At 32.8% G+C, this 115,343-nt stretch carries 90 protein-coding genes, 3 tRNA genes and 1 pseudogene (1 of these 94 cut by a window edge); 38 read left to right on the top strand and 56 right to left on the bottom strand.

The genetic code is table 11. The features are described 5' to 3' along the window. Positions 1-27 precede the first annotated feature (27 nt). A complete protein-coding gene (locus NNH57_RS04120; RefSeq protein ID WP_108808766.1) occupies positions 28-1,707 on the bottom strand; it encodes a T9SS type A sorting domain-containing protein in 1,680 nt (559 codons plus the stop codon). A 332-nt stretch (positions 1,708-2,039) separates the two neighbouring features. On the opposite strand from NNH57_RS04120, the gene NNH57_RS04115 reads away from it, so the two are divergent. Continuing rightward, positions 2,040-3,206, top strand: coding sequence for an esterase-like activity of phytase family protein (locus NNH57_RS04115; protein ID WP_159099301.1), 1,167 nt, complete (start codon positions 2,040-2,042; stop codon positions 3,204-3,206). Between the two features lie 25 nt (positions 3,207-3,231). On the opposite strand, the gene NNH57_RS04110 is transcribed toward NNH57_RS04115, so the two are convergent. From NNH57_RS04110 to NNH57_RS04070, 9 genes are all read right to left on the bottom strand, one after another. Continuing rightward, a complete protein-coding gene (locus NNH57_RS04110; protein ID WP_108808764.1) occupies positions 3,232-3,717 on the bottom strand; it encodes a hypothetical protein in 486 nt (161 codons plus the stop codon). A 77-nt stretch (positions 3,718-3,794) separates the two neighbouring features. Next, positions 3,795-5,012, bottom strand: coding sequence for a carboxypeptidase-like regulatory domain-containing protein (locus NNH57_RS04105; RefSeq protein ID WP_108808763.1), 1,218 nt, complete (start codon positions 5,010-5,012; stop codon positions 3,795-3,797). A gap of 106 nt (positions 5,013-5,118) precedes the next feature. After that, positions 5,119-5,490 carry a DUF1801 domain-containing protein gene (locus NNH57_RS04100; RefSeq protein ID WP_108808762.1) on the bottom strand — a complete coding sequence of 124 codons (372 nt, stop codon included), beginning with the start codon at positions 5,488-5,490 and terminating at the stop codon, positions 5,119-5,121. Between the two features lie 13 nt (positions 5,491-5,503). Continuing rightward, entirely contained in the window at positions 5,504-5,983 is a 480-nt protein-coding gene (locus NNH57_RS04095) for a hypothetical protein (protein WP_074410236.1), read from the bottom strand. 6 nt (positions 5,984-5,989) lie between these two features. Beyond that, on the bottom strand, positions 5,990-6,451 hold the full coding sequence (locus tag NNH57_RS04090) for a DinB family protein (RefSeq protein WP_074410237.1): 462 nt from the start codon (positions 6,449-6,451) through the stop codon (positions 5,990-5,992). A gap of 113 nt (positions 6,452-6,564) precedes the next feature. After that, on the bottom strand, positions 6,565-7,473 hold the full coding sequence (locus NNH57_RS04085) for a sterol desaturase family protein (RefSeq protein ID WP_074410238.1): 909 nt from the start codon (positions 7,471-7,473) through the stop codon (positions 6,565-6,567). Between the two features lie 48 nt (positions 7,474-7,521). Then, a complete protein-coding gene (locus NNH57_RS04080; protein ID WP_108808761.1) occupies positions 7,522-8,103 on the bottom strand; it encodes a sigma-70 family RNA polymerase sigma factor in 582 nt (193 codons plus the stop codon). 4 nt (positions 8,104-8,107) lie between these two features. Further along, complete coding sequence (locus NNH57_RS04075) at positions 8,108-8,602, bottom strand: DinB family protein (protein WP_074410240.1); 495 nt, start codon at positions 8,600-8,602, stop codon at positions 8,108-8,110. A gap of 127 nt (positions 8,603-8,729) precedes the next feature. Then, positions 8,730-9,455: a DUF1223 domain-containing protein gene (locus tag NNH57_RS04070; RefSeq protein ID WP_159099299.1), complete on the bottom strand. Its 726-nt coding sequence runs from the start codon at positions 9,453-9,455 to the stop codon at positions 8,730-8,732. Positions 9,456-9,499: 44 nt separating this feature from the next. On the opposite strand from NNH57_RS04070, the gene NNH57_RS04065 reads away from it, so the two are divergent. From NNH57_RS04065 to NNH57_RS04050, 4 genes are all read left to right on the top strand, one after another. Next, positions 9,500-10,144 (top strand): DUF4159 domain-containing protein, encoded by a 645-nt coding sequence (locus NNH57_RS04065; RefSeq protein WP_108808791.1) that lies wholly within the window; start codon positions 9,500-9,502, stop codon positions 10,142-10,144. Further along, positions 10,144-10,665: a TrmH family RNA methyltransferase gene (locus tag NNH57_RS04060; RefSeq protein ID WP_108808759.1), complete on the top strand. Its 522-nt coding sequence runs from the start codon at positions 10,144-10,146 to the stop codon at positions 10,663-10,665. Before NNH57_RS04065 ends, NNH57_RS04060 begins: the two co-directional genes overlap by 1 nt. Before the next feature lie 69 nt (positions 10,666-10,734). Further along, complete coding sequence (locus tag NNH57_RS04055; protein WP_108808758.1) at positions 10,735-11,823, top strand: AI-2E family transporter; 1,089 nt, start codon at positions 10,735-10,737, stop codon at positions 11,821-11,823. Continuing rightward, on the top strand, positions 11,824-13,011 hold the full coding sequence (locus NNH57_RS04050; RefSeq protein ID WP_108808757.1) for a THUMP-like domain-containing protein: 1,188 nt from the start codon (positions 11,824-11,826) through the stop codon (positions 13,009-13,011). It begins immediately after the preceding gene. Between the two features lie 17 nt (positions 13,012-13,028). Here NNH57_RS04050 and NNH57_RS04045 read toward each other — a convergent pair whose 3' ends face one another. Both NNH57_RS04045 and NNH57_RS04040 read right to left on the bottom strand, forming a co-directional pair. Continuing rightward, on the bottom strand, positions 13,029-13,499 hold the full coding sequence (locus NNH57_RS04045; RefSeq protein WP_108808756.1) for a hypothetical protein: 471 nt from the start codon (positions 13,497-13,499) through the stop codon (positions 13,029-13,031). A 30-nt stretch (positions 13,500-13,529) separates the two neighbouring features. Then, positions 13,530-15,128, bottom strand: a complete 1,599-nt coding sequence (locus NNH57_RS04040) for a hypothetical protein (protein ID WP_132066130.1) — start codon at positions 15,126-15,128, stop codon at positions 13,530-13,532. Positions 15,129-15,401: 273 nt separating this feature from the next. On the opposite strand from NNH57_RS04040, the gene NNH57_RS04035 reads away from it, so the two are divergent. The 13 genes from NNH57_RS04035 to NNH57_RS03975 all read left to right on the top strand — a co-directional run bounded on the left by NNH57_RS04035 (position 15,402) and on the right by NNH57_RS03975 (position 31,795). After that, positions 15,402-15,485, top strand: a tRNA-Ser gene (locus tag NNH57_RS04035). 17 nt (positions 15,486-15,502) lie between these two features. Further along, positions 15,503-15,577: transfer RNA gene (locus tag NNH57_RS04030), tRNA-Pro, on the top strand. A 14-nt stretch (positions 15,578-15,591) separates the two neighbouring features. Next, positions 15,592-15,665: transfer RNA gene (locus tag NNH57_RS04025), tRNA-Arg, on the top strand. A gap of 502 nt (positions 15,666-16,167) precedes the next feature. Further along, a complete protein-coding gene (locus NNH57_RS04020; protein ID WP_108808755.1) occupies positions 16,168-17,199 on the top strand; it encodes a T9SS type B sorting domain-containing protein in 1,032 nt (343 codons plus the stop codon). Between the two features lie 471 nt (positions 17,200-17,670). Next, entirely contained in the window at positions 17,671-22,179 is a 4,509-nt protein-coding gene (locus NNH57_RS04015) for an Ig-like domain-containing protein (RefSeq protein ID WP_108808754.1), read from the top strand. 99 nt (positions 22,180-22,278) lie between these two features. Then, positions 22,279-25,293 (top strand): Ig-like domain-containing protein, encoded by a 3,015-nt coding sequence (locus tag NNH57_RS04010; RefSeq protein ID WP_108808753.1) that lies wholly within the window; start codon positions 22,279-22,281, stop codon positions 25,291-25,293. Between the two features lie 4 nt (positions 25,294-25,297). Beyond that, the gene (locus tag NNH57_RS04005) at positions 25,298-25,606 is read left to right on the top strand and encodes a hypothetical protein (protein WP_254504108.1); all 309 of its coding nucleotides are present in this window, start codon (positions 25,298-25,300) and stop codon (positions 25,604-25,606) included. Beyond that, positions 25,581-25,967, top strand: coding sequence for a fibronectin type III domain-containing protein (locus NNH57_RS04000; protein ID WP_254504107.1), 387 nt, complete (start codon positions 25,581-25,583; stop codon positions 25,965-25,967). Before NNH57_RS04005 ends, NNH57_RS04000 begins: the two co-directional genes overlap by 26 nt. 488 nt (positions 25,968-26,455) lie before the next feature. Next, the gene (locus NNH57_RS03995; RefSeq protein ID WP_132066133.1) at positions 26,456-27,967 is read left to right on the top strand and encodes a cadherin repeat domain-containing protein; all 1,512 of its coding nucleotides are present in this window, start codon (positions 26,456-26,458) and stop codon (positions 27,965-27,967) included. 483 nt (positions 27,968-28,450) lie between these two features. Next, positions 28,451-28,855 carry a lipocalin family protein gene (locus NNH57_RS03990; RefSeq protein ID WP_108808750.1) on the top strand — a complete coding sequence of 135 codons (405 nt, stop codon included), beginning with the start codon at positions 28,451-28,453 and terminating at the stop codon, positions 28,853-28,855. 980 nt (positions 28,856-29,835) lie between these two features. Then, a complete protein-coding gene (locus NNH57_RS03985) occupies positions 29,836-30,366 on the top strand; it encodes an RNA polymerase sigma factor (protein ID WP_108808749.1) in 531 nt (176 codons plus the stop codon). Positions 30,367-30,373: 7 nt separating this feature from the next. After that, positions 30,374-31,171: an anti-sigma factor gene (locus NNH57_RS03980; RefSeq protein ID WP_108808748.1), complete on the top strand. Its 798-nt coding sequence runs from the start codon at positions 30,374-30,376 to the stop codon at positions 31,169-31,171. A gap of 276 nt (positions 31,172-31,447) precedes the next feature. Next, positions 31,448-31,795, top strand: a complete 348-nt coding sequence (locus NNH57_RS03975) for a DoxX family protein (protein ID WP_074410255.1) — start codon at positions 31,448-31,450, stop codon at positions 31,793-31,795. Between the two features lie 453 nt (positions 31,796-32,248). Here NNH57_RS03975 and NNH57_RS03970 read toward each other — a convergent pair whose 3' ends face one another. From NNH57_RS03970 to NNH57_RS03955, 4 genes are all read right to left on the bottom strand, one after another. After that, positions 32,249-34,474, bottom strand: a complete 2,226-nt coding sequence (locus tag NNH57_RS03970) for a TonB-dependent receptor (protein WP_108808747.1) — start codon at positions 34,472-34,474, stop codon at positions 32,249-32,251. A 9-nt stretch (positions 34,475-34,483) separates the two neighbouring features. Next, positions 34,484-35,773 carry a tetratricopeptide repeat protein gene (locus NNH57_RS03965; RefSeq protein ID WP_108808790.1) on the bottom strand — a complete coding sequence of 430 codons (1,290 nt, stop codon included), beginning with the start codon at positions 35,771-35,773 and terminating at the stop codon, positions 34,484-34,486. Between the two features lie 137 nt (positions 35,774-35,910). Beyond that, entirely contained in the window at positions 35,911-36,522 is a 612-nt protein-coding gene (locus NNH57_RS03960) for a DUF4331 family protein (protein ID WP_074410257.1), read from the bottom strand. A gap of 33 nt (positions 36,523-36,555) precedes the next feature. Beyond that, a complete protein-coding gene (locus NNH57_RS03955) occupies positions 36,556-37,236 on the bottom strand; it encodes a DUF4331 family protein (RefSeq protein ID WP_074410319.1) in 681 nt (226 codons plus the stop codon). Between the two features lie 564 nt (positions 37,237-37,800). On the opposite strand from NNH57_RS03955, the gene NNH57_RS03950 reads away from it, so the two are divergent. From NNH57_RS03950 to NNH57_RS03910, 9 genes are all read left to right on the top strand, one after another. Beyond that, on the top strand, positions 37,801-37,983 hold the full coding sequence (locus NNH57_RS03950; protein ID WP_074410258.1) for a hypothetical protein: 183 nt from the start codon (positions 37,801-37,803) through the stop codon (positions 37,981-37,983). A 109-nt stretch (positions 37,984-38,092) separates the two neighbouring features. Then, positions 38,093-38,269 carry a hypothetical protein gene (locus tag NNH57_RS03945; protein ID WP_159099298.1) on the top strand — a complete coding sequence of 59 codons (177 nt, stop codon included), beginning with the start codon at positions 38,093-38,095 and terminating at the stop codon, positions 38,267-38,269. A gap of 475 nt (positions 38,270-38,744) precedes the next feature. After that, complete coding sequence (locus NNH57_RS03940; protein ID WP_074410259.1) at positions 38,745-39,041, top strand: hypothetical protein; 297 nt, start codon at positions 38,745-38,747, stop codon at positions 39,039-39,041. Positions 39,042-39,423: 382 nt separating this feature from the next. Next, the gene (locus NNH57_RS03935; RefSeq protein ID WP_074410260.1) at positions 39,424-39,708 is read left to right on the top strand and encodes a hypothetical protein; all 285 of its coding nucleotides are present in this window, start codon (positions 39,424-39,426) and stop codon (positions 39,706-39,708) included. A 361-nt stretch (positions 39,709-40,069) separates the two neighbouring features. After that, positions 40,070-41,311, top strand: coding sequence for a M57 family metalloprotease (locus tag NNH57_RS03930; protein ID WP_082995055.1), 1,242 nt, complete (start codon positions 40,070-40,072; stop codon positions 41,309-41,311). Positions 41,312-41,845: 534 nt separating this feature from the next. Next, on the top strand, positions 41,846-42,649 hold the full coding sequence (locus NNH57_RS03925) for a hypothetical protein (protein WP_108808746.1): 804 nt from the start codon (positions 41,846-41,848) through the stop codon (positions 42,647-42,649). Between the two features lie 222 nt (positions 42,650-42,871). Next, positions 42,872-43,387, top strand: a complete 516-nt coding sequence (locus NNH57_RS03920) for a GNAT family N-acetyltransferase (protein ID WP_074410263.1) — start codon at positions 42,872-42,874, stop codon at positions 43,385-43,387. A 6-nt stretch (positions 43,388-43,393) separates the two neighbouring features. Continuing rightward, on the top strand, positions 43,394-44,113 hold the full coding sequence (locus NNH57_RS03915) for a type 1 glutamine amidotransferase (protein ID WP_074410264.1): 720 nt from the start codon (positions 43,394-43,396) through the stop codon (positions 44,111-44,113). Between the two features lie 211 nt (positions 44,114-44,324). After that, the gene (locus NNH57_RS03910) at positions 44,325-44,477 is read left to right on the top strand and encodes a hypothetical protein (RefSeq protein ID WP_159099297.1); all 153 of its coding nucleotides are present in this window, start codon (positions 44,325-44,327) and stop codon (positions 44,475-44,477) included. A 125-nt stretch (positions 44,478-44,602) separates the two neighbouring features. Here NNH57_RS03910 and NNH57_RS03905 read toward each other — a convergent pair whose 3' ends face one another. From NNH57_RS03905 to NNH57_RS03835, 15 genes are all read right to left on the bottom strand, one after another. Beyond that, complete coding sequence (locus tag NNH57_RS03905) at positions 44,603-45,079, bottom strand: hypothetical protein (RefSeq protein ID WP_132066135.1); 477 nt, start codon at positions 45,077-45,079, stop codon at positions 44,603-44,605. Next, positions 45,072-45,458 (bottom strand): hypothetical protein, encoded by a 387-nt coding sequence (locus tag NNH57_RS03900; RefSeq protein WP_108808744.1) that lies wholly within the window; start codon positions 45,456-45,458, stop codon positions 45,072-45,074. Before NNH57_RS03900 ends, NNH57_RS03905 begins: the two co-directional genes overlap by 8 nt. A 217-nt stretch (positions 45,459-45,675) precedes the next feature. Continuing rightward, the gene (locus tag NNH57_RS03895) at positions 45,676-46,140 is read right to left on the bottom strand and encodes an Lrp/AsnC family transcriptional regulator (protein ID WP_108808743.1); all 465 of its coding nucleotides are present in this window, start codon (positions 46,138-46,140) and stop codon (positions 45,676-45,678) included. A gap of 93 nt (positions 46,141-46,233) precedes the next feature. Beyond that, complete coding sequence (locus NNH57_RS03890) at positions 46,234-48,561, bottom strand: BamA/TamA family outer membrane protein (protein ID WP_234423414.1); 2,328 nt, start codon at positions 48,559-48,561, stop codon at positions 46,234-46,236. Between the two features lie 303 nt (positions 48,562-48,864). Next, positions 48,865-49,047 carry a hypothetical protein gene (locus NNH57_RS03885; RefSeq protein WP_254504106.1) on the bottom strand — a complete coding sequence of 61 codons (183 nt, stop codon included), beginning with the start codon at positions 49,045-49,047 and terminating at the stop codon, positions 48,865-48,867. Between the two features lie 160 nt (positions 49,048-49,207). Then, positions 49,208-49,390, bottom strand: a complete 183-nt coding sequence (locus tag NNH57_RS03880) for a hypothetical protein (RefSeq protein WP_254504105.1) — start codon at positions 49,388-49,390, stop codon at positions 49,208-49,210. A 119-nt stretch (positions 49,391-49,509) separates the two neighbouring features. Next, the gene (locus NNH57_RS03875) at positions 49,510-50,214 is read right to left on the bottom strand and encodes a hypothetical protein (protein ID WP_074410269.1); all 705 of its coding nucleotides are present in this window, start codon (positions 50,212-50,214) and stop codon (positions 49,510-49,512) included. Between the two features lie 2 nt (positions 50,215-50,216). Continuing rightward, complete coding sequence (locus tag NNH57_RS03870; protein ID WP_159099296.1) at positions 50,217-53,042, bottom strand: fibronectin type III domain-containing protein; 2,826 nt, start codon at positions 53,040-53,042, stop codon at positions 50,217-50,219. 48 nt (positions 53,043-53,090) lie between these two features. Then, positions 53,091-54,440 (bottom strand): PKD domain-containing protein, encoded by a 1,350-nt coding sequence (locus NNH57_RS03865; RefSeq protein WP_108808740.1) that lies wholly within the window; start codon positions 54,438-54,440, stop codon positions 53,091-53,093. A gap of 30 nt (positions 54,441-54,470) precedes the next feature. Beyond that, a complete protein-coding gene (locus tag NNH57_RS03860; RefSeq protein WP_108808739.1) occupies positions 54,471-58,172 on the bottom strand; it encodes a T9SS type A sorting domain-containing protein in 3,702 nt (1,233 codons plus the stop codon). A 37-nt stretch (positions 58,173-58,209) separates the two neighbouring features. Beyond that, positions 58,210-60,276: a fibronectin type III domain-containing protein gene (locus NNH57_RS03855; RefSeq protein WP_108808788.1), complete on the bottom strand. Its 2,067-nt coding sequence runs from the start codon at positions 60,274-60,276 to the stop codon at positions 58,210-58,212. Positions 60,277-60,310: 34 nt separating this feature from the next. After that, the gene (locus NNH57_RS03850) at positions 60,311-65,038 is read right to left on the bottom strand and encodes a hypothetical protein (RefSeq protein WP_108808738.1); all 4,728 of its coding nucleotides are present in this window, start codon (positions 65,036-65,038) and stop codon (positions 60,311-60,313) included. A gap of 764 nt (positions 65,039-65,802) precedes the next feature. Continuing rightward, a complete protein-coding gene (locus NNH57_RS03845; protein WP_108808737.1) occupies positions 65,803-67,656 on the bottom strand; it encodes a M12 family metallopeptidase in 1,854 nt (617 codons plus the stop codon). A gap of 408 nt (positions 67,657-68,064) precedes the next feature. Next, positions 68,065-69,954: a M12 family metallopeptidase gene (locus NNH57_RS03840; RefSeq protein WP_108808736.1), complete on the bottom strand. Its 1,890-nt coding sequence runs from the start codon at positions 69,952-69,954 to the stop codon at positions 68,065-68,067. Positions 69,955-70,366: 412 nt separating this feature from the next. After that, positions 70,367-74,002, bottom strand: a complete 3,636-nt coding sequence (locus NNH57_RS03835; protein ID WP_108808735.1) for an Ig-like domain-containing protein — start codon at positions 74,000-74,002, stop codon at positions 70,367-70,369. Between the two features lie 1,061 nt (positions 74,003-75,063). On the opposite strand from NNH57_RS03835, the gene NNH57_RS03830 reads away from it, so the two are divergent. The 6 genes from NNH57_RS03830 (at position 75,064) to NNH57_RS03805 (ending at position 80,081) form a co-directional block, all read left to right on the top strand. Continuing rightward, entirely contained in the window at positions 75,064-75,519 is a 456-nt protein-coding gene (locus NNH57_RS03830; RefSeq protein ID WP_074410275.1) for an Lrp/AsnC family transcriptional regulator, read from the top strand. A gap of 366 nt (positions 75,520-75,885) precedes the next feature. Then, positions 75,886-76,542 (top strand): LytR/AlgR family response regulator transcription factor, encoded by a 657-nt coding sequence (locus NNH57_RS03825; protein ID WP_159099295.1) that lies wholly within the window; start codon positions 75,886-75,888, stop codon positions 76,540-76,542. 82 nt (positions 76,543-76,624) lie between these two features. After that, positions 76,625-77,776, top strand: a complete 1,152-nt coding sequence (locus NNH57_RS03820) for a serine hydrolase domain-containing protein (protein ID WP_159099294.1) — start codon at positions 76,625-76,627, stop codon at positions 77,774-77,776. After that, positions 77,766-78,452: a hypothetical protein gene (locus NNH57_RS03815; RefSeq protein ID WP_108808732.1), complete on the top strand. Its 687-nt coding sequence runs from the start codon at positions 77,766-77,768 to the stop codon at positions 78,450-78,452. Before NNH57_RS03820 ends, NNH57_RS03815 begins: the two co-directional genes overlap by 11 nt. A gap of 188 nt (positions 78,453-78,640) precedes the next feature. Beyond that, a complete protein-coding gene (locus NNH57_RS03810) occupies positions 78,641-79,450 on the top strand; it encodes an alpha/beta hydrolase (protein ID WP_074410279.1) in 810 nt (269 codons plus the stop codon). Positions 79,451-79,460: 10 nt separating this feature from the next. After that, entirely contained in the window at positions 79,461-80,081 is a 621-nt protein-coding gene (locus NNH57_RS03805; protein ID WP_108808731.1) for a hypothetical protein, read from the top strand. A gap of 49 nt (positions 80,082-80,130) precedes the next feature. Here NNH57_RS03805 and NNH57_RS03800 read toward each other — a convergent pair whose 3' ends face one another. The 3 genes from NNH57_RS03800 to NNH57_RS03790 form a co-directional block, all read right to left on the bottom strand. Next, positions 80,131-81,030, bottom strand: coding sequence for a LytTR family DNA-binding domain-containing protein (locus NNH57_RS03800; protein ID WP_074410281.1), 900 nt, complete (start codon positions 81,028-81,030; stop codon positions 80,131-80,133). A 255-nt stretch (positions 81,031-81,285) separates the two neighbouring features. Continuing rightward, positions 81,286-82,173 carry a DMT family transporter gene (locus NNH57_RS03795; RefSeq protein WP_108808730.1) on the bottom strand — a complete coding sequence of 296 codons (888 nt, stop codon included), beginning with the start codon at positions 82,171-82,173 and terminating at the stop codon, positions 81,286-81,288. A gap of 42 nt (positions 82,174-82,215) precedes the next feature. Continuing rightward, positions 82,216-83,430, bottom strand: coding sequence for an MFS transporter (locus NNH57_RS03790; protein WP_108808729.1), 1,215 nt, complete (start codon positions 83,428-83,430; stop codon positions 82,216-82,218). A 121-nt stretch (positions 83,431-83,551) separates the two neighbouring features. On the opposite strand from NNH57_RS03790, the gene NNH57_RS03785 reads away from it, so the two are divergent. Together NNH57_RS03785 and NNH57_RS03780 are read left to right on the top strand one after the other, a co-directional pair. After that, positions 83,552-84,445 (top strand): LysR family transcriptional regulator, encoded by an 894-nt coding sequence (locus NNH57_RS03785; RefSeq protein WP_108808728.1) that lies wholly within the window; start codon positions 83,552-83,554, stop codon positions 84,443-84,445. A gap of 51 nt (positions 84,446-84,496) precedes the next feature. Next, positions 84,497-84,994, top strand: coding sequence for a GNAT family N-acetyltransferase (locus tag NNH57_RS03780; protein ID WP_108808727.1), 498 nt, complete (start codon positions 84,497-84,499; stop codon positions 84,992-84,994). A gap of 57 nt (positions 84,995-85,051) precedes the next feature. Here NNH57_RS03780 and NNH57_RS03775 read toward each other — a convergent pair whose 3' ends face one another. After that, entirely contained in the window at positions 85,052-85,888 is an 837-nt protein-coding gene (locus tag NNH57_RS03775) for an AraC family transcriptional regulator (protein ID WP_074410298.1), read from the bottom strand. 94 nt (positions 85,889-85,982) lie between these two features. On the opposite strand from NNH57_RS03775, the gene NNH57_RS03770 reads away from it, so the two are divergent. Then, positions 85,983-87,005: a zinc-binding alcohol dehydrogenase family protein gene (locus NNH57_RS03770; RefSeq protein ID WP_108808726.1), complete on the top strand. Its 1,023-nt coding sequence runs from the start codon at positions 85,983-85,985 to the stop codon at positions 87,003-87,005. A 60-nt stretch (positions 87,006-87,065) separates the two neighbouring features. On the opposite strand, the gene NNH57_RS03765 is transcribed toward NNH57_RS03770, so the two are convergent. From NNH57_RS03765 to NNH57_RS03685, 17 genes are all read right to left on the bottom strand, one after another. After that, the gene (locus tag NNH57_RS03765; protein WP_074410300.1) at positions 87,066-87,638 is read right to left on the bottom strand and encodes a uracil-DNA glycosylase family protein; all 573 of its coding nucleotides are present in this window, start codon (positions 87,636-87,638) and stop codon (positions 87,066-87,068) included. A gap of 197 nt (positions 87,639-87,835) precedes the next feature. Next, positions 87,836-88,312: a YHS domain-containing (seleno)protein gene (locus NNH57_RS03760; RefSeq protein WP_108808725.1), complete on the bottom strand. Its 477-nt coding sequence runs from the start codon at positions 88,310-88,312 to the stop codon at positions 87,836-87,838. A gap of 10 nt (positions 88,313-88,322) precedes the next feature. Then, on the bottom strand, positions 88,323-88,673 hold the full coding sequence (locus tag NNH57_RS03755; protein ID WP_108808724.1) for a hypothetical protein: 351 nt from the start codon (positions 88,671-88,673) through the stop codon (positions 88,323-88,325). A gap of 109 nt (positions 88,674-88,782) precedes the next feature. Then, a complete protein-coding gene (locus NNH57_RS03750) occupies positions 88,783-89,886 on the bottom strand; it encodes a helix-turn-helix domain-containing protein (protein ID WP_254504103.1) in 1,104 nt (367 codons plus the stop codon). 331 nt (positions 89,887-90,217) lie between these two features. Continuing rightward, positions 90,218-90,727, bottom strand: coding sequence for a hypothetical protein (locus tag NNH57_RS03745; RefSeq protein WP_132066170.1), 510 nt, complete (start codon positions 90,725-90,727; stop codon positions 90,218-90,220). A gap of 32 nt (positions 90,728-90,759) precedes the next feature. After that, positions 90,760-91,719: a phage tail protein gene (locus NNH57_RS03740; RefSeq protein WP_108808723.1), complete on the bottom strand. Its 960-nt coding sequence runs from the start codon at positions 91,717-91,719 to the stop codon at positions 90,760-90,762. Beyond that, positions 91,703-92,161, bottom strand: coding sequence for a hypothetical protein (locus NNH57_RS03735; protein WP_159099293.1), 459 nt, complete (start codon positions 92,159-92,161; stop codon positions 91,703-91,705). The genes NNH57_RS03740 and NNH57_RS03735 overlap by 17 nt, the downstream gene beginning before the upstream one ends. A gap of 65 nt (positions 92,162-92,226) precedes the next feature. Then, positions 92,227-93,414, bottom strand: a complete 1,188-nt coding sequence (locus tag NNH57_RS03730) for a PilN domain-containing protein (RefSeq protein WP_074410306.1) — start codon at positions 93,412-93,414, stop codon at positions 92,227-92,229. Next, positions 93,414-95,306, bottom strand: a complete 1,893-nt coding sequence (locus NNH57_RS03725; RefSeq protein ID WP_082995059.1) for a type II secretion system protein GspD — start codon at positions 95,304-95,306, stop codon at positions 93,414-93,416. Before NNH57_RS03725 ends, NNH57_RS03730 begins: the two co-directional genes overlap by 1 nt. Before the next feature lie 2 nt (positions 95,307-95,308). Further along, positions 95,309-96,724 carry a GspE/PulE family protein gene (locus NNH57_RS03720; protein ID WP_074410308.1) on the bottom strand — a complete coding sequence of 472 codons (1,416 nt, stop codon included), beginning with the start codon at positions 96,722-96,724 and terminating at the stop codon, positions 95,309-95,311. Then, entirely contained in the window at positions 96,721-97,206 is a 486-nt protein-coding gene (locus tag NNH57_RS03715; protein WP_132066168.1) for a hypothetical protein, read from the bottom strand. Before NNH57_RS03715 ends, NNH57_RS03720 begins: the two co-directional genes overlap by 4 nt. Next, positions 97,206-97,628, bottom strand: a complete 423-nt coding sequence (locus tag NNH57_RS03710) for a type II secretion system protein (protein ID WP_199915436.1) — start codon at positions 97,626-97,628, stop codon at positions 97,206-97,208. The genes NNH57_RS03715 and NNH57_RS03710 overlap by 1 nt, the downstream gene beginning before the upstream one ends. Positions 97,629-97,637: 9 nt before the next feature. Continuing rightward, complete coding sequence (locus NNH57_RS03705) at positions 97,638-98,771, bottom strand: type II secretion system F family protein (RefSeq protein WP_108808720.1); 1,134 nt, start codon at positions 98,769-98,771, stop codon at positions 97,638-97,640. After that, complete coding sequence (locus NNH57_RS03700) at positions 98,761-99,255, bottom strand: PulJ/GspJ family protein (protein ID WP_108808719.1); 495 nt, start codon at positions 99,253-99,255, stop codon at positions 98,761-98,763. The genes NNH57_RS03705 and NNH57_RS03700 overlap by 11 nt, the downstream gene beginning before the upstream one ends. Continuing rightward, positions 99,242-99,583, bottom strand: coding sequence for a hypothetical protein (locus NNH57_RS03695; RefSeq protein WP_074410312.1), 342 nt, complete (start codon positions 99,581-99,583; stop codon positions 99,242-99,244). Before NNH57_RS03695 ends, NNH57_RS03700 begins: the two co-directional genes overlap by 14 nt. Next, positions 99,561-100,784, bottom strand: coding sequence for a hypothetical protein (locus tag NNH57_RS03690; RefSeq protein ID WP_132066318.1), 1,224 nt, complete (start codon positions 100,782-100,784; stop codon positions 99,561-99,563). The genes NNH57_RS03695 and NNH57_RS03690 overlap by 23 nt, the downstream gene beginning before the upstream one ends. Further along, entirely contained in the window at positions 100,781-101,557 is a 777-nt protein-coding gene (locus NNH57_RS03685; protein ID WP_132066320.1) for a toxin-antitoxin system YwqK family antitoxin, read from the bottom strand. Before NNH57_RS03685 ends, NNH57_RS03690 begins: the two co-directional genes overlap by 4 nt. A 768-nt stretch (positions 101,558-102,325) precedes the next feature. Between NNH57_RS03685 and NNH57_RS03680 the strand changes: the two are divergent. Together NNH57_RS03680 and NNH57_RS03675 are read left to right on the top strand one after the other, a co-directional pair. Further along, positions 102,326-103,396, top strand: a pseudogene (locus NNH57_RS03680) (RHS repeat domain-containing protein); the annotation flags it as partial. A gap of 13 nt (positions 103,397-103,409) precedes the next feature. Further along, a complete protein-coding gene (locus NNH57_RS03675) occupies positions 103,410-104,126 on the top strand; it encodes a hypothetical protein (RefSeq protein ID WP_108808713.1) in 717 nt (238 codons plus the stop codon). 215 nt (positions 104,127-104,341) lie between these two features. Here NNH57_RS03675 and NNH57_RS03670 read toward each other — a convergent pair whose 3' ends face one another. The 4 genes from NNH57_RS03670 to NNH57_RS03655 form a co-directional block, all read right to left on the bottom strand. Beyond that, positions 104,342-105,391, bottom strand: coding sequence for a tyrosine-type recombinase/integrase (locus NNH57_RS03670; RefSeq protein ID WP_108808714.1), 1,050 nt, complete (start codon positions 105,389-105,391; stop codon positions 104,342-104,344). A 739-nt stretch (positions 105,392-106,130) separates the two neighbouring features. Beyond that, complete coding sequence (locus NNH57_RS03665) at positions 106,131-106,661, bottom strand: hypothetical protein (RefSeq protein WP_108808715.1); 531 nt, start codon at positions 106,659-106,661, stop codon at positions 106,131-106,133. After that, positions 106,661-107,734 (bottom strand): RHS repeat-associated core domain-containing protein, encoded by a 1,074-nt coding sequence (locus NNH57_RS03660; protein ID WP_254504099.1) that lies wholly within the window; start codon positions 107,732-107,734, stop codon positions 106,661-106,663. Before NNH57_RS03660 ends, NNH57_RS03665 begins: the two co-directional genes overlap by 1 nt. Then, positions 107,697-115,343 carry the 3' portion of a hypothetical protein gene (locus NNH57_RS03655; RefSeq protein WP_254504097.1) on the bottom strand. It continues 2,169 nt past the right edge of the window, so 7,647 of the gene's 9,816 nt are visible here — the last part of the coding sequence; the start codon falls outside the window, past its right edge — the gene reads right to left on this strand; its stop codon occupies positions 107,697-107,699. Before NNH57_RS03655 ends, NNH57_RS03660 begins: the two co-directional genes overlap by 38 nt.

Below are 115,343 nucleotides of genomic sequence, written 5' to 3'. Positions count from 1 at the left end.
ATTATTTAATTACAGTACTAAATACTTTTATTTTTTAAGGAATTTCATCATACGAGTTTCTCCATTTTGAGTTCGTAGCTTAACGATATACATTCCTGGTTGCAGGCCTTCTGTGGCTAGTACTATTTTGTCTTTTTGACCTGGCTCTGTATTTTGAATAACCATCTTACCATGCACATCAAAAACCTCAATTTTGGTTACCGCAAATGTTTTTTCAACATCTAATGTAAGGAGATTATTTACTGGATTAGGGAATAGAACTACATCTGTTTCTAATGGCTTAGCCTCTTCTGTTGTAAGTCCAACTTTACTTTTTTTGCAGAGATCTTCTTTGTATTCTACTCTAATCGCAGGATGCTCTATTCTTCTATATTCATCTACAAAGATTTGTTGCGCGCTTTTAGCAATACAAGGTTCGTGCTTTATTTCTTTTAGATCTATTTCTTTTTCACATATTGTACCCGTCTTACCTGTATCTGTGGTTTCTACGAGGTAAATTTCTGTAGCCCCGGCTCCAAAAGAAGTTGTATACCCTGTAAAGGCAAATCCTTTATCATAAGTATCGGTTACCATTTCCATTCCTCCTTCTTGTTTATCATAACCATACTCACGTGCCCATTGTAACGTACCCCCGGCATCTGTCTGAAACAGCATAGCTTTACGTGATGAAATAACTTGTTGACCAACTATAGTAAACCGCTGGTTTCCTGCACTATCAAAAGTTTCTTCTAAACTAAATCCTAGCTCTGTTCTCTCTGTTCCATATGTTTTCATGCCTAAGAAATTACCTCCCCCATCCAGGTATAGTAAAAATGCATCATAAGAATTATTAATCCCAAAACTATTGGTATACCCGGTAAGAACATAATTACCATTTCTATCTTGTTTTACACAAGTAGCTACATTTCTATACCCCATTGTAGGGTCTAGTTCATTAGGATATCCTAATATTCTGTTCCACTCTATGGTAAGGTCAGGTTTTAGTTTTATCACAAAAAGATCTGTAGGCGGGTTGGCCAATGTAGTACTAACACCACACCAGTAATTTGTAGTCGATCCTGCAATAATGTATCCTCCATCTCTTGTTTGTTCTATCCACATACCTCGTTGATCTCCTTTACCTCCTATTACTGTAGCTCTTATTAGGTTTCCTTGTAAATCTGTTTTAACAACATACACATTAACTCCTGGGAATGCTGTATAACTTCTGGTTTCACCAACAAGGATATACCCCGGTTTTCCTGTTACTTCCCTATTATTTTGCACACAGTGAGCAGCATCATATTGTTGCCCTCCATATACCGCAGAAAAAACGAGAGCTCCATTGGTATCTGCTCCCATAAGATATGCGTCTCCGCCTCCAAAACCAAAACTACGAGTAATTCCTGCAGCCACATAAGCTGTTCTATTGTTGGGGCTAAAAAAGGTGGATTGTCTTACTGAATTAAAATATTCATAATCTTGCCCTCCGTATACTCTAGACCATATTTGATTACCGTTAAGATCTGTTTTGACCAAAGTTGCTTCAAGACTACCAATAAAGTTTTTTGAAGTATATCCTGCTATCAAATATCCCCTTTCAACTTGCTGTAGTTGAGTAAGAGATCTACCCATCTCTGATTTTTCTGTTCCGAACGTGTGTTGAAATTGTGAAAAGCCCATACTTGTAATAAAGCAAAAGGCTACACTACATAAAATTGTTTTCATGATGATTTATATTTAAATTGGTTAAAAACATATTCTTCTATACTTACAACATAGTTATGGGCTTGTACAATCAGCTTTCTCTAACCATTGATTTTTCTGAGTACCTGCTAACGAGAAACCAAAGATCTTTCATGGTGTTTTCCTACACTAACCCACCACTACTAATTTACAAAACAACACAATGATTATCAAGTGGTTACACCCCATAAATACAAGGGTAAAAGCCTGTTTTATTTTGTATATTTACTAGTAGATTACAAGACAGTATTTCTAAGTTTATAGCGGTACTTTTCATTACAAATTGATATCTTTATCGCTTAATGCAGTTCATTATGGTACAGGTAGTAAAAAAAGTATTTTTGATCGTTTTGATATGTTGGTGTTGTTCTTCGAGTACAAGTGATACGTCACCAATAACTGACGATGAACCTACGCCAATACTCCCTGTAAATGAACAGAATACAATTAGTGCACTTGAGTATATCGATGAATCTGTACTTACAGATCAGGAAATTGATGGTGTTCCTATCGGAGGGTTTTCTGGAATCGATTATCAAAATGGTAAGTGGTATATTATCTGTGATACGTCTACCCCGCCTATACGATATTATGAGGCAGATATAACATATACCAAAGATGGATTTACTTCGGTTGGTATTAGTACCATGATAGAAATTAAGGATGATACAGGTACTTCTTTGACGCAGGGAGTTGTTGATCCCGAAGCTATACGCTTTGATATCGGTACAGGTACGATTGTATATACCAGTGAGGGCTCTATTACCAATGGTGTGGATCCGGCTTTGATCGAAATAGCTCCCGAAGGAAATCAAATTAAACGTTTTACGCTACCTGATAACTTTAAAGCCAATACGGTGGATACCTCTTCTGGACCAAGGCATAACGGAGTCCTAGAAGGCCTTTCATTGGGTTTTGAAAATAAAGGATACTGGATCTCTTTTGAGTTACCTCTTATTGAAGATGGCCCGGAACCCACTACTACAGATACACAATCTCCCGTAAGAGTTACTTATATAAACAAAACATCAGGAATTGCTGAACGACAATTTGCTTATGAACTAGACCCTGTAGCACGTGAGGCTACACTAGGCACTACGTTTGAAGTGAATGGTTTGGTAGAAATTCTAGAATACGACACTAACAAATTTCTGGCATTAGAGCGTTCTTTCTCTTCTGGATACATAGACGGAGGAAATACAATAAAAATATATAAGGTAGATGCTACAAATGCTACTAATACGTTGTCTACAGAGACCTTAGCAACTACCTCCTATACTGCAGCAACAAAAACTTTACTTTTTACTTTTGATAGTATTCGAAGTCAACTCACAAATAACACTGTAGATAACCTTGAAGGTTTTTCGTTTGGACCAAAATTAAAAGATGGTAGTCGAACCATCGTTGTAATTTCTGATAATAACTTTAATTCCTTTTTTCCGCAACTTAATCAATTTATTGTTTTAAAAGTGGTACCGTAGCAATACAATACGATGTGTTATCATATTAAGTATTTAGCTGTATTAAAAACCTTTCGATTTGTCTTCTGTGTCTTAAAATATGTACAATAGCGTGTTCTAATAATTGCTCTATATTATACCGTTGTCCCCATGCTACTACTATTTTTTTATCAGGATCTTTTTCTTCAAGATGTAAATCAGGGTAATCTTCAAACAATTGTTCATTGTACATAAACATTTCTTGTAAACCTGTTTGATATTCTTTTACACTACTTAATGTTTTGCGCTCTACAAAATCAATCTGCTCACCTAATGATTTTCTTATTTCAATAACATAACAATATCCTGCTCTTATAACATGGGTCAAAATAGTTTGTATTGATCTACAATCCGGATCTTTGGTTTTGTCATCCACAATAGTGGTCAATTTCTGATTACTAACATTAGACAAAACGATGATAACTTCTGTTAATGCTTTTTCATATTCATCTAATAGTGCTCCTACTGCTCCTTGATCTCGATACTGCTTCATCTTTTTTTAATTAGTATACAAAAAAGGAAAATACCATATAAACACATTTATAAATTTAGATTTTCTGGTATATATAATTATTGGGTAGTTGCCTTTTTTAATTCTCTAACTATTTTGCTTCCTTTTTCGGTTTGTTTAGGTAAATTATATGTTGCCCAAAATTCTGGATTGTATTCTTTTTCCTGATTTTCGAGACTACTTCCTATTCGCATATTCTTTTTAAAAGGGTAGTTTTCTATATCCTCTGAAACTATTTTATTTATAAAAAGTTCTTTCTTAGGGTTTTTGGTAAATAATAGTGTATTAGGTTCATTCATATCAAATATCTGCCAGGTATCTTCTTCCTTTTGGTATTTTAAATACATTTTCCCTTTATACTCCTGATATTCAAAAACAACATTATAGTGCATTTGTTGCTCCCCACTGGTCAATCTTCGTTTCCAGGATTTTCCATTATATGCGGTTCTTGTAAGTTCCATTCTAACAAATGCATACGTTTCGGTATCAATATATAATATAGCTTTTTGAAAAGGCTTATCGATTCCTTTTATTTTATAGACATATCTATTGTTGTATGGTAGAATACTCTCTATTTCGTATTTCCAACCCTTCTTTCCTTTTATCGGACCATAATCAAATCTAATAAAATCATCTTCGATCAAATCAATCACAGAATTTTTACGTTCCCATAATTTATTCCAGGGATTTTTCGTGGTAATATAATTTCTTCTTATTTCAACTAATTCTACTTCTGGTTCTGTTTGTATCTTGTGACTTTTATTATAAAACTTCGCTGCACACTCTAGATATTCTACATATTTACCATCTTCATTTTGAAGGTCTCGAACAAATCCTTCTAGAATATAAGGTTCGGTAGGGTAATTTTTCTCAATTTCTTTGTACGCTTTTTTAACAATCTGTTTTGAAGTAAGTTCCTTTTTTTTTGTCGAAGTAATCACTACTTCATCAAGGCTTGTTACTTCTGAAGTAAGAAATATTTTTTGATTGTCAATAAAGTCATCTGCACTTTTCTCTATCGATTGATATCCAATCATAGAAATTATTATGGTGTTGGAATTACGATAAGAAGGGAAATGAAAATTAAAACCTCCTTCTTCATTAGAAGTTGTTCCTATTGCTCGTTCTTTAAGGTATATAGACGCAAAAACAATTGGTTCTTTGGTTTCTTTGTCCAAAATTTGCCCAGAGATTGTTATAATGTTGTTTTGTGCAAAAGCTATAAACGAAAACAATAAAAAAACTATACTAAAATAAAATTTACAAGACTTGTTCATATTGTCATGACGATAGAAGGTTGTGTTTTGTTACTGTTCTATACTAGTGCTTATAGCAAATAAATATGGAACGATTATTAATTCATTATTTAGATTTTTTTATCTGTTACTTCCTGACAATTAGAATGGTCCCGTTTTTATATACATCTAATGCCTGATTTAAAATTAACTTGATTGTCGTTACAGGTAAATCTTTGTTTGGGTCTATTCTAAAAATTTTCATTCTTGCACGATCACCTGTTTCTAATTGAGGATGATCCAGATGTTTTCCTTCTACCATAAGGAAATAGGGTTCATCGGTTTTTTTATCAACCCATATGTAACAGAACATTTTTCCTTTATAACAAAAACACGGCATCCCATATTTACGTGTTTCGGTAACATCTTTATCATGATTAAGAATAATACTGCGCATAGCCAACAAACAGCTTTTATTGGGTTCTTGCTTTTCGTAATAAAATTGATCGTTAGTATTCATTATTTCTTATCGATTAGTTCAAGAAAAACCATCCATGACTACCTGCCACTGCTCCTGCGGTGGTAATCAAACTTAATACAAGTAAAATCCAATGCATACGGTGCATAAATCTAAACGTTTTTGCAGGGTTATCCTCTGCATATTTTTTAAACAACTTATGCAATACAAGTGGTTCTAAAACATAGAGAATTAGTGAGAATACTATCCAAACCAAAGTCATTGCATGTATCCACCAAAATCTATAATCAAAATATCTATCCCAGGCATCAAGTACATATAACATATAAAACCCTGTTACACCCGTTATTAGTGTTGTGATTTTGGCTTGCAAGGCAAATTTACCTTCTATCTGTTCGAAGGTTTTTATCTGATCTTCCTTCGATTTTAATTTTTTAACAGCAGGGATAATTACAGTCGTTACCATAGCTACTCCGCCTATCCACAAAATCACGGCTAAAACATGTAGTACCCTGGCCAATGTGAAGTATTCCATTTTCTTTTATTTATTGTGTGATTTTGCTATTTGATCTAAATGATGTTCCATATGATTTACATAGTCTTCAATTAAAAACTTAAAATCAGATTTTTCTCCTTTATCAATTTCAATTTGATATGCCAAAGTATCCTCATCTTGTAATTCGATTACTTTTTTTATGCGTTCATTAATAGCCAACCAAAAACTTACTATTTCATCAGAATTGGCTTCATTATAATGATTTACATTAACGAGTTCATTCTGATTATATTTTCGAATTGTATAAGGTTTGTTTTCAAATTGGATTTCTGTAAATCTTTGTAGATTATGTATTCCAGAATCTATCAGATGGCCTAAAATTTCTTTTTTCGACCATTTATTTGGTAAAGGTTTGGATTTAAGTTCATTTTCACTGCAATCATGTATTAGCTTTGCTCCCTTTTCTAATAGATAACTAAGTTTTTGTGTTATTTCAGATATTTGCATTTTTGACTATTGTATATGATCAGACTGTTGTATCAAAGTTACAAAAGGCAATTATACTTATATACATTTACAAATGTATATATTGTAATCATTTTTGAATTGAATAATAGTAATCACTTTACTTGACAACATTCCTTAAAAACTCGCTTAAATGGAAATAATAACTGTTGGAGGTAGTTTTTCTGTTTTGGATATAAAATATGGTTTTCTATGACTCCTACATCATCAACTTCTCCTTTACGGTTATAATAGGTTCCAAAAACCAGATCCCAATACGGTATAATATTTCCGTAATTTTTAGCTTCGTGCAGTAGTTTACTATGATGAAAATGATGTATTTGCGGAGTAACGATCAAATAATCCAAAAAGCCTGTTTTTGTTTTGATATTGGCATGAGAAATATAGGCTATCACCACATGTGTTACTCCTACCAAAAAGATAACTTCTTCATGAAACCCTAAAAGCAAAAGAGGTACCATTTTAAACACCGTATTAAAGAAGATATTAATTGGATGTATCCAGTTTGTTTTAAACCAGTTTAGTGAAGTTGGTAAATGATGAATCGAATGTATTTTCCACAGCAATAAACTTAGTATCGAATTACGGTTTCCGATATGGCTAATTCTATGGTAGAAATAAGGTAGAAATTCTCCTATTATATTTGCGACCACAAAGGTTAGTATGAGAGGAACATCGTCCCATATTTTTGATGATATAAAGAAATTTTGTTGAAGATATAATACAAAAGACAGCGATACTGTTTTTCCTAATGCATCAAAAAGTGCCGCCGAAAATATAAAGTGTTTTATATCTGACCAAAGATTACTTTTTTTAGTTTTCCAATCGGTTTTTAAAGGGATTATTTGCTCTACCACCAAAATATAAATTGCCGTAAAAAGAAAGATAACATAAGACGATATTTCAAAACTCCAATTCCTATTTATGGTTAAGGATGCAATTATGCCAGTTATTACTAATAAAACGGGAACGGCTAAAAGGGGTAAAACTTTATTTTGCTTCATTATTCTATTTTAACTTGTAGTCGTACAAATAGAACAAAAAGATGCAGTTTATATCGTTAAATTTAATTTATCTATCTCGGTTACTAGTTCTCGTGGTAATTCGCAATCATCTTTAAGCACAAACCCAGTTATCTGCCCTTTAGTATTGTATGATATCTCTATACAATCGATCACTAATTCCTTTAGTTTTTTTCGTCCTCTTTGTATTCTGGATTTAGTAGCTGTAATGCTTAGACCCAAAATTTTGGCAATCTCTTTTTGAGGCTTTTGTTCGATATCACTTAGATAAAGTGCTTCTGCATATTGTTTCGGAAGGTAATTCTGAATAACAAAACCCGATAAGTCACACACACAAGTGTTAGGCATTGATGTTTCGGCAATCTCTGGTTGGTCTTTTATACCAGTAGTCGGTATTTTATTTTTTCTATAATAATCTGCAATCGTATTTCTTGCTACTTGAAAAAGCCAGGATTTGTAATTATTGATTTCTTGATTTTTGTATACTGCTGTATGTAGTTTTATGCCCACATCTTGTACTATATCCTCACTAATATTGTTATCATTAACTTTTGTCTTAATGAAGTTTAATAACGGCTTTTTATACTCTTCCCAGATATTCTCGAATTTCATAAGGCTACCTTTTTTGTATTACTTCTTCTGAGGTTAATCCAAATATAGGTGGAGTCTTTACCTCTAATAGTGCAAGATATGTGTATAGTGCTCCTCTGTGGTGGATTTCATGTTCTACCATAGCTCTTAGTAATTTCCATATTGTTATTTTATGGCCTCCTGGTGTTTCACATTTTTTAAGTAAATCTTCGGGTGTAAGCTGTGAAAGAATTGTTACCGATTCGAGATGTAGCTGATTATACAGATTAATTGTCTTTTGATATCCTTTTGCATAGCTTTCTCCACAACCGGTATATAAACTAGGCCTTAGTCGAACATTTTCGACATACATAAACCTCTCTGTAAGTGCCAGATGACGTATAATATCACCAATAGTAAATTTACCCTTACTAGTGGTCCATTCTATTTTTTCTGTTGGAATATGTTCAAATAACTTTCGGGTACGATCTTTTATCCTGGTATAATACTTAAGAAAACTATGTATATCCTTTATTTCCATAACATTATTGATCTAGGTATAATCTTTACTAAAAGTTAAGATTAAAACGCATCCACCCAAAGTTACTATAATGATTTTGAATAGTATTAAACTTATAAGAAGTTCTAAATATACTATACCCAAACAATTACCTAAGAAGCGCCAATTTTGTAGCTCCTGTAGTTTTTAAAGTCTTATCTTGTGTATATGCGATTACAGATAGCTCATCATTTTCTGAAACCCAATCCGGAATGATCATCGAGATACTCCCCGATTCTTCTTGTTTAACCACTCGATTAGCGACAATATTGGTATTTTTTAATGTTCTATCTCTGTTTTCTCCTCTCGATATATTAGTAATACGCTCAGAAACTACCAAGGCTAGTGTAATCGTATTGAACGGCTCACCATCTACCCTATAATTAAAAATAACCTGAGAAGGTTCTTGTCGTATATCCTTTATCAAAATAGTAGAATTAACACTAGTTTTTGAATATTTTTTTAAAGCTATATTTGCCTTATACCGATCTGATCCGGTAAAATGTTCACTTCCGTTAACCACTAATTGTGGAGTATAAATGGATCTGCTGTTAAATTGTTGTGCATACGTTCTTTGATAGTCACTAAATCCTGCTGAACTAAATGGGTCTTTCCACCCCAATCTATTCCAGTAATCTACATGATAGGATAGCACAACTACATTTTGATCTTTGTTTTTTTTCTTAATATTCTCGAGTAATTCATCTGCCGGCGGACAGCTACTACACCCTTGTGAGGTAAATAATTCTAATACTATTGCTGATTCATTGCTTTCCTGAGCATTTATAGGAATCGAAACAACAAGCGTTAATAGCATCATAAGCTTCTGTAACATCTGCATAATTTTAGTACTTTTAGGCTTTATTTTAGACGAGCATGATGATAAAACTTACTGGATATATCTTCTTTTTTTTGGTAACCATATCAATTTATGGGCAAGATATTGCCATTTTACAATATAAAGGAGGTGGTGATTGGTATAGTAATCCTACGGCTATTCCTAACCTTATTACATTTTGTAATCAAAATATTAATACTGCAATACCTGTCAAGCCAAAAACAGTTAAGCCAGAAAGTGTTGATATATTTCAATATCCATATGTTCATATGACAGGACATGGTAATGTTTTTTTTACAGATGTAGATGCCCAAAACTTAAGAAATTACCTCTTAAGCGGTGGTTTTCTACATATTGATGATAACTATGGTATGGAACCATACATTCGAAAAGAACTCATTAAGGTTTTTCCTGATAATGAACTGGTAGAATTACCGGTAACACACCCTATTTTTTCATCAAAATATAATTTCCCGCAAGGATTACCCAAAATCCATGAACATGATGGAAAACGACCACAAGCGCTTGGGATTATTCATGAAAATCGCCTGATACTGCTCTTTACTTTTGAAAGTGACCTGGGTGATGGTTGGGAAAATCCAGAGGTACATAATGACCCAGAAGAAGTAAGATCCAAAGCACTAAAAATGGGAGCTAATATTATTAAATACGCTTTTGAGAATTAATGTCAGAGCAATTACATCATCATCATAATCGGTTTGTAAAAAATCGATTTCCGATAACGCTTATCTGTGATCGGGTGAATTCACCTGCAAATATTGGAAGTATATTTAGAATCGCAGATAGTTTTGGTATAGAGCAAATCTATTTTTGCGGAGAAGATATTACTGTGATTAGTAAACGTATGCAACGTACAGCAAGAGCTACACACGAGATCGTACCTTATCATCAAACCGAAGATAGTATACGTACCGTACAGCAATTTAAATCTAATGGATATACTATTCTGGCATTAGAAATTACAGATACAAGTATTCCTGTTGCAGATTATAAACCATCTCCCCAGGAAAAAATAGCACTTGTGATCGGTGAAGAAAATTTTGGAGTATCTAATGAAGTTTTGGCTTTAACAAAACACAGTGTACACATCAATATGTATGGTAATAACAGTAGTATGAATGTTGCAACAGCAACGGGAATTGCTCTATATGAGATTACAAAACAAATATTGAGCAGTAAAAAATAATACTCCAAAAGGATAGCAATAAAGCACAAATCAAAACTTTGTAACTTTGAATCTTCGAAATTTTAAAATATGAATTCAAAAACAATTGCATACGGAATCTTAAGAGCAGTAGCTATTATTATTGGCGTTCTGGGATTACTCTGGTTTCTATATAAAATACAGTCTGTTCTTATATACATTGCCTTTGCTTCTGTAATTTCTCTAATGGGTAGACCCTTGGTCCTATTTCTTAAAAAGAAACTGAAATTTAAAAATTCGTTGGCAGTGATCACCACACTACTAATTGTTATTGGGTTATTTCTTAGTATTTTCATGTTGTTTGTTCCTATTATTAGTGAACAAGGACAATTAATTGGTGAAATTGATATCAATAAATTAGGTGATGATATCAATAGGTTTAATCAGGAGGTTAGTGCTTATTTTAAAATAGAAAAACTAAATTTTGTAGAACTGATAAAACAAACCGATCTAATGCAGTTTTTTGATTTAAAAGCTATCCCCAATGTTATAAACTCGTTTTTAAGTGGTTTCGGAGCGGTTTTAATTGGGTTATTCTCGGTTTTATTTATTTCTTTCTTTTTATTGAAAGACAGTCTTCTTCTCGAAAATAGCTTATTAGTGCTTGCAAAAAAAGAAGATGAGAACAGATTTATGAGAGCCTTTACCAAAATTAAAGATTTACTCTCCCGCTACTTTGTTGGTCTATTATTACAGGTAGTCATCCTTTTTATCTTATACACCATACTCCTATTGATATTTGGGGTTCATAATGCCATTGCAGTCGCTTTAATTGCAGCAATTTGTAACCTAATCCCATACGTAGGCCCATTATTTGGTGGAGTATTTATGATTATACTAGCGATCACCAGTAACTTAGGGTTTGATTTTCAGACTGTGATTTTGCCTAAACTAACTTACATTCTGATTGGTTATCTGATCATTCAATTGATTGATAATTTCTTAAACCAACCCTTGATTTTTGGAAACAGTGTAAAATCCCATCCGTTGGAAATCTTTTTGGCCATTCTTATTTTTGGATTGCTTTTCGGTATCGGAGGACTTATCGTTGCAGTACCTTTTTATACCGCGATCAAAGTAATTTCAAAAGAATTTCTTTCAGAATATAAAATTGTAAAAACACTTACCAAAGATCTCTAATTGAATCCTTTACTGCTACATAAAGAGGTCCAGGAGTTTATTACTGAAAAATCTGAGAGTACACTCGATATAAGTACCTTGATTTTAAGCAGAAGCCCTTTTGAAGGGCTCTCTGGTAAAGAGTTAGCACAACAAATCCAGGGAAAACGTAAGGCAAAAAGAAAGTTACCCACCTGGTATGCTAAAAACAAAATCTATTACCCGCCAACGCTTAATCTAGAGCAGACTTCTTCTGAAGTAACGGCTTTGTATAAAAGTAAGCTTGTTTCTGGAGCATCTTTAATCGATCTAACTGGTGGTTTCGGAATTGATGATTATTTTTTTGCAAAACGTATCGCATCAGTAATCCATTGTGAATTAAACGCATCATTAAGCGAAATTGCTTCGCATAATTTTGAAATACTCGAGCAGAAAAATATCCAAACTAGTATCGGAGATGGGTTAGACATTTTGAAAGATCACAATACTCTGGATTGGATTTACATTGACCCCTCTAGAAGACATGATAGCAAAGGAAAAGTATTCTTTCTAGAAGATTGTTTACCCGATGTGCCTTCTAATTTAGATTTACTTTTTAGGAAAAGTAACAATATCTTAATCAAAACTTCTCCTTTACTAGATATTCAAATGGGGAGCAAAACATTGCAAAACATAAAAGAAATTCATGTTGTTGCTGTAGAAAATGAAGTTAAAGAATTGATATGGATTCTTGATAAAACCTATACTGGAGATATTAAAATTGTGACTGCCAACATTCAAAAAATGGTACATCAGGAGTTTTCTTTTTTCCTAAAAGATGAAGCTAGGCAATCTGCAAATATGGGATTACCTATGACCTATCTTTATGAACCCAATGCTGCAATCCTAAAAAGTGGAAGTTTTCAACGTATTGCTACTGCTTTTAAGGTAACAAAACTTCATATTAATTCGCATTTATATACTTCTGATCATAAAATTGATTTCCCCGGAAGAAAGTTTGAAATCATAGCAGTATATCCTTATCAAAAAAAGATATTGTCTAAAATAGGGATCACCAAAGCAAATATTACAATACGTAACTTTCAAGAATCAGTCGCTACTCTAAGAAAAAAGTTTAAAATCAAAGAAGGAGGCGATGATTATCTCTTTTTCACAACGGGTTATGACAACAAAAAAGTAGTTATTCATTGTAAAAAACTTAGTTCTTAAAACAATAGGGCGTTTAATTAATCAGAAAAAATAGAAGACTGTGCTATAAAATTTTCTACATATAGCTTTAGCTCTTCATCATCAACCTTATCGATATTATCAAATATATAATCTTTATCTTCTTCTAAATTTTTATAATAATCCGCAATTTTAGGAGTATTGGTTTGAATGCTTAGTCTGATCATCCTCAACTCTATATTATTTGGTTCAGACAATATGGCTTCATCTATCATCTTCTTTGCTTTGTTGAAATACGATATTTTACTAAAAGGATTCCAGGAAAATGAAGCTTTTAATGCGAGTGCTGCACCGTGATATGCCTGATAAATTGCCCCTTTATTTTGCAACCCTTTTTGTGTAAGTTCATAGAATTGTTCTGCTTTTTCTTTAGACTCATTACACGTCTTATACGCATCTCGTATATCTTCAATACGAACAGTATCACCTACGAAGAAGAAAAAAGTTAATATGGTTAATAAAACCTTCATTACTTTTTTATCGCAAAAAAAGCCGATTTATTATTTGGCTAATGATATTTTAAGCAACAGATTATTCTTTTTACCATCATAAGCTTCCATAATCATACTTTTATTGGGTAACGTTGCTGCTTTAGTAAGTTCTAAAACATCTAAACGTGAATTCCTGATGTCACTTCCGGTAAGAATTGCTTCTCTAGTAACCTCTCCTGTAGCATTATCAATAACATAGGATGTAAGGTATATAAACTCTTTTTTACCATCAAAATATCGTGTAGGAGTCTCGTCAAATGATCGTTTAAGATTAGTAAAGTCATCTATATAAAACAAATATAATTTACCACCATTTTCAAAATTCAGATAAGACATACTGCGTTTACTTCTTGTTCCCATCTGATACTTTGGGAGTTTATGCATCCATATCATTGTATTATCTGATCCTAACTTTAAAACAAAAATATCTCTGTAATAATACCTATATGTTGTTCTGGATCCCGAAGAGCTAGAGGTAGTAAATGATTCTACAAAACGTTGCTCTGCCAGAAAGGTCGTACTACCATCACTATTAAATATGATATCATTTATTTTAAGTCTTTCTAGATCTTTTAGATCGTTTTCTTTTTGTGTTCCTTCATTAACCCGCTCTTCTCTTTTTAAAGCAAGACTTTGTAATGTTTCTAAAGGAATATCACTTTTTATTGTAGAGTTAACTATACCACTATCAGACAAGGTAGCAGAAAAGACTCCTGAGATCTCTTCTTTATTGTTTGAATTCGCATAAAAACCAGATACTTTTACTTTTCCTGCTTCATCAACTTCAATAACAGCATCGGTAATTGATCTGCCAGAGATATCGATCTTACTTTTTATAATTTCACTGCCGCTTTCTTCGGTAATCTTAAAAACTTCAGTGTGGTATGTATTTTCTAATTTATTTTTGTCCTTTGATTCTGAATTAAAAATAGAGGCAGTCATATAAAAATGACCGTCATTACCAATCGCAAAATCTTCATTCTGAATTCTTTCAGACGAATATGGCAACGTTACTTTTCTTTTCCACAGAAGGCTTAGATCATCCTTATACACTGCTATTCCGATTTTATCTCCTTTTCCCGAACTTGTCTCTATGCGATATAAAATCAATAGCTTTTTTTGATCTGCAGATTTTTTAAATACAAATTTGTTAATTCTTCCACCTGCATCAAATCCATAGGTGCTCTTAAAACCAAAATCTCTATTGACATTTTCTCTGTCATTAACAAGTTGAATAGGTTTCTCTACCACGATACCTGTAAGAGATACTTTTTGTGCATATGCTTTATCATTTATAGAATAAAACACTACAGCTTTTCCTCCTAGTTTCATGACAGTTTCAAAATTTCCTTTATCATCTACAACTTGTCGTTTCTTTACATCTTCCTTAAGGTTATCCAGAGAATATCGCTGTATCGTCATAGCGTTACGGCCTTTTTTAATAGAAACCAATCTGTTTCCTGAAGCTACATGATAGGTATTTATACTTCGTATTCGTTTATACTTCTCTCCTATTTTAAAAGAAAAATCTTCAAGCAAGATAGGTTTTTGTGCAAATGTATAGCTAGAGATAAGTAAGGTAAAAACTAAAAGGTATTTACTATTCATTTTTATATTGTTTTTATAACTCTTCATAACATACTATAATAGGTCAATAGTATACAAATATATAAAAGAAGTATTTAAGGTTTCTGTAGCTTGCTAGTCAAAATTCGAGCCAATTTTTTTTTTGAAGAAAAAACTGATTTTCAAGTTTTTAAAAAGAAGGTTGAGTTAAATAAAAAATAATGGTGAAAAAATGTTGCATCATAGAGTCATAAAACCTACATTTGCATCCGCATTTGAAATATTAAATGCGACGTTCATAACAAAAAATGTATAGGAGAGGTGCCAGAGTGGTAATGGAGCAGATTGCTAATCTGTCAACGCGCAAGTGTTGCCTGGGTTCGAATCCCAGTCTCTCCGCTTTATTTTTTATGATTCGGGGTGTAGCGTAGCCCGGTTATCGCGCCGCGTTTGGGACGCGGAGGTCGCAGGTTCGAATCCTGCCACCCCGACTTTTTAGAGTTACGGGCTCGTAGCTCAGCTGGATAGAGCACCTCCCTTCTAAGGAGGCGGTCATAGGTTCGAATCCTATCGGGCTCACAAAAAGCCATACTTTTATTAGTATGGCTTTTTTGTTTTACAACTCTTTCTAAATATATTTATCGTTTATATTCTTTTTAGTGAATCCCAAAAAAGAGAAATTCTTTAAAAACTATCCTATTCTTATTAGCAAGACTGCTTAAAAACAGGAATAGCATAAAACTTCATCAAGAAACTATACCTTTTTTCATTAAAACTCCTTTGTTAAGAATGAGCATACTTTAAGAGAAACTCGATTTCATTGCAAAAATTAAAAAAAACATTTAATTCATCGGATAAAACATCGATTTTACGAACATATAGCAATATGACTATACTCAGAATGTGATTACTTTTAAAATTCTTTTTAACCAGTATCACTCAAACTTAAACAATAGTGTATAACATAAGAAAACACAAACAATCATGCACCTTACGGAGGTACAATAAAGTATTTTAAAAAATTAAAGTTTCCCCCTGGATTTTTATAGAATAGAATTGTATTAATGTAAACTAAAATATAATGAAATTTATTTTTCGAAGTGGCATCATAGTAATGACACTACATCTTACTATGTTATTTGTTTTTGAGAATAACACAACATCAAATAAAATACGAAATCTTGATTTACTTACAGTAAATACTATTTTTGATTATGGTCAAATACATCATAAAACTTCAAGCAATTTTCCTAAACCTACCCTCTGGGATGATGATTCAGAAATATTAACCAATACCCTGCTTTTTACTGAGTCTTATGTTACTACCTGCGGTGAATTTCCTGTTACCTTAGAAGGAAATTTCCCAGGAGCTGTTACCTATAGATGGGCGAGGGCAGACACAGGGACTACTAATTTTATAGATATACCAGATCCTCTAAATATATTTCCTCTTTTAGATGCTAATTCAGAAGGAATTTATCAATTAAGAGGATATGATAATACAGGTGCAGAAGTTTCGGGGTCTCCTTATGACATAGTAGTGTATGATGTTTCTAATGCTATTATCTCTGTCGGATATGATATTGATGAAGAATCTTTTTCGGGTAGATACACCATTACTTCAGAAATAGTTGCTTCTACAACTATTGAAACTATAGGACTCGATACTATTGAATATAGACTAAACAGGGTTTTAAATAATCAAATAATAGAAGAATATAAACCTTTTCAATCTTCGCCAGTTTTTTCAGATATCCCCCCTGGGGATTATTATATTACAGCCAGATATATAAACTGTCCTGATAGTGAAATCATATCTAACCTTATTATGATCTTAGGATATCCAAAATATTTTACACCTAATGGAGACGGTTTTCATGATACCTGGAGTCTTATTAATATCGAGAATCAACCCTCTGCTTTAATCTATATATTTGACAGATATGGTAAATTATTAATTCAGTTAAGAGCTGGTGGCCCTGGTTGGGATGGTACTTATAATGGAAAAAATATGCCTTCTTCTGATTATTGGTTTAAAGTAGAGTTTAATGAACCCAGAGATCCAAATATGCGTAATAGAGTATTTGCTGGTAATTTTTCATTAATACGATAATAAATAGCAAATAATTAATCGTTGTTATCCAGGTTTCTTTATTGTTCTCTTTTCAAGGTCTCTTTTTTTAGCGATTAAATATCAAACAAAACTTTATCACAGATATACTTAAGCATTTATAGGTATTTATTATAGGAATATAACACTGAACTAAATAATATGATCATACACAGGTTTGATTTGTTTTTTACCAGGTAAGTCTAATCCCTTGTGAAAATCAAAAAAAACACTTAGTTCGTTGGTTAAAATACATTTATTCGGTGTGTTTGGCAATATACTTATACTTAACCTGTAACTAAATTTACTATCCTTTTATTAACCAACAATGTTCAAACTTAGATAATAGCATATATAAGAAAAACACAAAGCCCATAAACACTTTACATATGTATAATAAAATATTTTAAAAAACTAAAGTTTCCCCCTGGATTTTTATAGAATAGAATTGTATTAATGTAAACTAAAATATAAATGAAACCTATTTCCCGCAGTGTCATTGCATTAATGATACTTAGCTTCAACATATCATTTACTCAAAGTAATCCTAGTGCTATACCCTTTGATTATCATGTTGTACAAGATAAAATGCAGTATTTTGATTTATCTGCCTTAAGTGATCTTTTTGATTACAACCAAATGAATGGTGGAAACGTAAGAAATTATGTTAGAGAAATTCCTTGGCGTAACGGTCCTAATGGATCACGATCAAGTAGATCTGCTTTTTCAAGATGGGTAATAGAATCACTTCCTTCAAACGGAAAAATTTATCAAAATGGGGTTGAAATAACTTCTCCAGCCAGTTTAAGAAAATCAACTGGGTTTATATATGTCCCAAATCTTGGTTATACCGGTATTGATGAATTTAGTTATCATGCAGTAGAAACCACTGGAAGGCCAAGCTCAAGTGCAAAAATTACATTTCATGTAAATGAGTCTAGCACTTATGAAATGCCTCTTGGGTTTCCCAGAAGTCAATGGGGATTATTTATTGAGCCTCCTGCAGATCCTCCAGAATGGCCTGTTGCAGAATCTTCTATTCATTGGTATATCGATCCAGATTGTAGTCCATGCAGTACAGGCAAAGGGTATCCTAACGCTCCCAGACGTAATCTTCCAGGAAACAGAGCCAATATCCAGGCTGGAGCAAAAATAGTATTGGCAGGAACAAAAAGTAAATACCCAACCCGTAACAATGGTAGTAGCCATATTATCAACCTTAATGGAACAGCAAGCAAACCTGTTTTTATAGTAGGAAAAGATAATGCTGGCATACAACCAACTATTGTTAACACTCCATCCAGAAGTACTGCACGTCTCGAATTTAATGGCTCGTATTTTGTGATTTCGGGAGTGCGGTTTGAAAATTTAAAAGTATCACATCATAAAGATACTCCTTCAAGAAACATTGTTGTTCGACACTCTGAGGTGTTTGGTCTTAGAACCATAAATGGACAAGCTATACGTATGGATGGTGGAAGAGGAAAGTCTCGTGATATTTCTTTGTTTTCAGTCTCTATAAACAATAATGGTTTTCGTGATGCTGCTGATGAAAATGATTTACATGGTACTGGGTTTTCCAAATGCGAGAACGGTATGATCCTTGACGCCTTGTTTTCTGGAAATGCCGGGGATTCCTATCAGGGTCTTCAGCACAACCGTAATGGTTTAATTCGTATAGGGAGATTAAAAGGTCATAGTGAAGGTGAAAACTGTGTTGATATAAAAGCACATAAAGGAACGTGGGTTGTTGATTGTGATTGTTGGGATCAACGGGCCTCGGCTGGCGGTAATGGTCAATTGTTTTTTCAAAATGATGATGATGCAAGTGAACAAGATTCAAATGGTAAGATTATCTTTCTTAACAACAGAGGTTGGGACACCAGTGGTGATGCCATGCAATCTGCCATACAAGGAGGCAGCCATTATATAGTAGGGAATCGATTATTTGGTTTACGTAGAGGTACAGGAGTCAATGTCGAAAATGGAGCAAGAGGTCGAACTCATATCTATTTTAATACCATATCAGATGTAAGGTTCGGAATAAGAATAATACGGCCTAATGGAGATTTTACACAAGTAGCAGGTAATGTAATTGATAAAGCTGATATCAATGTTAAAATGGCAAAAAATGAAGTCGACCTGTTTGATTACAATTACTACACAGGAGATCCTGCAACCTTAAGATTTCAATGCTGTGGTAATGCCAGCCCCCAGGATCGTATCGGTATAGATGCCTGGAGAAGAACATATGGTCATGATACTAATGGAGAGGCTGGAGTAATTCCAGATTTTAATTTAGCCAGTGTAGAGGATTTTTCATTACGGCCTACTTCAGAATTGATTGATATCCTCACTCAGGATCAGGTAGACAGATTTATGCCTGGTATTGATGAAATGCTATCAGAAATGGGGATCACCTTTCAAGATTGGAAAAGGGTAAATAGACCTTTTAATACAAAATATGATATCGGGGCTGCAGAGTTTGGTACTCCTACTCCTCCTGATTCTTTCCCGATAGCTCAAAATGACCTTATTACTATTGATCCTGGTAGTGGCTCTACTAGTATAGAAGTATTGATCGACAATGGCAATGGCCCTGATAGCTTTGGAGCTGATGGCCCCAATATCGGGAGCATTATCTTTGGTTCGACTGCACCAACAGGAGGTGTAGCAGTTATTAATGATAATGGAACCCCTAATGATCCTATAGATGACACCATTACGTATACCCCAAACCCAGGGTTTGGTGGTATCGATACTTTTAGCTACATCATCACAGATGCTGATGGAGATATCGATGAAGGCACTGTTGTTATCACCGTAGATGATGATAAACCAGAAGCACAGGACGATGATATAACTATCCTACAAGACAGTCCTGCTACAAATATTTTTGTATTAAATGATAATGGTAATGGGCTCGATAGTTTTGGAAAAAACGGCCCGAGTTCAACACCTATTACCTTGGGAGCTATACTACCAGCCAATGGAATAGTAACCCCTAATGATAATGGCACCCCTACTGACCCTACCGATGATTATTTTGAATACACTCCAAATGTCGGATTTAATGGATCAGATCGGTTTAATTATATAATTACAGATAGCGATGGAGATACCGATACTGGTACCGTAACTATAAATATTACTGCAACAATAAGAGTGTTGGATGCAGTAGATGATACTTTTATTGTAGATGAAGATAATCCAGGAATTACTCTCAATGTATTGGCTAATGACGATTTTGGGAGCAATGGTCCTAATACCGGAAGTATCATAGTGATTACTACACCAACAAATGGTACTGCAACCGTAAATAACAATGGCACCCCTAATGATCCTACAGATGATACTATCGTATATATCCCTTCTTTAAATTATAATGGTGTCGATAGCTTTACGTATCAAATCACAGATGCTCTCGGAAATACAGATATAGCAACTGTGACAATAACAGTAACTCCTGTGAATGATGTACCCGATGCTGTTGATGATAGTGTTACTATAGATGAAGACAGTGGAGCAACTACTATAAATGTATTAGCTAATGATACCTTTGGAGGGGATGGGCCAGATATTGGGCCCATTGATTTTGGTGCTATAGATCCTAAGAATGGAACAGCAACCATCAATGATAATGGCACCCCGGATGACCCTACAGATGACACCATTATCTATACACCTTCTCCAAATTTTAATGGTACAGATAGATTTAGCTATAGTATTACTGATGCTAGCGGGGATGTTGATGAAGCAATAGTAAAAATAATAGTTACTCCTGTTAATGATCTACCCGATGCTGTAGATGATAGTGTTACTATAGATGAAGACAATGGAACAATTGCTATAAATGTGCTAGTCAATGATAGTTTTGGAGGAGATGGGCCTGGTACTGTTCCTATTGCTCTGGTAATTGCACCGACAAATGGTACCGCTACCGCAAATGACAATGGTACCCCAGATAACCCTACAGATGATACCATTACCTATACCCCTTCTCTAGATTTTAATGGTACAGATACTTTTACTTATCAAATCACAGATGCAGATGGAGATACTGATATAGCAACAGTAACTATAACAGTTGCCCCTGTTAATGACCTGCCAAATGCTATAGATGATGCTATTAGTATAGATAAAAACAGTGGAGCAACCTCTATAAATGTATTAATCAATGATAGCTTTGGTGGGGATGGGCCTGGCACTGTTCCAATTTCCCTAGTAACCCCAGCAACAAATGGTACTGCTATTGTAAATGATAACGGTACCCCCGATCCAACTGATGATACTATCGAATACACTCCTTTACCAAATTTTGCTGGTTTAGATAGTTTTACCTATCAAATCATAGATGCTAGTGGAGATGCTGACACAGCAACGGTAATCATAAATATAACTCGGGTGAATAGTAATCCTATTGCACAAAATGATATTGTAATTTTTGAAATGAATAGTGGACCTCAAGTGATTAATGTATTACAAGATAATGGTTATGGTAAAGATGATTTTGGAGATGTTGGTCCCGGGGATGAAGGGATTACTCTGGGAAATACGCTTCCTCTTAAAGGGATTGCAACTCTTAATGACAATAATACCACAACTCCATTTGATGATTTTGTTATGTACACTTCATTTCCTGAAGCTTTTGGTGATGACATTTTTGACTATACCATTACCAACGCTATGGGAGGGATCGATAAAGCTGTAGTATATGTAAATATTACTAAAGAAACTTCTTTTCCCGTCGCTGTCATCACACCAAATCCTACTTCGGGTATAACGTATATAGATTTTAGAGTAGAACGATCAGGAACATATCGTGTCTATGATTCAAAAGGAGCTAAAATTTATAACCTAAGAACTTTCACGAATCAACAACTAATAGAAATTGATCTTAGCGCACTAGCCAATGGAATCTATTATATCAAACTTCGTTTGGATTCAGGAGTAGCACCTACTTTTAAAGTGGTCAAAGAATAATCATTTAGACATACAAAGTAAAGTAAGAAAATAACCTTTTACAATTCTCTAAACACAATGTTGTAAGTACTTACTCTAAAATGTAAAAAACCCTCAATTATGAATATACAATTTTTAAAAACCTTATTTATTCCATTGCTTATTGGGATGATAAGTGTCTTTGCAATAAACGACGCTGTTAATAAGCCGCTAGAAGCGAGCAATCAAGATAATATCTGTGAAACAATTACAGGTGATACATACCTAAAAACCGTAATCAAATCAAGTCGAAGCAGTGTAAGAGCCGATAGAGAACTACCTATAGGTATCCCCACACCTACTTTTGGATGGAATTTTGACTCTAATGTCTCCCCAACCATTTATGTAGACAATACAAATCCAAATTGTAGCAACAGTGATGGCTCTGCTGCTCGACCTTTGTGTGACTTATTTAAAGGTCAAAGAACAGTTACTTTCAACGCAGGAGACGTGGTCGAAATTTCTGGTGGCCCTTATGATATCCCTAATAATGCGGTTATTAATCTTAACGGAACTACCAACAACCCTGTAATCATAAAAGGAATAGGACAGATTTTGTATGATGGTAGAGGTAACCGAAGAGAGATTACATGGCGAGGGCAATATGCTATTATAGAAAACTTGAAATTTTTTCATAAATCCCGTCATGTCATACAAGCAGATTATATTGCGTTCAGAAATATAGAAGTATCTAATCCGGTAAATGCATTTATCGATTTTAATCCTGTAGTCTCTATCTTTGGGCATGATGTACTTATACAGGATAGTAAGGTATATAACAATATCCGAAACAATGATAAAGACTCTCATGCATTTCAAGCTAGTTCTGGATCACATCATGTATGGATATTATATAATGAAACCTACAATAATAATGGTGATTCATTTCAGGCATGCCACAAGTGCAATACCAATCCCCCGCATCATGTATACATAGGAGGAAACAAGATGCATAATGATCGCGAAAACGCTGTAGATCTGAAATCGGTTAGAGATGTGGTTGTTTCACAAAATGTTTTCTATGGCTATCAATCTTCTACTACATCAAATGGTGATGCCTGTGTTGTTGGTAGTACCGGTTTTAATGACGCCACCAATGAAGGACCCAGGAACATCTACTTTCTGTATAATGAATTTCGTGATAGTACTACAGGTCTTCGTTGTGAAGGAACACAAGATGTATGGTTAATAGGCAATATTTTTAAGGATCTGGATGTGGGAGTACAAATTGATGCCAAAGAACATCGTATCATTTCTATAACAAGCAATACATTTACAAGAATAAATAATGTAGGCATCAGAGCCTGGGGATGTGAACCCGATAACCTTTCGGTTACCAATAACTTATTTAAAGACGTTGGAGGAAGACAAGTTGATCTCACGGGTTGTGATCCTTCTGTATTAACAGTGAACAACAATTTTGTAGAAGGAAATTTTTCTATGCGTTTTGACGGTACGCGATATGATAGCGCTAATGAGTTAAATCAAGATCCATTTGCCAAAGACAACCTAGAAGGTGATGCTAAACTTAATGTAAATCTAATGCCTCTAGATGGTTCTCCTGTAATCGATGCAGGGGCTCTCTTAGCAAATATCTATAATAAGTTTAGAGCAGATTTCGGAGAAGATATCGCAAAAGATTTTACAGGCACTCCCCGGCCTAGTGGAGTGGCAGAAGATATAGGTACATTTGAATTTAATGATGGTACACCACCTAATGGATCTCCCATCGCACGAAATGATACCTCAACGGTAGATCAAGATAGTAGAGACAATATCATTAATGTATTAAGAAATGATGATTTTGGTTCTGATGGGCCAAGTTCTGGAGCCATAACTTTGATAAGCAATCCAAGTAATGGTATTGCAACTGTTGATACTAATGGTACCTCTGGACCTACAGACGATACTATAAAATATACTCCACTCATAGCATACAGTGGTCCCGACTCTTTCTCCTATGAGATTACTGATAGTAACGGAGATAAAAGTTCTGCCACAGTAACTATTACCATAGACGCAACTCCTGTTAATGATATGCCCATTGCGCAAGATGATAATTTTACTATACAAAAAGATAGTAATGATAATATTCTTAATGTAGTATCCAACGATAACTTTGGTGATAATGGAGCAAAGCCTGGAGCAATCGTTATTGTAAATCCCCCTGCCAATGGTACTGCGACTGTTAATACCAATGGTACTTCCAATCCCGAAGACGATACCATAAAGTATTCTCCTAATACAGGGTATATAGGTACAGACAACCTAACCTATGAAATCACAGATAAAGATGGTGATAAAGATCAGGCAAATGTAACCATAGAAGTGAATGTAAACCCACAACCTAATATAGAAGTAAGTGATGTAAAAATCAAAATACAAAACGCTACTTGTCCCAATGTTGCCAATGGTAGTTTTGAAATGACTATCGATCAAAATGTTTCTTATAATTTCAATCTAACCGTCACCGGGAGTTCGTTAAGTACACCAATACGTACAACAATAGATAAGAACACTCCTTTTTCGTTAGAAAAATTAGCAAAAAACACATATCAAGTGTGTTTATTCATTGATAGTTTTCCTGATTACAAACAATGCTATGAGATAGCCATTGTTGCTTATGAAGATCTTGTTGTAAAAGCACAAGGAATAAAAAACGAAGATAAAACAGCATCCTATCAGGTGGCAGGAAGTACATTTTATGAAGTAAAGGTAAACGAGGGATTATATTCTTTCGAGTTTGAAACCACAACGCCTGTCAGTATACAAATTCCTTTAAAAAGTGGTCCCAACAAAATACAGATTGTTGGTACATCAGATTGCCAGGGCGTTTTTAAAGATACTATTGTTTTTAATGCTATTAAGGCCTATCCTACCCTTGTAACGAATCAAATGTATATTGAAGGCTTATCTAGTACCGAGCCTGCTACAATAAAAGTATTTAATCTGTCAGGTGTATTGGCAAAAGAAGTTAACCTCCTAGCCGATAATGGAAAAGTAAAACTTAATTTTAACAATCTCCCTAATGGATTATACTTTATTTCTCTAAAAACGAATCATCAAACCTTTAATGTTAAAGCAATTAAAAAATAAGAAAATGAAATATCTAAATAATTTAGTAATAGTAGTAACTTTTTTGGCTTTGTGTTCTTGCTCTAATGATGATGCCCTACCGCCAGTAGAACCTTCTGCAGTAGATTTACTATTTCCAGATAATAATCAAGTTTGTCAGGAAGGTGAAATTATAAATTCTAATGTAATTACTATTCCTTTTGAGTGGTCTACAGATGAAAAAGCTACTAGTTATGGGTTAGAAATTACTTCAATAACTTCTCCAGAAATGAGAAAATTGATTCCGACCACAGACACAAAAGCTACTGTTGAATTATCTCCAGGAACTCAATAACAAATGGAAAGTAGTTTCTATCAACGGTTCTGAAACTGCAGCTAGTGAGATCTGGAATTTTTATACCCAGGGAGAAGCGATTACAAATCATGTTCCTTTTCCTGCAGAGATAACTGTCCAGGACAACGGTAATAGTACTGTTGATCTATCCTGGGACGCTGTAGATTTAGATGGAGATATTTCATATTACAATATCTATCTATTAGACAAAAATCCCCCTACTTTATATAAAGAAAAAGTAACAGTAACCAGTATAAAAGCCATACCACTTATTTCTGGTAAACAGTACTATTTAGAAATAGATGTTATAGATAGTACAGGTAATAAGGCAAAATCAAAAACCAGTTTTATGGTAAAGTAATTCAGTTTTTGCCTTTAACCAATCCGTAAAAATCGAGATTACCCCGACCCTACATTTTTCAAAAACTCTGATCAATAGATCAGGGTTTTTGTTTTTCATAACTCATCTACTTCATTAATCTATTATTATAAATTCATATTCCTGTTTTATACCTTTTATATAGTAATACCTATTCTCATATGAAAATACCGTAAACTGAATCAAATTATTTTTGATTCAGATGAAAAAGAAAATTTATGGATAGCAGAACTATCGATATATTTTGTTTTGAAATATGGAATAAAAAGAAATGATTTTAGTAGGTAATTTCATATGAGAACTGGTACAAAATTGATTTCAATTGTTAATGCTACAAAAAGTATTTAATTCAACAGTAAATCATTGTTAATTCAAACCATTCCATTTACATACTATTTGAAATATAGTTAATTTTAATATGTTGAGAACATATACAATTTTATTTGTCAATGACTTCTAAATTAATTAAAATGACTAACATAAAATTATGTACGATAGCGCTCATATGTGCTTTCATTGTATCTTGTAGTAACGATGATGATGCGCCATCAACTACTATTACTGTAAAAGATTTTGCAACCACTATGGAAGAAAATCCTTCTATAAACCAAGAAATAGGTACTATAGAAGCTACAACCAATCAGGGAGAAATAACTTTTTCTATTAAAAGTGGTACCCCAGAAGGAGCCATAATTATTGATAAAGCTACCGGAACATTAAGTGTAAAAAAAGCGTCCTTATTTGATTATGAAACTTATCCTGAACTTATCGCTGTAGTAGTAATAAAAAACGGAGAAGTAATTAAAGAAGTCAAGGTAACGATTACCCTTAACGATATTGACGACTCGGAGCCAACTACTGTTACCGTAAAAGATTTTACAACTACTATTGAAGAAAACCCAGAAAATGATCAGAAGTTAGGTACTCTAGAAGCAACAACCAATCGAGGAGAATTATCTTTTAGTCTAAAAAGCCAAGATCCAGAAGGAGCGATAACCATAGATCCATCTACAGGAGAATTAAGTGTAAAAGATCCATCTTTATTTGATCCTGACACCCACTCAAAAATTACTGCAATAGTATTGGTAGAGAATGAAGGTATACGTAAAGAAGCTAATATTGAAATCACTTATAAAAATACAGGAAAGAACATTGTTTTTCCCGATGGAATTTTTAAGGAAGCACTATTAAAACATGATCCTATTATAGATACTGATGGTAATGGCGAAATCTCTTTTGAAGAAGCGAAAAATGTTGAAAAAACCCGATTATCTGCAAAAATAACGGACCTTACTGGTATTGAGCATTTTACCAATTTAAAATGGTTAGGGCTAAAGTCTTATGTTTTAAAATCAGTAGACTTGAGTAAGAATATAGTACTAGAAGAATTTCATTCTGTTTTTACCCTAAATCTAGAAACTATAAATATTAGCAAGAATAGGAATCTCAAGGTATTAAATATAACTAAAAACAGGATAAGTACGATTGATGTTAGTGCTTGTATTAATCTAGAAGTATTTAATATTCAACTTAATTCACTAACAGCTTTGAATGTCACTAAAAACACCAAACTAAAAAAATTATCTTGTGGTGGTAACTTATTAACATCCTTAGATGTTAGTAAAAATCCTGTACTTGAGTCATTGTCTTTTGGAAATGATATTTTTCATTTAAAGAAAAACCAAATACATGAAATTGATCTTAGTAACAATACTGCTTTAAATACATTGTCCTGTAATGATCTTTTACTAACAGAATTAAACCTTAGTACTAATAGTGCTTTAGAAAAGTTGAATGTTCTTGGCAATCAGTTAACTTTTTTAAATCTTAAAAATGGTGCTACTGCTAATTTAGAAAAGAATAATGTACATATACAAAATAATGCATCAACATTATGTGTACAAGTAGATGATCCCTCTGCTTCTTATATTGCCGATTGGGTAAAAGATCCTGGAACTCAGTTTAAAAGTGTATGTGATTAATGATTTCATGGTAATTGTATTTACTCCGCAACAATTATAATCCAATCCAAAAAATAATTTTAAGTCTTTTTATAAAAAAACACTTAATTCTATGGTGTATTGTTATTTTTTCAGGACGATGAGCTTAGAAATTATTGGGCCCTATGACTACCTTGCGTCATCATTTTTTTTCATCCCATCTATTTCAAACGATTATAATTTAGCAAACAATAACTAAGAAAGTAAAATTATGGTAAAATACAACCGTCAAACAATTAACTGATATAAGCTCTTGCGAAGAATATTAATTTCGATGTTCACACAAAAGAGCTTTTTGAAGTATTTCTAAAAACAAACTGAATAAATAGCGCTATGATTTAACACTCGGGACTATGAGAAACCTCATCGAGGTAAATATATAGACACAACAAAGAAATAAATAGTAACAAATAGTTTCTAACATATAACTAAAAAAATACTAACTATTACACGAAAAATCAAATTATGAAAAAAATATTATTAGTAACATTTGTTACATTATTAGCGATATCTTGTGGATCAAAATCCAAAGATGAAGCTATAAAAGGAAAGTGGGTTGCAAGTGATATCGAATATCAAATGGAAGGAGCTGATAAAGAAATGAAAGAGTTTGCTGATGTTATGAAAGAAGCACTTATAGGAAAAATGTCTTTCGAGTTCAAAGAAGATAAAACTTTTGTAGCTCTTATGCCTATGGGGAAAAAGGAAACAAAAGGAACCTGGAGTATCTCTGAAGATGGAAAAACACTCACCACAACAGATGAAAAGAAAAGTGAAGACATGACCATTGTGAATTTAGATAGCAGCAAATTGGCGCTATCTAAAAAAGATCCGCAGGGGACTAGTACTATTACTTTCAAAAAAGAATAAGTTACAGGTAGTTTAGAAGCTATAGTATATAAAATAATTTCCGTCAAATATTGATATTGGCGGAAATTATTTTTTTATCCTTCTGCTAAATCACTTTTAATCTTTTTTAATGAATTTTTAAGAATGAATTGTAACCAATCATGTTTCTTTTCTGTAGAAAAACGTAGACTTGTATTAAAACCATACCACATACTTCTCGTAAACACCATTTAAAAATAAGTATTATGGGATAATGCCAGTTAAAAAACTAACATTGTAATACTCTTTAGGTGCTCAAACAAAATATATCTATACCAGTGCTTTTTTCTTTATACTGTTATAGAATATTAATCATAAAAAACAGGTAATTCGTTTAGTTATATTAGTTTTTTATAGTAAAATGTAAATTAATTGGGCTACTATACTTATCATTTTTATACGCAAACCGAAATCCATCGTTAGTATTCAAAAAAACACTCAATTCAACGACAAATCATCATTTTTTCAAGGTATTTCATTTAGTCAAACCTATACTATATAACTATTTTAGTATAGAATATATATGTTCGCTTCATGATATATTCAAATTGTATATCCGTTTAGATACTTAATTATTGTTTTTATAATCTTTAAGTGGAAACAGTTTTTTGAAAGCATATTTTATAAGCTAACAAGGGGTTAAAAATAGAGAACTTGCTTACCAGAGAACTAAAACGGATATGCATATTTATAAAATCAAACCCGTTGTATATCAAAATAATTATTTCGAACAGTATTCATGTTTTTTATCAAAAAATCGTTTGTGCTAGGTAGATATCAAGAACAGTGTTTCTAGTAAGTTCTTTATTATCTAAACTTGATAACATTCGTTAAACTATCGAATTTTAATTAAAATGCACAACGGGTTATATGTATATAATAATAAAGTTAGCTTTTGATAACTTCTTTTGTTTTGGTCACTAAAAAATAGTACTTTCAATAATCAATTGTTTATGAGTAGCATGCAACCTACAGAACTTATTATAGCTTTGCAACAAAAAAATCAGGTAGCTTTTAAAAGTATTTATGATATGTATTCTGAAAATGTCTTTGGTATTATTCATAATATCTTAAGAGACGAAGTGTTATCTGAAGAAGTATTACAGGATGTGTTTATAAAAATATGGAATAATGCAAATTCTTACTCTGAGAAAAAAGGACGGTTTTTTACCTGGATTCTTAATATAGCCCGTAATGCCGCCATTGATAAAACCCGTTCTAAAAATTTTAAAAATACTTCTCAAAACCTTACTACAGATTATTTCGTAGATATACTAGAAGACAAAACTAATTTTACCAGTAAAATAGACAGTATTGGTATCAAAAAATATATAGCCGCATTAGAACCTCTTTGTATAAAAGTAATAGATCTGCTATTTTTTAAAGGATTTACTCAAAAAGAAACTGCCGAAAAACTTAATATCCCTTTGGGAACAGTTAAAACGAGAAATAGAATTTGTATCAATAAACTAAAACAAGTATTAGAAGTATAGTAACTACATGGATATTAAAGCATACATAGCATCAGGTATTTTAGAACTATACGTTTATGGTTCGCTCTCTGAAGAAGAGAATACCAAAGTATATAAGGTACTACAAAAATATCCTGAAGCAGTAAAAGAAGTAGATCGTATAGAAAAAGCTTTACACCAACTTTCTAGTGCAGCCGCTCCTACTTCTACAGCACCAACATATACTAAAATTAAAAATCAAATTGAATCTGAGAATACCAGCGATGTAATCCCAATTACTCGAAAACGCAATAATGTACCTACATATATCGGTTGGGCAGCATCTGTAGCTTTATTAATTGGATTATTTGTTCAGTTTAATAAGAACAGAACATTACAACAACAACTGGTGACCAATCAAACAGAAAAAGTACTTTTAGAAGGAAAAATAAATGTTGTCGAAGAAGACCTTTCTAAAACCAAATCTTTATTAAGTGTATTAAGAAATAAAGATATTATACAGGTTCCTTTACAAGCACAACAGATCGATCCTACTGCTTATGCAGCTGTATATTGGGATAAAGATAAACAAGCTGCTTATATCGATGTAGCGGGTCTACCAACTCCCCCACCAGGAAAAGTATATCAAGTATGGTCACTAAAACTTGATCCATTGACACCTACTAGTATGGGAATATTGGATGAATTTAACAAAGATGATACTAAAATTTTCATGTTAAACAATCCTAACAAATCCGAAGCCTTTGGAATAACTCTAGAACCTGAAGGCGGTAGCGAATCTCCTACTATGGAGCAATTATACACATTGGGGACTGTAGCATCGTAATTCTAAGGCACTGATGTAAATAAACTAGTAAAAATTATAATTAGAGATATTTTCATTTATTATAATACTACCTATAGAAATCATACATTCAAGACCAAGGAAGGCACGATACTTTATACTTTGGTTTTGTATATTACAAAAAATATACTTCAGAAATCAAGTTTCTATGAATACAGATTGTACCGTACAATTTTAAGAAAAGAAGCTATATTAAAATGATGACTTCAAACAAAAATCATACACAAACCGTATCGAGAAAAAAACCACTGAAATCTAATGAACTGGCATTTATATATTTTATCCTTCATCTTCGGTATTGCCGGAGTTTTTCATCTAATTCGTCCTAAGGCATTCATGAGAATCATGCCTTTGTATATTCCTTATCATAAACTTTTGGTTTATATAAGTGGTATTGCTGAAATTCTTGTGAGTTGCGGTTTATTATTTACAACAACCAGGACGGTTTCTGCCTGGAGTATAATTTTTATGCTCATTCTATTTTTTCCGGTTCATATACATATGCTTACACATAAAAAAGCGAGTTTAAATCTACCAAAATTCGTTTTAGTCATTAGATTATTACTACAATTTGGTTTGATTTATTGGGCCTATCTTTACCTTTAGTTTTTGTTTATTTCAAATTAATGTAATGAAAAGGGCAAGGCAAACACACTTAAAAAAATTACTTTTACTCTAAGGGTAAAAAGTTGAATTTGTATAGGTCTGATACCGTTTTTTTGATTGAAAATAGATTTCAGCATACGCTGGAATGACAAAAACCTACAAAAAACAATTCCTCCCCCTCTTTTTAATATGTATTGATCTTAAATGTGCTTACCGTGATTGAAGAGGGCAGTAAATACTTCAACAAAAAATATTACAATACATTCCTATTGTAAATGGTATTAGCTCAACTATCATTCTGGTCAAGTACTCAATACCTAAAAAATCAAAATAAGAAAAGCCCGTTTGCGCCCCTGCAAACAAGCTTTTCTACACATCAAAAAACAAACAACAATTAATAAATTGAGGTTATTTTATAATTAATATCACTTATCACAATATTAATTTTCACACTTAAAAACTATATGTTACTCCTACCTTAGCAAAAAAAGGTGTACCTGGGGTAAAATGTATCTCTTCTACAGACTCTGATTCATTAAACAATCTGGATTCGGTAGCAAATTGCGTTTCGTTCCATTCACTGTTAAATAAGTTTTCTATGGTAACTCCAATGTTAAAGTTTCTCCATGTATAATTAACATTTGCATCGACAATGGTATAGCCTTTTGCTACAATACTATTGTCTTCATTTGCGGCTCGATCGCCCAAATATCGATATCTAAATCCGCCAGAAAAATTGTGTATTTTATCAAAACTAATTCCTCCTGTAGCTGTAAATTTTGGTGCCAATGGTATATGATCTTCTCCTTTAGGTGCATCCAAACTTCTGGATTGTGTATACGTAATATCTGTATCAAAATACAGCCAATCCTTAATTTGATACCTAGCACTTAAATCTAGTCCTAATCTTCTTGTTTTTCCGCTGGGTTCTACAACACCTTCATCCCCAACATACACAAATTCCTGATCTAATTCTAAATACCAAAATGCCGCATTAAAAAATAGTTTTGAAAATGGTTTCCAGTTTAACCCAATATCAATCGAATATGCTTTGGGTAATATTTTTTCTCCTCGCTGTGCTACCACTACTCTAGTATCATTACCATGAAAACCAATTCCTGATTTTAAGAAAACATTCAGGTTATCTGTAGGGTCATATGAAAATTGAAGTTTTGGAGTAAGAATGCTTTTTGTATTAGATTGTGTCCTATAATCTAGCAATAGCGCATCGTCATATATATATTTAAAATAATCCCAACGTAGTGCAGGTGTTATTTTAAATTTTCCGAAGTCAAAAACGGTTTCTAGAAAGCTATATGAATTGGTTTCATTCACATTTCCTAAACTTACATTCTCCAACGTCTCAGTTCTATTACGTGTTCGGGACAATTCATTGTTTGAAATAGCATCATTACGTACTCCTATTCCTGCATTAATATCAATATTAATATCATTCCAGGAGAAAAATGAATTTAACCTACTATTGAACCCAAAAATATCACGATCTTCTCTTTGTCTAATCTGGTCACCATTAATCGGATCATTAAGAAAAAAAGTGAAATTAGAATACAGTTCAAAATCATAATGAGTATAATATGCATTGGTTTTTAATGTCGTATTATCAGATATAAATTTGTTATAATTAACATTAAAATTTGTTCTTGATGTCTTACCGCCTTCGGTATCATCTATTGCTCCAAATCTGGTAATTAAACCCTGCACTACTGCCCTGATTGGGACTTGCCCAGATGCATCCCATCTACTGGTAAAATGAGAGCCGGATACCGATATCTTATTGTTATCAGAAAGCTGTGTTGTATATTTTGTAGCTAGATTAATTCTATTAAAATTCTGTGCAGAGTTAAAAGGACCATCACTTTCTAGATATTCTAATGCCAAAAACATATCTTCTTTTGCCGAGGCTTCAAAAAGATTAAATAAACCAACCGTCCTAAGAGTATTAAAGTCCCCTGCTTCTATTTTGATTTGATTGTTCTTAAATCTTTCTTTTGTGCTGAAAGAAACATACCCTGCGGTATTAAAATTACCTTGATCTGCATAATAAGCACCTTTACCCAGGTCTACTTTGCCTATAGTTTCTGGGATTACAAAATGAAGATCAGCATATCCTTGTCCGTGTGCATGAGATACCATATTCACTGGCATCCCGTCTACAGAAATGGCTATATCGGTACCATGATCTACATCAAAACCTCTAAGAAATATCTGCTCTGCTTTTCCTCCTCCGGCATGTTGCCCAATAAATAAACCAGGTACCCTGCGAAGTATTTCCTGAGAAGAGTTAACTGGATTGGTCTTCATATCCAGTTTAGTAATTAGCTGCAATGGGTTTATTTCTTGTTTTACTATTAATTCGTCTAACTGAAATATCTTATCTTTTAATGTAATAGTCTGTTCTTTAGTAAAATCTTCTGCTCTAACCACTAATTGTTGGGTTTCGAACCCCAATAAACGAATGGTTAGTGTATTCCCAACAGAAACATTGTCTAAAACAAACTTTCCGTTTTCGAGGGTATGCGTATGATTTTCTGATGTCGTATTCAAAACATATGCTCCATCCAGAGGATTAGCAAAAGTGTCGTAAATCTTACCTTTTATAGTTTGGCTTTGTACATAACCAAAACAAAAGATCATTAGTATGTAAATAGAGTACTTCATGGGTTTTGGTTATAGTTCTATAATACTTTTAGATAACACAGGTCCTAACTCGTAACTACTCTCCAGCAGTTCTTGCTTTATAGCTTTTACTTTATCGAGCATACCATTAGCCTTATAAATCTGTGCGATATGATAATTAGCTTCTGGTTCAAAAGTTTTATCGATAATATATTTTTGAGCAATTTCTAATGCTTGTTTATGGTCTCCCTTAAGCGTAAGGATATAGGCTTTTAAATCATATATTTCTGGTGTTGGTCGATTAGCAATCTCTCTTTCTGCAATCTGTAAGGCTTTATCAAATTCCTGATATTCTTCTGCCAAAAGCATTGCATTATAAGCATTATACATATCGCCATACCTTTGATCATTAACAGCTTCATTATACGCTGTGATATTTTGGTATTTGCTTTTTTTGTTTTTTTGAAATTGGGCAATTTCAGCTTTTAACAAATAGTAATCTGGGCTTTGATGAGTCTCTATCACTGCATCTATAATTCTTAACGCTTCTTCTGGATTCTCCTCATATGAATAGGCAATCCATGCAATTCCTTTTTTGGCGTATCCATTTGAAGGGTCTATTTCTAATGCTTTTAAATAATGGTCATACGAATCCTTAATTCTACCAGCATGACCATAGTAATCTGCTATGTTTGTATATGACCACAGGATTAAACTTTGGTTTTTACTACTTTCTGCAATCGATTTTGCCTTTTCCATATAACGTATTGTAGCATCCAGATTACCTTTATAGTCATTCCATTTTGCTAATCGAATTAAAAAATTGTAATCACTTTGATTGGCAACACTTTCTAAATGTTTTTTTGCTTCGTCATACTCTCCTAATTCCATAGACACATCAAACAATACTAATCTTGATGCTGTATTAGGGTTTAATATAAAGGCACCTTCAGCCGCTTTTTTTGCTTCATTAAATCGATGTTGAGAAATAAAATTTTGTGCCAATGCCAAGAGGTAGCCCTCTTTTTTTATAGCAGCCACAGCTACAGATTTAACAAGTACCTGCTCTACCTTTTTAAGGTATTGTATATCTCCTGTATATTTAAATAACTGTGAATAGACTCCTGCTGCACGAGACATAGCAAGAATTTGTGTACTATCTTCTGTTATTCTTTTATTCCAGAATTGTAGTTCTTTTATAGCTTGTTGAGCTTTTGGATTTTGTTTTTTCTGAAGATACGCTTCATAATCCTGGGGACTGGTAATGATATTTTTTGATTTCTGGCATGAAACAAGAATGCATGCCATAACCATTACATATATTATGTTTATTAATTTCATCTTTTTTGTTTTTTGAAGTTTTTGTATTCGAGGCAATTTTAGGATTGTCATAAAGAACGAAGTCGATGTTTTAGAATATAATACGGGGTAATTTCCCGACTTCGTTCGATTATGACTAGATAAGCAGGGGTTCTACTTTACATATTAGGTGCTTCTAAGTATGGGAATGAAGCTAAAGCATTTACTGATGAAGGTACTCCATCTCTAACCAATAATGGTAAATCTTCTACACCATCTCCATCAAGATCCTGGCCGCTAAATCGATCTCCATTCATTCCTCCAAACATAAGGGTTAAAGAAATATCGATCACATCATCAGATAAACCTCTACCGGTAAGTACATTTGTACCATCAAAATAGGTCGTTGGTCCATCTGGTGCTACCCATAATACATCTGTAGCCAGAATAGTAGTTAATGTTGCTGCATCAAGACCTAATATATTGTTTTCATAGGTTACGCCAAATGCAGCATGAAGATCATTTAAACGTTGTAAAAATGCCGGTTGAAATGTTACTCCCTGCTCAGAAGGAATCGTTACATTAAAGCTGTTTTTAGCATCATCGGTTGGATTAAAAACAGTATTAATACCTGGTCTTCCCATTTGATCTACCTGAACAAATGTCCCAGAAAAATCTATCTGTACTGGTGGTGTAATTACTACTCCTCCGTCATCATCTTTGTTACAACTGCTTACTCCAATGGCTACTACAAGAGCGGCTACTATATATTTTATATTATTCAATTTCATCATGTTTTGTATTTTAAAAAATTTATGTTCTTATTATTGTTTTCTTTTTGCTTCTACCCAGGTACTGAATACTTGTACTCCTGTTCCTGCAGGATGGTCAAAAGTTCCTCCTAGTAATGTATTAGGTACTTCTACTACTATAGACAATACATTGGTTCCGAGAAAATCATCTTTACCTGGATCGTTAAATCCCCCCGCTGGTGCAGTAGATGTTCCTGCGATTACTTGATTAAACTCACTAAAAGCAAAGAAGAACGGATCTTTACGAAGACCTGCAAAATAAGAGATCCCATTAGCCGTTGCTGTAGTTGCATTTGCTCCTGTACTAATCTCAACCTGACCCAAATATTGAGTTTTATCATCAATAGTACTGTTCAACCCAGTTGCACTTGGGGCATAAGGCCCAAAGAAATACATAATACCATCTCTAGTTATTGCCTGTATTACCCTATCCTCTATATGATCTCCATCATTATCAATATTGAACTCTATGAGTACATTTTCATCAAATTGTGCAGTAGCTCCCGGAGTTAAAAGCCCTTGTACGTTTGCTACAAAAACGGTGTTGTCAGGGTTTGCTCCTTCTAAAGCATAAACATCTGTGATGTCTGCAGTACCCCCAGCAACAGCTGGAGCATCTAAATGATCGGCAGCAATTAATACCAGTCCTATAGAAAGTAGACCGCCAATGATAAACAAGTTTGTTTTTTTAATAATGTTCATTTTTTTTATTTTAAAAGTTTACGGCCATACTTACGAGCATTAGTAAGGCATGGTTTTATCAGAAATGTTAAAGAATTGTTAAATTAAAATTGTGAGGTATACATACTACTTACCGAAGTGGTTTAACCTTTTTTGACTCTAGCGAAAAAATAGTAGTTTTTTGATCAATTGAAGTATTTTTTGCGCTTCATAGCAGCGCTACGAAGTAAGAAAAAGGCAAAAATTGAGTAAAAAAAGGCATTTTTATAGCGAATTGAAAAAAGTTTAAACCACTTCACTATATAAAGTAATAGGAAAACACGATTTCATCGAAAAAAAACAGTACTCAAGAGTTTATCCTTACTCTGTTTTCACTTCATTTCTAAAAATCCGTGGTTTTTTAACAAAAAAACGCATGGTATGCCTCTCTTCTTAGCTGTTTTTGGGATACTTTATTTAGATATAAGTGAGCTGTTTAGCTACCTTTAGAAAAATAGAAACTATTCGTTTTACACTTCTCTGGATTAGACCTGTGTATCTCGTATTATAAAAATATTAACCTAAATATATTTCACAATGATCAAAAACATTTTAAACGTAGAAAAAATTAAAGTTCTAAAAAAAGAAGAGCAAAAATCTGTTAATGCCGGATCTTTTGCATCTGATTGTTTGCCCGAAATTCGCCCATGTCGAAGCAATGACGATTGCTGTACTACTTGTAATACAACTGGTATATTCAAAGGTTTATGTGCTTTTTAGTTAGCGAACATATAGAACTAAATTCAATATTAATCTAACTATTAGATACTATTCTTATACTTCCCGCTGGTTTAAAAGAATAATAAATTAACCTTCAAATATTCATACAATGATTAAAAACATTTTAAACGTAGAAAAAATTAAAGTCTTAGAAAAAGCAGATCAAAAACACATTAATGGTGGTTCTTTATCATTCGATTGCATACCACAGATTATAGATTGTGATAAGCATAGAGATTGCTGCTCAGGAAAATGTCATCTTCACTGGGGCATATGCGCTTTTTAATTTAGAATAGTTCCCATTAAGAGAAATCATTTACAATGCATGAGTTTCTCTTAATGGTCTATTATTTTATACAAATTATTATTGAAGTGGTTTAAGAGAAAAGTAATCTTAACTAACAACGTAATATTCTTCTCAAAAAAATCTAAGAAGATATTATACTATGAAAACAGATAGCGTAATACTAAAAGATTGTAATTGACAAATACATTGCTTTTAAATCATTACTGGTTATATCATTATAGCCTTAACTTTTATTAAAATATAAAATTAACTTCGTGAAATAACCTTTCTGCAACTACTTTACCAGTCCAAGTAAAAACCATTTCAAAAAAACTTGATTTTCCTGAAAAATTACTGTTTTTCAGGAAACTACTTATCATTATTTTCAAAACATAGCCATAAATTTACAATAGAAAACACACCCCATTATTTTCATGATGTGATTCGAAATTATTATAACCAACTTAGAACATTAATGACAGATCAACAAAATTGTTTTGTAAAGACAAAAGAACAAATACACAAATCAAAAATACTATTCTATCATTTAGAAGTATATACTGAAAATAACAAAAAAGAATACTCTCTCATTAGAGTTAAAGTATTTGACAATTGGAAAAGAGAAAAATATCATAACGGTAGATGGCATCCTATTCTAAATATTAAGAATTATTATCGCAATCAACGTCCCGGTGTATTTATCAACGAAAAAGAAGCTGTAGTAATAATGATATTAATTGATCATCAAGAGCAACTTTACCATGAAAAATGAATTGAATATCATCACATTATAATGAAATGATTGCTGAAAAGGAAGAATTTTAGTTACTTGAAAATCTAAAATTCTCTCAGCCTGTAGAAATACACTCTTCCTTATTTTTCAAAATCTATATTGCCAAAAATATAGCTTAATACAACAAGCCAGATACAAGGAATATTGTTGCTATTTTTCAACCGCCTTAAAAATCCTTGAAAAAACACCCTAAAAAACTTAATTCAACGGTTAAAAATCTATTTTTCAATGATTCAACCCTTTTAAAACTTATAATATAATTATAAATTTATTATATAAATACACTTTTATTATTTTCATGATGTGATTAAAAGCTTTCAAAAGCTTATTTAGAATACTACAGACAAAACTATTATTTACGATGAAAGAGGAAATTAACAAATTAGAAATACTTTTTTATCATTTAGAAGAATACTTTGTTGATGGCAAAAAAAAGTATTCATTGATTAGAGTAATTATAACTGATTCGTGGAAAAAAGAAGAGTATCGTGCAGGTAAATGGCATCAATTTTATGGTACCACGAGCCACTATCCTGATTCATATCCCGGAGTTTTTATCGATGAAAAAAGAGCACTAGAAATAATAAAAATAATCAATCTACAAGAACAAGAAAACAATACTACAAAAAAGACACCATTAAAATGATCATTTATTTAAAACTTCATTTTTTATATATACCATCTACTTATAATTTAAGCATGCTCTAAGTTTAATGATGTATTTGAAATAGTTATCATAAAAAACATAAATATTTTCTCAAATAAAAAACCAAAACAATTTATAGCTATTTAATAGCTTTCTACGATTTGGACAGGATATTTTATGTGCCTTTTATTAAATTATTCAAATTCTCGGTTTATTAACAAAAAAAACTTTAATTCATTGGTTTATAACCATGTTTTTAGAGCTTCCTATTTAGAAGTAATTACACTCTTTGACTAGTTTAGTATAGAGAATAAAGCTTTTTTATTTTCTACACATATTTATTAACACAAACACAGATCAAATGAAAAACACGAATGTATTACACCTCTGTATAGGGGTACTCGTATTATTTTTTATGGTTTCTTGTACCAAAGATGAGGTTACAGAAACTACAGAGACAGAGCTAGAAGAAACTATGGTTGATCCTCTGGCAGATACGAAGCAAAAATTTACACAATTGGGCTATGATGCTCGTGATCTTTCTATTACAACTATTGCCAATCCCATTACTCGAAAGACAGAAAAATTGTATTTTTTGCAGAATGATTTAGCGTTCTCAATTGAGGATTTAAAAAACCTCTTGGGCAATCAGGCTTCCAACCTTAACACAAAACAATTTTCAACCAACAGACTAGTTAAGGCACCTAGAAGGATTACAATTTTTGCTATGGATGCCCCGAACGATGATCGTTCTCTAGATCAAGATATGAGAGTTGCCCTAAATATTGCAGTAGGCGAATATAATAAACTTAATCTTTCTTTATCATTTACAATTAGATCTGGGTCCGACATAGATACTGCTACTGAAGATATAAAAGTGTTTGTTAACACGAACCTTCGGAACACTGCTACTAGAGCATTTGTAACTAACCCAACTCCTCTTGGCGGAAAGCCAGCTGATAATATAAATTTAAACCCAGATCTTTCTCAAACAAGCGTTTTGTTTACGGCTAAGATCATTATGCATGAAATAGGTCATACAATAGGTATAAGACATACCGATTGGTTTGATAGTTCAATCTCATGCCCCAAAGATAATGGAGAACAGGCATTACCCTTGGGAGCCAATATAATCCCAGGAACTTCTGGTTTTGACAATGTCGACTTAAATTCTATTTTTTTAAGCTGCTCAGTTGATGAAAGTGATACTAGATTTTTTAGTGATCTAGATAAGATAGCTTTACGAGAACTATATGGAAAACCCTTAATTGTTGTAGATCCAGCGTGCCCTACTATTGAAGCGGGCAGTGGAGGATTGCTGTCTGGCCATCATGTTTCTATTATATCTTCAGGTTATACTTGGACCTCCAAAATGATATTTGATAGACATGTGTTTCCATGGGCATTCTCAAAAGATGAAAATCACTCCAGGCTTGGTGGTCTAAAAGTATCTATTAATCCTTGGAGAAATTGTGGCACTGCCGGACCAAGATCAGCAACGTTAAAATTAACATTTACTTCTAACTATGACCCAAACGATGTACAAATTCGTAGTGTACCTATAACCCAATCTTGCGATATAGGTGGCCCTGGTCACAATTAATCAATGAAACACATCATTCTTTATAGTATTCTAATAGGATACTCCATTTTTTTGTTTAGTTAAGGATAAGATTTCATATCACATTGAACTTGTCCAAATGTTTTCAAATATGCATTTTCAAATGTCTTCGACAGGTTTATCCTGAATCTATCGAAGGGTTTAGACTGACAACTATAAGCTTAACTAAACGACATTGATGATACCCTCACAGATCTTAAGGATTTGTGAGGGTTTCTATTTCTTTTATAGTCGTAGTTCAAAACACAGAAACTATTCGAATTATCACTCATGTTTTGATTCTCCTCTTTTTATATATCTCCTACTTTTTTAAACAAGTAAACAACGATATTATACTAGTTTTTCGACTCCCTTCAAAACCTTCGTTTATTAACAAAAAAAACTTTAATTCATTGGTTTATGCCTCTGTTTTTAGAGCTTCTTATTTAGAAGTAAGTACACTCTTTGACTAGCTTAGTATAGAGAATAAAGCTTTTTTATTTTCTACACATATTTATTAACGTAAACACAAATCAAATGAAAAACACGAATGTATTACACCTCTGCATAGGGGTACTGGTACTATTTTTTGTAGTTTCCTGTAGCAAAGATGAGATTACAGAAACAGAAACCACAGAATTAGAACAAACCACAACAGTAGATGCTAAGGCTGCAGCATTTACCTATACTCTAGAAACAACTGCAATTTCAACAAAAGAAGAAGAGTTATCTCTTGAATTAGGTCCAAAAGCAAATTCTTTGGTATTTGTAGGAAGTACCCTTAATCCCGGTTTCACGTCTCTTCAACTCATAACTGACCCTATTGCTCCATGGGCAAAAGCCGACAACGAACTTAGTAATACTAAAGCTTTTATTCTAAACACAGATGGATTTGGGGGGAGGAATCTACAACGAAAAACAACTCTTATAGCACAATATTTGGGTCCCAATCGTGAGTTACTCCATAGTAAGTTAATTCATGTAACGCAACTTAATCCAAAATTAGAGGTTACGTCTGGAATCCGTTTCAAAGGTGCAGGAGGTGCTCTTCCAATCAGTGTTACCTCTTTTGCTCTGGAAAATGGTTTTACAGTAGAACCATTAAACGGTCTTCCTTCTAATTGGGTTAGAGTTTATAACATAGACACAACATCTCCAGAGGGAGGGTTTACAGTATGTGCACATGGTTCCGCTAATAGCAGTGAGTGTGATGGCGATACCCAAAGATCTAAAGTATACTTGGTAAAAGGTGTTTCTAAATTTGGTGAACAAATAATTCGTCGATTTACTGTTTTCCAAAATTGCAATAATAACCCAGACGATGATTTCCCTACTGATTGATAGGCAAGGTATTCGCTTATTTAAGAATTATATAGTAATAAAATAGCCAAAGGATATTTTTCTTTTGGCTTTTTAAACACTTTGTTTATTAATTAAAAATTCAATTCACTTTGTTTATATCTTTTTGTCAGGATATTATCTATAGTAGAAGCTACATGTTTTTAGCTATCTTCTTAAAAAACGGATATTCAATACTCAATAACACCTAATATAATCTAGAGAATGAATCTGAAGATAAAAAAAGCTGAATTAAAAAACAAAGATGAGCTGTTACAGCTCTACAAAAAAACAGCAGAGGTTGATGATGGGATTATTCGTAATACAAATGAAGTTAATCTAGAGTATATTTCTCAATTTTTAGAAAATTCTATCAACAATGGGCATATTTTAATTGCGCTTATACATCACAAGATTGTTGGCGAAATTCATGCATATACCCCAAGTATTTATGCTTTTCAGCACATATTAACAGATGTAACCATAGTAGTTGATCCAAATCATCAGGGAAAAGGAATTGGACGAAAATTATTTGAACAATTTTTAGAGAATGTAAAAACAGATCTGACTCATATCTTTCGGGTCGAATTATATACCAGAGAACACAATGATCGAAATGTAAGATTTTATAAAAGTCTTGGTTTTATTAATGAAGGAAGGCAAAAGGATAAAATATTTATTTCGAACTCAAAATTTGAAACTCCACTACACATGGCTTGGTTCAATCCTAATTATAAATAAAAAACTATGAAACAAAAAAAAATATTGATTTTAGATTATTCTGTTGATCAAAGTGAAACCTCTGTAATCAAACAATGCCTACCCCAGAATATTGAGGTTTCTTCATTATATATTGATACAGAAGCGTCTTTTCCTGATGATTTAATCAAAACAGCATTCACACACGTGATCCATACAGGATCTGCACTATCTATTACAGAAAATGCTCCGTTTACAAAAAAAGTAATAGATTATATTCAAAAAATAAATGCAAAAGGTATTTGGCAAATGGGGATTTGTTATGGGCATCAACTCCTATGTAAAGCATTAGTAGGAGATCATGTTGTGCGCTCTTCTCCCAATGGTTTTGAGGTTGGATGGGAACAGGTTTCATTTACCAATACTGCAAAAAACTTCTTAAAGGTTAGAGAGCAGGAAATAGTATGGCAGCATCATTTTGATGAGGTTATAGAATTACCAAAAGATTCAGAAATTCTTGCTACCAATACACATACCAAAATCCAAGCCTATATCAACTATGAACGAAAGCTTCTCGGAACACAATTTCATCCTGAGTTTAACAAAAAATCCGGCAATGACTATTTTCTAAAAGACAGGAAGTTTTTGGAAAAAAACCATAAAAATGTTGATACTATCATAAATGAGGGACCTTCCTTTGATTCTGGAAACATCTTTTTTGACTTTTTCTTAAAACAATTTCCCTATACCAGTATTGATGACTTATAGAACACTATCCTTTCCTCCAAAGTCTATTATAAATAATTAGAATACACACCTAATTTCCTAATGCTTTTCTACACTACTTCAAAACCTTGTTTATTAACAAAAAAACATTTAATCCGCACAATAAACACTTTTATTTCGAGGCATTATACTTTCAAAAAACATTCTTACCTATTAGCTTTAGTAGAGAAAATAATCTTTTAAAACTTTTATTATGAAATCAAAATTGTTAAACTTAGGTAATCAATTAAGTAAACAACAACAACAATACATTAAAGGAGGTGGCCCAATGTTTTGTGACAATAATGGTAATTGTCCTTCTCGCTATGTTTGTTGTGATTGGTTATACTGCAAATTCTATTGTTAATTTATAGTATTAAAAATATGCTGTTTTTACATAAAAACTGATATAAAATTTTACCAGCTTATATCAGTTTTTTATTGTCATGCGTTTTGTGAATATAGCATCTGGTTTAATCTTACCATAGTATCTTATTTATTAGTAATCTCAAAAGTCTCAATGCTTTCTTTTTTCTTGATCGCATTAACTCCTTTTTTTTGTAAAAACTCGAGAATATCTGATACCTCAGCAGTTTGTAACGTTTTATAACCCATACCTTTATTATATACCAACATATCCTGTAAAGGTGTATCGATATTAAAATACTCCCCTGTTTTATTTTCTAGTTGAGTCACTATATGTTTTACAGGAGTATAAAGCATACGTGTTCCTTCTTCTATACTCTCTGGTTTTATTACATCCTCATTCTTTTCTTCAATGATCAGCTTATTTACTTCCTGCATACTTTTAATAGTTTTAAGCTCCATAGACAATCCATCCAGTAAGTCTTTTTCAATTTTTTTATAAGCTTCTTTTAAATGCTCGCCTTTTTTATAATAGATGATATCATAACTAATGGTATCGTTTGTTTTGTTTTTTACCCAAATAGGTGAGGATAGATTATGCATATACTGAAATAAATTTGTCAACATATATTTTTGATTGATTATTAAGAATCATATGTATATGATTTACGGGCCGCATAGACAAAATATACTTCGATTTTTCACCTCCTAAATGTAACCGAACAATACTGTTATGATCTGGCAAACTATTTCCCTCAATCTTAAAATTTCCTTGCTCATCTAAAATGCCTGAATTAATAATTTGATCTTCAGACATCATATTATAACCATAACCATCGGGAGCAAAATAGGATAAATAGATTTCATTAGTCCATAAACTATCATAATTCGATAGTTTTCCTGATATTTCATATTGTGCAAGTACCCATTGACCGGTAAGGAAAAATAGTACAATGATTAGTTTATCATAGAACGTTTTCATTTAAATAAGTTATAGTACCAATATATTAAAAACAAGCTTTAAGAATAATCTATACTCAAGGTCGTTTATTCGCAGTAAAAATCATAAAAATGTAGATAATACTCCTATACAATATATACATATTTGACTAGCCATTCCATTTAAAACTTAATTTGATTGTATGAAGCTATAAAAAAACCTAAACTCTTAAAAATCAAATCATAATACCTTTAACAATTCATATGTGGTGCCTTCCAATATTTTTTTTTATAACGATCCCTTCTTTTACAATATCAGACAGAATAAGAGAAGTCGAAGGTATTCCATATTGAGATATGTTGTCAATAAAATCTTCTAGATGATGATGATCACAGACAATTACTTTCATAATAAGAGAAGTATCTCCTGTAACTCTGCTACATTCTAGTATTTCAGAAAAATCCCCCATTAACTTCACAAAGTGAAAAAAATTATCAGCAGTTTTAAAACGTATAGAAATATAAGCAGATAAAGAGTACCCAAGCTTTTCGTAGTTTATTACTGTGGTATAAAATTCAATTACATCTGTTTCTTCTAATCTTTGAATTCTCTCTCCTACTGCAGATGATGAAAGTCCAATTTCTCGCCCTATTTGAGCGTAAGAAAATCTAGAGTTACTTTTAAGTAATTTAATTATTTTCTGATCTAACTTGTCTTTTACCATGATTCAATTTGGTTTTAAGAATCACTAAAATAATTTAGTGAAGTTTTTAATTTTAATAAAAAAGCCCCTGTTAATGATAGTTGTTTTTGTTTTTTATTCGTATTCTTCGAGTAATTCATGAAACAAATCTGCTAGTCTAATTTCAATGAAATTAACTATTTGTTCTTCTGATTCTTTATTTAGATACATAGAGAATACGTTTACTGCGTTACGTTTTTTGAGTATCATAATATCTCCTTCTGTATTTTCTATATCTTCAGGTTTTAAATTCCATTGTAATAATGATCGTAATAGTTTGGTATGAGATTCATATCGTTTCTCTAGTATATTTTGTCGTTTTAAATCTTCTGGATCTTTTTCTTCTGCACTGTTTATTTTACCAGTTAAGATGGTATATTCATCCCGTATTTCACGATCAACATCCTGAGCCTCACGAATCAGTTTTAAATAAGATTCATAGATTTTTTCATTGTAAAACTCTATAAAATCAAAATATAGATTCATTGCTTTAAGATAATTTACTCCTATCTCTTTGTATACTCTTTTATCCTTATTTTGTGTTTCCAAAAGCTGCTTTCCTAATACTACAAGTTTTCCTTTTTTATCTTCAATAAGGTTTGCAAAGCCTTCTTTTTCTGGAAGTCTTAGTAGTTTTGGTGTAATATCTTTAGGTAAACCTTCATAGCGATACTTTCTATATTGTATCCTAATAGTATCATTTTGTACTTTTGGCTTTTTATTAAAATTAATTTTAGGTTTTTTAAACCCAAAGGTATAGTTGTATCCAAAAGTCGCTGTAAACTCGCTTAGGTTACCATTACTACTACCATTTCTAAATAATTGTACGAGATTAAGATTAAAATTATGTTTCTCCTTAAGTACATACGTTATTCCTCCTCTAAGATTTATTATATTGGTTTTCGAAGTACTATTGTTAGTGGTATTGTATCCAGCAGAAAGTCTTGTTTGTAGCGTCTTTTTAAAATACTTCTTGATTACACTCATGTTAGGCCCCCAGGTAGTGGCATCTTCTCTCCCGATAGTATTATAGGTCCCATTAAGAGAAGTTGTAACACTCAGGTTTCTTTCAGAAAAACCTATGGTATGTCCTAAATTTAAATTATGAAAAGTAGAAGCATCTCCTAGTCTTACTACCCCACCCTGTTCATTAGAAACATCATTTAGTGTATAGTTCATGCTTAGGTTTTGACGGGCTGATTTTTTACCAGAAAGCACATAATTTATTGCTAAAGTGGCTGTTTGTGATAATTGTTTATAATCTAACTCTTCAACCTGTTCGTCTAGAATATCTCCATCATTAATATCATCAAATTGGTTTGGTTTGATATTGGTAAACGTACTAAAATTAGAATATGACCCCGAAATATTAAACTTATCAGATAGGTTAAGATTTGCATTTAATGCCCCTACTGTACGATTTGTATTACTGTTCTTTAAATTGTTTAAATCATCTCTTTGATAACCAATATTAAATGCTAGTGCAAGTCGATCTCCAAAAAACGTATTGGATATATCTAAGGTTATATTCTCAAAATCATTATTAAAATAATATGCTCCCAGAGTTTCATAACCTGGGTCTATGCGTTCATACCCTAATCCAAAGTTTATTTTTCCTACTACATATCCCAACCGGGTACTAATAGCCTTATAATATTCTGTTGATGTGCGATTATTAAAAAGTATTCCTATTGCAGAAGACTCGTTATTTTCTATTTCTTCTGCCCTAAGGTCTTTGGTGATAGCAGAGGTTGCGTATTCTCCCTCGATAGTAAAATTATTTCCTAGCTTAACTTCGGCTTCTATACTTACTACCAGATTTTCCTGAGGTAATACTTGTTTTTCTTCGGGAACAGAATCAATAGAGTTTTCATCATCTTTGGCATAAAAACCAATCACTCCGATTTTGTATTTTTCTTTTTCAAAACTAGTTTTGATACCATATCCCATACGATCATAAGAAGGGACTGTTCTTGGATCATCATCATCATTTACTGCTTTAAGCAATCTACCAGCCATAGCACTTATTTTTAATAAACCTGGTGGGGTAAGATCAATTCCTCCCCCCATAAACTGATGCCCATTTAAGGTAAAAGGAGAAAAACTCATGTTTACATTTCCTATATGCCCCGTTGCCCATTTATATTTTGGATGCAAGCTTATGCGGTTAAAATCAAAAGGTAACTGGTATCCTAAATTCTCTCCTTGATTAGAAAAACTATAAGAAACAGGAATTGAAAAGCTATACATATTTATAGTAAGTGCTCCTTGTAAGAAATAAGTAAACTGTTCTCGATTCATATTCTTATTGGATTCATAATACACTCCATTGGCAGAGATACGCCCAGTGATTTTAAAAGGATTACTGTTTTTTATATTATCATAATCAATTGTTTGACTCATCGACAGCATAGGAAATACTAGTATTACAAGTAATCTATATATATGTTTTACATTGATGGGGCTATTAGTATTCACGTATTAAAAATCAAAATAATTTTTCATCTGTTTTAATCATATACTTCTAGAGGTATGTACGAGAAAAACAAAAAAATGGTTCTTTCTTTTTCTGATTTCTATATTTGATTTTCATTCTATTGTTTATCCGATTGATTGCAGAAAGTCTAATCATCTATAATGGTATGGTTATATGTATTGTTTACTATAACTTGCACATTAAAAAATCATCTGAATAGAATTATCTATTTATTGTTCTAAGTACTTCCTCAAACTCTCTTCGTTTTGCTGAATTACTTTTGCTAGCTTAGTCAAATTTAATATCTCGTTATTATCCTTTACTTTTGGTTTAAGCTTATTGATTTCAGGATAATCCGGATCATCTTCTCTGATATAAAATTTCCAGAAAACATTGATAGAAAGTCTTCTCAAGACTTCTTTTTTTGTTTTAAACAATTCATCATCTTCAAATACAGTCCAGCTGTTTTTCTTTTTCAGTAGTGTAGCAATTTTATTATTTGATATTACACTATCGATAACTGTTTGATACTTTATTAAGCAATATTTATTGCCTGAATATGAAAACTTTAATCTACTGATTAGGGCTATATAGTTTTTTTTTCTTATTTCCTTTGATGTCAGAAAAAATAGACTGATTATATTTTGTTACCATAGCTTCTGGAGAATTTCCTGAAAGAACTGTACTAACAATAGAATCTTTATCCCTTGCATTGATTTTATAATCATAGATATAGGTATCACTTTGCTTTGTCATTAGGTACCCATTAATTTTTTCTCCTTTAAACTTGTTATAGTCTATTTGAGCTTCTAAGGATATTGAATGGATTAACAAAAATAAAAGCAACCCTATTTTATATTTTGTTCTCAGAAAAATTACCATGCCTTTTCATCTATAAAATAATTTAACATATCGGTGTTTTTTGATGTATACCAGCCATAAAACGTATTTACCAATCTATCTAAACTAATGCCTTTATTCTCTGTAATCTCTTTTAAAAGTTCCTTCTCTTTTTGATGGTCGACAGATCCTGTTAAAACATTCTTTAGTTTATCAGATTTCAACCTCATTAACATTATAGATAATCTAGAAGTATAAGTAGTAGACGTTTTATACCACCTGTTATTTTTCTTTTGCATAACTACGGCAGCAGATATTGGTTTAATAACATCTTCAAGATGAATGTAAAACTTAATAATGGCGGTAGGTACACCTTCAACTACAAACTCTAATTTATTATGTAATACAAAAAAATTCTTATCGATATCCATATTTGCTATTTGCTCAAAATGCTTTTGGGATTTTTTATCTGATTTTTCTAAACCACCTAATGTATTATAGCCTACCCATTTTTGTGACTTTGCAGATATAATGGATTGCATTAATTGTTCGGGGAAATTATTAACTGCTTGTACAGTATCTTTATACACTGCTTTGATCTTAAGAGGTGGGGCATATTCATAAAAAAACATACCCTCAGAATTATCTCCTCCAAGGATTATTGGAGAATCTTGTGTATATATGTTACTATACATCAAAATCATTAATAATCCTAAAAATCTAATTCTCATTCTATTCATAATTACTTTGTTGAATCATACAGAACTATAGCATCAATTACATTTACTGATACTTTCTCATCAAGAGCTGTGAACTCTAAAAAGCCTTTTGTCTTTATTTTTACTTCTCCATTAACTACAAGAGGGTCTAACTGTATTATGCCTTCAAATTTATTTTCGTCTACATTATATTTTGCTATACCCGAAATAGAAGCTTCTGCAAATCCACTAGCAGAAAAACTTACTAAATCTTCTGCTACTAACAGCTTAGTTTTAATACCACCTGTAAGAGATCCTTTAGGAGCTAATTCAACAGAAAAGTTGTATTTTTTAGGCATTTCTTGATCTACAACTCTTAGTTCTTCTAAGATTCCTTTGGCAATCAATTCAAACTTTGGTGCAATAAAAAACTTAGTTTCCAAGATCTCTGGTATATCCAATATTCGTAGAGGGCCGGGAGGGCTAAACTCTAATTCTTTGTTCATTTCTATTCCGCCTTCTATTACTCCTTCTCTAGCAATAGCGTAAAACCTGGAGTCTTCATCTTCAACATTTTTCTGTGAACCTGTTATTTTTAAAGGCGATATTTCTACAGGAATATTAATATTTGTATATTCTTTTATTTTTTCCTGTAGTTTCTTTAGAGTTTTATTTATCTTCTCATATTGCTTTTTTAGAACACCATCTAAGCCATCTGGAAATACTGCGACAGATTTAGAATTCTCATGAATCATTTTTACATTCACAGTATATTCTCTATCTTTTTTATTAACTGCCGTAATCGAATGTGATAATGAATCTTCTTTCGAAACCGTCCAATTCTCTACATCATCATATATTTTACTAATTGTATTTTTTCCCTTATATTCCTTTTTGGATTCTATTACAATATCTCCAGAAGATTTTAAAGTTTTTGTTTTCCAATCTAAATTTAGGTTATTAAAAACTTCTTCTTTTTCTTTTGCTATGATCTTCGCAACTACTTCTTTGTGACTAATCATATATAAGGTTTCTCCCGCAAGAGCTTTTCTATTAGGAGATTTTTTATCTTGTACATACATTTGATCAATGATAAGTTGTCCTTTTACAACCTCTTCTCCATTTTCATTTACTATAGGGTCACCGCCAGCAGAACCTTCATTTTCTGGATTATTACTCACTACCTCATTATTCTCTAAATCAGGATCATCAATGTTCGTAGGATTATCTATAGGAGGAGGAGTATTAGTTGCATTATCAACTACAGGGTTATTATTATCATTGCCTGTAACCGGATTATCAACTACAACAGTGGGCTCTGTTTCATTAGCAGGCTCATTATTATTATTTGGAACCGAATACGGATCTTCAGGATCATATCCACCAGAATCATCATTACTTGCTGTATCATTATCACCCCTATCATTATTTAAAATATCATCTATAGTAACAATACCTCCACTATCTTGATCATAAATAGTTTCTACAATACCTTCTATTAATTGATAATCTGTATTAATACCAATATTATCAAACTTTACTTTAACACTTAGATTAGAGAGATAAGGAACAATGATATATCCCTCCCCAGAAAATGTTCCTCCACTCTGTCTTATCTCTTCTACAACTACCGGAAAATCTCCTGCGGTAAATACATCTTCTTTTATCAATTCCTGCAACCTATCTTGATTGGTGATTTTTATTTCTGGAGTAATACCACAATTATATGTAATAGCATCATTAGAGGCAATTGTTGTTGTAAATTCATAAATTTGAGAATAGGTATATGCTCCATTTTCCATACATTGCCCACCAACTCTAAACTCGTATGTAGTACCTGGTTCGAGGTTATATATGGTCATGTTTTGATTTACAGCATTTCCTTCAAACCATATTGCATTTTCGACATCTTTTTTACGGTACTGCACATTGTATTTTAAATGATTTACTCCCTGCCAATAGATTTTTTCTGAAGTTGTATTTTTTGCTTCTGCTAGTATATATGTTGGCTCAGCACAACCTCCAGAATACGTGAAATTATAAACTTCACTATATCCTTCATTTTTAAAAACAGAAGATTCACTTATCCCATCTCTTACCATGGCACGCACTCGCCATGCATAACTTTTATTTGGTAACAATCCCGTTTCAGAAGGGCCGTATAGCAAAGTAGTTGCAAAAGTATTGGTTTGATATAAAGGTTGGCTTGCCAAAAACAAAGCTTGAGGATCCATTTTGCTATCCCAAAGTTCTGTAAGTGTAAATTCATATTCTACATTAGTGGCATTAAGATGTCTGGGAGTCCACTGAAATATAATATTCTGTGGATCTCTCATCACAACTTGTTCGCCTTGATTAGGGATATTTAAAAATGGAGGGTCATTAAGTACCAAATAGGCCATCGCACAACTCTTACGAGAAATTTGTTTACCAGATATAACCTCATAGGCCTCAAAACAAAAACGATACATGCCTTCTGGTAGGCTTGTGCTATACTTTTGAGGAGTTATTCCTGTTAAGTTTTGAAGAGCAAAATAAGGCTGAAGATCAATATTGCTTAAACGCAAAGGTATCCCACCATCTAAAAAAATAGGATTTGTACCAAGGACTACATCGGTACTTTGTATCGATATTCCTGCATTGTTTTCGATATACAGCTTTAACCGAATTTCCAAATTAGATCTTGTGATATCTGTAAGTAATAAGTTTACCAATAATTTCTCTGAAGCAGATGTTGTATATTCTGATAATTGTAAACTATAAGGTGGTATTACTTGAGGGGTAATATTTACCGGAAATACTTGTGCTCTTACTGTAGATATAAAAAATACCGTAAACGCTAAAAGGCAATATTTATATTTTTTTTGCATAATACTATTATTTCTAAAAATATCCTTCATTTTTAAATACATGACTTATTATCTATTTTCTTTTTGGATTTTGATATCCGTAAGTATATAAGAATTCTGTCCATCCCTAATAAAGCTTTTGACTTTAATAGCCCCTTTTTTACCTTCTTGAGTCTGAAAAAGAACAATTCTTGGTATCAATGTATCATCAAAGTCTTGTAACCCTCCAGAGGTTTCTTGTATGAGTAAGCTTTCAAGTAATGTATCATCTGGCATACTATCAAACTCTGCTACCGTTAATGAAGCAGAGCAGCTACACAATTCTTGAGAATTAATAAAAATGGTTTTCTTAGGGTTTATCAACTCATCAAATGTGGTTCCTAATAATGCATCAGGGCTCACAAACCTATTGCGGGTAAACGTATCACTCAGCCCAAAAAAAGTAAGGTCAATACGTTTCTCGATATCAGAAGTAATCTCTTCTGCTGTATACACTTTTCGGTCGGCAACACTATAAAAACTTCCTATTGTATTTGATATATGAGCTGTATTAATACCAAACCTGATATCATTCAATATTCTAAGATTGGTGTTTTTAAAAAATTCTATTTGTTTACTGATTGTCTTAGTTTCTTTTCCATTAGAAACTGTTAGACTAATCGTTTGAACTCCTTCCTGATTAAATATCACTTCTGGATTTTCTTCTATTGACATAGAAGTTGAGGCTCCGTTAAATTTCCATTCATACGATGTAGCACTAACCGAATTATTATTAAATTGTATACGTGCCGGGATCTGAAAATCATCATCTTCAAAAGCTAAATCAACATCAAAATCTGACTCCAAAAATGGAGCTACAGTAATTGTTTTTTGTTGCTCATATGTCTCTCTTCCGTTACTTACTTGTAATATAACTATATGATCTCCCGGCTCTGTAAAAACGACTTCTCCCGGATTTTGTTCTGTAGATGTTGCAGGAGTACCCTCTTCAAAAATCCATAAAAAAGTATCTGCTCCAGATGAGTTATTCTGAAAGCTATAGGCTGCAGGCGAAAAGTTATCTACCAAATTAGTGGCCTCAAAATCTACTATTACGGGATCATCTATTTGTATCTCCTCTATTCTAGTATCTCTGGACCCATCTTCATTAGTTGCAGTAAGTTCTATTGTATATATCCCTTTTTGATCATACTGTATAACCCCGGGGTTACGATTAACAGATCTAGAGGGAGTTCCTCCTTCAAAAATCCATTCATAATCTTCTCCTCCTTCTGTTTTATTAATAAACACAACTTGAACAGGAATAGAAAAATCATCATTAAAAATTTCAACGTCAAAATCAACAATAACAGGGATCGCCTCTTCTTTGGCACAGCCAAAAAGAGAAAGTATTGATATGATATATATTATGTTTTTCATATTACAAAACTTAGAGAGAAATAGAAATGTCTATTCAAACACCAGTTTACGGGTTTCTGAACCTCTAGGTGTTTCTAATAACATTAAGTATACTCCTGTGGGTAAGGCAAGAGAATAGTCTAGTAAAAAGTCAATATTGCTGCCCTCGACACGTTGATCTACTATTGCACCAGACATTAGGCTTATGATCTTCAATGTTACATTAGACTCTTCTGTCAGACCAATCTTGGTTTGAAAATTGCCTCCATTGGGGTTAGGAAATACAATAAACTCTTCTATAAAATCATTTTCAGAATTAGAGACTGCTGGCCCCACTATCGTTGGTTGAACTAAAACAGTTCTTGTGAAATCCTGATAACAGTCTCCTTGAGTTGACCTCAGAATAACATCATACGATCCTTCTTCATCGAATACGAGAACTATTTGATCCTCTGTTTCAGAAACTACTTCTACTCCTTCAGGGATTGTCCATTCTATTGTTTCCCCAATTGGCTCACTAATATTGACCAGTATAACCTCCTGATTAGTATATGCCTGAGTAGTAATCAAAAAATCTGAATCTATTGGAATATTTGTAACTTCTACCTCTATTTCTCCTACTCCAACACATCCAATACTATTTGTAATAGTCACAATGTATCTGCCTGATTGATTAAGTTCTACTTTACTATTCGAACTCGTAAACCCATTATCACCTGACCATGAATACGTCGCTCCAGGATCATCAATTGTAATATCAAGATTAAATGATTGATCTTTACAAAGAGTTCTTTTATTCTCTAAGCGAACAACAACAGGATCTGGATCTTTTAATATTTCTTCATAAATAGCTTTACACCCTTTACTATCGGTTACTTCTATGCTATAGATCCCTGAAGATAAATTTGTAATATTAGTAGATGATGTACTACCTGTATTCCAACGATAACGATAAGGAGGGCTGCCTCCTTCGACATCTACACGTATGCTTCCATCATTCCCACCAAAACATGTTGGTGATATTACTGATATCGGGGTTATTTCAATCCCGTTAGGTTGATCAATTTTTATTCTACCTTCAATCTCACATCCTTTGGCGTCTATTACAAAAACAAGATAAGTACCTGCTATGAGATTGTTTATTGTTGATGTTGTCTCTCCGTTACTCCATTGATATGTATATGGTTTTGTTCCACCTGTAACCACAGCTTTTGCTGTTGCATCACCTCCGCTAGCACAAGTCACTTCTGTATTTTGAAAGGAAATTTCTAGTTTATCAGGTTGTGCTAAATATTTTGTACTATCAACAGCCTGAATTAGTCTATATTCTCTAGAGCCATCAATATCTGTATACTCTTCATAAGTTCCTAAAACAATTCCATTTGCATCCTCAACATTTAATGCATAAGTGCCTACACTCAATCCCTCAATAATCTCATCATTATCAGCAATGTCTTGCCAAACTCCACCTACATTTTTTTTCCAACGATAACAATACAAACTAAAATTTTCTCTACACTCTCCAGCTTTAGCAAGAGTAGTTTTATCAAAAGGAACACCTCCTGTTACAGTTGCTATTAACGCTCCATCCTGAAACTGATCTGCAATCCCAATAGGGTCGATAAAATCAATTCCGTCGCTATATTCATTTTCGATATGACATGAAATAAGGTTAAAAACTTCTATAGTAACTTCTAACGGCTCTGGTTGCTGTAAATTAAACTGAATATTGGTTACAAAACATCCTTTTTTATCAGTAGCAGGGTTAAAATTAGCATCAAATACATCTAGAGTATACACTCCTGCCCCAACTGAATGCAGTAGGGTTTGATATCCCTGATCGCCAGAAAGGACTGTATTTATAGCTGTATTGAGTACATCCCCTCTTTCATTTTTCCATACAAATGTATACGTGCCATCTGTAAAAGGAGTTCCGTTAAAAATTCTAGCACTCATTCTTCCATCTTCAAAACCAAAAGCTCTTGGTTCGTTAATAAGTTCTACCTCAACATCGACCGGGGCATCAGGCTTATCTATCATTACCTGTTTCACTAGATCATTATTTAAAGTATCTTTTGAAATACAACCATTTCTATCCCTCAATTTTATATAATACGTATCAATCTCTAATCCTGTAATAGAATGTGTTGTTCCCGAAGCAAATGAGATCCAATTGGTTCCAAAAGTGTCGCTTTCTTTTCTCAAAAGATATTGATATCCACCTACACCTCCTGTAGCAGTTAATAAAATCTCACCATCAGCCCCATCAAAACACCAAACATCTGTTTTATCATCGGCTGGTTCCCTTGCAAAAGCAACTGCATCTGGTTCCCTTACGGTAAATTCTAATGTATGGAATTCTCCATCTGTATAAAAATTCTGAAGAACCCCACCTCGTATATACTTCCCTATAAGGTTATCGAATTTATAATCCCCTGCCGGGAGATTAGAAAACGTCATACTGGATACTGTTCCTGTAGGGGTTATATTTGAATACGCTACACCAGTATCATAAATACCACTGGCAAGTTTTTTATGTAGTGTGAAATTTAATTGATCACCAGACTTAAATGGAGTAAAATTAATGGATACTTCACCATCACTTCCACCTTTACAAGTTACAGGTGTATTCCTTTCAATTTGAAAATAGGGTGCAGACCTAACGATCCTAAATGATGTAAAATTATGATGTACGGTATGACTATCACATCCATTCCTTGAAAATGCTCCTATGATAATGGTTTTATCCAAAAAGGTATCTTCATTACCGAGTCCTCCTAAAAAATCACTTGGTCTTAAGTCAAATATCGATCTATTAGGAGCAGTAGGAATGTCGATCCATAGATAATTGGTTTTATTAACAAAACCAAGATTACCATTAGCAAAATCTCCTTGTCTGAAAGCGTTTGCTATTGGCCGTATGTTTGACCCTCCTTCTCCTTCTATTCTATATTTCCAATGGTATACATTGGGGTGATGAGGACCAGTGGCATTGACTCTCATTGGATCATTAAATCCTGCTATATTAACACCAGAGCCTCCTCTTGTTATACCCGGCAAAGGAATTACTCTAAATCTAAAATTAATACTTTGGGGGTTTATATCACGCCCCACAGGGAGGCTACCATTAACAATTCCTGTATTGATCGTTTGTGGTTGACATGGATCTACCCCACCAACAGGAAAAGAATATACTTCCTCATGTCTATCACTACTGTTCTTTTTTTTTCTATAATTAAAATGAATACGGATTTCTTTTACTTTATGCTCAAAGTAATATTCTCGTTGCAAATATTGATTAAAAGGAGCAACTCTAGATTGATTATGACTAATAGATTTCTGAACACCCTCATTAAAATCGCCAAACGATATATAATCTTTTTGTAACGGATTATTGGGTGCTGTATTAAAGGGATATTTAAAAACGTCATAATAGAAAAATTTACTCCAAAAAATAAACTGTTGGCCATTTGTTGCAGGCTTGCCTCCAAAGTCAGGTATAACATATCCTTTGGTAGGGTCTTCGTACACAGCAAAAACACTTATCTGATCTGTACGAGGATCAAATCCCAGTCCACGAATAAATTCCTCTACTACTATTTTTGTTTTCTCTGTTGTAGTATCACCAGCCTGAGCAAATATACCAGCACACATCATTACAAAAACTAGCATTGACATGATACTCTTATAGTTAATAGTTAGGGGCATTTTATATACATTGGTCATAGTTTCATTCTTTTTTACATCATTCATTGTTACAATTTTGTATAACAGAATAAGGTTTATTTTCTCAAAACTTTATTTCCTTTTTTTTCAATTTAGAGTGATTTCCCTTGTTGGAAATAGCTTTTATTTGATATACATACGTATTATTTGGAGAAACAGATTCATCAGTCAATTTATTAATTGAGCCAGGTAGCTGTTTCCATAAGGTAGGTTTCTCTTCTTTCTTTGATTTATAAATTAGAATTTCTGTAATCATAGCAGACATTTTCCTCCAGTTTAAGAGGACTTTATTGTTTGCCCTATCGGATATCACCGTGAATCCCTTAACAAAATCTTCATCGACAGATATCCTACTTGTAACGGTAACTGGAGTAGATGAAACTGATTGAATTCCTGCTTCGTTTTCTGCATATATCGCATAACGATATTTGATTCCAGGATTAATTTGAGCATCTGTATATGTCGATACGGTATCTGTTTTAAAAAGTAACTTCCATTCTGATTTTTCTACATTTTTCCTATACAGTAGATGGTTTTTAATGTTAGCACTAGTACTATTTATCCATGTAAGGGAAATAGCACTGTTGTTAACTTTATATGCTGAAAACACAGGTGATGATGGCGGTACTAAACTTGGTTTTTTAAGCTCAAGAAGGTCTGAGTATTCTGACATATTATACCGTTTATCAACAGCTACAACCTGATAAAAAATAGAGGCGTTTAAAGATTTAACTTGTACGGTGTCTATAAAACTATTCTTAACTATTGGATCTATAGTAATCTGCGATAGTTCGTCATTTTTTCTATTCCCTCTGAAAACTCTATACCCCAACATATCATTTTCTAAATTAGGATTCCACTTTAAGGTTACAATACCTAATGTATCAATAACGGCCTGCAAACCATTTGGAGCAACAGGCGGCAATGAGTCTATAGTTTGTACAAAAGCAGTTAATGAGCTTGTGCTTTGGTTATTTTTTCCAATCGCAGATATTCTAAAATAACTAGACTCTTCAGGTTGTGTATATACTGTAGTTCGACTATTAGGAGATAGGTCAGATTTTACAACTTTATAAGGGCCTTTTTCTTTTGGTGCCCAATTGAGTTCGAACCCACTAATTTCATTTTCTGCTTCTTTTTTAAAATCCCATGAAATGATAATATTACCTGAAGCATTAATTTCATGCTTGGATATAAAAGGAATTGCAGTAAGTTCTTTTATACCTTCTGCCAACACTACTTTAGAAGGGTCACTTTGCTCTCCAAATGGAGATATCCCTAATACCCTATAATAATATTTTTTATTGTTTTGAGGTAGTGTATCAATATAAAACATTCTTTTTACAGGGTTTTCTGGAGAGTCATTTAAATTAACCAGTGGAGTATCCCCCCCCAGCCTTTTATAATTTGTACCATCTTCTGATCGTTCTACATAGTATGATGTATATATAGATTTGAAAAGATCATATTCCCAGGTAAGCATAATGCTCTTATCTCTAGGTACGGCAATCAAATCTATAGGAGGAGGTAAAGGTTCTATATTTGACATTTTTACAGACACCTTTCCTTCTTCAATATTCAAAAGTGACTCAGGAACTGCTGTTTGTATTATATACAGGTATTCTTCTCCAGCAACGACATCCCTGTCTTCGTATCCCAAAGCTGCTAGTTTTGCTGCTTCAAAATTCATATCAGCAGCAAATAGCCCAAAAGAAAAACGTTGTTCTATTTCTCTAGATTTGTTAACAATCGACGCTAGACCACCTTGTTGCATTTCCTCGACTTCAAAACTTTCTCCGTATAAAGCTTGTGCAAGAATGGCTGCATAATCATTAGTCTCGGAAATTTTTCCCCAATCTTTAACAGGACCGGGAAGCAATGGAGTTGGGGTAATAACTTTTTTTATTGGTGGATTTACTAATTGACCTTTTTTTAAGATAGTATAACGTTCTATAACATATCCATATGTATTAGCTTTAAGCCATGCTGATGGAGTAGTGACACCCCATCTAAGTAGAATTTTACCTGTATTGGCTCTCGCTACAACTTTTACCTCATCTTTTGGGTTTTCTTGAGAAAAACTCACCAAAAAAAACATAAAAAACAACAGATATATCGATTTCCTATACATACTTATATTTCTTTTCTCAATCGGCATCATCAACTTATTTAATAGGGTTAGTATATTTATAGGTTGCAGAAGTTCCTTTTATTCCTCCAGGCAAAGTATATTTTAGGTTTATGGTGTATTTACCATAGGATATGAACTTAAAGTATTCAGAAAGAATGCTTAACTCTTGAGGAGTAGTCCCCAAACCTCTAACATAAGATAAACGTACGGCGTCCTGAATGTTTTCAAAATCCTGATAGTATACCTGGGCCAAATTGTACCTAAACGGGAAACTGGTTGCCCTAAAGTCTATATCTATATTATTTTCGAGACTCGTTAGATAACTTCCTATTATTGGGACTGCTTTTTTAGGTACATATCCATATATAGAATAATCCCTCTTAACACTAGTGCTAAACTTACTTCCCTCTGGGTATTTTTGATATAACACTGGATTTATGTCCCTATTAAAATAGGAGTCTTTTAAATCCGATTCTACAACTACAAGAGGTGTATTTTGAGAAAACTTATTTCCATGTAATTCGACCAAATCAAACCCTTCATGTGTATCTATTCTAGAGACAAGATTAATGACCAGGGAGTTTATTTTTTCATAACTGTTATTATTAATATCAATACTATTTACTTTGTTTTTAAAAGTTTTGTAAGTACTGGTTTTAAAATCATAGGTTAATCTATCTATTTCTCCTTCTCTGAACACATTTTGAGCTATATTACTAGTTATACTCAATGTATTTTGATCATCAAAATTGGTGATCTTAGTTTCTTCTTGATCCTTAGTGCCACCATCTGCTCCCTTAGAGGTACTAACAATAGACATCTGATATTTGGTGTCTCTACTTACTCTAGGCAATTTATAAGTTATCTTATTATCTGCATTCGAATATCCAAAATCAAATTCATCCTGACTGCCGTTTTCATCTATATACCGTAATGTGCTTTTCCATTGCTTGTCATCAAAAAGATAATCTTGCCCTCTTTTTAATTGAATATATCCGTTAGGGTATTCACCAAAATAGAATAATTGCTGGTCTACCACAGGATATGAATATAAAATATTTGACAAGGGGATATTGTTGGGTGCATTTCCTGTCACAAAAGTCCTTTCTTCTATTTCAATTGCTTTTTGTCCATTTTCGAGAATAGTTTGGAACACGCCATTTATTTTCTCCTGAAAACTTACTTCTACTGAAGCTTTTAGTTTAGTTTCAGGGGGTAAAATATCATCTGAGACAAAGGTTGCTCTATCCTTATAAAGTCCCCATTCTAGTTTACCTACAATCTCAGCTCCTAATTCATCTGTAAGTGTGAATTTTTCAAGTATCACTTTATAGGTTTTATCTCCATCATCTTCAGGTAAAACTATCGGCTCATTTACTTTTAAGGCAAAAGTTGCCTGAGGTGATGCAAAGACATCAACATCACTTCCTCCATCTTTTGGGGTTAGATCGGTAATCATTTTAAGCCCTCCTAAAGGAGATGCATTATCGAATTCACACTCTTCTCCAATAGTAATCTTAAATCTGTATTTTCCTTTAATGAATCCTCCTAGTAAACTGTATTTCCCTCCGGCATATCCTTTAAACCAGTATGGGTTAGGCCCTTTACCCTGCATCAATATTGCTGCACTACCTTTGATAATCGGTATTTTTTTCTTTTTAAAGAATAACTTAATCCTAATCCCGAGTTCTCCCTGTAAGTATGCATAAGCCTGTCCGTTAGCATACCATCCGTTAATCCCTACTTCATCACCGGTATTTACACACCGCGCATTGCCATAATCTTTGAGCATTAGATCAAAGCCAACTCCTGCCTGAAAACGGGCATATAAGATTAGGAATCTCAAATCCCCTGTATCTACCTTAAAATCAGCACCAAACGCAAATCCTCTTCCTTGCCCCAAAGAGCCTTCATCTCTTCCGTGGTCGAGACTATTGGCATCTATACCAAGTATACTGGCTACTATCGGAGGAGGAGGAGGGCTTGAAGGAATATTATCTCCCATCATAAAATACCCACCTGTTTCCAGTGATATAGGGCCTACGTTCATTTTTAATCCAAGTCGATCTGTTGGTGTTCCCATATGCACATACCACTCGTCGGGAGAAACATGTACCACCCCATAACCAGCTCTACCATTTGATGCCCTTCCTTCAATAACTCCTCCTGCAACATCTACATAAAGATCGAGTGTTGCATGAAAAGAATCATTTACAAAATCGAAATCCATACCTAGTTTTGCACTAATTGCTGCTTCACCAACGATCTCAGTTTCATATTCTTCTGATGCTTTTTGTAAAAATGTTTTACCCGATTTGGTATCTAATGCTCCTTGTACCAATTCGTTGTTTGCCAATTGACCAAGTTTTTCTTTAAGCTTATTTACTGGATTAGAAAAATCAAATGCTTTCATAACTTGTGCTTCTCCAAAAAAGCCAAGGCGATTTACTCCTGCACTACCATTAAATTCTATTTCAAATCCTGCTGAGATAGCCATTGCACTTTCATCTCCAATAGCTCCTAATGCCATAGCTTTTACACCAAGATTTATATTTTCATCTGGAATATAAGAAAGCCCTGAAGGAGAAAAAGATGAACCTGTGGTAGGTTTTCTACTCATTTTATAAAATGCTCCTCCCGCAAAACCATTTATCTGTAATGGTCCTGCCTGTATTTTTAATCCATAAATTGCTGCATCTACATACCAGTATCTAAAGTCTTTTTTACCAAAAATTGCTTTACTGGTTATGGGCCCAAAACTACCAAAAGTACCTTCTACATCGGCAGAAAATCCATCTCCATATTCAGGATCATCATCCATGAGTTCTAATGTTCCTTTAAGTTGAATCGCCCCCAAATTAGCCTCTAAATTTATTCTGGATAATTCTATCCGATCATATTTCCATTGTTGCCTATATTCTTCCTCTCTGTATTTTCCATAAATTCCAAGGCGAGTATCCGCAGAAAAACCTTTGCTTCCTTTACCCATTAGATTCACTCTAAGATCAAATTCAATACCTGCTTCATTATCATTAGAATTAAAGGCGATATTATTAATCGAAACAGGGAAATTTGCTAATGCCACACTTCCTGTATATCCCAAATAATCAACTTGAATAACTGGTGATTCTGTTTGAAGAATAAGGTTTTGAAATTCTATTCCTTTAAAATCAACTGTTTTACTAGTACTACCCGCTCCCGAATTGCTTAGCGAGGTTTTCTGGTTCGCAGCTATAGACATGCTTCCATTCAAGATTGCTTTAGGCCTAAAAGAACCTTCTACTACCCTTAATTCTACCGAAGAGTTGGGCAGTAGTTCTGCTTTTGCGCTAAAAATATCAAAATCTAAGGTATCGATTGCAGATACTGTTAATGAATATTCATCTTCAGAAATGATTCCTTTATATGTTAATCCATTTTTAGTATTCTTATTTTCCTTCGCAGCAGAAATAGGAAGTTGTATTTCTCCTTCAAAATCAGCTCCGATCAATTGACTAGAAGCAATATCAATACCAATCTTGTTTATAGAATATGCCCAGGATTTTGATGTTGATGTACGCCCAGAATCAATAGTAAAAAGATTTTTTGCAGTAAAATATCCCGAAACACCGTAGCTATCTATTAACAAATTTGCAGCTTCAAATTGAACCCTACTATTTGCAGAAATACTTTGTTTGGTTTTAAATTCTTTTGGCAAACCTACCTGTAAAGAAGCTATATATATACCTCTCCAGGATTCTATATCAGGAAGCAATAATCCTTCATCAAAATAATATTGTGGAAAATCAACATTTTCTGTCCTTAAATCACTAAAATCAAAAACAGCCTGATTTGCAGAAAAGACAAATTTATCGGGTTGACTTACCAATACAAATGGCGAAAGATTAATATTTACAATAAGGTCATTCCAGTCTGAAGCTGTTGTTTTAAAAGTACCAGTTACTCGATTGGGTATTTGAGTAGTTTTATTATCCGCTCCAATATATGTCCGTGTATCTGCCAAAGAATTTCCTTTTTCATCTACGGGCAGGATTAGATTTCTAGAAAACTGTACTTCTCCTGCTATTCCCATTTCCTTTACTCCATCACAATCAATAACTACAAATGTTTTATTATCAATAGCACCTGTAGTATAATCTAATCCTCCTTTAAGAGTAAGTAACCAATTTCCTGCATTAAAAGGGATAAACATATCTCCTAATAGTACAAGCTTGGCTTCTCCGATAATGCCTCCTTGATGGGATAGTTTAATATTGTCAGCTCCAAAATAGAGGTCAATTGGATTTCCTTTTTCATCGGTTTGAGGTAATATAGCTCTTGCAAAAACTGTAAGTTCTGTATAATCCTTGGTAAATTTAGCTTTGATAAAACCCAACTGATATTCTACTCCATTTATTTCTTTTTTAATCCCTACGGGTAGTGCTTGGCTATTACTAGTAGCGAAAGAGGATATCCAAGTTCCTAATTTTTCTATTTTCTCAAACCATTTTTTTGCTATTGTTCTAGAAGTATTGACACTTAGAGGAGTTTCCGCAAACTCATTTTCTATAGTATCAAAATTAAATTCTGAAGATGTTTTCTTTAGTAAGTTCTGAATGGGAAACTTGTTATCCAATTCTTTTAAATAAGCAAATTCATCATTATTTTTTTCCTTTTCAATTCTATCCTTTTTATCTATTAACAAAGAATCTTTTTCATTAGCTGTAACAAAAAATGAATTTAATGCAAAACAAAACAGGACTAAGTATAATTTTACTTTCATAGAAACATTTAAGATTTGGGTAAAAAATAGTATCCTCTTTAATCGATATACTAAGATTTAATTTTTACAATTTTTCAATAAACACTATTACATTTTTCACACACATATATCAGAAACAATAGTATCTACGTAAATTCATAAGAAAAGGTTTTATCATAATAAAAAACTTCTTAGTTTAAGCAATACTAGAAGGAACATCTAGGTCAAAAAAGTAACAAATGGAGAATAAAATTATACAACTTACACAAGTGTAAAAAACTCTTTTTCTTGAAAAAACAGACTTATACCCATTGAATAAAGTGTTTATTAACAATAAAACCTTTGATCTGTATTTTCATAGTAATTATAAGCAGAGTAGGCTTTATTTTTTGGATAGATTGTTTTTAGAATTCAGGTTAAAATGAGTATATAAAAAAGATAAGTTCTTAAAACTTATCTTTCAATAAAGTGAAATCATTTATTTTTTTTGATTGAAGCAAAAAATTGAAATTTTGTATCTGAACACAACCCTTGTTGAGTTACCTATCAGAGGAAAGAAAAAAGGTAAAATGTAGAAGCAAAAAATCATTTTGCAGCCAATTAAAAAATTCAAGATGATTTGGACCAGTTTTAAAATTTTAAAGGATGTACAGTAAATTTCTCTTTTTTTGCAAGATTTTCTTTTCTCCCCACCCCAAAAAGGAAGGGAGTAAAGAAAATTTGTAGCACACCTTATATTAATAAACTAATAGTCATAAATACAATATGAGGGTATATAGCTACTTTTAGTTTGCAACATGCACATCTATACTCGCATACCCTCCATCATTATAGGCATTTAAAAAATCATAAAATCCATCTCCATTAAAATCACCAACCCTCCATTGTTGAGAAGGCCAATAGCCCCATTGTTGGGTAGCTCTCCTCTGGGGGAAACCAAAACCTGAGCCACTTGATTCATACACGCTTAAATTCGCCCTTCCTGAAGAATCTTCAACTACAAAGATATCGTCAGCCCCATCTCCATTAGAATCACCTGCTCCCCATTTTTGAGAATCCCTATTAGTATAACTACCATATCTGGTAGCCCATCTATGATTAGAAAAACTAGAGCCATTAGATATACGCACATTAATAGTCGCACGATGTGCATCATTATAAATTTGTCCGATATCATGCTTACCATTTCCATCAAAATCGCCAGCCACCCATTTTTGATATAGGGCATTCCAATACGGTCCTACTTTAGTTGCCCACCTTTGTGAAGAAAAATTAGAGCCATTAGATACACGTACATCAATACTTGTACCATTTTCTTGGTTAAAAATATGTGCAATATCATACTTGCCATCTCCATTAAAGTCACCACTCAACCAGTGTTGATATTGAGCATCCCAATACCCTCCTATCTTGGTAGCCCATCTTTGTAAAGTAAAACCAGAGCCATTAGATACATGTACATTAATAGTCGAATGATTTTCCTCATTATAGATTTGTGCAATATCAAATTTACCATCTCCATTAAAATCACCGCTCACCCATTGTTGATATAGAGCATTCCAATACGGCCCTTGCTTAATTGCCCATGTTTGTAAATAAAAACCAGAACCATTAGATATATGTACATTAATACTTGTACGATGATCATGGTTAAAAACATGTGCAAAATCCTCCTTACCATCGCCATTAAAATCACCGGTTAACCATTGTTGATATTCAGGATCCCAAAATCCTCCTTGTTTAGTTGCCCATCTTTGTGCAGTAAATCTACTCACAGCAGGGTACATCCTTGCAATTCCTTGCATATCTCCTCTTGACAAACCATTTCGTTGCGAATAAAAAATTCTTCCATCTTTTTTTCTGGTCATGGTAGGTTTGTTATTTTTTGAAAAAGCATACGAATCGTACAACATAATACTTCCAAAATCTAATGCTTGGGTATATTCATCTCCATCAAACCCTTGCTCTATATACGTTTGAAAATTATTTGCTCTACCTCGTTCTATATTTTCATAATGAACTGTGACGTATTGGTCTCTGTCTACTCTGCTTTGCTCATGCCATAATCCTACGGCATGACCGATTTCGTGAATAACAACCCCCATTGTACAATCGGAAGCTAAAATAATATTTTGTTGACCTCCAACACGACCTATATTAGATGAGCATCCACTACCTTTCTTAAAATGAACATAATCTGATTGATGCGTTCGGGGTATAAATTTTAGAGAAGTATTAGTTTCCCAGTGTGCTATTGCATACGTTACTCGTTCTTTATTAGGCAAATCTCTATCTATCGTATAATATACCGTATTATTTGGCCATCGTGCTTGAGTTCTTCCTGTACTTTTTTGATGTTTTCTTTTAACCATAGCATCAGGAATCACCCGTATGTCTCCATCAAAAATATAATCTTCCTCTATTTTTTCTGCCATTACTGATTGTCCATTCAATTGAATCTCTACCCATTCTCCTCTCGCATTGGGATATGCTTGCTCGACAGAAACATCGGTATTCACCAAAATATTTTCTACGCCTTCGTCTATAGTCTCAGGTGTTTCTTTTTCGCAAGAAATAAGAAATAAACTTAATACCATTGTGTACATGGTAAACCTTTTAATTTTAAAATCATTTTTCATTAATAATTAATTTAAATTAGTTAGGGGTGTACAATAAATTTTCCTTTTAACCTGAGTTCGATTAATCTGAAATGCGTCAGTTTGAGTGAAATTCTGTGAAGAATTTTGTATCGAAAGCCAGAATTTCAGTACTAAAAACCTATTCTCGATACAATTTTTCTCCGTTTCACTATGAAAAACCACTCGAATTGACAGTTTTTATGGAATATCTAATATTAATCGAACTCAGGTTTTTAATATAAAATATACAGTTTTGTGCATATAATTGTACTAGTCCCACCTCTCTCCTTAAAGGAAGGATATATATTCCCCTATTGAGGTCTAGGGGAATATATAGGGAGTAAGGGAAATAATAGTACTCCATATTATAGTAATAAATCAATAATCATGACATATGATGGTATATAGCTACTTCTCTGTTGAAAGATGTACATCTATAGTTGCATATCCTCCATCATTAAAGGCTTTTAAGAAATCATAGTATCCATCTCCATTAAAATCACCAACTCTCCATTGTTGAGAAGGCCAATAGCCGCCCTGTTGGGTGCCTTTACGATAGGGCAAACCAAAATCTGAACCACTCGATTTGTACACGCTTAAATTGGCTTTTCCTAAAAAATCTTCAGCTACAAAAATATCGTCAGCCCCATCTCCATCAAAATCACCTGCTCCCCATTGTTGAGAACCCTCTTTAGTATAACTACCATATCTGGTAGCCCATCTATGATTAGAAAAACTAGAGCCATTAGATATACGCACATTAATAGTCGCGCGATGCGCATCGTTATAAATTTGTCCAATATCATCCTTACCATTCCCATCAAAATCGCCAACCACCCATTTTTGATATAAGGCATTCCAATATGGTCCTACTCTAGTTGCCCATCTACGTGAAAAGAAATTAGAGCCATTAGATACACGTACATCAATACTTGCACCATTTTCATGGTTAAAAACATGGGCAATATCACAAAATCCATCTCCATTAAAATCACCACTCAACCAGTGTTGATATTGAGCATCCCAGTACCCTCCTATCTTAGTGGCCCACCTTTTTAAAGTGAAACCAGAGCCATTAGATACATGCACATTAATAGTCGAATGATTTTCTTCGTTATAAATTTGTGCAATATCATCCTTACCATCTCCATTAAAATCACCGCTCACCCATTGTTGATATAGAGCATTCCAATACGGCCCCTGCTTAGTTGCCCATGTTTGTAAATAAAAACCAGAACCATTAGATATATGTACATTAATACTTGTACGATGATCATGGTTAAAAACATGTGCAAAATCCTCCTTACCATCGCCATTAAAATCACCGGTTAACCATTGTTGATATTGAGGGTCCCAAAATCCTCCTTGCCTAGTTGCCCATCTTTTTTGGGTAAACTCTCTAAGACCAGGATACATTTTTTTAATCCCTTCGATATCACCAGTACTTAAAAAACTTCTATTAGAGGCAAAAGGGGTTCCATTGAGATAGGTCATAGTAGGTTTTCTGAGACTTTTTGTGAAAGCATACGAGTCATACATCATAATACTATTAAAATCTAATGAAGAAGTAAATTCATTTCCGTCAGCCCCCAGTTCTTCATATTTCAAAAAATTAGATTCCCTACCTGATTCTATATTCTTATAATGAATTTTGACGTATTGGTCTCGATCTTTTCTACTGTGCTCATGATAGAGTCCTACGGCATGGCCAATTTCATGAATAATATTTCCTCGAGTACAATAAGTACCTTCACCTATAATAATCTCTTGCCGGCCTCCAACACGACCTACATAAGATGAACATCCATTACCTTTCTTAAAAAACACGTAATCTGATTGACTAGAGCCATTCTCTCGTCGTACAAATTTTAAGGGAGTATGAGTTTCCCAGTGTGCTATCGCACTTTTTATAGACTCTTTTTTATCTTTAGGTATACTGCTTTGTATCGCATAATAAACGGTTTTATTTGGCCATCGGGTATCAAGTCGTGTTCTCCCCACACTTTTTTGATTTTTTTGTTTAACCATGTTATCAGGAATTACTAACATATCCCCTTCCAAGATATAATTTTCTCCTATTTTTTCTACCATTACCTTTTCTCCATATAATTGAATCTCTACCCATTCTCCTGTCGTATTGGGATATGCTTTTTCAACAGAAACATTGGTATCCTCCAAAACATGTTCTACGCTTTCTTCTTCTATAGCCTCAGGTATCTCTTTTTCACAAGAAATAAGAAATGAACTTAATGCCACTGTATAAACGGTAAGCCTTTTAATTTTAAAATGATTTTTCATTAATAATTACTTTAAATTGATTGTTTAGTATTGAACTTTTCTTGGTTTTTTTGTAGCACAGAAGATTTTAAATCTCTTATATATTTAACAAGAAGAGGTTTTATCATCAGTAGGAGCTTCTTAAAAAGATTCCTAGGTTAAAAATAACAAGAGGGTGGGGCAAAATTACACTATATAGATAAGTGCAAAAAGCTCATTTTCTTCTAAAAAATAGGTTTACACCCACTGAATAAAGTGTTTATTACCATAAATTCCTTTGATCTGTATTTTGGCAATGATTGCAAACAATATGAACTTTACTTTTTTTTTCAATCTGCTTTAGAATTCAGGTTAAAATAAAACAAGTCCTAAAAAAACCTTTACAGTTTTGTTAGGACTAGTCACTTTTTAACCTTAAAAATTAATATTCTTTTTACTTGATCATCTTCTTAACATAGGTTCTACCATCTTTCGTTGTTATCTTCATGACATATAATTTTCTTTTAGGAAGACTACTAACATTTAGTGCAACTTTTGATGTATTTGCAAAAGACTCTTCTAATAAAAGATTTCCTACAAGATCGAATACAGCCACCCTACCCGATTCTACGTTAGGTAACTGTACATTAATATGATCATTTGCCGGAATTGGAGAAATCATAATATTTGCCACATCAGCACCTGCAGTACTCGATGACTCAGTATAACTTCCTACCAATGTTATTCCCGCAATATCATTTGATGCATTTACCAGTACATGATACACTCCTGGCTGTACTGGATCTGGGATTAAACACTCTTCGTTACTTGTATTCCCTATAGATGCACAAATTCTATCTGTAAATGTTGCTGGTGCATCAAGGTTTATATATAGATCGGCATCTCCTGTACCATTACCTTTTATTAATTTGAACGATAAATCTGTTGCTCCCGTAGGTACTACCATTATATAGCGACGTTCTTCTCCTTTTTTTGCCGTAATATCGGTAACCAGTACACCGTTTTGCAATACGGGTACTGATGGAATCGGTACTGTATAACTAGCTGTTAGCGTTAAATTATTAATCGCTTCTTTAAACGGGTTTACGAACACGAAATATGTTCCTGGCTGTACTGGATCAGAAATTTCACATCGCTCATTAGTAGGCCTAGAATTACTTTCTGATTTACAAATATTATCTGTAAATGTTGGCGCTTTTTCAAAACCTATATATAAATCTCCATTTCCAGAACCTCCTGCAGGTGTTGTTAACTCAAATACCAAATCTGTTGCTCCGACAGGTACCTCTAATGTATAATAAAATTTTGCTTCATCAGGGCCGCTGATATCTGTTATGGGCACTCCATTCTCTAATGGAATCGGAGTGGTGTCGCCCACAGGGGTAACCGTTACACTTACTGTTGCAGTACTTGTTACGTTATTTGGGTCTGTAAGCGTATAAGTAAATGAATCTGAACCTGTAAATCCTGCATTGGGTGTGTATGTAATTGAATTATTTGTCGCATTAACAGACGTAGTACCATTGGCTGGTGCAGTTGCTATTGCAATACTATCCTCATCTGGGTTAAAATTCTCATCATTTGCCAATACGTTGATCATGTTGACATCACTATCTTGTACAACACTTACTGTATCATTATTGGCTACAGGTGGAGTTGCCACAACTCCCACAGTTATGCTTACTCTTGCTGTATTGGTATCTCCATTACCATCCTGAATTCTATACACCAAAGAGTCTGAACCAGTATATCCTGCATTTGGGGTATACACGACACGATCATCGCCTTGTGTGTTAGTTCCTCTATTATCAACTGTTGCTGTACCGTTATCTGGTGCAGTTACAATTACTATAGGATTATCTGTACTAGCACCATCTCCTCTATACACATCGTTTACCAATACATCAATATTATTATTGGTACTATTTTCATCTACAGTGGCTGTATCATCTCTTGCGATTGGGCGAGGATTACCAGGACCGGGGGCACCAAACTCTGATGCTCCTGCATCATAAGAGCCATTTGCTGGGCGTTGTACTCCAAAGGCATCTTCAAAAGTGACTCCCAAAATATTTAGCATATCTGCTATACCAGGTGCTATTGTATCTAATTGTTCTTGATTAATTTGATCTATTAACTCTGAAGTTTCTTGCAAAGAAAAATCTGGATTAAAATCTGCTTGTACACCTGCAATAGAATTAAGATCTTGGTTTGTCCTTGTTTGCCAAGAAGATAGACCTTTTATTAAATTAGGGTTACCATTACTACAGCATTGAAAGATCATTGTTTCTGGATCATCAGTATAAAAATTATAATCAAACACAGTATGGTTACTGGGGTTCAACATCCAAACATTATATCTTGGATTATCAACCACATTAAAGGCTACACGTGTAATAGAAGCATTAGGCCTACTTTGCATACCAATTCCTACATTAGAAAAGGTATTGAAATAAGCATGAGTTTCAGTAGCGCCTCCTCCATTACTGTTCTCTATATTTATCCCAGATCCGGGTGAATCAAACGCAACATTTCCTACCAAATAATGACGCCCTCCACCAATTGATGATTCCATCATTGGTCCATTGCTATCACTTCCTCTGTTATTTAAAAAAATAATATCTCCTGTTTGTCTACAGTTGCCTACAGAGCAATCATCATCATTTTGAAAAAATAATTGCCCATTGCCTCCAGAACCGTTAGACCAGTTTATTTCTCGCATATCCCAACCATCACAATCTACTACCCAAACCCCGGCTTGTGCTTTAATGTCAACCGTATTTTCTCCTTCTCCATGACCTTTAAGCCTTCCTATACGTACCAGACCATTTATATTGTTCTGAAGGTGCTGATAAGAATCTCCACCATTACCACTACATAATACATCCAGAATCATACTTTCTGAGGCAGTACTATATCCCATAGCATGTACATCAAATTCGTCAAAATTAGAACCCCGAAATCCATTATTATGTATAGAACAAGAAAAAACACTAAGATTGCTAGATCTTCGAGTGCCTCCAAGATTAACAGCAGTACCATTTGTCATTCTGCCATAGGCTATCTCACTATGACGAACAACAGCATTATTTACTGACCCCCGGCCTCCGTATAATCTTACATTATAGAATGCCAGACCAGAAATCACAAAGTTTTGACCTTCGCATGTTAACGCCGTGGTTGATGGTCGATCGAGTGACGTACTTATTATGGGTTGAGTAACACTATTATCATCACCAAGTATAAAGATCGGGTTCTCTGCTGTTCCATTAAATGTCCATATATGTTTTCCCTGATTATCCAAAAAATATCTATCATCAGCGGTACCCCCTTTAATAACAATTTTAGCTCCGGCCTGAAAAACAGTACCTCCGGGAGGTAAAAACTGACGAGGTTGATTTGGTGTTCCTTTACTTCCAAAAGGAGCGCAATTAGTACAATTAAGATCTATATACCAGTCTATAGGAGATTCTCTTTCCGGCCATTCTTCAGGGTCTGATGGTGCGGCGATAAACAAACCCCACTGATCTGCTGGGAAACCTAAAGGCATCTCATAGTTTTCTGCACTGTTTACCTTAAAAGTGATAGTTGCACTAGTGGTTTGATTTCCTGTTGTCTCTACAGCATAATAGGTCATTGTATCGACTCCTTCAAAATCATCATTTGGGATATATACCAATCCTCGTGAATCAGGAATACTACCTGGTGTTGAAATTAACTGTTTCTTGTGGTAAATATCTCCATTTTTAGGAAGCTCTGCAATAACCCACTCTCTAAAAGCTGATAACCCAATAGTTTCAAAATTTTCACCGACTCCAGCACGCATTGGTATTTCTCTTACATAGGTTGGTGCTGTATCTTTATTTAACGGGCCATAATCAAAAAGAGGACTAGTAGCAGATAAATCAACATACTGCATTTTGTTCTCTTGCACATGATATGTGAAAGGTTTGGCCTTTCTAGGGATAATTAAAGGTGACGGAATTGGAATATTATCTTGAGGCATTGCAACATTGAGAGGTAATATCATGATTATCATCATGATACATTTAAATACATTTTTTTTCATTTTAGATTTGATTTGTGTTAAGGCGTTAAATTTTGTTTTTTCTAGAAGTATTCTGTAGATACAAATGAGTAGAAAACTGATATTGTCCTCAAAATTTTAAGTATTGCAACACAGTAAGTAGTTATCTTTTTATTGATATTTAAGCTCCTTATTTGGTTTCAAATATTTATGTAACCATTCTGCATTAAGGATCAAGGTGAAGAGGATTTACTCATACCTCTTCATCCTAAACCCTTTTTCTCCTTATTATTCATTACACAACAATGTATTGTAGGGAGAAAAACTCAAAACCAGACTAAAACTCAACTATATCCATTAACTTAGGGTCATTTAATAACTATAGCCTAATTTTGAGAAAAAACTAAGTAAGTTTTTTGTATAAATTTTCATCGCTTCAGTAAGAAAACAGAACTTCTAAAATTCATAATACTCTTTGTATACTTGACTAATATGTAACTAGTATTACATTAGTTATGAAAAGAGTGAGAAAAAAATCAATTTGTTCTTCTTAAAAAATAACTTGATTTTATAATTGTATATCCGTTTTAGCTTCATTCAGGACTTTTTACATTTTGAAATCGCAAATCTGCTTATAAACTCGCCAAAAAAAACTTTTTCAACCTTTTATAAAAATATATTAAGTATCAAAACGGACATACAATATCATAAATACAAGTGTCAATTCTTAAAAACTAAAATTGGTTTACTCTCTTTTTCAAATTTAGCTAAACATCAAGTTTCTATCTAAATGGACTAACCTGAAAAAACAATCATTATCCGATGAATTAAGTTTTTTTTAGCCAACAAACCAAGAATTTAAAACGCACACTAAAAAGCTCAGGAAATATCTTATACAAATAGAAGGAAATCGTTTAATAACAATACGTTATCTTGTTTTTTATTTAAGAAAATATTTAGAATTTTTATGATAATTATAACTAAGAATATTACAAATTCATGACTAAGTTTATGCGATAAATAAACAGCCATAATTCATTTTTAATAAAATTTAGCCTAATTCTTTATTAATTATATACTAAATTTTCAAAACCCCACCAATAATGATAAAAGATAATTTAGATTTAAAAATAATTCAATTACTAAAAAAAAATTCAAGATTTTCATATGCTCAAATAGGGCGAGAAATTGGGCTTTCTTCATCTGCAGTAGGTGAACGAATCCTAAGATTAGAAGATACAGGTGTAATATTATCTTATACCAGTGAATTAAATTATGAAAAACTAGGATACTCTTTATCTTCCTATATTTCTATGAGTTTTAAAGACAATCAGTTTTATCCCTTTTTAGAATTAGTTGGTAATTTTTCTGAAATCCTGGAGTGTAGTAGAATAACAGGGGTTCATTGTCTTATTATGAAAGTTGTAGTACGGGATAATTATCATTTAGAACAGTTTATCGATATTTTATCTCAATATGGAACTCCTTCAACTTCTGTTATCCTATCCGATATTGTGACCGGAGGAAAAATCACAAATAATAAATGTGTACAACTTTAATAATAAATAAAAACTGAGGTAGAATTCTCAAGATATCCAATAAAAAATAATAAGGGAAGAAGTATATCTACTAAAAGAGGGACGCCCTGGAGATTAATATATTTAGAAAACTTTAAAACAAAAGTTGAAGCATATCAGGTGGAATCAAATAATGGTTAACAGATTTTTTATATTTACTTAAAAAATACAAAAACGTATTTAGCAAGCCATTACCTGTAATTTATGCAAATTAGATTATTATCAAATAATAGAAAAAACAACTACAAATGGATAGTTACAATCTTATCTGGTTTTTTTATTTTTCTAGTATTGTTTGTATACAGAGCTTACCATATTGATAAGATACCAGCCATAACCGGGCACAGCATGTTTGTTAGATCGCTATCGCACGCATTTATAACCTCTCTTTCTTTTTATTTAGTTGAATTTCATTTAAGTCCATGGTTGACTATTGATAAAAAGGTTAAACCATTTGTAACTGCATTAATGGCTACGTTTATTGGACTTAATCTTTCATTTCTTGCATTCAATTATTTTTATCAGTGGACAGAATTATACTGGACAAGTTATTGGCCTTTTCTTTATGAGTATCCTCTTATTATCGCATTTCCGGTTACTTTAAGTATTTTAATTGACCACTTTTTAAGTCATTTTCACAATTCACCGAGTTCATTAATTGTGATTGTATCCAGTAATCAAAAGCAACGGTTTCAAATCAGTATAGAAAATTTACTTTATATCAAATCAGCAGATAATTACATCGAAATATTCTACTTGTCGAACCAACAGGTTAATATGCATCTGATGCGTAAAAACCTAAAAGATATTGAAGATGAGTTTGGTTTAAATCAATCTTTAATAAGGTGTCATCGAAGTTATATCATTAATTCTAATAACATTGATCATGTAGATAGATTAAACAATAAGGTAGAAGTGTATATTGCTGGTGAGGTTATTTCTGTATCTAAAAAATATGTCGGATCACTTGCTGAGAAGTTTCCTAAATTATTCGCCACACATTAAGAAATTTCGTACCAAAACACCTAAATTAATTGAGAAAGTCTATCCAGAGGTATTCTTTTGTACAGCACAACTAAATAAAAATATGCAAAAATATATTGTAATTGCCACATGCATTGTTCTTATATCATCATCCTGCTCTAAACAAAAGAGCGTAAATACCAGTTTCCTAACAAGTAAGTTGGATCGTCTATTTGAAATTGAACATCGTGAAAATCGGTTTAATGGTACTGTTGTGATAGGCACTAAGGATACAATAATCTATAAAAAATCGATAGGCATATCCAATAGAATCTGGAATATCCCAATGCAAATAGATCATCGTTTTGACATTTGTTCTATCAATAAATCATTTATCGCAGCACTAATTCTTATAGCGGTAGAAGAAGGTAAATTATCTCTTAATGATCATCTTACCGATCATATTAATACATATTCATACTCTGGAGAGTTTAATCATAATATCACAATTCATAACTTGCTGAGCCATACTTCTGGTTTACCCGATTATGGTCAGGTACATCCTAATCTTTCAAAAAATAAACACTTAAAATTTAAGCGGAAACACTTTGATAATACAGAGTATATTGATTTCATTAGTAAGATTCCTGCAGTAAGTGATCCAAACCAACAGTTTTATTACAGCAATTTCGCTTATCACTTGCTTATTATCATTCTGGAAGACCTTTATCAACTTCCTTTTTCTAAACTTTTAGAGCAAAAAATCACAAAACCTCTTAAGCTAGAGCATACTTTTAGTACTTCTGACAATCGTATTGTTTTTGAACATGTAGTAGAAGGATATAATTATAACGAAACAACTAACGACTGGACACGAAATCAATTTATTGATCTAACCCTTGGCAGAAGAATATTTTCATCGGCTGAAGATCTCTATCGTTGGGGAAAAGAAATGAGTTCTCCTATTCTTTTTAATGGCAAACAGATAGAACTTATGCAAACCAATCATTTATCAAAGATTAATCCCGAAATCTCTTATGGTTACGGTTGGGTCGTATTTGATGGAGAAAAGCAATATCGTATAGGAGATATCGGTGTCGATAAGAAATACATCATACATGGGGGAGCTACCGAAGGGTATAAATCTATGCTTATAAATATTGAAGATGGGGAGTATATTATCGCTTTTCTCGCCAATACAGGCGATCAGACAAATGAACTTGATCTTGCTAAAAAAATTACAGCACTACTATATACTACAGAAAATGAAAACTAGATTACTATTTCTAAGCATTACTTTGTTTGTTTCGGGCATCATAAATTCGCAATCAATAACTGGGTTATGGTCCGTAGATCAAGTAAGCATAGGAGACAAAAAAATGACTCCAATCGCTAAATGGTTTAAATACAATACTGATCACTCTTATCAGGCTGGTAATGGATGGTTACAAAATGACAAAGGTAGCTGGACATACAATAAAAAAGAAAAGCAATTTCTTCCTGAAAGTAAAAATGGTAAAGATGAGTACGGAGCTTTTAAAGTCGAATTTTCTAACAACAAAATGAAATGGGCGCGTATGGAAGACGGAATGAAAGTAATAGTTTCTTTATCCAGAATCTCTAATTTACCTAAATCCCCCAAAGATAAAGCTGTCGGAAACTGGCAACTGGTTTCTGTATACAAGAATCAAGAAAACATTACAAAATCTTACAATCCAGAAGGTAAAGAAGCTATTTTTATTCGCTGGACAGGAACGTACCGTAAAACACATCCGGATACTTCAAGATCAAATGGATATTGGTATATGAATGCACACAAACCCGAACTACACTTAATAGACTATAATCGCGCTATAGATGTTCAGGTATTTATAGTTACATTTCATGATAACATGATGACAATGAAACCTAAGAATAGCGAAAACATCACATTTACATACAAAAGAAAATAAAAGAGATCATAAATAATATACTTCTATTATACCTCCTCCCCTTTTTCTAAATGAATCTATCTTTTGTCTAAGACTCCAGTACGTCACAAAAAAGTGACACTTCGTACCAATCGCCTTTCTTTAAGCGATATATAAAGGTTTCAAAAATACTTTTGCTGGAATTAGAAATCAAAAAAATAAGAAACATTATGAAAAAAATTATTCAGAACTCTATGAGTTTTCTGTGTTTAATCATTGGCATATTGGGCCTAAACAGTTGTGAGAAAGACGACCTTTCTTCAATAAAAAACAATCATCCCTTTGCAATTACATCGGATCACACAAATACTACATATAGTATTAATATTTTGTATCCTCAGGCTTATGATTCTTCAAATAGCTATCATACCATCTATATGTTAGATGGAGATGACTATTTTAAAGAAGCAGCAGATATCGTTGCAGAATCTGGTAGAGAGGATATTATTCTTATCGGAGTGGGATATGCCAATAAAAACCAGAGAGGTAGAGATTACTCGTATCCTGAAGACAGAGATTTTCCAGGAACTTCGGGAGGCGCAAAAGAATTTATCAATTTTATAAATAACGAACTTATTCCTCATATCGAAAATGAACTTGAGATTGAAAGTGTCGACAGGACATTATTTGGTCATTCTCTAGGTGGATATCTTGCTTTGTATATATTATTTCAGCAAGATCAACCCAATTCTTTTGATAATATTATTGCTGCAAGTTCAAATTTCATGTGGTATAATGCATATCTATTCTATTTAGAACAGCACTACTTTGACACCCATGATTCGCTAGATAAAAATCTTTATATAACTGTTGGCGATTTAGAAGGAGCTTCTATCAACCTTTTTTACAATGCCTTTAAGGAAAAAATAAGTGAACGGTCTTATACCGACTTAATTCTACATCACGAGAGATTAAAAAACATTTCTCATAGAAACAGCCCAATGATCACCTTTAAAAAAGGATTATCTATAATTTTATAAATACAACATCATGAAAAACTATGTAGTAGTTCTTTTGTTTTTTCTTGCATTACCTGTTTGGGTTCAGGGACAAAAAGAAAACAAAGAATCAGGTCAAAAACGATGGAAATTAGAGCTTTTATACACTCAGGATATATTAAATACCAGTTATGGAAAAAACTATGGGTATATATTTAAAGGAAAATTAAAGTGCCTAGACAGCAAACATTTTACGTTATCCTATGGTACAGCTCATCAAAATAGTTACATAGCCGAAACAGATAATTTGTTTACCGATTATGTAGAAGGGTATACAAGAGATATAGGATTGTATTCTATTTTTGATGTTACTTATTACCCTTTTAACAAGAAGAAATTCTACCTATCGCTAGAACCTTTTATAGGAGCAACACATTTAAAATCAAAAGGAACTTTAAAAATACCACAATATTCGGTGTATGAAAAGTACAAAAATGAATATGTGTATTTTAATTATGGGGTTTCTCAATCTCTAGGCTACAACATTAATAATTTTAGTGTTAGTGCATTTGCATGGGTTTCTTTAAAAGGTTTTTTAGATAAAGGAAGAAACAGACCTGCAGATTTTGATTCCCGATTCTTCTTAGGATTAGGCCTTGGGTATACCTTGTAGAAAGTATACTTAATAATCACAATTTTTAAAAGTGTAATCTTTGATAAGATTACACTTTTTTAATAGTAAAAGCATCTTTAAATGCCTGAAATTTATTTCTTGACACAGGAACTTCATGAGGGACTCCTTCAAAACTAATGCGATAATTTCTGGCGTTACCAGAGGTCGTATTAATGTTTCTTATATTAATGACATACGATCGATGCGTACTAATAATAAATGCATAACTATTAAGTTCTTCTTCAAGCTTTTGAATCGTAAGTCGATATGGTTTACAATGTACTTTACCAGACGTTTTGGTAAAAACATCTATATAATTCCCTTCAGATTTAGCGAATAAGAAGGAACCAATATCTAGCTCCAGAACCTCATTTTTATTACTAGTTTGTATACTTATAATATCGGATACTTCACTCTTTGTAAATGTAATTCTAGATTCAAGCTGTTCATTGTATAAGGAGACTTTTTTTAAGTTTTCCTTTAAAAGAATGGTATAATTGATCCATACAAGAAGAAAAGCCGGAACAATACCAAGTAGAACAACATATAGTGATGAGTTTAAAAAATGTAATATGATATTATCAGAAGGCTCTTTACTAATTACAAGAGACAGGGTATTATTAAAAATAGTAATTACAAAAAGAAGTGAAACAATTAAAAGACATTCTTTTCCTATAGTCCAATTTTCTTTTAAATCAGGTTTAAAAAATACTCGGGGTATAACTTCGAGTACCAAGAGAATACTAAAAAATGTCATTAACCCTGCAAGTATACAGAGGAGCGGTTTTGAAAACACAAAGTTTGTATTCACATAACTTTCATCTACTGCTAATACATTAATAATGTAGATCAACATTCCCAGTACCAGAGCAATTATCAAATTTCTTTTGAAATAAAATAGATAAGGATAAGGTTTATGTATGATTTTGGTAATGTAATGTCGAGACATTAAGAACTATTTTTTAACCAAAAGTAATATTTTTAAGAGGTTTGAATCGTTTTTTTAATCCATATAATCTTTTCTTTTTTTAATTTCTTGCAGAAATTTTTCTTTATCCTGTTTATTAAATTTCTTTAGAATTTTCTTCATAAAAAAAGACCAAATGAAATATTTTTCAAATGACGGGTTCATACAATAAATCAATAGATTAGTATATAAGTGATATATGTTTCTGTAGTTTCCTTTAGTTTGCCAAGAATTTAATCAGCTTGTTTTTTTATTTCTTAATGCTAGTACATTTCCAAAAATAATAAGTCCAATTCCTAGAAAAGCGTATACATCAGGCTTGTATCCTTCAAAAACGGTAGAAATCGTTAAAGCAATTACCGGTATCACTACAATAACATAGGCTGCTTTACTTGCTCCAATTTTGCCTATTAAAGTGAGATAAGAAGTAAATGCAATAATAGATCCAAAAATGGTCAAATATACTAGTGATGAAATATAGGAAAATGAAGTGTCGAAATGTATAGATTTTCCGGTAAACAAGGCTATTAATAACATAGCAGTTGCACCATATAGCATTCCGAAACCATTGGTTTGAATAACGGGTAGTTTAAATCTACGTTGATTATTTGAAGAAGTAATATTTCCCAAAGAAGCAAAAATGATAGAGCAAATACAAAACATCAATCCTTTAAGTTGATCATTGGTTAAATCTATTCTTCTAAACTCGGCCTGGTATATCAGAACTGTTCCTAGAAGTCCGAAGACGGCTCCTATTATGATTTGTTTTTTTATTTTATCTCCTAAAAATATCGCTCCAAAAACTATATTCATAAAAATTAATGTAGAAAATGCTACAGCCACTAGCCCACTACTTAGGTATTGTTCTGATAAATATACCAACCAATAATTTGTTCCAAATAGTAGAATTCCTTGTAAAGCAATAAAAAAGTGTTGCTGCTTTGTAAATGATAATGGAAGTTTTCTAATCTTAGAATATCCCAATAGTATAATCCCACCTAATCCAAACCGATAGGCAACAGAAACTATTGGATCTACAGTTCCCAATTGATATTTAATGATATACCATGTAGATCCCCATATTAATGCTGGAATTATAAACAATAAGTAATTAGATTTTAGCATAGTTAAATAAATTTATTCTTTAAAACTAGATCATGATCTTCTCTAAGAAATCTCTTTTGTTAATTTATATGTATTGGTATACCGCCTGGCACATAGCATAAATAATAGTAATGAAAAAAGAATGAATCCTATTAAAGTAAAAAGAAAATTAGACCATCCCCATTTTGATAATATATGCCCTGTCGAACTTCCGATACCACCTGCTCCCATGTACTGGCATATTAAGTATAAGCAATTTGCTGTGCTTTTTCCTTCAATAGCATACTGAGATATTATCTTGTTTACTACAGTCTGAATCCCTAATAAACTAAACGTAAGTATACTTAAACCTAATACTAATAACCACAACTCTTCTACAAATAGCCCTAATGTTCCTATTAGAAATAGTACTAACAGGATTTTAAGCATACGAAAAGAGTGAATTCGATGAGTTAGTGCTCCAATTGTTATCGTCCCTCCTACTCCCGTGACATAAATTAGAAATAATAGGGAAATAACATAATGTGGAAGTGAAAAAGGAGGCATTTCTAGCCTAAAACTTAAATAATTATAAATGCTCACAAAAGTCCCCATCATTAAGATCATCAAAATATAAACTCCCAAAAACAACGGATTTTTAAGGAAGTTTTTCATATACATTAGTTTTTGAAATGTTTGGATTTTTTGTGGATTAAAGTTTAAGGATTGTGGTAAAAGTCTCATAAAAAAGGTACTTAATACTATTCCTACACCTCCAATAAATAATGTAGCTATTCTCCAATCATACCAACTAGAAATTAAACCTGCAACCACACGCCCCCACATACCACCTAATACATTTCCGGCTAAATATATCCCAATCACAATCCCAACATATCGTACCTCAACTTCTTCAGAAATATAAACAATAGCAACCGCTATCACTCCTGATAGCAAAAACCCTTTTATAAAACCAAAAACGACCAATACATTAAAATTCCATGAGATTGCCGATAGCATTGTGATTAATGAAGACAAAAATAAAGCAATCAACATTAATTTTTTGCGGTGTAGTATATCTGCATAAAACGCAAACATAAAAAGACCTAAAGCAATACCAATCATAGAAGATGAAACAACCAGGCTACTGACAGCCGGAGATACCAAAAAACTTTCGCTTAATGATGGTAATAATGGCTGAAACATATAAAACTGTGAAAAAGCAGCCAACCCTGGAATAAAGATCGCTTTTCGGATCTCTTTATAACGTCTTGTATTTCTTTCTGCTTTTGTTTTCATTTCTTTATTTATCTCCTCTTTCTTATAAGTTATAAAAGATTTGAAGTACAAAGTTCAAAATTATTTTTACATTAGTAAAACGTTATTTTCTTATCATATACATTAGTAAAACTTATTAATAATGGAATTACGCCAATTAAACTATTTTGTTAAGGCGGCAGAGTGTTTAAATTTTACAGAAGCCTCTCATAAAGTATTCATAACACAAAGTGCACTTTCGCAGCAAATAAAGCTTTTAGAGCAGGAATTAGGAGTTCCTCTTTTTGATAGAATCGGAAAGAGGATACAACTTACAGAAGCTGGTTCATTATTTTTGACCCGTGCGAGGCATACGCTTAAAAATGCCGAAAACGCCAAACAATTGATAGAGGATTTACAAAATCTACAATCCGGGACTTTACATATTGGAGTAACCTATGGTTTAACCAATCTGTTTACAGAAACACTGATATCCTTTTCTACAAAATTTCCTTTAATACAGGTTAAGGCTTTCTTTGGCACATCTGATGAATTAATGGAAAAACTCAAATCGGGTATGTTGGATTTTATTTTATCTTTTAATAAAGCAACAGATGATCAAATGATTACTACTATTCCTTTATTTCAATCTTATTTAACACTGGTAATACATGAATCCCATCCATTTGCCAGCAAAAAACAAATCAGTATCGAAGAGCTTAATACAATAGATTTAGCTGTACCTGCAGAAGGGTTTACGACCAGAAAAGTCCTGGATAAGGCATTTAGAACACATGAACTTTCATATCAATATCAAATAGAATTAAATCATATCCCTACATTAATTCGACTCATTGAAACCGGAAAATGGGCAACCGTTCTTACAAAATCAACCACACAGTATTTACCTACCCTCAAAAGTATTCCTATAAACAAAAAGAAGCTCAAATTACGATCGGCCATACGATACCTTAAGGGTAATTATCAAAAAAAAGCTTCTAAAATTTTCTTTCAAATGATTTTAGAACATTATGAGCAGAATACAGATTTAAATTAGCACATTGTGAAAATAACAGACCTAAAAAAATAAATTATAACCAAAATTATAATGAAAAAACCTGAAATACATATTCGACCTGCAAATAAAGAAGATCTCGAAAGAATTTGGAATCTGTGGAAAGTAGTTGTAGATCAAAAAATCTATTTTCCATATGATGATAGTTTTTCCCGAGAACACATCGAAAACAGTTGGATCAATCTTAAAAATAATTGTTTTGTGGCAGAATCAGAAAAAGAAATTATAGGAGCTTACATTTTAAAGCCTAATCAACCGGGTTACGGAAATCATATTGCTAATGCTTCATATATGGTTAACAGTCAAAAACGAGGAATGGGTCTTGGTCATAAACTTTGTGCTCATTCTATTGATGCTGCAAAGGAACTAGGGTATTATGCGATGCAGTTTAATCTGGTAGTTAGCACCAATAAACCTGCAATAAAAGTATGGTTAGCCAATGGGTTTGAGATTATAGGAACAATCCCTGATGGGTTTAGGCATTTTGAAAAAGGATATGTAGATGCTCATATTTTTTATCGGAAATTATAATTTGTATACATTTCAGAAAAAATGATATAGGCTTTATGTGGTAAAATAATTGCAAACCTATATAAATTCTTTTCTATACTTTGTTGGACTAATTCCTTTATTCTTTTTAAAGAATTTATTAAGGTGACTAACATCTGTGAACCCTAATTCATCAGTAATTTCGGTTATACGCATATCACTATATTGAAGTCTGTTTTCTATTAATCGAACCCGATAATTAGTAATATATTGCTGTAGCGTTTCCTTAGTATGTTTTTTAAAATAACGGCCAAGATATGTTTTAGAAATACCAAACTGATGACAAATTTCCTCTGTTCTCAATTTGGCAGGATCATATATATTCTCTTGTATATATTGTAATATATTCATCGCTTTTTCTTCTGTTCCTGAATCTATCACATCAGGAAGATATTTTGCAATATTTCTCGCAACAATAACGATTAATGTATTCACTAACTGCTGTATGATTTCTTTGTTGTATAAATCCCTGTTAACATATTCCCGAATCATAGCTTCTACCATAGGTTTAACCAATGTTTTATCGGTGAGGTTTCTTAAAATACAGCCTGGTTGATGATTTGCATTTTTTAGAATAAATTCTAATCGTTGAATATTATCAGCACTTATCTTTCCTGATTTAATATAAATATCATTAAATCTCAAAAAGAAAAATTGTGTAGTTGTATTGATTTCTATAGAAGATATATCCGTTGGAGTTAATAAAAGCATGTGCCCCGGATGATATAGAAATTCGTTCTTATTTACGCGTTGAATTCCTGTACCCGATAAAATATAAACCAATTCAAAAAAACTGTTTTTGTGCTCATGCACAGGAGATTGATCTAATGTTTCAAAAGCAATCGAAAAAGGTTCATATAAATTCTTTTTATTCATGATTACACATTTTTACATTTAAAAGGAAAATATATACTATCAAAAAACATAAGCAAAGGTATAAATTTGCTCTAAATTATTAAAACATATTTTTATGAAAGCAATAGGAATCAAAACATCATTACCCATAAGTGAAGAAAATAGTCTAATTCAGTTCGAAACAGAGCAGCCTGTACCGAAAGGACATGATTTATTAATAAAAATCAAGGTAGTGGGTATCAATCCTGTGGATTATAAAGTTCGCCAAAACAGCGTGCAAAATCAAGAATTAGATTCTCCAAAAATATTAGGCTGGGATGCTGTAGGTATTGTTGAAGCGGTGGGTGACAAAGTAACCTTATTTAAAACGGGAGACGAAGTGTTTTATGCAGGAGACATTACACGTCCCGGATCTAATGCCGAATATCAATTAGTGGATGAGCGTATAGTAGGCAAAAAACCGAATACTATTTCTGATGCTGAAGCCGCAGTCATGCCTTTAACTTCATTAACTGCCTGGGAGGTATTGTTCGACAGACTCAAGCTAACTCCAGGAGAGGGAGAGGGAGAAGGAAAAACAATACTAATCATTAGTGGTGCAGGTGGTGTTGGCTCTATTGCAACTCAATTAGCCAAAAAATTAACCAATTTAACCGTTATAGCTACCGCCTCTCGCCCCGAAAGTCAATTATGGTGCCAAAACATGGGAGCCCATCATGTTGTAAATCATCATAACCTCATAGAAGAAGTACATGCTTTAGGGATCAATACCATAAATTACATTCTCAATTTTTCGGGAACTTCTGATCATTGGGAAAACATAATCGAGTTAATTGACCCACAGGGACATATATGTACTATTGCAGAATCTCTTGATAACCATATCAACATAGGGTCTTTTAAATCTAAGAGTATAACCTTATCCTATGAGCTAATGTATACACGATCTATGTACCAGACAGAAGATATGATTGAACAACATCATATCTTAAACAAAATAGCTGCATTGCTCGACAACAATAAAATTAAATCAACACTCAATAGCACCCTTGATGGTTTTACTACTGAGAACTTTAAAGAAGCTCATCAAAAATTAGAATCAGGAAAAACCATTGGGAAAATTGCAATTACATTTTAACACCACTATTTAATCTTAATGAAATGTGTTAATAATCACTAAATACATCAGAACTCTTAATTACTTAAGGATTGATTGAACTTGTAGTTGTAACCGGGGTATAACCTCTTTTTTATACCATTCATTTTTTGCTTGCCAAATATTATTTCTTGGTGAAGGGTGTGGTAATACAAAATAATCTGGCAAATATTCTTTGTAATTCTTTACTGTATCTGTTAGTGTTCTTTTTAATCGATCACCCAAATAATACTCTTGAGCATATTTGCCAATGAGTAGTACAAGCTCTACGTTTTCTATTTTGGTCAAGAGTTGTTGATGCCACAAAGGAGCACATTTTTTTGTAGGGGGGAGATCTCCGGATTTCCCTTTTCCCGGGTAACAAAACCCCATAGGTACAAGTGCAATTTTTTGTGGATTATAGAACGTCTCATCATCAATTCCCATCCAGGCTCTTAAATTTTGCCCGCTTTTATCATCCCATGGGATTCCCGATTTATGAACAATACTCCCGGGAGCTTGCCCTATGATTACTATTTTACTATGAGTATGTGCTGAAACTATTGGTCTTGGCCCTAATTCTAATTGCGCTGCACATTCACTACATTTGGAAATCAAAGACAATAATTTTTGCATAATTGATATTACGTTTTATAAATTGATTAGTAAATTATAAAATAATATGGTTTTACTTAACTTATTTAAGATTTGTTTGATCTTATAACCTTATTCTTCAAAGAACACCCCAGCCAATTCGCTAAGGTGCTCTACAAAAGAAAAACTAAACACCGGTTAGAACTTTTCTACTAGACTAAAGAAAAGTATCAAAACCTCTAATTATATGTATTACGAAGTTTCTCCCAATTACTATTAGCTTTTGCAACTAATTTTTTGTGATTGTTTTCTGCTAGCCATAATTGCTGTGCATCTAACTCTATGTTGTATAAAAACAAAAAGTATTTTCCATCTTTTACTACAAACTTATTAGGGTCGGGTCTAAATTTAGCACCAGCATATACCCCAAATGCACAGAATCCCCCATATTGTGGTAAGTAATGTTTAGGGTTCTTATCAAACTTAGATTTCTGCTCTTTAGAGGTAAAATAATACACAACCTTCTCATGTTCAGATTTATATTCTTTGTTTCCTCGTTGTGCAATACCGAGATCCAGATAAGATACAGGACTATATCCTTGTAGCGCTATATTGCTATTATCAATATTATTTCTTTTCTTATCCTGCGCAATAGTAGTCATGGTTGTCATTATCATTACTACTAGTACTATTTTTATATTTTTTAAAGTTTTCATTTTCTTTGTTTTAAGCGTTAAAATATTCTTCTTGTATAACTAGTCCGTCATTGTTCCATATTCGTCTAATGATTTCATGCCAATAAATTGTACTATTATCAGTCATCTCGAAATCAAATGTAAATTCTGAAGCTGAAACATTACCATCTACTATCGTATGGTGATTAGTAATACCATTTACTTTTTTAATAGAATTGGCAAAACCTTCCATCTTTTCTACCATTTGTGCTTTATTTTTGGTAGTAAGGTTATTATAATCAGAGGTTGTAGCATCCTCGGCAAAAAATTGTTTTACCGCATCTACTATTGCTCCTTGTGTAACAACACTATCCATTTCTGTAGCTAATGCTTTAATATCCATTGTTTTTATTTTTAAATGATTAAACAAATATTGTTTTGTAATTACACTACAAATTTCTGGATATGTCGAGGAAAGAGAGCTACAAAAAAAGTACTAGTTCTTGTACTTTTTATTCTTGAAATGTGCTTTTGAAATGTGATGGAGATTCTCCTGTATAATGCTTAAAAAAGTTAGAAAAATGGTTAGGTTCTTCAAAACCTAATTCTATTGAAATCTCTTTAATCGTAAAGTTTTTGGATAAAAGAGACTTTGATGTAGTAATCATCTCAGATCTAATAAGTTTCCCTAGAGAAGTTTGCATTTTATCTTTCACTTTTCTGGATAATACTTTTGGAGAAAGGTTCATTTTTGAAGCATAAAAGTCAAGTGTTCTTTCTTTGGTATGATATTGCTGAAGAAGTTCGAGGATATTCTGAGAGAAAAGATCTCTTCTTTTATAGTCAAAATCCTCTCTAAATTCTAGCGGGTTTCTACCAACATTATTTTTAAAAACTCTGGTAAAATATGCCGGGTCATTATATCCCAAATCATAAGATATTTCCTTAATACTTTTATCGGTAAAGGCAATCTCCTTTTTACTTTCCAGTAGTTTTTTACCAGATAACAGAGATTTTAGAGAAATTCCTATTTTATTTTTAATCAAAGACTGAATATTATATCCATTTTTATCAATCAAAGCGGTGAGTTCTCTATTGTTAATATTACTAGAATATTGCATATCAATAATATCCTTTGTATCAAAAATAACACGGTACTCTTCCTTATTTGCCTTAAACGGGTTTTGATAATACCACTGTTCTACAGAAGCATCTATGATACGATCTACTTCTATATCATGTGCTATTTGATCCGTTATTTTTTGAAAATCACCGGATTGATCAAAATTAATATACCCAAGAGAGATAAGATGCTTAAATAACACTCTAAACTCTTTATTTCTAATCACCGTTTCATCAGGAAATTCTATTTTTCGGATCAGGAAGTTATCTGAAAGAAATTTTACATACTGTCCTTTTTCGAGATAAATGGCTTTGTTTTGCCAATCGAAGTAATTCTTAAAATCAACCTGAATACTACCACTACCAGATAAAACCTGGAAAAAAGTATATTGATCTATAAAGTATACTTTATTTATTTCTGGTGTAAATTCTATAAACACAATAATCGCTTGATTAGTGTATAGTATGTCGAAATTTTTATCAAAAGATAACACCTCAACAGTTTATTAATCAATAAAACCTTTTCTTAAAGAGCGTAAGTTCGATCTAAATTTAGAGGGTAATAAAAATCGTCAAATCGAGTGATTTTTAGAAATGTAATGAAGAAAAATTATATCGAGATTAGGTTTTTGTTGGAAAACAGCTTATTCTCGATACATTTTCTTGTCTTTGCAAGCCAAGAAAACACTCGACCTGACGCAGTTTTCTTGCACCGAACTCAGGGTTAATAATATACTTTTTAGAATATATAGAGTAAAGAATGGTATGAATATTTTCTTAATTGCAGAACGTATTCTGGGTATAATAGTAAATTATACCCAGTTGTTATTTACTTTTTAATACGGTTTTACTTTCTCTGCTTCTTTTTATAATTATAGAATCTCTAAATATTTTTTTTACCGAAATATCTTCTAGCATATCCCCTTCTCTAATCTTATAAAATTTATTATTCATTCTAATTAAGATTAGTTCCGAAGTACTTTTAGACCCTTTTACATAACCATGATAACTTAATTTAGGCCATGGTTTCTTAACGCTATTAGGAGTAACATTTGTTTTCTTAGATCTGTTATTCGATACTAGTTTCGTATTTTTTTTACGCTTTTTAGCTCTAAAAACAGCATATTTTCCTAAGAATGGGTCTCTTTCAACTTTTCTAAGATCAAAAGTATCTTTTGAAAAATTCATTCTGGGATCCACAATAGTAATTGGATTAATCGATATGTTGTTCTCTTCTACATTGTTTCCAAAAAAATTAAAAATTTTACTAAAAACAATTGCCCAGATGACAAGCATAAAAAAAATCAGAACGCTATTTAAAATCTTTTTATTCACTAGCCTAAAAATTACAATTCGTTAGATTCTATTTACTCAACCGTTATTTTTCTAACTTCACTATAAATACTCTTATTACCCGCTTGATCTAAGATTCTCACTCTCCAATAGTAATCTCCCAAATTAGAAAATGTTATTTCCTGAGAGTTCGAATTAGTCGGAACAGTTTCAATTATGGTGGCAAAACCACTATCTGTTGCTACTTCTATAACACTAGATAATGTAGATTGTATTTCTCCGGTATCACTAGGTATATTCCAAGTAAAAGTAATAGGAGATGATCCTTTTGCATCGTTATTAGGAGATGCTAAGGTGGGTTGATTAGGTGCCTGGGTATCTAGAAAAATCTTTCTCGTTGAGAATTTGGTTTCACTATTATCATTTACACCTTTTACTTTCCAGGTATATATTGCATCTTCACTCAAGACGGTAGAACTAAGTGTAAAGTTATTATTAGTTAAATCAGGAGTCTGGATTTCGGTAGCTGTATTTCCCTGAATGGTCTTATCAACCACTACAGTATATGAAGTTGCTGCCTGAATTCTATCCCAGGTTAATATTAAAGCATCTTTATTCGTATAAAAATTCTCTGATGGTGATGTTAGAAACACAGTTTGGTTTGTTAAATCGTCTGATACAGAAAGTGTAAAAGAAATAGGAAAACTATAAGCAGTTGTATATGCAAAATTTTCGCCTCGTATCCTCCAGCTATATTCACCAGGATTAAGTCCATATGTAAAGTTATTCCCTTTAACTAATGAATCTAATACACTTCTTTGCGTAGCCTCTTCTACTACCTGTATTCTATAATCATCTGCATCTCCTAATTCATCCCATCTAAACTGAACCGAATTACCATCGAGATTACTTTTATCTTTTGGTGCTACTGTTGTTACCAAATCATCTGTAATATCTTCTTCGAGGACATCATCGCACGCTATCAACAGAAACAAACTGCTAAAAACTATACTTATATTAACTATTCTTTTCATAATTCTGAAATATTATCTTTACTCTTAATTTATTTTTTCGTGTTTGGAATTCTTTTTCTTTTACAAATGAAATACTAACAATATTTGAAAACTTAAACTCTTTCTCAAATGCATACACTATTTCTAATAGTCCGTTAAAATCTCCTTCTAATGTTAATTGGTTACTAATTACATTAAAACCATTACTTTCTGCTATATGAATTTCATCTAAGTTAAAAACATATACATTATCATAAGTAGATACAAAATCCAGTATTTGTTGTTGTATTTCTTCAGGTTCTACTCCCTGTTTTCCTATTATTTTATCATAAAACTTTAATTCTGCCTGTGTTTGAGTAACATCGGTTGTTGATGAGTTTACATATGCTAACTTATCTTCTAATTGTCGAACCTGATCATAGGCATGTCGAGTGATTTTAAAAGATCTCTTATTCGCTGCCATGAATAGCAATATTCCAATTGCTATAAGTCCAATTAATTTTTGTTTATATGTTAGATTTGCAAACACTATTTTACAACGATTTTTAAAGTAAATTCACTTTTTTTATTTCTACTCTTACTAAAATCCAAAATCTCTATTTTGGAAATCCATTTTTCCTTCTTTAATTCTTTAACCCAAGAATTAATTGGCATACTCGAACTAGAATTACCATTAATGATAATGGTATTTGTTTCAAATATTATCTTTTCAAAATTCTTAATCTTTTTCTGTGTAGGGTTTACCTTCAAGCTATTAAGTCCTACATTATCGGGAATAGAATTTACTATACGGTACATATAAAAAGAAAGAAAGTTCTGATTTAAAATACCCGATTCCTGAAGTATTTTTGTTTTGTTCTCTTTTTCGCTTTCTAATTTTTTTACCTGATTATAAGTATCATTAAGGTTATATAATTGAGATTCATAACTTACATACTTATCATTATAGTAATTCAATAACAAATAGCTAATCAATAATGCAGACAGGAAAAAAATTCCCAATACTGTAGCTACGGTATTAAATGCCTTTTTAAGTACATTTTCTTTTTTATTCTCTATTAAAAATTCTGTATCGTAGCTAAAATCATCTGATGGATATAAATAATGAAGTAGTGTAGAAAATAAAGGAACCTGAGTATTGTTAATCTTCTCTTCTCCCAAGATATATTCCTTGGTAATAGTATCCAGTTTTTGGGTTTCTGTTAGGTAATCATCTTCAAAACTTAATTCATAATCGGCAGAAATAATTGATGATGTATTAGATAGCCCTTTAAATAGTACTCCTACAAAAGGGCCAATACTATAATCTACAACCAAATATTTATTTTCTAAAAACAATGTAAAGAATTTTTCTAAGACATCTTTTCTTACAATTGAAATAAAATTTTGTTGATTTTGGTGCAGTTCATAAATATAAAAATCATCAATAGAAGCGTTAAACAATACTTCTTTTAAATAGTTTCCTTTTGCAGAAACTTGTTTATTTATAATTCCTTTTCCATAAAAATTAAGAAGTAAAGGAACCGATGTATTCACTTTATCTTTAACAACGTTAAAATCCTCTGTAGAAAAAGAAGTTTCTACCGACAAAGCATCAGATTTCTTATCTACTATAAGAACATTGTATATTGGAGTATCTCCCAATATTACACCTACAATAGCGTATTGTTTTTCCTGAAAAGGCTTTAAAATATTATTTTTTATCTGTTCTAACATTAGTAAACAACAGTCGGTTTTATAAACACGTGTAACTTTGATTTATTTTTTCTCTTGATCTTACTACTAAAAAACCATTTTAGTATTGGTATTCTAGATAAAACAGGTGTTCCTGTTCCAGAGTTTTCTTTTTCTAATTCATCCAGTCCTCCCAGAAGTATCATTTCACCATTTCGTACTCGAACTAAGGACTCAAACTGTTGGGTTGATTTTCCTGGTGGAGCGTTCTCTCCTGCTCTTCCTAAAAAGGCGCTCTTTTCTACGACAATAGTTAATGTTATTTGCTCATCTTTAGAGACAAAAGGTTTTATATTAACACTTAAATTTGCATCTGTAGCTTTCCATTGACCTGACTGTAAAATATCACTACTGACTCCATTATTAATCAACCTATTATTTTGTTCGAAGTAATAATTAGTTTCTCCGATAGAAATTTTTGCTTCATGCCCACTTAGTGTAGAAATCTTGGGAGTTGATTGCAATCGGATTATAGAATTATTTTCTAGAGCTTTTAAACTAAGATAGAAGTCTTTTGCAACTTTACCCAGGTTAAAAATACCAAACCCATTAAAGGCATCGATCAACTTATTTACAGAAGATGAATTTAAATTAACTTCAGCTTGTGGAAATAAAACTCCAGAAGTAACTCTCTCTTTTTTATCTATCCCCGCTTTAATCCCGGTTTGAATGTCGTACCCTTTTTGATACTGTACTATCAACACCTCTATAAGGATCATGGGTACTACTTTATCAATTTGTTTTATGTATTCTTTTAGCTCCAATATTCTTGGTCTTGAGCCAGAAACCACGAATCCATTAAGTTCTATAAATTCCTTAAGTTCTACATTTTCTATTAAGTTCTTAGGCAATGTTTCTAAAACAGTTTCTATTGTTCTGTTCTCTAATTGTATAAGTTCTGTACTTCTAAGTCCTTCTCCATTTTGATCTCCGATAAGATAAAAATCATCTGTTTTTTTATACGTACTGTTTTTACCCATAAAAACATGATCTAAAAGCTCATCAAAAGTAATCTCGTTTACGACCAATGTTGTTGTTGCTCCCTCAGGTTTATCATACATGAAATAGTTTACATTGAGTTTTTCTGCTGCTTCTAATATCAACGAAGTAACATCAGCATCAAATGCCTGAACACTTAAAAACCCACTTGGGAGAACCGTTATATCTGCAGATGATTCCGGACTCCTGGTTTTCTTACCTTTCCTTGATGATCCTGCAGTAGTGCCTGCTGCTGCTTGATCTTTTTCTACATAGTAAAACCCATTATCATCCTTGGTCACTATTAATTTATTAGATTTAGCCATCATCTCCATTACCTGATCAAATGGCCTATTTAAGATATAAGCAGAAACTTTTTCATTTTTCACATTAGGTCCTAAGATTACATTTTTACCAGATACATCGGTAATCTTTTTAGCTACGCGAGACAGAGAATCATTTTTAAGTTTAATTGCTAAGAAATCATTTTGGCTATTATAAGTGACATCGATTTCTTTAAGCACTTTTGGTTTTGGAAGTTCTTTCTGTTTTATAGTTTTCTTAAAAACAATGATTTTGTTTATAAACTCTATACTTAGATTATATTTCTTGATTACAAAAAGAAACACATCTTTAACAGGTACATTAAAAAAACTACTGGAAACAATCTGGTTAAGATCTGGATCTGCACTTATATTTAGTTTGTGCTCTATCGCAACAGAGGTTAAAAAATCATATAGTGTAAGCCCCGAAACATCAATCTGTATCGTTTCATTAAGTTCGGGAGTTTCCTCTGCATATGCATTAATTTGTTCCTCGATCTTTTGCATGTCTTGCTGTCCATACGAAAGTGGAATTATACAAACTAATACTATATAATATAAAAATTTCTTCATAATTAAGCTTTGATTAGCAGCGAATAAATTTCTTCTAGAGAAGTTTCCCCTTCTTCTAATAAATTAAAAGCTTTATCCGCGAGGCTTTGGTATTTATAACTTATATTTTGTTCTAGATTATGACTATTATTTTTAATAGCATTCACTACGTCATCTGTGATCGATACAATTTCATAAATTGCTCTTCTGCCCTTATACCCAGTATAGTAACATTCTGTGCATCCTACCGGCATATGATGTGTAGATAAGGCCCTAGGAAGTTTGTAATTTCTAGGAAGTTCTTCTTCATTAAAAGGAGTCTCTTTTTTACAATGTGGACATAACTTTCTAACCAATCGCTGTGCTACAGATAGGTTTAAGGTCTCTGCAATATAAAATGCAGGAACTCCCATATCAACTAATCTGGATATGGTTCCCAGTGCAGAATTAGTATGTATTGTCGACAATACTAAATGTCCCGTTAATGAAGCCCTGATTGCCATTTTAGCTGTCTCGGCATCCCTGATTTCCCCTAACATGATTATATCTGGATCTTGTCGTAAAAATGACCGTAATGCAGAAGAAAAAGTAAGTCCGATGTCTTCTTTAAGTTGTACTTGATTAATTCCCTTTAATGTATATTCAATCGGGTCTTCTACGGTTACAATATTTCTTTTTACATCATTAAGAAGTTTTAACGTAGCATATAATGTTGTTGTTTTACCAGATCCGGTAGGCCCGCTAATTAGCACAATACCATTATTCTTTTTTACAGCTTCAAGGTATTTTTCTTTTTCATCTGACTCCAACCCCAAGTCTTCTAATCTAATATTAGACGCATCTTTTCCTAATAGACGCATCACTACTTTTTCACCATGTAATGTGGGTAATATAGAAACCCTAATATCAAAATCTTTATAATCGATCCTTCCGTCTTGTGGCAATCTTTTTTCTGTGATATCTAGATTAGATTCTATTTTGATCTTATTTACTAATTCTAGATAACTCTCTTTAGGAATTTTATATTTTTCAACTAAAACACCATCAATACGCAGTCTTGCTCTTGCTTCTTCTTCATACACTTCGAAATGAATATCACTACTACCAATAGATTTGGCTTCAAAAATCAAATTATCCAAAAAACTACTTTCTACAGTAGATATACTTTGCGTTGCTTCCTGATCTCTATTATTCTTTCTGTAATAAACAAACAGTGCTTTATTTAGTCTTTCTGATGGAATTTCATCAAACTTTAATGGTTTTCCCAAATACAATTCTAACTCTTCCTTGATCTCAGAATTTACTTTTTCTGCATCAATATAGAGTTCCATTACATCTTCGGTATTGTTCTTAGGAATAATACTATAATGATGTGCTAAATCAGCATTAATAAGCTGTTTTAGTTCTACAGATATTTGTATGTTGGTATCAGTGCTCAAATGATAAAGTCGTAAAAAATGTTAGTTGATAAAAATAGATTAGGAATCATCAAACCGATGATATATAGTGATAAATATCCCGCCAATGGTATCGTTTTTTGTTCGTTTTTATTCTGAAATATAGCATACAATACTAAAGACAATATCATCCCCGAAATAAAGAATAACATATAATTTCTAAAGGAAAAGAGAGGAATTACGGCGATTAAAAACACCAAATCACCTATACCGATGTATTCTTTAAATGGATTTTGAAATTTTGATTTTTTAATAGAAAAATAGGTTACTATTGAAAGAAAATTAATTCCAATAAATGCCAATGATTTCAAACCATCAAAAAGAACTATGATATCTTTATTCATATACATACTCACCACAAACACCAAAATAGGTAGCCCAATATGTATATGCCTATACCTAACATCTTGATATAGCATTATCCCAAAAGAGATGAATAAAATAGATACTAATACGTATGTCATTAGTCCTTTACCGTTTCTTTTAATAACTTATTATGATCAATCTCCCAGGTATTAAAAGTACCATCGCCATCAAAATCAGATAGAGAAACCGCTCTGGCTCTAAAAGAATTAGTAGACGCCTCTGTGATCTCAATTCTATACACAGCCTGTCCTCCTTCACTAATAGATAGCGCCGGTTCAAAGCCTAGAGCTTCAAAATCGGCTGTATACTTAGAGTTTCGATAAAAATAGCTTTTCTCTAATCCATACAGATGATTTAACATACTCTGGGCTTCAATAGCTTTTGCTTGTGATACTACAGAAGTTTGGTTTGGTAATACCAATAGTATTAAAATCCCGATAATACACAATACAATTACCAATTCTGACATCGAATATGCCTTTACATAAACCTTTTTACTGGTGTTCATTTTTATCTTCATTTTCCTTTTTTAAGAAGGTTGAATAATTTTACTTAAATCAAACATTGGTGAATACATTGCAATTAATACAGTACCCACAACCAAACCTATGATTACAATTATTAATGGTTCCATAATAACTCCAATCATCTTAGTTTGGTGCTGCACTTCTTCATCATATTGCTTAGCCAATCGCTCAAACATATCATCTAATTTATTTACTTGCTCGGCTACGCTAACAAGTGAAACCAATTTAAAATCGTATATAGAATGTTTGGCTAATGCTTTTGAAAAAAGAGTTCCTTTTGTCACCTCTTTTTTAATCATATCTAAACTTGATTCTAATGGATAAAAGGATATCATACGCTGCACTAAATCCAAAGAAGTTACTAATGGAGTTTTTGCAGATAATAATAAGCTTAGTGATTGACAAAAACGAGTGATGTATATTTTTCTTACCAGTTTACCAAAAAACGGGAGGCGTATAATTACATTGGATATTGCTTTTCTGTAAAAAGTATGATTTTTAAAGTAAAAGTGAAAAGCTATTATTGAAATTAACACAATACCAAAAACTATACTTATGGTCGAAAAATGCTCTGAAACATAAATAATCTTTTTAGTTAAGTCTGGTAAATCTTTTCCAAACTGTTTAAATACAGTAGCGAACATAGGCACCACATACTTCATCATAAAATAGAGCACTCCAAAAGTTAACAGCAATACAAACGAAGGATATGTAAAAACCGATAACAACTGCCTTCTCATTTTTACTTTTCTATCGAAGTACTGAAATAGTTCTAGTAATACTTCGTCTAATTTTCTGGTTTCTTCTCCAATTTTAACACTGAAGTATTCATACGGAGAGAATTTTCCAGAGTCTCGTAACGCCTCGAATAAAGCTTTACCTTGTACCACTTCTTTTGTTATAGCCTGTATTAGATTCTTGTGTTTCTCCTTTTTTTGCTGATCTTTTAATATTTCGAGTGCTTTTCTAAAATCTACTCCAGAGTTTAATAAAACAGAAAGTTCTTTATAGAAATCCATTTTATCTTTATCAGAAAAACGATTACCAAAACTCACTTCTTTAGAGAAAAAGCTATCGTTTTTCTTCTTTGCCTTAGTGACCTTCTTTGTTTTATATGTTGAAATATTAATACTCATCCAGCAAATAATTATTCATTCTCGACGCAAGAGAAATTTCTTTTGATTCAAAAAAATCAAAACTTGTTCCTAGTATCTCAATCTTTAGTTTTATAATTTGATATTTTTCCTCAATTTTTTCGTTTTGGTCAAACAGTACCTCTAGAACTTTTATATTAAAAGTATCTACAGCTTCTGCTTTTCTGATAATTTTTTCTGTTTTGAAAAAATAGTGTATCTCTTTATTAGCACTCTCTAATACAATATGTTTATCATCATCTATATCTATAGAGGTGCTAAGTTGAACATCTTTTGAAAAAAGGTTTTGAAACTGGTTATAGGTCATTAAATCATCTTGTTGATCTGCATAAACCACTACTTGTCTAGATAAATTATCATAAATAACATATACCATCGTAATAACCAATGATGATATCACCATGCCAATAACGAGTTCTAACATCGTAAATGCTTGTAATCGTGTATGTTTTTTATTCTCTAACAATGTATTGATATGTTTCTTTTTTTGATTGCACCTTTATCGTAAATACAACTTTAAATCCTGTGTTATTTTCTAATTTCTCTACTTTTTTTACTACAGTAAAAGATTCAAAATCATAATCTTCATCTATAAATTGTTTTTCGCTTTTTGTTTCCCAAAACAATTCTTTTACCTTCTGCCGAGCTTGATAATGAGCAATACTATGATCAGATCCCAACACTCTACTATAAATTATAAGCGCCATAGACAAGCAAATTGCAATGATAGTCATGGCAATTACCGATTCTATAACAGACCCTGCTTTTACATTATATTTGTTTAATAATTGCATAGGGTTTAAAGTATTCACTTTTATTTTTAAATAGCGGTATCCTTACAAATTCATCAGGAAGGCTTTTCTTATCAATTGTTCCGTTTAAAATATAATTATCATAAGCAGAAGCTTCTGTCCTAAGGTAAAAGTTACTTGTGTAGACTGTACCTATTACATTTCCTTTAAGTTGTAATTTACCACTACAGTAGATATCACCAATTACTTCGGCGTCTTCCTCTACAGTAACTATTTTATCTAATCCTCTATTTATATCATTGATCACCACTCCTCCCAGGATCTTGCTTTTCTTCCCTATAATAACCTCTCTTTTATCTACATTACCTGTATTCATCAAAATACCCGATGGATATTTTAAAACTACATTTTCTTCAAGCCCGACCACTTTCTCTGCTAACACCTGTACATTACCAATAAAACCAGATTCGAAAGCTACCTTTGGAGCATCTATAATAATATCTTCTAATACATTATTCTTCTTGATATAAACAGAATCTTTAGATTTTATAACAATATTCCCCGAAAGCTTTTTATTATTTATAATTATAGTATCGCTTTCTATAACCAGTGTTTGCTTACTAAAACTATTATATAAAAGAACATCGTCTTTTATATCATTTAGCCTAATCTGGCGTACATTACTAATATCATATGCAAAATCTACATGGTCGATTTTTGGCAAACTCGTTTTTGAGTTACGTTTTGTACCTATCAAAAATTTTGTGTCTCGATATGCATTAGAAGTGATATACCCTGCTTTTATACCTGATTTTGGTAAAAACACATTACCTGTTATTTTAGCTTTCTCTACCATAAACAAAGGTTTAGATGCATCTGAAAGATATAGTGCCATTGCATCTTCTTTTTGCCACTGCCCTATCAAAGCTGCTCTTTTTATAGTGTCTTTCTTAAAAACAGAAGTAGTTAATAACACTTTATAAAATCCCCATGGTTTTATTCTACCAGATGAAACCATACCATTATCAAAAACATCTATAGTAATTCCCTTCTCTTCGATATCCTCTATTTTCGCAAGAAAATACTCTTGTGCTGATTCATTGTTAGATACTAATTCGGCATGGGCATCAAGCATTCCCTGATGTATTTTAGAATACCCACTCATCAATAACAGCGAATAACAAAATATCCCTACTACAATACAAATTAGTATCGCATACGCTATAGAACCGGCTTTTATCACGTATTATCTTTTTCTTTTTTACCAAATAATCGTTGAAAGAAATTTGGTTTATCGTTAGCTGTCTTTTTTTGTTTTTCTTTTTTAGCTTCCTTTTTAGTACTGCCTTTTACTTTTGGGTTATTATTTTTTGTTTTTTTGGAAGTTGCTTTATTTTTATTTTTTTTAGAAAAAAGTCTTTTAAAGAAACCTGTTTTTTTCTCTTGAGTAGCTACTGAATCTTTTGCTTTCTTTTTAAATAATCTACCAAAGAATCCTGGTTGTAGTGTATCTTTTTCTTTACGTACTTTTTTACTATAATCTATAGTGTCACCTTTTTGTACGAAAACCCATTTCCCAGATCGTTTACCACTAGTATATTTACCTTTTGATATAACATTACCAATACTATCATAGAATACGCATTTGCCATTTAGTATTCCTTTATTCCAGTTTTCTGTAGTTGCTAATTGACCATTTTTATACCAGGATTTCCAGATACCAATCTTTTTTCCTTTATTAAAATTACCTTTCTCTGCCAATTCATTAGAGTAATAATACTTGGTATATAATCCATCCAATAATTCTCCCGCATAATCACTTTGTGTAGCCTGTACTTTTCTGGATTTAAACCAATAGTATTTTACTCCTGGTTTTGGTTTTGGCTCATCTTCTGTAATATGAAAACTTTCTTTATACTCGGTAGTACTAATATTTTTCTTATTAAACAGTTCCTGTGAAGTTTTACAACTCAACAGGCAGGTGAATATGATACTTATATATATTATTTTTTGCATTCCTTTACAATACTTTTCCAACCATCGTGGTTATTATTTTTTGCGCAAATTTATTTGTTGTACCGTTATGATATTTAGTTTTTAAAACGTTTTGTTTTCTACACTACAACAGACTTGTTAGATTACATAAACGACTACTATAAAAAATCTAAAAACCTACCTTGCACACATATTTAATTCACTAATAATCAATATTTTAAATTCATTTCGACAAAGCATTTATAGATACAATACTTTGTATGCTTGTAAAAAACGAAGTCGCAAATATATTCATTTTTAAGTTGTTAAAAAGTTAAGATTTAACTTTGCTTTAAGAAGTCTATTTTTCTCAAAAAAGCTAACTCTCTATACATTTTCCACACCTTACATTACATGCAATCAAACATATCAAATCATTCTACATCATGCTTTTACATTAACCTAAATCTCATGAAAATCATACTTAATCTTCACGCTCCATCATTTTTCACAGTACAAGAATACGAGTCCTGAGTTTCATTTTTCGGGACTGGGAATTATTTTTTTTATTTTTTTTGATCTTTAACATTATGATAGTATAAGTCTATTTTTATTTTGGTGGTACATAAAGATCAATAATTCTTATTTAGAAATGAATATCCTTTACCCTTAAAAAAATGTATACGGGATGTTATAAAAGCAGTAAAATTATTGTTGATTTTAACAACAAATGGTTATTTTCGTTCTCATAAAAATTGCCAAAGTTCTTTTAAATACTGATGTAAACAAGATTTTGATTACTATCCGTTTGGGATGCTACAACCTAATCGTCATAAAGATTCTAAATCCTATAGATATGGATTCCAGGGACAAGAAAAAGATGACGAAATCAAAGGCGAAGGGAATAGCATAAACTATAAGTATCGTATGCATGACCCTAGATTAGGGAGATTCTTTGCAGTGGATCCGTTGGCTATAAAATACCCATGGAATAGTCCTTATTCTTTTAGCGAAAATAGTGTAATATGGGCTACTGAATTAGAAGGGCTAGAAAAAAGAATTGTAATAAATAATTCTTTAGAAGGATATGATAAGTCGAAAATTTTTGTTCTTAACCCAAGAAATGTACAAGAAAAATTTAAGGGTAGCTTTACACAAAATATTTTAGGAATTGCGAAAGGACTTAAAGGAATGGGGTTAGTTGATGATGAAACTGATGTCCATTTAAAATTTACTGGTGGAGCAAAAACATCATATATGGATGGGGAATTTGTACATTTTGCCCAATATGATGTAAGTTGGTTATTAGGTGGTGAAACAATTAGGATGTCCTTAGACATACCTTTTGATGCAACTCATGTAGAAGGTTCTAGTTTAATTGACTACCCTTTGGCCCTTGTAGGAGGTGGAATTTATTCCCGAACTTTTAGAAAGGTAATGCAAAAATCTTTTGCAAACACAGCGATTAAGCAAATGTTTGCTAATTTTTATGGAACTACGAGAGGGAGATTAATTGAAAGATTCGCAGCAACTACTAAATATAAAGGATGGCAATGGTTAGATAACATATCTCCAAATTTTCCGTCTTTTGATTTTGTTAAAGGAAATGTTTTTTCTTCTTTTAAAACTTTTAAAGCAGATAAATTTTCTTTAAGTACATATAAGGGATACATTAATAAAATAGCGAACAAGGTATCTAATGGATTTAAATTTAAAGGAATAAATTACTCACCAAAGGAAGGAGTTTTAGATATATTAGTACCTGATAAACTACTAAAAGAATTCACTAAAGAAGGAGGTAAATATTATGACGATTTTCAAAAATTAATTAAGCACGGTAAAGATAATAATGTAAAAGTGAATATTGATTCAAAATTATAACTCAGTCAACAAAATGATATTTAAAAAGAAAGTTAAAGATTATTCAAAAGAAACAATATTTAAATTTTATAGTTGTGAGAAAAAAACATTTTTGGATTTTCATGAATTAATAAAAAATGATGTTGTAATAGAAAGTATTGTAACTAACAATGACGAATATTTTTCTGGATTTAAACAAATTATAGATAACGAAAGTAATGATGGATTAATAATTAATTTAGAAAATGACTATAGCTTACATCTATCTAAAATTGATTATAATGACACTAAAATCTTTTGTTGTTCTTATTATTTTAGCTATAATAATGAGATGGTTATTGAAATCGAGAATTTTGTGTCACGATTGAATAATATATGCTATGCTGTTTTGACTAATTATTATGATGTGAAATGGCAAGATGAAGAGTCTATATTATTTTATGAAATGAATAATAAAACTACAAAGGGACTGAGTTTTAATGTAGATTTTTGGGATAAAAAATGTATAGATATTTCAAAAAATTATGGTAGAAGTATTTTTAAAGGTGGTATTTCATACATAGCTGGATACTGTTCATGGTTCGGAGAAATTATTGATGAGGGTTTTATTAAAAAACTAGATTTTGTATATAAATTGAATAAAATGAATAATGGTTTATTTAAAGTACTATTATTCGAAAATATAAATGATGATTATTCTAAACATAGAGATAAGCAGAAAAAAATGTTGAAAACATTAGACCTAATTTAAATAATTAATAGATAGTTGGGGTTTTACCCCCCGCTTGACTAGCACTAGAGTGATTGCTACCGCTACGTCTTTGACTAGTGGAGATAAAGATTGGCAACGTAAGAGTAATCGCGATAAGAGTAAGAAATAATACTATACTAATAGCTAAAAGCTACCTAGAAATGGGTAGCTTTTGTTATTTTATGATTTAAGATATTTTTTTAGCAGAAAAACTACTACTCGTATGTTTCTAACTTATTGTATACTTTTTCAATCTCTTTATCTACATAGGATTGAGCAAAATGTACATATCTATAAAAGGAGTTACTATTAGCACTATGCCCACTTATGGTACGTACCAAATGTTCTGGCATCCCTAAAATTAGTAAAGTGGTAATAGCTGTACGTCTCATCATATGAGAACTCATTTTATCACAAAAACGTTCTGGCTTTTTCTGAGTATTTTTATAGACAGTATAGGTTTTACCCTGTCGCTCCCTAGAAAGCTCTATAGGAGCAGTAAAATTTGCTTTTTCACCGATACTTTTTAGCGTTTTATTGAAGCTATATAATGTTATTGGAGTAAACAAAGTAATTTTGGCACTCTTAGATTTATACTTCTGGTAGATGTTCACTGCATATCCTGGTAATTTTACCGAGCTGTAGGCTTTTGTTTTTTTGCTTTTAACCTTTAAATACCAATCTCCATTTTGCATTTCAAAGTTTTTAGTCGTTAACAAAAAAATATCAGAAAAACGCAAACCTGTAGTACAGCCAAATACAAAAATATCTTTGATACGCTTTTCGGGAGGAGTAAGTATAGTTTCAAATTCTTTGTTATGAATCAAGAACTTTAATTGTTCTGGAGATATCACTAAGATATCTACTTCTTCTTTACGAACATATAAAAGCTTATGAAAATCGCCAGTATTAAAATGTTTTTCATTTTTTAGGTAATTAAAGAAGGTACGTATCTGTTTCATATTACTACCTACATAATTATCATAACATCCTTTTTTATACATGAAATCAGAGAATTTTCGATAGAACTTCTTCCAATAGTTCTTTTCAGATTCAAATTCTCGCTTTGTTAGTTTTTGTGCATCACAGATTCGTAAATCAAAATCGCAAGAGCTGGAAAACTCAATCAAATTATGCAATACATATCGGTAATTATCGATAGTACCCGAGGTAATTCTATTCCCATTTTTTTTTAATCGCTTTCCTGTTTCAGAATCTCGAATAAACTGTTTAAAAAGAGGTATTAAATCAACTATTTTTTTCATTTATTTATATTCTTGCCTCACTACATTATTTACTCTAACAAGAATACGAGTCCTGAGTTTCATTTTTCGGGACTGGGTAAATATTTTTTTATTTTTTTTATATTAATCGATATAAAACACATTTTATATCGATTAAACTCTGTTTGATATAAAGACAAAAGCTACCTATTTCTAAGTAGCTTTTATCATTTCTATGCATACTATAACTGTACTCAAACGCAAAGTCGGGAGACGTTGCGTAACATCACGTTTTTAAGTTAATCACTCTTCGAAGAGCGGGGTACTAACTATACAAAAACTACCTGATACTGATAGAGAACATGTCCTTTTTACTATTGATGCTATGATTAGGGATGCTAAAGCTAGGTTAGTATATTCTTAGAACTCCATAAAACATAAAAAAAACAGCTACAAACTAAATGCCTGTAACTGTTTTTATCTGTATTACTATACGCTAACGCGAAGTCAGGAGACTTTGCGCAGCATCATAACTTTTATTTAATCACTCTTCGGAGAGCGGGGTTTAAACTACAGCCCTTACAAAATATAAACCACTCTTGTTACGAAACTTATATTTCCTACTTATTAGACTAAAATACAAAAAGCTGACCATCTCTAATCAGCTTTTGTTTGCTTACTCTTACACGCAACTAAGCCAAGCTTAGCGGTAGCCCTTACTTTCACATACTAGAACCATCGGGGGGTATCTGTTATTTTGACAAACTAGCGTCATCTGAGGTTAATCACCCTTAGTGGAGCAAGGCAATTCTCTTAATACCTCTAGTTTATCATTAGTGTTGACTATAAATTTTGCCCCTACTTGATTAAAAAAAGATTCATATGATTTTCTAACATCTTCATTAAAAAACTCTATACCTATAACATCTATTTCTATCTTATAATAAATAACATCTTCAGGGTTATCCTCACCAAATTTGTCTAGTGAAAAATTATATATATCCCCTAGATTAATGAATTTTCTTTTTTTTATCTTAGAGATAATTAGCTCACAATTAGGTTTTGGAATCTGATCAAACAATTCTAAAGGAAAATCTAAATAATGAATATATTCTATTTCTCCAGTACTCAATCTAATAGTTGGAAAACCTCTATTGTCTCCTCCACCAGCTTGAGCTTCTCTATCATCAACATCTTCTGGGGAAAAATTAAAGAACAATACTCCGTCCTTAACATATCTATAACATTTATACTCTCCTTCCTTTGGTCTAAAATCACTAATTATTTTTTCTATTTCTTCTTCTGAAATCATTAGTTGTTATCTATTATTGCTTGGTAAACTTTTAAATTATTGTAAGTTTTGTTTATAAATGAATTTGCAGGTTCCGTAGCATTTTGAACATCTATTACCTTCCAAACTCCATTACCATCTCTTACTGCATTAAAAACATGATCAGTAATTCCATTTCTAGGCTCTTTCAACCTCCCTAAAATAGTAACTACTTCTTGTCCTACATTTTCTAAATGATGAAACAAATTATTTGATAAGCCTATAATCCCTTCTTTATTCCTATGGTTTATAGTTTCATCAAAAACATTACCCCACCCAAAAACTTCTTTCATATAAAACCCTATTTTTTCCGTTGGTTTGCCACTTGATGGTGCTGCGATTATGTCATTAGCTCCTTGAGCTACCATTCTATGAAAATTAATTGCGCAATCAACACAATTCGCCATACTTCCAGAAGGATTTATCTTTTTTCTAATCTCTCTTAGCACAGAAGAAGTATTTTTTACTATATCATCTCCTAGTCCTCCTGCAATACGTCTTATAACTTTGGATGTCTCATCCATTCCTGAATTAAGAAACAAACCTTCAGGCAAAGCATCACCAAAAACTAAACCAGATGTAAAGGCTGTTCCTTCGAATAGCAGAGCTTGATTACCTGGATTAGAAGCCCATAATAAGCTACTACCTAATGCACCTTCCATAACAGGTAATAGTGCTCCTCCTGTTATAATGGTCATTGTTCCCAGCAGACCTATTGTAATAACCTTGTCATCCTGTTCAACAAAGGCGGTACCCATGTGTTTTTCTCTAAAAGCCCTAGTAGATTCATAAACACCTGGCATAAATGGTTCTAATCCTTCTAATTCAAAAGCATCAACAACCCTATTACCACTAAAACTATATGCTGAATAAAAAGGATATTTCGATGTAAGTGGATCCACTGCAAAGAATCTCCCTAATCTAGGGTCATGCATTCTATACTTATAGTTTACAGAATTCCCTTCGCCTTTGATTTCGTCATCTTTTTCTTGTCCCTGGAATCCATATCTATAGGATTTAGAAGTCTTTATGACGATTAGGTTGTAGCATCCCAAACGGATAGTAACTATTATAGCTTTCTACCTTAGCCGTTAAGTCTCCTGTAGCAGGATCCAGATTTTTACGATCGTTTACTACTACTCGTACATTCCCAAGGTGATCCTTGATCTCGTAATACTTATTACCCAGATCACGATATACCAATCCACTGGTTGCCTCATCTTCTGTAGTAAGAATGGTATACGGTTGATATGGTTGGTATCCTGTAACTCCTCCTGTAGCAGTAGGTAAATTATTTAGCGCTGTACTGGTTTGAGTATCTAGATTCCATTCCTGTCCGCTATTTGTTGTACCTACAAACTGGTAGAGTTTATTATCCTTATTTACTCTAAGGTCCCCTAAGGCGTTAGTAGCTACTACCTGATCATCTGAAGCTCGTTTTACGACCTTGGTATCTGCATTGGTTGTTACCTCTTGCGTATACTGTGTATAGTAGATATCATCTCCTGTGTTTATCAAAGAACCTTTACCAATATTACCGTTGGTTACTGCAATAGTCGATACACTTGCTACTACTGGTAGTTTCGTATCCGGATCGAGCTGCCAGGTACGAATTTCTGCATCTGTAGCTGCGGTCCACTGTGCTGGTAAGGAAGTGTTATGATACACACTTATTGCTGTACCATCGGTTGCGATCTGCAACTCTCCATTACCTGCTGCATCGAAACTATCAAAGTATGCTGGCAGCAATGTACCATCAAAATTAACAGCTCCTGTTTCACCAATCGTAAAACGAACCAGGTTGGTTCCTGGTGGTGTTGTTACTGTACCATCTGCTGCAACAGTACCTTCGGTATGCATGGTGGCGTAAAGATACGCCTTTTTTTGTTGTTCATCCTGGATCACTGCCATATGACGCCCATAATTACTATAGGCAAAATCCTGGTGACCTGTAATCGATACTCCACCACTATTACGCAAGGTTGCACAATGTAACCCAGAAGCTGTATCTCTATAGAATATCAAATATTCACTAGGATTAGATGGGTGTTTTACCACTACCGTTTTTGCTTGTGGATCAATTGATGTAGCCGTATCAACATTAATAGTTTCTAATCCTGGTACCAGATTACCTGATGCATCGTAGATCAATAATACAGAACGATCGGGATCAGTACTAAAGTAATTAGTCGCTACTGCACCATAGCTTATTATTTCACCCTGTGTATCCTCGATTAAGAAAACATTATTATCTGTCACTATAGGTACAATAGCTTCATTTTCTTGTTGTAAAGCTTCATATTCTAATGCATTAAACGTTCGATCTGCTTTAGCTTTCGCCATCTTGGTTCCAGGAACCTGCACTACAGCACCGTTTGTATCTGTTAACTCTTTACTATCGTTTTGTACTAAGAATACATTGTCTAATGCGTTTGTGATGTTACTCATAAACTGTACAGCTACCTCTTCATAGTTTTCTATAGCACCAAATCCATAAGTACGTGTATAGATCACTTCGTTAAAGACATCCTGACCAACACGATCACTACCGTAAATAGGTCGCTCTGAGATACTAAATGTTGCTGTATACGTATTATCGGTTGCATCATTTGGATTTACCTTAACATCCTCACGCTTATAGATTCCCATTACATTACCAGAGGCATCACAAGTATAATAGGTTGTTTCTACTGCTGCCGGATTATGAATTTGCGGACCTTCTCCAGTCGCATTATATGGCATACGGTTTACTTGCTTCATCGCACGCATACCCATACCATCATAAGTAAATGACATGTGTACTTTTTGCGTATCAGGATTAGCTGTATTATCCGGGATAATTTCTGATACTTTACCAGCAGCTGTCCATACGTAACGTAGTCCTTCGCTATTATCACGCATTAACTGCCCCGTTTCATCGTATTCATAGTTTCCTACATTTTGATCAGGTAAATCATTGATTACCGTGCTTACTTGTCCTGCAGCATCATCTACATATGTTAAACGATTTGATAGGTTTGGATCTTCAAGATTATAGTGATACGTAAGATCATCTATTAACTGCCCATCATCCTTATGACGTTTTAATCGTTGTAGGTTACCATTTTTATCATACTCGTAAGATGTTTTAAAGGCATTGGCACTACCTCCAATAGCTCCATAAGTTTGATTGGTATCACTATATAATTGTGTAGTTGATGATTTGATTCGGTTTAACTGGTCATAATGGTAGCTATTTCCGGTAAGGTAACTTGCTCTGTTTTTCTCTTTTGCTTCTTCTGCAACCTGAGAAGTCCAGGTGCTAATATTACCATTATATAGGTTCTGTTGTACGCCGTTTACTGCATTTTCCAGATTAAACGGATTGGCTGCTGTAAGTCCAGAATTTAATACTCCATCACGAGTAAAATCTCCACGATAATAGCCTAATGCCATACCAAATTCATCCTTGGCATGTTTTGTTGCGGCATCACCACGTTTATTATTCGCATCTGGGTTATACGCATTCTGTGCAAGGTCTGGTGTATTGATACCTTTTAACCATCCATGAATGGTATAGGTAAAATCTAATCCCTGTACCTTATCTTCACCTAGTTCGGTTCTTGCTAATGGGCCATGTAGATAATAATCATATCGAGCATCTTCATCCCAGACATAACCATCTTTAGACGTTTTTACAGATACGATTCTATTATCTTCGTCATAGGTATATTTATGACGATATTCATCTACTCGCCCTCTGTTGAAATGAACTTCGTTTACATTACCCGATACTAAGTCATATGTATAGGCAACAGTTGTTCTTCCGATTCCGGGAAGTTCCTGTATACACCACTCTACATTACCGTGAGGATCATAGCTATAATATGTTTTCGTAAGCTTACCATTTTTATCTTTATTATTAATAAAACTTACGTTATTACGTAAAAAACGTTGTTTTTGATCGCGATAAGAAATTTCTTCTACTCTATCATTATAAGTAGTTTGAATATATTCAGTTTTATCAACCATTGGTAAATTGATTGCCACTTGTGGATTCGCCTGATTATTAATCAAGAAATCGGCAGGGAATATTTTCCCATTTAATTTGGCTTCTCCACCTTCGCGCACTCTACCCAGTTCATCATATACCACATAGGAGAATACTCCTTCTCGTTGCTGGCGTTCGTTTTGAGAATACCATAATTGACCAATATCATTATATATGAATTGTGAAGTACCTCCATCTGGTGTGTTTTGACTGGCTAATTGTGAAATACTATTATAGTCATATCCCGTAACATATGTATGTGCGGTTGCACTACGATCGCTAACCGTGCGAACTCCTTCTGGTGGTACTGTACGTACCAGGTTACCAGCACGATCATAATAATATAGAGTGAAGTGATATGTATCACTCGTTCCCTGAGTATATTTTAACGTCACCTCATCGTCTAATCCACCTGTATTATAAAGAACCTCATTTACATTAGCCTCTAACTTATCTACATTTTCAACAACACAAAGCTCTACTTTTGATGCAATCGCTTGATTAAATGTAGATGGTCCTATAGGTTTAACCGTACGCGTAGTATCTGGTTCTGTATCATTTCTTTCTTTTTGAGTCGGAGATACCCAACTTAAACATATATTATAATTACGTCTTACAGGGGGTTGTGTTACTGCTGTAACTACTGTTTCTGCAGTACAACCATTGGCATCTGTTACGATAACCTTATAATTACCTGGTGTAATACCGGGATAACTAGATGTACCACCTTCCTGAACAATTTCTTGATATTTTAATTCTTCTACCAATTCAATAACGGGATCTCCGTCTGGAGGAAGAACTTCTTCTTCGGTTACCAAATACCATGTAAATGTATAGGGTGCGGTACCTGATGTATATCCAGATACTGTGCCTCCCGTTGTTCCTGATCCTGAAACTGCATCACAACTGGTTTGGATATCTTCTATTATTGGAGTTTCTAAAGGCGTTGGATCTTCTAAGATTACTTTAATAGGATCTGTTGCTCCACATCCACTCTCATCTGCTACTACTACACTATATTCACCAGCTATAAGTCCCGTAGCAATATATCCTACTGAAACCACTTCTCCTGCTGTATTGGTCCATTCATAACTAACAGCACCAGAATTTCCTGTTACCACAACTTCTGCACTACCTGAATCTTCTCCCGCACATTGTGGATTATTCGCTATCGTATCTACAGATAAGTTAGAAAGCGCCTTTATATTAAAATAACTAGATTCTCCACAAACTCCAAGATCTCCACTATAGGATGAAACCGCACTTGGTTGTACAAAAATTTTATAATTACCGGGACCAACATTCTGTAATTGAAATGGTGTAGGATCACTTCCTAATGAAGGAATATCATTAAACACTTCTGGTGTTCCTACGAATTCACCTTCATCATCTACTCCTCCAAAGAATACAGTATACCCTGAAACAGCATAAATTGAACAGCCGTTCCCATTATTTCTTAATTCAAAGTTTACATCTAAAGTGTCATTGGCAAAACAAACTTCTAGATCTCCATTATTATCTTCAATTTTTATGCTTGCTCCAATAGTCTTTGGCACAAAAGAAGTCCTAAATATACAGCCATTAGTTGCAGTAAGTTCGATAGAATAAAAATCACCAACAATTGCATTTATAAGTTCGTGACTTTGTGTATCAGGAAATGTTCCCGTATAGGTTACAATATCTTCAGACGTTCCTCCAGTAATTTTATATATTCTTCCTGTATAATTTGTTCCTGTAAGAGATGGATGAACATCTAAAGTACTAAATGATACCGTTATATTACCACTTGTCACATCACAAGGTAATAACGAAACACATAATTCATCTATGGGTTTAGCTACAACACCAATCGCTATTGATTTTTCAAATTGACACCCATAATTATCTTTGAATGTAATGCTAAAGTTTCCTTCGGGTATATTTTCTATAGTTAATTCCTGCCCATTTGTTAATTGTTGACCAATAGTAACCAGGTTAGGATATGTAGAATTTACAATTTCGAAAGGTTCTTGCTCTAAATACCCGGTTCCTTGTTCTCCTGTTATGCTAACCGTAACTTTACCATCAGACTTACCAGAACAACTTATACCATCTACCAAAGTAAGGTTTATCTCTGCACTTGGATATACTTCTACATCTACAGTTGCAGTACCGCTACAATTAGGTGCAGGGTTTGTTGCAGATTGTACAGTAACCTGTAATGATGTTGAATTTAATGGTCTAAAAGTAAACTGATTACCATTAGAAGATATAGGCTGTACATTCCAGGTATAGGTATAACTTCCTCCTGCTAATGCTCCGGAAAGTACAACTTCTACCACCACGTCTTCACCTTCGCACACAGGAGAACTACTTAATGTATTGATCGTTATTCCCGGAAATGGAGAGTTTACCACTTCTACAGTATCACTTGCTGTAGTAACCTCAAGGTCACAAACCTGATTGTTTGAAATACAAGTAGCTTGCCCGTTTTGTATAGTTTCTGCCTGATACTCAAAACTGGTTCCCGATAGATTGGTTAAACGGGTATTTATTTTAAAAGTTTGATTTTTATTAGTATCCAAATCTGCTAGACTCCAGGTTACTGTGGTTGCTGTAGTACTTGTCGGTGCAGGGAAACCACTTACCTCGTTTGCATACGTAACCCCGGTTGGTAATGTAACTACCAATTGCTGTTGAGCAATTGGGTTAACACTTGCATTTACTACTGCTATTGTTACTTCATTACTATCATTACAAACTAAGAAGTTACTACCCGTAATATCTACTGTTATATCTGGAGTAGTTAATCCTTTAAGCGGAATAAAACGATCAAACTGAAGATTGATATTTTCTGAACAGTTGGTCGTTCCTTCTAAGAAAAATTGAACTGGTTTTCCTGGATTATAGTTACAATCGGAATTCAGGTTTATTCTAAAACTAATCTCGTTCTTACCTTGCAAACGAATCCCTGGAATAGTACTTTCTGTAGCATCAACAAGATCTCCTGAAGCGACAAGTAAAGAAGTTACTAAGTCTGATGCTTTGATTATTAGATCTTGAGTACCTGATACATTTTGCTGAATAAAAGAAACTGGTACTGTAGCTGAAGCTCCATTATAGGTATAGGTTATCGTACTTACATCTGAAACCGAAACTCCAACTGGTAAATCTACAGTTACATTGGTATCATATACATTAGCAAACTTAGAGCTTACTACTTTTACATCAAAAGCAATATTCTCGCAAAGATCTACTTCATTTGCCAAACGGTTTACTTCCCAATCGATTCCTCCGGTTTTATAACGTAGCGTTACTATATCTTGTTTTACCTCGAAATGACAGGCTAATACTCCTGGATTGTTTATTGAAGTTACAGCTGTCAACTCTGAAATTTCATCATATGCTTCTCCAGAAAGAGGCCAGGAATCACATGACCAACTAGAGATTAGATCAATGTTTTGTTGTACATCATTTTCGCAAACTCGATATTCGGCAATCGGATAAATAGTGATACAGGTTTTCGCTGCCACTTTTGAATCCTTTATTCGAACCAACATATTTCTAGGTTTACCGGAACGAGGGTTTATAGGTCCATAAAATATAATATCTTCTTGCGATATACTATTACCATTTTCATCTCTAGCACCAACCAAAATGGTACTCTGATCTTCATTCTTTAATTCTAAAGCTATCCAAGTATTTGAAATATTTGTCCAATAATTACTTGTTTCACTAATGTTACAAAACTGTACCGGCCAATCGGTAGTTCGCTCAAAACCTTCTTGAACTTGATTAGAAGATACACTAATCGGTAGGTTATAATATTCTCTAATATTTCTAGTAGGACTTAAGTTTGTAGATTGATAATGATCTATAACTTGTTCAGAATCTTCAAAAGGATCTATATAAAGAACTTTATCTATAGTATAATTAACCCCTGTATTAAAAGGAGGAATTACATAATTGCCATCACATATAGGTTCCATATTTGCAAATAACTTCATAGTTTTATAAGAACGGTTACCTGAAAACACGAAGACGTCTTCAAAAGTTATAGTAAATTTACCTGGAGATTGCTGAATAACATTTAGTGGGTAATCTGTTGAATTATAATCATAATCATAATAAACAGCACCGGGGTTATCAAAATTCAATCTATACCCATCAGGTAAAGTAACATCCATACTTTGTAAAAAAGACTGTGGCCTATACTCATTTAAAAAATCATCAGATCCTGTTGCAGAATTAGTTCGATATGTTGTTGATAATTGTAGTTGAAGATCGCATTCAAGAATATTTGTCCCTCTAAAACTATAATTTACATATGGAATCAATATTTTAAAAGTATCTCCTTTAGAAGTCCCGCAATCTACATCACTGCCAGATTTTTTACCAGAAAACTTACCCCTAAACACAGGTAGGTCGTACACTCCTCTTTCTAATGCTATAGTTGATTTTTTATTAAATTGTAATTGTAAATCTTTAACTTCCAACGATACAGAAGATGAAATTGAGCTAACTGGGACTGAATACTTATAAGTAATTCTATTTCTATTATCAATTGACACATTAGGATTGGTCAAAGTATAGTTCACTCCCCCAATAACTAAAAACCCATCGTCACTATGAGACAATAAACTCTGATTTACCCC

Source organism: Aquimarina spinulae (genome assembly GCF_943373825.1).
Taxonomy (GTDB): Bacteria; Bacteroidota; Bacteroidia; order Flavobacteriales; family Flavobacteriaceae; genus Aquimarina; species Aquimarina spinulae.
This window is presented reverse-complemented; position numbering and strand designations above follow the sequence as displayed.

Coding starts and splice junctions, on each gene's coding strand:
- NNH57_RS03675 (WP_108808713.1), top strand. CDS start 103,410: ATGATATTTAAAAAGAAAGTTAAAGATTATTCAAAAGAAACAATATTT.
- NNH57_RS03765 (WP_074410300.1), bottom strand. CDS start 87,638: ATGCAAAAATTATTGTCTTTGATTTCCAAATGTAGTGAATGTGCAGCG.
- NNH57_RS04070 (WP_159099299.1), bottom strand. CDS start 9,455: ATGTTACAGAAGCTTATGATGCTATTAACGCTTGTTGTTTCGATTCCT.
- NNH57_RS03975 (WP_074410255.1), top strand. CDS start 31,448: ATGAACTGGCATTTATATATTTTATCCTTCATCTTCGGTATTGCCGGA.
- NNH57_RS03715 (WP_132066168.1), bottom strand. CDS start 97,206: ATGACATACGTATTAGTATCTATTTTATTCATCTCTTTTGGGATAATG.
- NNH57_RS03800 (WP_074410281.1), bottom strand. CDS start 81,030: ATGTCTCGACATTACATTACCAAAATCATACATAAACCTTATCCTTAT.
- NNH57_RS04055 (WP_108808758.1), top strand. CDS start 10,735: ATGAATTCAAAAACAATTGCATACGGAATCTTAAGAGCAGTAGCTATT.
- NNH57_RS03850 (WP_108808738.1), bottom strand. CDS start 65,038: ATGAAAGTAAAATTATACTTAGTCCTGTTTTGTTTTGCATTAAATTCA.
- NNH57_RS03890 (WP_234423414.1), bottom strand. CDS start 48,561: ATGAGTCAAACAATTGATTATGATAATATAAAAAACAGTAATCCTTTT.
- NNH57_RS03730 (WP_074410306.1), bottom strand. CDS start 93,414: ATGTTAGAACAGATAAAAAATAATATTTTAAAGCCTTTTCAGGAAAAA.
- NNH57_RS04040 (WP_132066130.1), bottom strand. CDS start 15,128: ATGAATAGTAAATACCTTTTAGTTTTTACCTTACTTATCTCTAGCTAT.
- NNH57_RS04080 (WP_108808761.1), bottom strand. CDS start 8,103: ATGAAATTCGAGAATATCTGGGAAGAGTATAAAAAGCCGTTATTAAAC.
- NNH57_RS04110 (WP_108808764.1), bottom strand. CDS start 3,717: ATGAAGCAGTATCGAGATCAAGGAGCAGTAGGAGCACTATTAGATGAA.
- NNH57_RS03825 (WP_159099295.1), top strand. CDS start 75,886: ATGTTTGTTAGATCGCTATCGCACGCATTTATAACCTCTCTTTCTTTT.
- NNH57_RS04065 (WP_108808791.1), top strand. CDS start 9,500: ATGATAAAACTTACTGGATATATCTTCTTTTTTTTGGTAACCATATCA.
- NNH57_RS03950 (WP_074410258.1), top strand. CDS start 37,801: ATGATCAAAAACATTTTAAACGTAGAAAAAATTAAAGTTCTAAAAAAA.
- NNH57_RS03815 (WP_108808732.1), top strand. CDS start 77,766: ATGAAAACTAGATTACTATTTCTAAGCATTACTTTGTTTGTTTCGGGC.
- NNH57_RS03985 (WP_108808749.1), top strand. CDS start 29,836: ATGCAACCTACAGAACTTATTATAGCTTTGCAACAAAAAAATCAGGTA.
- NNH57_RS03895 (WP_108808743.1), bottom strand. CDS start 46,140: ATGGTAAAAGACAAGTTAGATCAGAAAATAATTAAATTACTTAAAAGT.
- NNH57_RS03685 (WP_132066320.1), bottom strand. CDS start 101,557: ATGCAAAAAATAATATATATAAGTATCATATTCACCTGCCTGTTGAGT.
- NNH57_RS03670 (WP_108808714.1), bottom strand. CDS start 105,391: ATGAAAAAAATAGTTGATTTAATACCTCTTTTTAAACAGTTTATTCGA.
- NNH57_RS03790 (WP_108808729.1), bottom strand. CDS start 83,430: ATGAAAACAAAAGCAGAAAGAAATACAAGACGTTATAAAGAGATCCGA.
- NNH57_RS03805 (WP_108808731.1), top strand. CDS start 79,461: ATGAAAAACTATGTAGTAGTTCTTTTGTTTTTTCTTGCATTACCTGTT.
- NNH57_RS03965 (WP_108808790.1), bottom strand. CDS start 35,773: ATGAAATTAATAAACATAATATATGTAATGGTTATGGCATGCATTCTT.
- NNH57_RS04020 (WP_108808755.1), top strand. CDS start 16,168: ATGAAATTTATTTTTCGAAGTGGCATCATAGTAATGACACTACATCTT.
- NNH57_RS03960 (WP_074410257.1), bottom strand. CDS start 36,522: ATGAAATTGAATAATATAAAATATATAGTAGCCGCTCTTGTAGTAGCC.
- NNH57_RS03775 (WP_074410298.1), bottom strand. CDS start 85,888: ATGAATAAAAAGAATTTATATGAACCTTTTTCGATTGCTTTTGAAACA.
- NNH57_RS03925 (WP_108808746.1), top strand. CDS start 41,846: ATGAAAAACACGAATGTATTACACCTCTGCATAGGGGTACTGGTACTA.
- NNH57_RS04105 (WP_108808763.1), bottom strand. CDS start 5,012: ATGAACAAGTCTTGTAAATTTTATTTTAGTATAGTTTTTTTATTGTTT.
- NNH57_RS03820 (WP_159099294.1), top strand. CDS start 76,625: ATGCAAAAATATATTGTAATTGCCACATGCATTGTTCTTATATCATCA.
- NNH57_RS04075 (WP_074410240.1), bottom strand. CDS start 8,602: ATGGAAATAAAGGATATACATAGTTTTCTTAAGTATTATACCAGGATA.
- NNH57_RS03760 (WP_108808725.1), bottom strand. CDS start 88,312: ATGAAAACTTTAAAAAATATAAAAATAGTACTAGTAGTAATGATAATG.
- NNH57_RS03980 (WP_108808748.1), top strand. CDS start 30,374: ATGGATATTAAAGCATACATAGCATCAGGTATTTTAGAACTATACGTT.
- NNH57_RS03995 (WP_132066133.1), top strand. CDS start 26,456: ATGACTAACATAAAATTATGTACGATAGCGCTCATATGTGCTTTCATT.
- NNH57_RS03935 (WP_074410260.1), top strand. CDS start 39,424: ATGAAAGAGGAAATTAACAAATTAGAAATACTTTTTTATCATTTAGAA.
- NNH57_RS03865 (WP_108808740.1), bottom strand. CDS start 54,440: ATGAAAAACATAATATATATCATATCAATACTTTCTCTTTTTGGCTGT.
- NNH57_RS03845 (WP_108808737.1), bottom strand. CDS start 67,656: ATGAAAAATGATTTTAAAATTAAAAGGTTTACCATGTACACAATGGTA.
- NNH57_RS04085 (WP_074410238.1), bottom strand. CDS start 7,473: ATGAAGCAAAATAAAGTTTTACCCCTTTTAGCCGTTCCCGTTTTATTA.
- NNH57_RS03860 (WP_108808739.1), bottom strand. CDS start 58,172: ATGAATGATGTAAAAAAGAATGAAACTATGACCAATGTATATAAAATG.
- NNH57_RS03970 (WP_108808747.1), bottom strand. CDS start 34,474: ATGAAGTACTCTATTTACATACTAATGATCTTTTGTTTTGGTTATGTA.
- NNH57_RS03840 (WP_108808736.1), bottom strand. CDS start 69,954: ATGAAAAATCATTTTAAAATTAAAAGGCTTACCGTTTATACAGTGGCA.
- NNH57_RS03945 (WP_159099298.1), top strand. CDS start 38,093: ATGATTAAAAACATTTTAAACGTAGAAAAAATTAAAGTCTTAGAAAAA.
- NNH57_RS03725 (WP_082995059.1), bottom strand. CDS start 95,306: ATGAAGAAATTTTTATATTATATAGTATTAGTTTGTATAATTCCACTT.
- NNH57_RS04005 (WP_254504108.1), top strand. CDS start 25,298: ATGAAATATCTAAATAATTTAGTAATAGTAGTAACTTTTTTGGCTTTG.
- NNH57_RS03735 (WP_159099293.1), bottom strand. CDS start 92,161: ATGGCAGCGAATAAGAGATCTTTTAAAATCACTCGACATGCCTATGAT.
- NNH57_RS03830 (WP_074410275.1), top strand. CDS start 75,064: ATGATAAAAGATAATTTAGATTTAAAAATAATTCAATTACTAAAAAAA.
- NNH57_RS03910 (WP_159099297.1), top strand. CDS start 44,325: ATGAAATCAAAATTGTTAAACTTAGGTAATCAATTAAGTAAACAACAA.
- NNH57_RS03990 (WP_108808750.1), top strand. CDS start 28,451: ATGAAAAAAATATTATTAGTAACATTTGTTACATTATTAGCGATATCT.
- NNH57_RS04010 (WP_108808753.1), top strand. CDS start 22,279: ATGAATATACAATTTTTAAAAACCTTATTTATTCCATTGCTTATTGGG.
- NNH57_RS04100 (WP_108808762.1), bottom strand. CDS start 5,490: ATGAATACTAACGATCAATTTTATTACGAAAAGCAAGAACCCAATAAA.
- NNH57_RS03780 (WP_108808727.1), top strand. CDS start 84,497: ATGAAAAAACCTGAAATACATATTCGACCTGCAAATAAAGAAGATCTC.
- NNH57_RS03665 (WP_108808715.1), bottom strand. CDS start 106,661: ATGATTTCAGAAGAAGAAATAGAAAAAATAATTAGTGATTTTAGACCA.
- NNH57_RS03795 (WP_108808730.1), bottom strand. CDS start 82,173: ATGCTAAAATCTAATTACTTATTGTTTATAATTCCAGCATTAATATGG.
- NNH57_RS03905 (WP_132066135.1), bottom strand. CDS start 45,079: ATGCATAATCTATCCTCACCTATTTGGGTAAAAAACAAAACAAACGAT.
- NNH57_RS03915 (WP_074410264.1), top strand. CDS start 43,394: ATGAAACAAAAAAAAATATTGATTTTAGATTATTCTGTTGATCAAAGT.
- NNH57_RS03875 (WP_074410269.1), bottom strand. CDS start 50,214: ATGAATAGAATGAGAATTAGATTTTTAGGATTATTAATGATTTTGATG.
- NNH57_RS03920 (WP_074410263.1), top strand. CDS start 42,872: ATGAATCTGAAGATAAAAAAAGCTGAATTAAAAAACAAAGATGAGCTG.
- NNH57_RS03855 (WP_108808788.1), bottom strand. CDS start 60,276: ATGTATAGGAAATCGATATATCTGTTGTTTTTTATGTTTTTTTTGGTG.
- NNH57_RS03770 (WP_108808726.1), top strand. CDS start 85,983: ATGAAAGCAATAGGAATCAAAACATCATTACCCATAAGTGAAGAAAAT.
- NNH57_RS03900 (WP_108808744.1), bottom strand. CDS start 45,458: ATGAAAACGTTCTATGATAAACTAATCATTGTACTATTTTTCCTTACC.
- NNH57_RS04045 (WP_108808756.1), bottom strand. CDS start 13,499: ATGAAGGTTTTATTAACCATATTAACTTTTTTCTTCTTCGTAGGTGAT.
- NNH57_RS03740 (WP_108808723.1), bottom strand. CDS start 91,719: ATGAAAAGAATAGTTAATATAAGTATAGTTTTTAGCAGTTTGTTTCTG.
- NNH57_RS03870 (WP_159099296.1), bottom strand. CDS start 53,042: ATGCAAAAAAAATATAAATATTGCCTTTTAGCGTTTACGGTATTTTTT.
- NNH57_RS04090 (WP_074410237.1), bottom strand. CDS start 6,451: ATGCAAATATCTGAAATAACACAAAAACTTAGTTATCTATTAGAAAAG.
- NNH57_RS03835 (WP_108808735.1), bottom strand. CDS start 74,002: ATGAAAAAAAATGTATTTAAATGTATCATGATGATAATCATGATATTA.
- NNH57_RS03940 (WP_074410259.1), top strand. CDS start 38,745: ATGACAGATCAACAAAATTGTTTTGTAAAGACAAAAGAACAAATACAC.
- NNH57_RS03695 (WP_074410312.1), bottom strand. CDS start 99,583: ATGCAATTATTAAACAAATATAATGTAAAAGCAGGGTCTGTTATAGAA.
- NNH57_RS03810 (WP_074410279.1), top strand. CDS start 78,641: ATGAAAAAAATTATTCAGAACTCTATGAGTTTTCTGTGTTTAATCATT.
- NNH57_RS03880 (WP_254504105.1), bottom strand. CDS start 49,390: ATGACAAAGCAAAGTGATACCTATATCTATGATTATAAAATCAATGCA.
- NNH57_RS03785 (WP_108808728.1), top strand. CDS start 83,552: ATGGAATTACGCCAATTAAACTATTTTGTTAAGGCGGCAGAGTGTTTA.
- NNH57_RS04095 (WP_074410236.1), bottom strand. CDS start 5,983: ATGGAATACTTCACATTGGCCAGGGTACTACATGTTTTAGCCGTGATT.
- NNH57_RS03710 (WP_199915436.1), bottom strand. CDS start 97,628: ATGAAGATAAAAATGAACACCAGTAAAAAGGTTTATGTAAAGGCATAT.
- NNH57_RS04060 (WP_108808759.1), top strand. CDS start 10,144: ATGTCAGAGCAATTACATCATCATCATAATCGGTTTGTAAAAAATCGA.
- NNH57_RS04015 (WP_108808754.1), top strand. CDS start 17,671: ATGAAACCTATTTCCCGCAGTGTCATTGCATTAATGATACTTAGCTTC.
- NNH57_RS03755 (WP_108808724.1), bottom strand. CDS start 88,673: ATGGATATTAAAGCATTAGCTACAGAAATGGATAGTGTTGTTACACAA.
- NNH57_RS03705 (WP_108808720.1), bottom strand. CDS start 98,771: ATGAGTATTAATATTTCAACATATAAAACAAAGAAGGTCACTAAGGCA.
- NNH57_RS03930 (WP_082995055.1), top strand. CDS start 40,070: ATGAAAAACACGAATGTATTACACCTCTGTATAGGGGTACTCGTATTA.
- NNH57_RS04120 (WP_108808766.1), bottom strand. CDS start 1,707: ATGAAAACAATTTTATGTAGTGTAGCCTTTTGCTTTATTACAAGTATG.
- NNH57_RS04115 (WP_159099301.1), top strand. CDS start 2,040: ATGGTACAGGTAGTAAAAAAAGTATTTTTGATCGTTTTGATATGTTGG.